The sequence below is a fragment of the Companilactobacillus keshanensis genome (assembly GCF_003946205.1).
Classification (GTDB): domain Bacteria; phylum Bacillota; class Bacilli; order Lactobacillales; family Lactobacillaceae; genus Companilactobacillus; species Companilactobacillus keshanensis.
Genome location: NZ_RHOS01000001.1, coordinates 57,672 through 173,014, shown reverse-complemented (window position 1 = coordinate 173,014; position 115,343 = coordinate 57,672). Strand labels below are relative to the sequence as shown.

Below are 115,343 nucleotides of genomic sequence, written 5' to 3'. Positions count from 1 at the left end.
TACGTCGAGAAAAATCATCTGATCCATGGCGCTAGTATCATTGACAGTCCAAGCAAAGACTTGCTTATGAATGGCATGGGATTCATCTATAAAGGTGGAGTTTAAGGTTGTATATTCCATCGTGAAGGCGTTAGCACGGGTCTTTGGAACACCAGATAGATTATAAGATAGGATATAACTGGCTGGTACACTCGGCATATATTTTTTACTTTCTTGGATATAATTATAATCCAATGAATGTACCATATCGCCGTTATGTTGCAATTGACGATTGTATTTGTGAGCAAATCCTTTAACAAAGTTGGCGCTGTTCCCATTAACATCTTTATATTCAATCAATAGTTTTTGGTGTAACATTGTTGATTCTGCTAAGTAGTCGTCAAAACTGGCAATATGAGCGGTTTTTCCATTTTCATGAATTTTTACTTTCTTTAATTGTGCCAAGGTCATTTGACTAGGACGCTTATTAATACCAGCTAGACCCTTTAAGGTCGTGTCGTGATAGACGACATATTGATGATCTTTTGTTTCTTGAATATCCATTTCAATATAAGTGGGCTTTTCTTTAGAAGTTTTTCTCAATGCTGGAATAGAATTTTGAACACCGTTACCGTTATCGACACCGCGATGAGATATTGTAACGGGTCGTTCTAATAGCCAGCCTTTAAAGTAAATAGTGTTATAACTCATAAAACTGAATAAAATACTTGCAGCAAGTAAGGCCCAGAACCACTTATGAGCTCTTTTATTTCTTGTAGAAGCGAAGTATGTGGTTTTTGTTTTACTGAGAATTATCAATGCGGCTATAGATGTTCCGTAAATACTGGCAGAATAATTTACTAGTTGAACAATCGTCATGTTGATAATTGCCATTGGAAATCTGATAATGGGAATTTTGTCAATCAACCACTGTAATCCAATGATTAAAAATAAGATACCCTCAAATATTAGAGGTACGATTAGTGAAATAATCAGGAAAATTAACAAATAGTGAATGGTGCGATTTCTAGTCATATTCCAGCTGTAATGAATCGATTGTCGGATGGTCTTATTTTCAAAGATTATTGCTGGCAGAACGAATAACCAGCGTAATCCAATGTAAAAAATAACCAAGTATGAAATGATCAGTAGTGCACCAATATAAAAATGTTCCTGAAAGATCCATTCTAAGATAAATTCTGGAACTTTTACTTTATTTAAAAGATTGGAATAAAAACCAATATCGCCAATTGGCAAAACTAGTAAAAAGTATAGTAGGAAAAATCCGAATCCCTTAAATGACATTTGATAAACGTTTTTAAGAATATCTTTAAAATAGTCACGCCAACGTAAGTTAGCATGAGATTTAATAGCCTGAAAACTAGTTAAAAGCAAAGTGAATTGACAAAATATCAAAATTAAAATTAATAATAAAATAAATAGTAATCCCAGTATTACTAGTGGTTTCTTAGTGATCAATTCTAAAATATTAGTATATGAAACGTAATTAACATTACCCCAATCTAAAATACTATTTGTTAAAACGTTCAATATAGGAATGACGATTAAATTTATCGACATTTCAACTAAAATAATAATTTGACTGTATTTCCAAAAGTTACTCCAGAATGTTTGATTTAGTGTTCTGAAATCTCTAAAACTCCCCATTTGAATATCCCCTAATTAAAATCATTATAACTAAATATACTACTTATCTTTCGTTAACGCCGCACGTAATTTCTGCTGCCGCTCTATATCGAAATTAGCAAAGTTAAAACGAAAATCCTTTTTGGTTGTTCCATATATCGGGCCAGGTTTAACTAGAATATTTTTCTTTAAAAGTTTTTCAAAAATATCTGGATCATTTTGCTTGATCCATAAATAAAAGCCACCTTTGGGAGTTTTGAAATTCCAATCAGGCTTTAATTCATGAAGAATTTTAGTGACATTTTTACGTCTGATGGATAGTTCTTTAGTTAATTTGTTTATTTCAGTATTAAATGTTTCGTCGGTTAAGGCCAGATTTGCCATAACTTGCGCCAACATACTAGGGACAATATCTAGTTTTTTTTGAACTTGTAATAGACGTTTACCTATAGCCTCTGGTGCAACGATCCAGCCAATTCTTGTACTCGAGCCGAGTAGTTTAGAAAGTGAACTGATATAAATTACATTTTCTGGTGCTAGTGATTTAAAAGTTTGGACTTCATCTTTAGAATCTACTAACCAACCAAAAACATCATCTTCAATGATAGCTATTTGATATTCTTGGCATAATTTTAAAATCTTTTGACGTTGTTCAAGAGAAATAATGTCACCCGTTGGATTTTGAAAAGTAGGATTGAGGATTAGCAACTTTATACGATGTTTTAAAATAACATCTTCTAAAACATTTAGATCCATCTTCATATCTGTTAGTGGGATCGGAAAAGTACGAACTCCAATAGTTTTGAAGATGGCGCTGGAATTAAAGTAAGAGGGTTGTGCGAATGCCACGGAATCACCAACCCTGAGTAAACTTCTCAATATCAGCAGTAATGACTGTTGTGCTCCACCTGTGATCAAAAGCGTCTGTTCAGTTAATTTTAATTGCTTTTTTTGTTCGTGAATGTGGCCGATGGTTTGGATCAAAGGCAAATATCCAGCATCCTGGGCTTGTTTTTGTGCAAGTAAAAAATTTTGCCAATTCATCTGTAGAAGGCCGAGGTTAGGAATCAGTTCCATTGGTAATTCGTTACCAGCCGCATCTAAGATCATGCCATTGTCTAGTGCTCGGGTTTGAGTGATCTTATTCTGATATAAAGAGTAATTTGTTTTATTATTCTCTAAAAATAAATTCCAATTAACTCTAGTTGGAAGTGAATGTATTTGTGGTAATTGGGAAATATAAGTCCCACTGCCACTTTTTTTTATGAGCAAACCGGCCGATGTTAATTCTAGAAGTGCTCGACTTACAGTCGAACGATCGACATCGAATAGTTGTGCCAATTTTCTTTCTGATGGCAGTCTTTGTCCAGGTAGTAATTTTTCTTCTTGGATCAAACTCTTGATTAATTTTGTGATAGCCAAATATTTGGGCTTAATTTTAGGCAAATCGTCATGCCAATTGATCATTTTGAATCCACCTTTGTTAATTTTTCTTATTATAATAATTGGCTGGATAAAAAACAAGCCAATTGGATGTTGTGGTAAAACCAGTCTAACGTAATACTTATTCTTAAATGGGGAGGTAAATTGATGGAGGATGTTTTAACAATTGCTGGTTCAGACAGCTTAGCCGGTGGTGGAATTCAGGCGGACCTAAAGACCTTTGAGGAACTAGACGTCTTTGGTGTCAGTGTTTTAACTAGTATTGCTTCAATTATTAATGATGAAGTTGTTTTAAATCAAATTAATTCAGCTGTTATTTTACAGCAATTGGATTCAATTTTAGATCAATTACCGGTCCATTTCGCCAAAATTGGATTAATTGGTGAATTGTCAGTTATAAAGAGTATTTGTCACAAAATATCTCAATATGAATTGACGTTAGTAGTTGATCCAGTATTTGTATTTAAAGAAGGCAGTACACAAATAGAAACTGACTATTTGGATGTTTTAAAGGATAAATTGCTACCATTGGCTTATGTGGTTACACCTAATTTGGAAGAGGCCAAGAAACTTAGTGGTTTAGAAGAAATAACTACTAAAGCTGATATAAAAAAGGCGGCAGCAATCATTCAAAAAAATGGTTGTAAAAATGTAGTTATTAAAGGTGGCAACAGATTTCCTGGAGAAATGGCAATTGATTATTTAAGATGTGAAGATAGAGACTATTGGTTTGAAAGTTCTAAAATCAACAAAAATACGACGGATGGCGCCGGGTGTACTTTTTCCGCCGTTATAACGGCAGAACTAGCTATGGGGCAAGCTTTACCTGAAGCAGTTTACTTTGCTAAGAAGTTTGTTCGTTCAGGAATTGAAAAAGGAATCAAAATAAATTCTCAATTAGGGAGCGTCTGGCAAGGCGCCTATCGACATTAGGAGTAAATCAATGAAAAATAATTCGGTTAAACAAATAACTTTGGCGGCTATTTTAATTGCTATGACCGTCAGCTTGTCATTACTTGTGATTATTCCCATTCCTGCAACAAAGGGAATTGTAACACTTTGTGAAGTGGGCATCTATACTAGTGCAATTCTATTCGGAAATCCAATGGGCTTCACTGTAGGAGCTATCAGCGGATTCTTAATTGATATTATTTCTGGTTATCCAGAATGGTGTTTATTCTCGTTAATTATTCATGGTTTACAAGGTGCAGCGGTCGCTTATTTCACGCCGGAAAGAAATAAGAAAATCAAGAATACAATAATTCCGTTACTTATCGGAAGTATCATTATGGTAGTTGGTTATTTCTTGGCAACGGCTTTATTATTCGGTTGGCCAGCAGGTATTGCATCAATTTTCAGTAATATTATTCAAGTTGGCTTTGGTATGGCAGTTACATTACTTATTGTAGAAAGTCTTGTTAAGTTTAGACCCAACTTAGTTTAAGAGGTGTATTTTATGGTATTAGATTTAAATAAGATCGGCAATGATTTAGATAGCATCATCAAAGATATTTTAGATGCTGCCGGCCTGGAAGATGGTGATTTATTTGTCTTGGGATGTTCCACAAGTGAAGTAGTGGGTGGACAGATAGGAAAAGATTCTAATCTTGGTGTTGGTGAAGTTATTATTAAGACTTTACTGGCTAATTTGACTCCTAAAGGTATTAATTTAGCCGTTCAAGGCTGTGAACATATCAATCGTAGTTTGGTGGTAGAAAAATCAGTTGCTAAAAATAATAATTTAGAAGTTGTTTCGGTAGTTCCAGCTCTGCATGCAGGTGGAGCGGCTTCAATTCAAGCATTTAAACAATTTAAAGAACCAGTTGAAGTCGAACATGTTGTAGCTCAAGCGGGATTAGATATAGGTGATACGTTTATAGGAATGCATGTTAAATTTGTTCAAGTTCCAATACGTCCAACAAATGATACTTTGGGAGCAGCACATGTAACGGCGTTACGATCACGTCCTAAGTACGTTGGTGGTCCTCGAGCCAATTATGATCCGATAGAGTAGTATCTCCGGTTGATTTGTATTGATCACATTGTCCTTTGTGGTAGTAGAATATCAGATATAAAAATTAGAATGTGACAAAATATGGTCAGTTTTTCAGTATTAAAGTAAATAGACACTGTAATCCGATTTGGATTACAGTGTCTATTTGGCCTAGTTGAAAAAATTATTTTTTGTCGTGTAAGTTTTAAGAATCATGCAGTTACGTCACAGCTTTATTTTAAATTTACCAGTACAAATATTATTTTTGCATCATGATATCCAAAATAATGGGATTTGTTTCTTTTAGTCCATCCGTAGCAAGCACTCCCAGTCCTCGGATAGTAGTATCAACGTCATCGCTGACCAAGCCATTGCTTCCAGGAATTGCTATCCCCTGTATTGCCAGATTCATTGCACGATACATTGAAGAAACTGAACTAGCTACCTTCATGGCACAGGAACAACCGGCACCATCACATACCATCCCTGCAGCATCACCGACCATATTTTTAATAGTAGCAGTGGCCATTTCGTAGTTATTTTTCAATAAATAAACACAACCAGTACCAGCTCCCATGGCTGCTGAATCTACCGCACAATAGGCTGATAGGACCGGTAAAAAGGCATGTATGTAAAGTGCAGTTAGATGAGATAAGGTTAATGCCCGTATCAGTTGTTCTTCCGACGCATCAATATATTCGGAAGTAACACAAACGGGAATGGTAGCGGCAATACCTTGATTACCAGAACCAGAGTTTGTCATAGCTGGTAATTGAGAACCACCCATTCTGGCATCTGAAGCTGCAGAAGAATATGAAATTAATTTATTAGAAAAATCATCCGTTGTTGAACTTAGTGGTGAATTCTTTAGAGACTTTCCTAAGCTAAGTCCATAGTTATTTTTTAAACCATCATCTACTAAGGCCATATTAAGATCTGCGGAGTCTTTAATGAAGGAAATGTTTTCTAGTGGTTCAGTTTGAGCAAAATTCCAGACATCTTTAAATTTTATAGTTTGAAGAAATTTCTGTGATTCAGAAATTGAATAAGCCGCTGGACGAGTTTTAGAAAAAATTACCTGATCATTTTTTTTAATTAAGAAAATATTGGTATGACCACCAGCAATACAAACTTTTACGTTGTCCTCTCTATCGGTCACGTTCACTTCTACATATAGTTTATCTTCAACGGGGGCTATTTTGGCAGATACTTTGCCAGAGGTAACAAGTTCATTTATTTTAGGTAAGTCATCATCGACCAAATTAGCTATAACGTTTAATCCTGCTGTGGGATCGCCAGCAATGGCTCCAGTGGCAGCTGCTACTAATAATCCAGGCTTTCCGGTGCCAGGTACGATTACTGCCATGGCATTTTTCATAACACCTAAGGACACGCTGATCTCGATCTTTTGAATATCCTTATTTTCTAAATAGGCCAGACAGTTAGCTGCCCCAAAGGCAACAGCGATTGGTTCAGTGCAGCCAGTAGCGGGAACTACACTATCTTTTAATGCTTTAATAAAGTTAGTTCTGGTTTTTTCTTGTGAGCACATAATCAATATATCCTTTCAAAAAATTACAGGTGATAAATTGAAGAATATGCCTAAAGGTTGTTTCTGGGTGGCAAGCATAGTTCTATGTTTATCAACCTAGATACTGATTCCGTAACGAGTATATCATACGAGTAAGCGCTTTCCTAAGCCCTGAAATTAAACTTCTAAAACTAGTGATTAAATTCACTATTTGACCTACACTTAATAGTAAGGGAAACAGTCGCAATATGGACGAAAAGAGGTTTTGGTTATGGTTGAACAAATAATAGATAAGAATTTTACTACTGAGGATTTATCACATAGAAATTACAATAATGTTCGTTTCAATGAGGTTGATTTTTCTAAAGCTGATTTGGACGGTATTGATTTTGGAAATTGTTTGTTTGAAAATTGTAATTTCTCACATGCTTCGTTAAAGAATGCGTCATTAGTTGGTGCTGATTTACGTGGCTGCAACTTGAGCTATAGTGATATATCTGGTGCCAATATGTTCCATTCCATGCTGGAAAATGCTGATCTTACTGGAATTGTTTCTAATGATGCCACTCAGCACTTTAGGATGCGCTGTCCAGAGAAAGGGGCATTTTTAGGATACAAGAAATGCTTTGACTATCGAATCGTTAAACTTTTGATCCCGGCAGACGCGCAAAGGACGTCGGCAACAGCTAATTCATGTCGATGTGATAAGGCTAAGGTCATGACAATAGATGATATGTACACTGATGATATTTATCATGATGCCATTTCTTACGTTGATCCAAATTTTGTCTATCGAGTTGGGCATATGAGTATAGCTAATAACTTTAATCCTAACAGATGGGTCGACTCAACTGGTGGAATTCATTTTTGGATGACTAGAAAAGAAGCCGAAGGATATATGTAAAAATATTTTAAATGGAAATCTCGTCATGTATATATGAAGAGATTTTTTTAATAATCAAAATCCAGAAGAAAATGTCAAGAATAATGCCAAAAAGTCTGGTGTAACATAAAAATATTTGTTAATCTATAAGTAGTCGCTTATACAAGGGTGAAAGAAAAACTAATTCAAGGGAGGCACGTATATGTTTTATAACCAAAATAAAAAAGATGTATTGAAAGAACTAAATAGTAATCGTCATGAGGGATTGACTAGAGATGACGTTAAAATACGTCTTGAAAAGTATGGTAAAAATGAAATACAGCAAGAAGCGCCAACTCCGATTTGGAAAGTTTTACTACACTCTTTTAAAGAACCCTTAGTAATTATTTTATTATTAGCGGTTTTATTATCTTTAGTAAGTGGCGTTTATGATTTAACACAAAACGGTGATGTGAAGCATGCGATGTCATCATTCTATGAAGCAATCGCTATTCTAATACTGATTTTTATAAATAGTGGTTTGTCAGTATGGCAGACAGTCAGTGCTAGAAAATCGCTTGATAGTTTAAAAGAAATGAACAACCATCAAGTATCAGTTTTACGAGATGGCGATTGGGAAAAAATTAAGGTTGATTTTTTAGTACCTGGAGATATTATCAGTGTAAAGATGGGCGATTTTATTGAGGCTGATGTGCGCTGGTTCAAAGTATCCGAATTACAAGTTTTAGAAGCACATTTAACTGGAGAGTCAGATCCGATTTTAAAAATAGTTGATGAGCTGCCAGAAGATACTGATTTGGGTGACCGTAAAAATATGGGTTATTCTGGGTCGACAGTGACTAATGGTAACGGTTATGCAGTCGTTGTAGCCACAGGAATGGAAACAGAATTAGGGAAAATCGCAGGTCTATTAAAAGATACAAAAGATCAGAAAACTCCTATTGAAAAAACTGTAAATGACCTAACACGTAAGTTGATGTATGTGGCTGGTGGTGTAGTATTGTTCACACTTATAGCCGGATCATTGAAGACATGGTTAACAACGGGATCATTTTCGTTCACTAGTTTTGCAGCTATATTGTCTACAGCAATAGCTTTAGCCGTGGCCGCCATACCAGATGCTTTACCGGCGGTGTTGTCGATTGTTTTAACAATTGGTGCCACAGTTCTCACTAAGAGTAAAGGGTTGATCAAGTCGCTTAACAGTGTAGAAACACTGGGATCAACGACGTTTATTGCATCTGATAAGACAGGCACATTGACTAAAAATGAGATGACAGTAACCAGATTTTTTGCCGACGGAATTGAATTCGAGGTTGAAGGCCGTGGATATGATCCTTTAGGTGAAATAACACCTTTAAATAAAATTAATTCAGCTAAAAAATTTGTCATTGCTAGTATTTTGAATAATGAAGCAAACGTATCAAGGGATGAGAACGGAAATTACGTACCTTTTGGAAATCCGACAGATGTGGCTTTAGTAGTCTTGGGATTAAAATTAAACTTAGATAGACATGAATTACTAAATAAAAAAGACGAGACAGACTATGATATTTTAAGAGTCTTTCCATTTGATAGCACAAGAAAAATGATGAGTGTTGTTATTAAAAGTGGTAATGAGTATAAAGTATTAACAAAAGGTGCACCTGATGTACTGTTAAATCTTTCTATCAATACTGACAATAAAGCATTTGAAAATAAAATTGATGAATTTGCTAACGAAGCTTTAAGAACCTTGGCGGTTGGTGAAAGAATAATATCTGAAGATGAAGCTATGAATGCTCCAATGGAAGACTTAGAGAAAGATATTACGTTACTTGGTTTGGCTGGAATCATTGATCCACCTAGGGAAGAGGTTAGAAATTCAGTTGAAACACTTCATAACGCTGATATAAATGTTGTTATGATCACTGGGGATCACGCTAAAACGGCGCAGGCCATTGCGGTTAAATTAGGGATCATTTCACGTACAGGTACACAAGTAATGGAAGGAAAGCAGATCGACAAATTATCGGATGATGAATTATTTGATAAAGTTGAAGATATTAGAGTTTACGCACGTGTTTCGCCTGAACATAAGCAGCGGATCGTGAATCAATTACAACGTCATGGTGAGGTTGTTGCTATGACAGGAGACGGTGTGAATGATGCACCGGCGCTACGTGCGGCGGATATTGGAGTAGCGATGGGAATAAATGGGACAGATGTTACTAAAGATTCTGCAGACTTGATTTTATTGGACGATAAGTTTACTACTATTGAGCATTCAGTTGAAGCTGGTAGAACCATTTTTACAAACATTAAAAATTTCATGCGCCACGAATTGACGACTAATGTAGCGGAAGTATTATCATTACTGCTAGGTCTTCTATTGATTACTCATGATATTGGAAATGTTAGTAGTAATACCCCAACCTTAACTGCCTTGATGGTATTATGGGTAAATATGGTCAGCGATGCGTTGCCATCATTTGCTTTAGGATATGATGTTCCAGAGTCGGATATCATGAACGAGCCACCACGTGACACACATAAGTCGATCTTGGCTGATGGGATGATGAGTCGAATTATCGTTCGTGGTATAACAATGGGGTTAGTTGTCTTTGCAGCCTTTGTTTTAGCTGCTAGAAGTGGAATGAAAGTTGAAGAAGCACAAACAGTTGCCTTTTTAACATTAGTATTTGGTCAATTGTGGAATGTTTTTGACGCTAGAAGTTCTAAGACATTATTCCATAGAAATCCGTTTGGAAATCCAAAACTGATTATGGCAGTTGCTTTTTCAGCAATAAGTTCGCTGTTTGTCACTATTTCACCATTCTTTAATGAAGTGATGGGTACAGCAAGACTAAGTGGAATGATTTACCTGATGGTAATCTTCATTCCTGCAATACCTGTTTTCTTAATCTCCGGAATAAAAGCATTAGTTTGGTTAAAAAAATAAGAATATATTAAAAAGAGAGCATGGCAAAATCACAGGTTTGAGAAATCCTATGGTTACGTCAAAGCTCTCTTTATTTGTTATTTAGCGGTTGCTTATAATTTAACATAGTAGGTATATAAATAATATAATAGTTTTAGACAACAAAAAACCGATTACCTGAGTAATCGGTTAAGTTATGGGTGGCCAGGGGATCGAACCCTGGACCCACGGATTAAGAGTCCGTTGCTCTGCCAGCTGAGCTAGCCACCCATGTGATGTATCAATCAACGAGTTATATAATACCATAAGGAACAAATCTTGAGCAAGGGTTTTTTTAATAATTTTTTTTATTTTTAAGCTTAAGTTATGCTGATTTTGTTTTAATAGGCTATAACTAGTATAATGGTCAAGTCAAGGAGAGATGAATATGGCTAAAAAGATTCTAGTAGTAGACGATGAGAAACCTATTTCAGACATTGTTAAATACAACCTTGAGAACGAAGGCTACGAAGTCATAACAGCTTTCGACGGTCAAGAAGCATTAGATAAAGTAGAAGAGGAAGATCCAGATTTGATTTTACTTGATTTAATGTTGCCTGTAATTGACGGTCTAGAAGTAGCTAGAACAGTTCGTAAAACTAAGGACACTCCAATTATTATGTTAACTGCTAAAGATGCAGAAATCGATAAAGTTATTGGTCTGGAATTAGGTGCAGATGATTATGTCACAAAGCCATTCTCTAATAGAGAATTAGTTGCACGTGTTAAAGCACGTTTGAGAACACAACGGCATGCGCAAAATGAAGATAGTAAAGTTAGCGAAATAAAAATTGGTGATTTAACTATTCTACCTGATGCTTATACGGTAACTAAAAATGGTAAAGAAATTGAGTTAACCCATCGTGAGTTTGAATTACTTTATTATTTGGCACAACATATTGGTCAAGTAATGAAACGTGAACACTTACTTCAAACGGTTTGGGGATACGATTATTTTGGTGATGTCAGAACAGTTGATGTTACCGTTCGTAGACTCCGTGAAAAAATTGAAAATAATCCTAGTCAACCAGAATGGTTAATGACCAGACGTGGTGTAGGGTATTATTTGAGAGATCCTAATTCTGAAGTTTAGAAAAATATGTTAATAAATTAAACTGACTGGAAACTACGAGTCAGTTTTTTTGTTATGTTCATAGCTGTATAATGTAACTAAGACTGTAATTATGGGTGAGAAAATTTGAAAAATAGATTTGTTTTTTTACATTCCATTAATTTCAAAATTGGACTGTCATTTATTTTAATTTTGATAGTCACAATTGAAATCATTGGAGCATACTTTGTTCGTCAATTAGAGGAGCAGAATGTCCAACAGTTTGAAGATTCTGTGGTCATTCCCGCTTATCGTTTAAATCAGGTCTCTGAAAGTTTAAATGACAACGATTCAAAAACAAAAGAAAATATTAGTAATGTTATTCAAGATTATACTAGAAATAATAATGACATTACAGATGTACAAATCGTTGATCGTAACGGCATTATTGTCGGAACCAAAGACGTAGATAAAGAGTCGATTGGAACTAAGACTCTCAAAGACCAAGTTAAAAAGAGTATCAATACCGATAAGAAAATAACTCAAATTTATTATGATAAGGCAACTGGTAGCTCTTACGAATCTATCTCACCAGTTTCTTCGCCTGATAATAGTACGGTTGTTGGGGCTATTTATGTTAGAGCCAGCATGGAATCAGTATATTCAGGTATAAATAATATTATTGTTATTTTCCTTACAGCTTCATTAGTTGCTGGATTGCTAGGGGCAGTCATCGCAATTTTTATTGCTCGTGCAATCACTCGTCCGATCGATGAAATGAAGCAACAAGCTGTACGAATGGCCGAGGGAGATTATTCCGGTCAAGTTCGTGTCTATTCACCAGATGAATTAGGACAATTGGCAATGGCTGTTAATGATCTTTCAGTTAAAGTTGAAGAGGCAACAGAAAATTCTGAATCTGAACGAAGGCGTTTGGATAGCGTTTTGACACAAATGTCTGATGGGGTTATCGCCACCAATCGTTTAGGGAATATTACTGTTATCAATGAAATGGCACAGGAGTTCTTAAATAAAGAAGAGGGTGAAGCTGATGGTCAACCTTTAGTTGAAGTATTAGGTGTTAACGACCGAATCAGTTTTGATCAACTATTAGAGAATCCAGAACCCATGATCATTGAAACTAGCGATTTACCCGATGAAGATGACGATGATGATGAGGACGATAATTCATTGATATTAAATGCAGACTTTTCTCTTATTCAGAGAAATAGTGGATTTATCAGTGGTATGGTCTGTGTCCTACATGATGTTACTGAACAACAAAAGATAGATGATGAGCGTCGTCAGTTTGTTTCCAATGTTTCTCATGAATTGAGAACGCCTTTAACAAGTATCAGTAGTTATATTGATGCCTTGAACAATGGTGCTTGGGAAAATAAAGATCTGGCACCACAATTTCTAAAAGTTACGGCTGAGGAAACTGATCGTATGATCCGTATGATTCAAGATTTATTGAACTTGTCGCGCATGGATCAAGGCCGATCTAAATTGGATAAAGAATTAGTCAACTTCAATGAATTTTTCTCATATATCTTAGATCGTTTTGATATGATGTTGAAAAAAGAAAAAGCTGATGCTAAAGAAGACGATAAAAAAGTCGTTAAGAACTATCGTATCAAACGAATTTTTACTAATAAGGACCTCTGGGTCGAACTAGATACTGATAAGATGACGCAAGTAATGGATAATATTATAAACAACGCAATTAAGTATTCACCAGATGGAGGCGTTATAACGTGTCGCCTTTTGGAAACTAATAAACATATTATTATCAGTATCTCTGATCAAGGATTGGGTATTCCTAGAAAGGATATCAAGAAAGTCTTCGATCGATTCTACCGTGTTGATAAGGCTCGTTCACGTAAACAGGGTGGTACTGGTCTAGGTTTGTCTATTTCTAAAGAGATCGTTGAGCAGCACAAAGGTAGAATTTGGGTAAACAGTGCTGAAGGCAAAGGCTCAACATTCTATATTTCTCTGCCTTTTGACCCTAATGAGACTGGAGGAGAATGGGATGAAATTTAGTCGATTAATTGTACAGATCCTGTTAGTTTTTGCAGTTATTACTAGTGTAGTTTTGTCCTATTTCATTTGGACTAATACCGCACGTTATCAAAGAGGGCGAAATGTCGATGTTACGACGACTGAGTCCGATAAAAATAAAATACCGATCAATCAGGTCATAAGTCCTACTCAAGTTATTTGGCATGACGGGACAGATCAACGCTTAATTTACAATAATGAAGAAAATATTTCTTTCAGTGTTCAAAATGTTATGAATGACTGGAAATTTGATCGAGTTACGCGTGTTTTCAAAAAAGATGGTGCTAAATATCAAAAGACTATCCAAAAGCGCAATGCGATTCAGTTAGTTTATCCAACCGCTATAACGGTTAGAACGTTAGGATATTTATTGAATAGTTCGGTTTTAAAACATTCCACTGACTATTCATTCAATCGAATTATCATTAATTTGAATGATAAAACTGATAAAAACATCTATCTAGCAAACGATAGTAATTATGCCGTCTATAAAGTTGGCGTTCGAGATGCAGCAGCAGAACCTATTTTGAAATTGGCTAAGAAAGCAAACATCGATTTGAAAGTTAGATTGAACTTGATGAAACATGGTGTCTTTACGTTCTATACTGAACCGATCAAGATGAAAGCTTATTCATATGTAATTGATGAAAAGCAGGATAGAGAGTACACGACAGCACTATTTGATTCTAATAGTGATGACTTAGTTACATCACAAGATGGAGAAGTTTATTCATATAACTACAGTGAAACTAAACGTCTGATTTCTGATCACGATAAAGGCGAGTTAACATTCTATGATTATACTGATACCTCTGTGCCAAAGAGTAGATTAGCCTTTTATCAACGTGGTTATAATAAGGCTGTTAACTTACAGAGTTCTGTTTCTAACCTTCGGTTATACGATGCTGATTGGAATGATAAAGATTTGCTCTTCCGTGAATATGTTGAAGGATTTCCAATTTTTAAGAAGAGTCAATTTGGATCTATCAAGATAAGCTTTAACCGAAATGGAACAACTGAACATTTCTTGAATAAGGTTCTTGAGGTTCCGGTACCTTCTTCTAATTCAGAGACGACATTGAAGTCTACTACTTCTATCCTCAAAGGATTGGATAAAGCCGGATATTCTGTGAACGATATTCAAGACATTCAGGTAGGATATCAATGGGAAAGTGAATCTGAAAATCAAAATGTAGTTGATTTGACTCCAACCTACTATATTAAAATTGATAATCATTGGCGCCCATATCAAGACTGGACCAATGAATCTGCAGAGGAGGGATAGTAATGGATTTTCGAAGAATTGAAATCATCTTCTTGATAGTTTTTGTATCTTTAGATGTGTTCTTATTGCTATCTTTTCGTAACAGTCAACAGATTGTCACAAGTAGCAGTACCAACACGTCAACCGTTGCTGAAATGAGAAAACGTGATATCAGTTTTGGTAAACTCGATACTAAGGGTGGCACGGCATATTATTTGGGATCAAAACCTAATGTTTCTTTAGTTAACAATGTTGGTAAATTACGTGATCAAGAATTTCAATATGATGAGAGTAACCATAAACTAACAAGTTCATTGAACACACCAATTTCTGTTACTAAAGCCAATCAAGTAAAAAAGATCAACGAATTTATTAAAAAGGAATCAAATGTCTTATTCGGTACACAATATAAGTACTCTCCTCAGCAATCAACAAGCGACCAGATCGTTTTCTCACAGACAGATAAAAACTTAGGAGAAGTTTACGATAAGACGGCCCAACTGACATTTACAGTCAACGATGATAAAGTTATTGGGTATACACAAACGTATATTCATGATCTGATGATTTTGCATGAAAAGGAAGCGACCAAGAGTGAGAAGGATATTGTTATCAACCTCTATGCTAATTCTGAAATTTCCAATAATTCTAAAATAACATATGCCAACTTGGCTTACACCAAGTTATTAGAGGCCAAAGGAAGCACAATTTATATTCCGGTTTGGTTTGTAACGATTCAAAATCGTGATAGCAAAGTAAGTTCTTTAAAGAAGGTCAATGCCTTTACAGGGAATGTGATCAAGAGTTCAACAACAGGAGAAGATTATAGTGAGTGATGATTTAAAAATAAGTGTTTTGGCCAGCAGTAGTTCAGGCAATGTTACCTATATCGAAACTCCTAAGCACCATATTTTGGTTGATGCAGGAATGTCCGGCAAAAAAATCAAAGAGTCATTAGAAAGTGTTGGTAAAGATATTAATACGATTGATTCTTTGTTTGTAACGCACGAACATTCTGATCATATAAAAGGTGTCGGGGTACTTGCTCGACGCTATGATTTAAATGTATATGCTAACAAAAAGACTTGGGATGCTATGATGCCTAAGATCGGCAAGGTCCCGGAAGAAAAGATCAATCTTTTTGAGCATAATAAAGTAATGACATTAGATGATTTAGATGTTGAAAGTTTTGCAGTGTCGCATGATGCAGCTGATCCACAATTTTATAAGTTCTATCATAATGGTAAAGAGTTTGTTATTTTGACCGATACTGGCTATGTTTCTGAACGTGTTCAAAAGACGATCGAAAATGCCGATGGATATTTATTGGAATGTAATCATGATGTCGAGATGTTGCGCAATGGAATGTACCCATGGCCTTTGAAGCAACGTATTTTAAGTGAAAAGGGTCATTTGTCTAATGACGACGGTGCCCATACTTTGATGGATATTATCGGTAATAATACAAAGCAAATTTATCTTGGCCATTTGAGTCACGAAAATAATACAAAAAAAGTTGCCCATACAGCAGTGGCTGATATCTTGGAAGATCATGATTTTGGAGTTGAACACGACTTCTCGATCCATGACACTGATCCAGCAATCGCTGATCCATTGATAACTTTGTAATAAAATAGTAAAAAAGTGTGAAATTTAATCGATTTCGCACTTTTTTTGAAAAAATATCTAATCTAGTTCATAATTTGTTCAAAATTTAAGGTTATATTAAGGGTATCGAGTATTGGGGAGGTAAATGTCTATGGATAATAACCATAAAACTGATTCGAGAGTAGAAGAAAAGAAACGAGGCTCTAACAATCACTCAATGTTAAAAATGGCTGTGGTAGCCTTTATTTCGGCCATGTTAGGTGTTGGGATAGCTTTCGCTGGATTTTCTTACTTTGGAAATAGAGTCGCTGATACGGCATCTGATGGTTCTCCAGGAACGACCCAAGTCAGTGACAGTAAAGCAAATACAGCCAGCACCATGTCTGGTGCTTATAAGAAAGTAAGTAACTCTGTTGTTTCTGTTGTTAACCTGCAAAAACAAAAGCAAACTAGTGATGGTGATTTATCATCTATTTTTGGTGATATGTTTGGCGATAGTAACTCTGATTCGAATTCTAGCGACAGTAATTCAAATTCATCAGGATCAACTGATTCTAACGATTCGAATTCTGACAGTAATTCAAATAGTTCCAATTCTAATTTGCAGGAATATAGTGAAGGCTCAGGTGTGATCTATGCCAAACAAAATGGTAAAGGTTATATCGTAACTAATAATCACGTTGTTTCCGGTTCTGACTCGCTTGAAGTTATCCTAGCTGATGGAACTAAGTTGTCAGCTAAATTAGTCGGTACAGATTCTACAACCGATTTAGCCGTCTTGGAAATTTCTGGTGACAAAGTACCCGCAACATCAAACTTTGGTAATTCGGATAATATCTCACCTGGTGATCCTGTGATCGCAATTGGTTCCCCATTAGGCAGCCAGTATGCTACGACAGTAACACAAGGTATTATCTCAGCTACAAATAGAACTATTGAGACACAAGATCAAAATACGGGTCAAGCTAATGGTGAAGCAACTGTTATTCAAACAGATGCTGCCATTAATCCAGGTAATTCTGGTGGCCCATTGGTCAACTCCGCTGGACAAATCATTGGTATCAATTCAATGAAACTAGCTTCAAGTACCGACGGAACCTCAGTTGAAGGTATTGGATTTGCCATTCCAAGTAACGAAGTAGTCAAGATCATTAACCAATTAGTTAAAAGTGGTAAAGTCGAACGACCATCATTAGGTGTTAAGGTAGTCGATTTGGATCAAATAACTGATAATTCGCAATCAAGTTTGAAGCTACCAAGTAAAATAACTAAAGGTGTAGTTGTTTACAGTACAACTGCAGGATCAGTTGCTAAGAAGGCCGGATTATCTAAGAATGATGTTATCGTGAAACTCGGTAATAAGAAGGTAAGTTCGGTTGCTGATCTTCACAGCGCTTTGTATTCGCATTCAATTGGCGAAACAGTTAGCGTTCAATATTACCATAACGGTAAGTTGAAGACCTCTAAGGTTCATTTAACTAAAAAAACTTCTGAGTAAAATGAGACGTGTGACTATTATTTAAATAGTTTCACGTCTTTTTTTGAACATTTATCAATAAATGACAGTTTTTTTTCGCCTTTTTAATAGATGAATAAAAATTAATTTTCCACATATGTGGAAAACTTGTGTAAAACTAAAGAATTATTCATATTTACGTTGTCTAAAAGTTATCCACAAATAACAGCCAACTTGTTGATAAGTGCTAATAACTTGACATCAATTAGCCACAAAACCTTGATGTATAAGGATCAATTAGTGTTACACAGGGGTACACAAACTATTTATTAAATGTGGATAAAGTCAAAAGAAATATAATTCGATTTTTACCATTTGGCAAAGGAGCCATTTTTGCTTATTATATTTACGAGGAGATTATTAATGAATATTAAATTAGTTACAGTAGGGAAATTAAAGGAGAAATATTTAAAGTCCGGTATTGCCGAGTATGCTAAGCGTTTAGGGGCCTTTTGTAAGTTTCAGATGGTCGAATGTCCAGATGAAAAAGCTCCTGAGAATTTAAGCGAGGCAGAAGATGCACACGTTAAAGAAGTGGAAGGTGAAAGGATATTATCCAAGGTCAAGGATAAGGAATATGTGATCTTGTTAGACCTTCGCGGTAAAGAATTAACCTCTGAAGAACTAGCTAAAAAAATCGATGACTTATCCACATATGGAACCAGCGACATTACGTTCGTTATCGGTGGATCACTTGGTGTTAGTCCAGAAGTTACCAAACGGGCTAATTACAGTATTTGTTTTGGAAAATTCACTTTGCCACATCAATTGATGCGTTTAGTTATGACCGAACAAATCTATCGTTCGTTTATGATAATTAATCATCGTACCTACCATAAGTAAGAATAAAATTGTCCATATGTTTGAGAATATTTGATCACGGGTCAAAATTTATTTTCTGTCAAAGTTGTTCATAAACTATTAGTACAGAATTCCCAAACTGATTAACAAAAATATTAGATTAATATCAAAAAAATTAGACTAGTGAATTAACATACAAGGAAACGCTTTCGGCGGCTCCTTTTTTTGTTATCCTAATTGTGTTCTATGCTTCAATAATTAAAAAACTCAATAAAGGAGATGGAAATGACTTTAATTATTGAGCAAATCTAAAAGAACAGTAAAGAAATTTATCAAAAAGAGGGATTTGATGAATATAACAATGAATCTGGGTACTTTATTTGTTTCTTTAATTGCCTGTTACTTTATTTATGTATTGAACCGGAAAACTAATTTTACGTTTACTTCGGTTGTGGCTCTGATAGTTGGTATTTTCATAGGGATTATCTTTAAAGGATACACATCCTATGTTGCCGTTTTGGGAACTATTTATACAAGAGTCATTTCAATGATGGTTATTCCATTATTGATGGTTTCACTGATTAAAAGTATTTATTCGATGCAATCTTTGAAACAATTGAAAAAGATTGGATCGAAATCATTATTTTGGTTATTGTTTCAAACTTTACTAGCCGCAATTGTTGGTGCAGCATTAGCTGTCGGATCAGGAATTGGTAAAGGCAGTCATTTGAGTGTCGTCAATGGATTTAAGGTAGAAAAGATCCCTAAATTTACTGAAGTTATAACGGATTTTTTCTCTGACAATCTATTTACTTCTATGGCTGAAGGAAAAGTTATTCCGATCGTTTTCTTCTCTATCATTGTCGGAATAGCCGTAGTTGCTTTATCAAGCAAACGTCCAGATACGATGAAGACTTTTAAATCATTTATCGATGATTGTCATGATATCGTCTATCAAATTATTCGTGTAATTATCAAATTTTTACCATATTCAATTATCTTTTTGATGGCAGATACAATTGGAACTAGTGACGCCAAAGCATTGATGCCTTTAGTGACAATTATCGTCCTAGCATTTGTTGGTTGTTTCTTCCATATGTATGTAACGGATAGCTTGTTATTAAAATTTGTTGCTAAGAGATCACCGATTCAATATTTTAAAAATATCATACCTGCACAATTGATGGCTTTTTCATCCAGAAGTTCATCAGGAACACTGCCTTTGTATGTTGAATGTTTAACTAAAAAAGAAGGTGTCTCTGAAAATATAGCTAATTTTGTTGGTCCATTGGGAACCACAGTAGGAATGTCGGGCTGTGCTGGGATCTGGCCGCCATTACTGTCTATTTATGCTATGAACTCACTGGGGATGAATGTTTCATTTCTTCAAATTGCTGTAATAGTTTTGCTTTGTCCAGTAGTGTCGTTTGGAACAGCTGGGGTCCCAGGTGGTGGAATCATGCTTGCAACGGCAATGTTTGTCACACTGGGATTACCCGTGGAATTAGTAAGTATCTTTGCCGGAATCGACGCCTTTGCAGATATGGCTAGAACAACTACTAATGTTACTAGTTCAATGGTAGCCGCAACTTTGGTCAATGCATCAGAACACAAAGTCACGGTAACGGATTCACCAAAGAATGAACCTGCTTTAGCTTAGCAATATGTGAAATCATTAACACTTCATTGTGGTTTATAAAAATATTGGTTATAATTTAAATGTATTTCTTATAAAAAAGGGGAGTGTTATAGGAATGAAAGCGATTAAACGTCTGGGAATTTTATTTGTATTTCTTTTGGGATTGGTCTTTGTAACTGCATGTGGGAACAATTCTTCAAAGAGTTCAAGTAATAAATCGTCTGATACCAAAACAACACAAAAGTTTAAGGGTCAAACGATGAATGTCGTAGCAACATCTGACGCGTATCAACCGCTATTTGATAAATTTAGCAAGCAAACTGGGGCTAAAGTTAAAGTTTTATCAATGTCTAGTGGTGAAGTATTGGCCAGAATGAAAGCTGATAAGAGTAAGCCAATGGCTGATCTTTGGTTTGGTGGTGGGCTAGATGCTTTCATGCAAGCTAAGACAGATCATCAGCTTGAAAAGTATCAATCAAAATCTATCGACAAGATCAGTACCAAGTATCGTGATAAAGACGGTTATTGGTTATCTAAAGGATTAACTGTTGGTGGATTTGTAGTTAATAAAAAAGTTCTAAAAGAAAAAGGTCTACCTATTCCAAAGACTTGGGATGACTTAGCTAAGAGTGAATATAAAGGCGAGATCATCATGAGTGATCCATCAGTTTCAGGTACAATGTATGCTATTGTTAAAGGAATCATTGATAAAAAAGGTGAAAAAGCTGGTTGGGATTATTGGAATAAAGTAAATGATAATGTTACTTTCTACGGCAAACGTGGTAAAGATCCACAAGAAAAGACTGCTTCAGGTGAATTTGGAATCGGAGTTATTCCAGTTGACAAGATGGCCTTTGATGCTGCAAAGAAAGATGACCTTAAAGTGATTTATCCATCAGATGGTATTCCTTGGGTTCCTGAAGGTGTTGCTGTATTTAAGAATGCACCTGGTAAAAAGGTTGCTGAAGCTTTCATCAACTTCATGCTTGAACCAAAGAATATGAAAGAATTAGCAAAACTTGATGGTAAAGATACAGATCAAATTATCATGCCTGGTATTAAGGGACTTGATTTAGGATTAAATAAAAAAGATCTCATTAAAGAAAACCTATCAAACTTTGGTTCAGATAGAACTACTATCTTAAACAAATGGTCAGATATGGTAGGAGATAAATAGGTAATACGAAAAGCCGAGAGTTGCTCTCGGCTTTTTCAAATTGTGAAAGGAGATAAAATATGGGCAAAAATCATCTCGGTAGCAAAATTACTAACTGGTTTGTGTATATAGTCATATCACTTAGTATTTTATTATTTATCTTTTATCCGTATTTGAGTATCTTTGTTCAAGCATTACATGAGCCTGGCGAAACATTTAATAGTTTTTTTATGCAAAATATTAAGTTGACTCAAAATTCGCTATTTGTTGCCATTATTACAATGATTTTGTCTGTTTTTCTGGCAGTTTCAGTGACACTTTGTTTTGCTTTTATTTCAAAAAAATGGCAAAGGTTACTTCGGGTATTTCTTTTGATAACAATGGTTTCACCACCATTTGTAACGTCATTAGCCTATATAACACTCTTTGGTCGTCGAGGGATGATTACGCATGATTTATTACAAATGACGATTGAACCTTACGGACCACAGGGAATAATCCTCATGCAAACGTTGAGTTTTGCATCACTGAATGCTTTGGTGCTGATTGGATTACTGAAGCAACTAGAGCCTAGCCTGATCAATAGTGCTCGAAGTCTGGGTGCAAGGACCGATGCGGTGATTAAAGATATTATCTTACCGTTATTAAAACCCGGACTAATAGTTGTAGCCTTGATTAGTTTTATTCGAAGTTTGGCCGACTTTCAAACACCTACTATCATTGGTGGAAGTTTTAAAATGTTAGCCAGTGAAGGATATTTTGCGGTTATAAGTATGGGAGATATCCATAAGGCCGCTTTAATCAACTTAACTTTAGCAATTCCGGCATTGATCGGTTTTTTCTTATATATAAAGTACGATCATGCAATGAGTGTGCAGCATCATGGTCTTTCTAGTAATATGAAGGCTTTTCCATTGCCTAAGAAAGGCTTTTTCTTTGTGGGATCAGTGATACTGTCGGTAATTTTCTACTTAGCCTTATTATTACAATATGGGTCGATCGTTATGAATGCTTTTTCGGTAAAAGTTATGGGGAATTATCAATTCTCTTTACAACCGATCATTGATTCACAGATATATCTCAATGACACTATTACTAGAACTATTTTGTACAGTCTAATTGCTGGATTAGTAGGTAGTCTGATCAGTTTTTTGATTATTTACTACAGCAAGGTTCGTAATGATCGTTTTATGAAATTTATTGAAATGGTTGGCACGTTTCCCTATATTTTGCCAGGAACATTTTTTGGTCTGGGGTACTTGTATGCTTTCTCAAAACCGCCTTTAATAATGACTGGTACCTCGATCATCGTTATTATTAATGTCATTTTTAAGCAAGTTGCCTTTGCCACCAAGGCTGCTAAAGCATCTGTTAGTCAGATTGAACCAACATATTTTAAAACAGTTCACGATCTTGGCGGAACGGTAGTCAATGAATGGAAAGATGTTTTTTTCCCGATGACTAAACAAGGGTTTGCGATAACGTTTTTAAATGGATTTATCAGTACGATGACTACAATTGGATCGATCATTTTCTTAGTTCATCCCGGTCAAAATATGATGACTTTGGTAATGTTTGACGTTGTTCAACGAGGAGAATATCAAGTGGCCGCAGTTATTGCTTGCATGATCATTTTGATCTGTTTAGTAATGTCTGGAATCGTCTTTGGATTTATCAGTCTAAGTGGAAAGGATTGGGGCTATGTTTTTAGAAGTAAAAAATCTCACTAAAAAGTATTCAAATAAAACCGTTCTACATTCATTATCATTTGGTGTTGATCAAAATAAGATTTTAGTTGTCTTAGGTCCCAGTGGTTGTGGGAAAAGTACCTTACTGTCTTGTCTAAATGGGTTTATAACAGTTGATGAAGGTACGGTCTTCTTAGATGGCCAAAATATTACAAAATTATATCCTGAAGAACGTGATATCACGACGGTTTTTCAATCATATAGTCTGTTTCCCCATATGGATGTGATGCAGAATCTGATGTATGGGCTGAAGTTTAAAAAAATAAGTCGTAATGATGCTCGAAAAAAGGCTTTAAAAATGCTTCATTTGTTACAAATGGATGAATTTTCTAATACTAAAATCCAGGATCTCAGTGGTGGTCAGCAGCAAAGGATCGCTTTGGGTCGCAGTCTGATTGTTGAGCCTAAACTATTATTGTTGGATGAACCATTTTCTAATTTGGATGAAAAATTGCGTTTGACTATGCGTCATGAATTACGTCAAATTCAAAAAGAACTCAATATGACGATGGTTTTTGTGACTCACGACCAGCAGGAAGCATTTTCTATTGGAGATCAAATCTTGGTAATGGATCAAGGACAGATTCAACAGATCGATACAGGTCAAGGATTGTATTCGACACCTAAAAATCACTTCGTTTTAAAATTCATTGGGGATTCTAATTTACTTGATAATGGAGAATACATTCGTCCAGAAGACATCGTTATAAAGAGTGATTCTAATGGGGATGGCCGCATTGAACAGATGGATTTTCAAGGTTCCACGATCAATTATTTAATTAAATATAAGGAACGTGTTTTTCATGTAACTTGTTTAAATCGAATTGAGCCATTAAAAGTGGGAACTCATGTTGATGTACAATATAAAGTATCGAAATTGGAGGAAAAATAATGAGAATACTACATGTTCAAGCGCAGCTCCCATCAAAAACCGGCAGTGGTGTTTATTTCTCTAATGTAATAAAGGGACTAAAAGGCAATAATCAACAAGCCTGTATATACGGTCGCTTTGGTGATTTTAGATACGATGTACTGCCAGAGGATGAGCAGTTTCCCGTTTCATTCCCTAATGAAAATTGTGATTTTTCACTTCCTGGAATGAGTGACGTTATGCCATATAAAAGTACAGTTTATGGTGAAATGACACCGAAAATGATTGCTGATTGGCAAGGGGTATTTCGCAAAAAAATTCACCAAGCAATTGATATATTTAAACCGGATATTATTATCACGCACCATCTCTGGTTTTTAACATCATTAGTTTGTCAGGAAACAGAAAATATTCCAATTTATGCATTCTGCCATGGAACTGATATCCGTCAGGCAAACCAACATCCTGATCTTTTGAAAAAATATGTGACTAAGATGGATCATTTGACGCATGTATTTGCGTTGAGCCATCCAGAAATTGCACAAATTGAAGATATCTATCATATTCCTGCTGAAAAAATCACTACTATTGGTGGTGGTTTTGATTCTGATATTTTTTATCCTGCACCTAAACCTAAAAAAGAAACGATTGATTTAGTTTTTGCTGGAAAAATGTCTGATGCTAAAGGCGTCTTCGCGTTGGCTAAAGTATTTGATCGAATCAGTTCACAATACCCTAAGGCGGTTTTGAATTTGATTGGTAATGCGGACGAATACGCGCAAGAAAAATTGAAACCATATCAAAAAAATCCACAAATTAAATTTTGTGGATTTCAAGAACAGACAAAACTAGCGAATATCTTTAGAAAATCTGATGTCTTTGTATTACCATCATATTATGAAGGTATAGGATTGATTTCAATTGAAGCACTGGCATGTGATCTTCGTGTAGTGGCTACAACTATTCCGGCCTTGCAAGCTCAATTGGGCGATACCGTTAATAAAAGTGGTTACATCAGTTATGTGGATCTTCCAAGATTGATCAATCAAGATGAGCCAGTAAAGGAAGATTTACCGGCCTTTTATGACAGACTGGAAACTGCTTTACGAGAACAAATTTCTGGAGCTGTTGAGAAACCACAATTTACAGAAGAAGTTAAGTCGGCGGTTTTGACTAATAGTTGGCCTCATTTGATCAAACAAATTGAAGAAATAATAAGTAGTCATTATTAAAAACCGTCTACGATATTTGATTGTTAATAAAAATTATGATTGGATTTAAATAAATTATCAAAAAAGCCATATCATGCTTAATTTGTTTTAAGCGTGATATGGTTTTTTTTCGTTATGGAAATCATTTTTCAGAAATAATGGATAAAAAATTCTTGAGACCATTGAATGTAGTTCCAACCATTATGCATTTGATATCAGGAACTCATAACTATATTTCAAATAACAATGTGATCGCAACAGAAACAAGTTCTGGCAGCGGTGATTCAGCATTCAATTCTCAAGTCGATGCGTTGTTGACCACTGGAGAGTCTAAGGTATTGTATGTAAAAACGGTTGTAGTTGAAGATGAATCAAAATTGAATACAATTCTTGATTCAGGTACTGATGAACAAGTGATTATGGACAAGTCTCAAAATGCCTTTAGAGCAACACCTGTGATATAGAATTGTGTTTGATTATTTTGGATTTTATGTCCAAACTAATGAGGTATTTTAGATCTCAAATATGAAAGTTTAGTTATGTACTTTCGCATGGCGGGTGAATATAGTTCTGGAGACGGGATTTCTATTTAGAATTAACAACGTCTTGATAATACTTAGGTGTAAAACCAGTCCGTTCTTTGAAGGATTTTGTAAAGTGACTTTGATTACTGAAATGTAATGACATTGCTATATCATAAATCGACATAGAGGTATTTCTTAATAAATATTTTGATTCAGCGACCTTTTTATCAATGATAAATTTTCTTAAAGGGATGCCGGTTTCATGTTTAAAAAGTGAAGATAGATAGCTGGGATTCATATTGAGATAATTGCTGATAGTTTCATTGTTCAAAGGCTTGTAGATATTAATATTGATAAATTCTATTGCATCATTGATGCATTTTGAATTGTAATTTTTGGCGTTATTGCGCAGTAAACTGTAGTATTCCACAGCAAGATATTCTATGAAAAGTTTGATATCATCACTATTTTGAATTTTATCTAACTGAGCTGTTAATTTATCAGATAGTCTTAAAGTTATGCCAACGGGGCAGCTTTGACGGATACACATTCGGGAGATCAATGTTATCAAACCAATAATACGATATTTTTGAGAAGTTAGGCGACTTTTTGATAATGGTGTTGTGTTGATATTGATGAGCTTATTAAATAATAATTGGACATTTTGCTTATTTCCACGGATCAATTCGTGAAGAGCTATTTCCTCTAACTGAAATTTGTTTTCAATGTTATACATTTTGAAGTCTTGATTAAAATCAATTGTAGAATTTTTACGATCAATATAGTGGGGAAGATTAATAAGATTAGTTTTCATCTTTTGTGTTTTTAGAAAGTCGACACCTACTTCGACAAACTTTTCCATATCATTTAACTGCCTATTCAAAGTGTTACTTTCTTCAGCTGTAACGGCGAACATATAAGATTTGTCGTCGACAGAAAATCTTGATGAGGCTACAATATCAGAACTGAGTTTCAGAACGTTTACTTCATTATATCTATCCTGATCCCACAGTTTTTCGGAGATAGTATTGAGGAAAATAGTATCGTTTATATCATGTTCAAAGATGCAGACCTTACTTTGATATAGAGCAAATGGAACTGGTGAAATTTTTTTTAGGAAAGGCATTTTAGTGAGCATAATAGTATTGTCCTTCTATATGAGATTATTATTCAATTCCAATATACACCATATTAGATAGATGCGTTCAGAGATTTTCGAGCTAAATACTATATCTAGTATTGCAAAGATGCTAATCATACAATATGTTCCATGTGAAACAATTGCTTAAAATAAATTATTTTGTTGACGATTCGGCAATTATTTTGACATAAGTTAAGTTCATTTTAAGCTCCTAGTGGTATGACATTAATATAAAATCAAAGGCTGGAGAATATGTATGAAAAAAAGGATATGGCTACTATTAATTTCATTAGCAATATTTGCAATTACTGTAACTGCTTGTTCATCGAGCGATGCTAGCTCGTCTTCAAAATCAACGTCTAGTTCAAAAACTACAAGCTCCTTCAAAAAAACTAGTACGGACGACTCTAAATCTGATCCGTCATTAACAAAGGTTACAAGCGAAGTTAAATCGGAGTTTAAACAGCTTGAATATAAAGATAAAAAGACGGGTGTAACGCTACGCTACAATCTTTATGTTCCTAAAAACTACAGTAAGAGTAAATCATATCCAATGATGACCTTCATTCATGATGATTCTGTCACCGGTAAGAGTACTATTACTGGTGTCACACAGGGATATGGGGGTAGTATTTGGGCAACAAAGGCAGAACAAAAGAAGCATGCTAGTTTTGTTTTAGTACCAGTATTTGATACTTCAACAATTTCAGGTGGTTTTGGACAATCCGGTTCAGCAGTTGTTAAGAAGAATGTTCAGACGTACTTAGATCTTTTAAACAAATTGGAGAAAAAGTATAGTATCAATAAAAAAAGACTATATGCTACGGGCCAATCAATGGGAGGAATGACACTATTCTATCTTAATTCGCATTATCCTAAATTATTTGCTGCTACACTTTACACTTCATCACAGTGGGACGTGTCACAATTAGAAAAGCTCAAGAATCAGAAGTTCATTTATCTTGCTGCCGGTGGCGATTCCAGTGCCTCTAAGGGCCAAAAAGATTTAAAGAAAATGTTGAAAAAATATGGTACAGCTTATACTTCAGTGACGTTGGATGCAACTATTTCTGACAAGGCTAAGAATACAGCAGTTAATAAATTATTAAATCAGAATGAAAATGCCAACTTTATTACGTGGAAGTCAGGAACGGTTATGGAAAAATCAGATAAGTCCATGGAACATATGGCATCATTCGACTATGCATACACAATTCCATCAATAAGAGATTGGATCTATAATCAATCTAAATGATGTTAATTAATAGAAGCTATTTTGTTAACAATACGAAATAGCTTCTTTTTTATCTTTACCTGTTGACAATAAAATAACAGCCTGTTAAGATGATACCTGTAATTAATAAAACAACACATAATCTAAAAAAGAGGGTATATAAATATGAAATACGCAATCTCGGCTGCAACTGGTCACTTTGGACAAATCGCCATACCGGAACTATTAAAGAATATTAATGCTAGTGATATCACTGCTATTGTTAGAAATACTGAAAAAGCTGAAAAGATTTTGCCAGCAGGAATCAATATTAAACAAGCCGACTATACTGATAAAAATGACCTAGTAGAAGCACTTAAAGGAATCGACAAGTTATTATTCATTTCTTCAGTCCCTGGAGGTGAAATTCCTCGTGAAACTCAACATAGAAATGTTGTCGAAGCTGCTAAAGAATCTGGCATAAATTACATTGCTTATACTAGTTTTGCTAAGGCCGATAATGCTAAGTCCGCTTTATCATCAGATCATAAAGCTACAGAAAAAATGATCAAAGAGAGTGGTATAAAGTATTCATTCTTACGTAATGCTTGGTATTTGGAAAATGAAATGAGTTATCTTAAGGCTGGTGCTGCTGGACAAGACGCTGTTTATGCTGCTGGTGAGGGTAAGATTGGGTTTGCTTTGGAACGTGAATATGCTGTTGGTGCCGCTAAAGTTATGGAACTTGATAACGCTAAAGATGTCTATGAATTTGCTGGTAAACCAGTAACTTATGCCGAACTTGGTCAAGCCGTCAAAAAAGTTACAGGTAAGAGTTTTGAATTTAAGAGTGTTTCAGACGATGAATATCGTCAAAGTATGATCAATTCAGGATTTGATGAAGACACGGCCGATATTTTTGTTGGCATGCAAGAAATGATGCGTGACAATGAATTAAATGTTGTATCAACGGATCTTCCTGATATATTGGGACATGAATTAACAACACTTCCAGATGCAGTCAAAGAAATTTTGAATCGTTAGTCTTTTGGGTATAATAGTATGAGTATCGATTTAGAGAGGAAGTGACCATCATTAAATATTCTTATAAATTGAGCGACGCAATTCATATTTTGGCTTATATTGATATTATTCCTGATGAGAGAATCAGCAGTAATGATATTGCCCAAAGTATTGAGGCAAATGCCAGCGTGGTTCGTAAATTGATGGCAAATCTTAAAAAGGCTGGTCTGTTAGATAGTCATGTTGGTTCTGCTAAACCAAAATTGGCTAGATCAGCTGATATGATCACACTATTAGATGTTTTTAAAGCTGTTGAAACTAATCATGATCTACTGCATGTTGATCCTAAGACTAATATGGATTGTCCGGTTGGTGCCAATATTCAGGAAACACTTGATGAAGCATATAGAAGAGTTCAGCAGGCTGCTGAAGATGAAATGTCTAAACTGACTATTCAAGATATTATCGATAGCATTAAAGATTTACGCCAAAATAAAAAAGTTCGTGCCGAAATTTAATTCGATACGAACTTTTTTAGTGCTTATTTTTCATAGCTTTGAAGTGAGTCAAAGATATATTTAACGAAGGCCTCGCGATCAACATCTTCAAGTACTTTGATGTTGTTTTCTTTAGAAGCATAGACACGACGGTCGGGATAAGTCATACCACGGAATTCATCGTTTGTGAGTGAGACAGTGATTGGATATTCTGCACTTTTAGTAAATAATTCAGGTGCGATCAAACTGATAACAGCACAGGCATCGTGAACTGGAATCTTAGTGTGACCATTTTTGAGCTCAGCCGCGGAATAGAATTCCATGATTGAACTAGCCATTACACCAACATGCCCAAGATCTTTGATGTGATCGATTTCTTCCATTGTCATGTAGGCTTTGTTTTCAGTAAGATTAAGTCCTGAAAGGGTAATTGGAAGACCAGATTCAAAGACTATTTTGGCAGCTTCCGGATCAACATAAGCGTTGAATTCAGCAGCCAATGTGATATTTCCTTGCAGGGTTGAACCACCCATAACGTAGATATGTTCGATATTTTCTTTAACTTCTGGGAATACCTTTAATAACAAAGCAATATTAGTTAGTGGTGCAGTAGCGACGATAGTAACTTTTTCGTCACAATTTGAAATACGATCGTATAGGTACGTAACCGCGTTATTACTTGTTAATGGATAATTTTTACTGTCTTCTGGGAAGTCGTATCCATCCATACCAGTTTTACCATGGACTTGACTGGCAGTTTCAATTTCTTTTATCAGTGGAGTTGCCTGTCCAGAAGCCAATTCAGCATTTGAACCTAAAAATGTTAGTAATTTTTTGGCGTTCGCTGTAACGTAGTCGAGTTGAACATTTCCACCAACAGTAGTTACACCAATTAGGTCGGCCTTTTCGGGGTGCGCTAATAGAACGGTCAATGCAATGGCGTCATCAATACCAGGATCACAGTCCATAATTACTTTTGTCATTACTTAATTACCTCACTTTAATTGTTTTTTAGCTTTTCAGGTAGTTTTTGTAGAGCGTGCAGAAAGCCACGACGTTCAAAGGTCCCCAGAGTTGAGAGGATCTTTTGGTCGTTTTCCTTCATAAAGTAGTCAATTTTATCTTGCAGGTCTTTTGCTTTAGGCAAAATAATGATTTTTTTAAGGCGTGAATCACTTTTGACCGATTCACGTTTGATCAAGTCGATCTTTTCCATATTCTTTAGAATATTAGTAGCAGTTGAACGTCGAATATTGAACTCCGTCTCGATATCCTTTTGAAAAGTTTCTTTATTCTCAGGGATATGGGTGAGAAAGTCGATGATCTGAACTTGTGTACCGGTGAGATCATATTTAGCCGCAAAATTATTTACGCTACGCGATATTTCATTTGATGCGACTTTAATTAAGTGAGCCACATTACTCGACATAATTTCCTCCTAAGCTTTCAGCATTACAGACAAATTATAGCATGGAAGTATCCCCAATTCCTTATCTGCAAATTCTCACAATAAAAAAAATCCATAACAGGGGAATGTTATGGATTTTTCACTCTTTTCGAGTTTGTGTCAGCAGAGCTGGTAAATTCTAGGAAATGGTTAATCCAGTAAAGCGTCGTCGTCATCGTCTTTATCAATATCAGATGCATCACCACCTTTACCTGAGTTACTTGTATCTTCAAGCTCAATTTTAATATGTTTTTTCGAATAGAAGAAGTACATTAATAAACCGATAATTAACCATCCGAAATAGTTTAACCAAGCGTTGAGCGGCAGGTTGGCTAATAGAAATACACAAACTAGCATTGAAAGAATAGGGATGATCCTTCCAAAAGGAACTTTAAATGGACGTTTTAACTCTGGATGTTGTCTTCTTAATAATAGAACCATCAAGGATATCAGGAAGAAGACACACAATGAACCAACGTTTGCAAAAATCGCTAAGTTCTTGATATCTAACAGTCCGGCACAGATTGATGCAACAATTCCGATCAGCCATAAAGCTTTGTTAGGGCTACCGGTTTTTTTGTTTAAAGTAGCTAGGTTGTTAGGTAAGAACCCACCACGGCTCATGGACATAGTGATGTTGGATGAAGCGTAGATGAAGGCCAGAACCACGGCGATAATACCTAAAATAGCACCACCTGAAACAATTTGTGCAGCTACGCCGTGTCCATTTTCAATCAGAACAAATGACATAGCTTCAGGAACATTGAGATTCTTATAATGCATAACTCCAGTCATTACTAAACTTACTATTACATAGAGTAAGGTCGATACTAATAGTGAAATGATGATAGCTCGTGGAAGTGTTTTTTGTACGTCTTTCACTTCTTCAGCTGAGGTGGCCAAAGCGTCAAATCCTAAAAAGGCGAAGAAAACAGTTGAAGCACCAGCAAAAACACCAGTAGTTCCGTAAGGTAAGAATGGAGACCAATTCTTAGGTTGGACATCGGATAAACTAACAAAGATAAATAGGAGAATGATAGCTAACTTAACAATTACTAGAATATTATTTAAAACCTTACTTTCGCTAGTACCGCGAGTCAACATCAGCGTTACTAGTAAAATCATAATAATTGCAGGCAGATTTACGATACCACCATTAAATGGTGACTTTATTAAAGTATCAGGGAGTAAGATACCAAATTCCCGTAAGAACGAGTGAACATAACCCGTCCAGCCATTAGCTACTGTAGCTGTCGTCGTTATATAAACTCCAAGCAAAGTCCAACCGGCAAAGAAGGCCATTTTTTGACCAATAGTTACCCAGGCATAAACATAAGCACTACCTGAATTTGGGATACTAGTTGTCAATTCGGAATAACATAACCCGATCAATCCACTTGCTAAAGCTGCGATCAGAAAGGAGTAAATAACTCCTGGTCCAGCGTCAGTTGCGGCTACGATCCCAGTTAGAACTAGGATACCGGTACCGATGATGGCACCGATCCCTAAGATGGAAAGGTCAAATAATCCCAACGTTTTTTTTCGATCTGACTTACCATTCAATAACGTATTCAGATCGATCTTATCACCCATGGTTAAACAAGTTTAGCATCAGCTGAATATTTCTTATATGGCATTTCTAGACTTTCAGCCACTGCTTTTTCTGTTAGATTACCGGCGTGAGTGTTGATTCCGGTAAAGATAGTATTATTTTCGGAAGCTCTTGCCAGTCCTTTGTTAGCAATTTGGAGAGCATAAGGAATTGTTGCGCTTGAAAGAGCTTCTGTAGCTGTTTTTGGAACAGCACCCGGAATATTAGCAACAGTATAGTGGATAACACCATGTTTGATATAGATTGGGTCATCATGTGTTGTTGCCTTTGAACTTGTTTCAAATATTCCACCTTGATCAATTGGAATATCAACGATAACAGATCCAGGTTCCATACTCTTGATCATTTCTTCAGTTACTAATGTAGGAGCTACAGCACCAGGGATCAATACAGCACCGATAACTAAGTCAGAATTTTTAACACATTCAGCTATGTTGTGCTCATTTGACATTAATGTTTGGATCTTGCCATCAAAGATATTTTCTAATTCTGCTAAACGTTGTGCATTGATATCTAAAATTGTTACGTTTGCACCAAGACCGATTGCCATTTTGGCAGCGTTAAAGCCAACTGTACCAGCACCGATAACTGTTACGTTACCACGTCTAACACCAGGAACGCCTCCAAGTAGTAATCCTTTACCTTGATGTGGTTCTTCTAAGAAGTGAGCACCAACTTGTACAGACATGCGTCCAGCAATTTCACTCATTGGAACAAGTAGGGGAAGCCCACCACGAGGTCCAACCATTGTTTCGTAACCTACACCAGTTGTTTTAGCATTCAAGAGTGCTTCTGTTAATTCCTTGTCAGCTGCTAAGTGTAGATATGTATAGATGATTAAATCTTCACGGAAATATTTGTATTCCGATTGGAGAGGTTCTTTAACTTTGATAACCATTTCGCAGTTCCAGGCATCCTGTGCACTTCCTATAGAAGCGCCCATTGCTGTGTAATCACTGTCAGGATAACCTGATCCGATTCCTGCGCCTGTTTCAACAACTACTTCGTGTCCAGCACGAACCAAATTTGCTACTCCAGATGGTGTTGAACCAACACGTTCTTCTTGATTCTTAATTTCCTTAGGTATACCAATTTTCATTTTAGTGCCTCCTTAAAGTTTGAAACCGCTTTCATATCACGCCTATAATATAGCAAGATTTTGATAATTTCACAATATGAAAATCAATAATATTTTATTTTCAACACGGCATAAGGCTGATTACACTGACAGACAAGGGTTATAATTATAAATATATTTGTTACTCGATGGCTAATCATTTCACAAACTCTATTTATGAAAATAAAAGTATACCAATTTCCTTGCTGTTACTGGATTATATAAGATTTAACTAATTCCTATTTTCAATAAGCAGATAACTTGCTATATGAGAAACCTAGTCCAAAGCCAAAAAAATAAGAATTGCTTTCATTTTTTCTGAAAACAACTCTTAATTAGATCTTATAAGTATATATACGAAGTACGGAGCACCGATCAAGGCTACGATGATACCAACGGGAATTTCAGATGAAGCACTGATAAGTTGTCCTAAAGTATCAGCGGCCAACAATAGAAAACTACCTAATATTCCTGACAATATCAATTGATGACTGTGTTTGAAGCCAATAACTCGCCTGGCTAAATTTGGCGTTATAAGACCGATGAATCCGATTCCACCACTGATAGAAACGCTGACGCCGGCTAAGATCACGGCCAAACTTATCAGAAGTATCCGCTCTTTTTTTAGAGAAATACCTAATGATTGAGCAGCGTCGTCACCGAGGTTAAAGGAATCTAAAATGGTTAATTTACTGAAGATAAGGACTGTACAAATTATTAGCCATGGCAATGCAATCAAAATAAATTCCCAACTTGTACCCCAAATACTTCCGGTTAGCCAATTCATGACGAATTGGTAATTTTCGGGTGACATTTTTAAAGTTAATAAGACCATGATCGAAGAAAAACACCCCGATAATGCTACACCCGTAAGTAGTAGGCGGTTAGGAGTTATCCCATCTTTTTTCTTAAAGGAGAATAGAAAAACTAGGAAAGTACTTACTAAGGCACCAACTAACGCTAGGATCGGTAACAAAAACATATGGGCATCTTGATTTTTGACTAGGGCAATAAAGAGCATTACAGCAATACCAGCTCCAGAATTGATACCCAGAAAACTGGTATCAGCCATCGGATTTTGAGTGGTGGTTTGAATAACACTACCGGCAATTGCCAGCGAAAAACCTACGAGTAAAGTAATCACGATCCTAGGCATACGGAAGTCAAAAATTACCATAGATTGAGTATAGGTGCCACGGCCAATAATCAAATTGAAAATATCATTATAAGAAACATTCATCTCACCAGTATTGAGATTTACGGCCATTAATATGACCATTAAAATAATTAAAATTATCAACCAGTAGGACAGTTTTAAGCCTTTTCTCATGCGTTATTGCCGTCCTTTCTAGCTAGATAAATAAAGAAGGGAACACCAACTAAAGAAATTATTAAACCAAATGGCGTTTCATTAGGTGGATTGATCGTTCGAGCGATAAGGTCAGCACAAACGGTTAAATCTGCCCCTAAGATCAACGTTAAAGGGATGATCTGTCGATAATCAGTACCAATCAGGAATTTAGCGATGTGGGGGATGATCAAACCAACAAAGGCCACAGCACCAACTAAGGAAACCGAAATTCCAGATAGAATAACGACGCAGATCAGGGCTAGGATTCTGATAACATTGATGTTTCGTCCCAAGCTTTTGATTGAGTCATCACTCAAATGTAATAGATTCATACTAGGAGCTAGAAATAATAGAATAACTATTCCAATTGCGATCCAAGGACCGAGATTTTTGAGTTGAACCCAACTGACGGCCGAAACACCACCAAAATGCCAAAAAGCTAAATCTTGTTTAAGGTGCAACAAGAGTGCCAATCCTTCACTTATGGCAGTAAAGAAGGCACTGATTGCCATACCAGATAGAACTAAAATCGTAGGGCTCATTTGTGACTTTTTTAACGAGCTGATAACGAAAACTAGTATAGATGTGAAAGCTGCCCCCAAAATTGAGAAGATAGTAGTTCCTTGAGTAGATAAATGAGGAAAAAAGGCAAAACTAACGGTCAGCATTAAAGCAGCACCAGAATTAATACCTAGGATTCCAGAATCGGCCATCGGATTTTTGGTTATGCTTTGCATCAAAACACCACTTCCAGCTAAGGCGACACCAATTAAAACTGCACCTATGACTCGGGGAATACGAATATTTCTGATTATTTGTTGATCAACATTATTTTTTTGGAAATGAAAAATGGCATTAAATACAGTTGAGGATTCATTTTTATTAGCACCAAAACGGATACTTAAAATAATTAGAATTGCTAGTAACAAAAGACTAACAATTAGATGAATAGAGAATTTTAATCTTTGGTTCAAACCGTTTCACCTCGCCAACGGTCATAAGTTAAGATCATAGGTTTGGAGTTATCCTCAATGATCTTAGCGTCGATATCGAAGATGTTTCTGAGATTTTGTTGGGTGATAACTTTTTGAACGGGACCACTGACTTGTAATTGTCCTTTTTTGATGGCAATCAACTGGTCAGAAAATCGGGATGCATGATTTAAATCATGAAGAGCCATGATAATAGTTCGATGCTCCTTTTCGTTCAACTCTTTAATAAGAAGCATTACGTCAAGTTGGTGAGTTAAATCGAGGTAAGTTGTTGGTTCATCAAGGATGATCGTGTCAGTATCTTGGGCAATAGCCATGGCGATCCAGGCGCGTTGTCTTTGACCACCAGAAAGTGTACTAAGACGTCTAGTTCTCAAATCTTGTAGTGAGGCTTTCTCTAAAGCCCAATCAATTTTTTCATGATCTAAATTTGACATAGAAGCAAATCTCTTACGATAAGGGATACGTCCAAAAGTTACAAGTTCCTGAACAGTCAAATCGTTAGCCAAATTGTTGGTTTGGGGAAGTACGGCCATTTCTTTGGCAATATCACTGATCTTCTTTTGAGTAATATTTTGACTATCTAAAAAAACTGTTCCTTTGGAAGGTTTTAGTAAATGGGCGATAGTTCGAATCAAAGTTGACTTGCCGCAACCATTTGGTCCAATCAAAGTCGTAATCTGTCCTTTAGGAATTCTAATTGATAAATCGCGAATGGTTAATTTTTTATCATAACTGACGCAGACGTCTTTTGTCTCGATGATATCCATTTATTTTGCTCCTTTAAAACTCTTTTACATACAGGTGGAATAATTTAATTGTCTAATTGTTATATATTTTAACTCATTGTATTGACATTTGATAACCTTTTCACAGATAATCTAATTATATTTTGAAATTGGGGGAAGGTAATTTTGAAGAAAAGTAAATTTGTAAAAGTCTTGGCATATTTAACACTGCTATTGGCGGTGTTCTTAACGGCCTGTGGCAATAGTTCAAAAGAAAATTCAACTAGAACTTTGACCGATTCCATGGATCATAAAGTTAGTGTACCTACGCATCCAAAGCGTGTTGTAGGAAGTTATTTGGAAGATTATTTGGTAGCTGTTGGTGTTAAGCCGGCTGTTCAATGGTCAGTTAAAAATGGTTCCGGTACTCAAGAATATTTAAAGAAGGATCTAAAAAAAGTTCCTTTGATCGACTATTCTCTACCATATGAGTCTGTAACCAAAGCAAAACCAGATCTTATCTTGATGGGTACAGATAGTGCTGTAGCTAATGGAAAATACAATCAATATAAGAAAATTGCACCGACATATGTTGTTAAAAATGGAAATAACGTCAGTTGGCGAGCACAATTCTTAGATGTAGCCAAGGTAGTCAATAAGACTGATAAGGCTAAGAAAGTTTTGAAGAAATATGATAAGAAAGTTAAATCGGCACGTTCAGAACTAGAGGAATCTGCACCAAATAAATCTGTTGCTGTTCTTTGGGTAACGAACAATTCAGCTTTTATTGTTAGTGACAAATCGGCTAGTGGTTCCTTACTATATGGTGATTTGAGATTGAAAGAACCAGACTTAGTTAAACAGGTTTCCAAAAAGGCAACGGCTGATTGGTCTGCCGTTTCACTGGAAAAACTAGCAAAATTAGATGCTGACTATATTTTCTTAGTTAATAGTGATAAAGGTGCCTCAATGTTTAAGGATCCTATTTGGCAAAACATTTCAGCTGTAAAAAATGATAATTTATTCCAATATGGTGACGATTCCAGTTGGCAATACAAGGGCCCAATTGCCTATACGGAAATGATAGACAATGTTTTGAAAGATATTACTCATTAATCAAAGCAAATAATTATATGTATTAAAAAATAAACATATTATTGTCAATTTTATGTCTATCACTGATTTTGCGAGAAACATTTTTTGTATTAAAGATCGATTTCTACTATATTAAGTATGAACAGGAATATAGGAGGAATATTATGTCTAAAGTATTGATTTTAGGAGCAAATGGTAAAATTGCACGTTTGGCAGAGGATATTTTCTTGGATTCGACCGGTAATAGCTTGAAATTATATCTTAGAAGTCCAGAACGTCTACGTGATATAAAAAATGAATTAGTTGAAATTATTGGCGGGGACGTTACTGATGTCCAAACGTTGGAAGATTCAATGAAAGATGTCGATGTTGTTTATGCTAATTTAGCTGGTGGTAATATTGAGGATCAGGCTAAAGCAGTTGTTGAAGCCATGCATGCTGCAGGCAAGAAACGTTTGATCTGGATCTCAACTTTGGGTATTTATGATGAAGTTCCTGGTAAATTTGGCGAATGGAATAATAGTACACTTGGCAATTACATAACAATATATGCTGCGGCTGCTAAGGTACTTGAAGATTCAGATCTTGATTATACGATCATTCGTCCAGCTTGGTTAACAGATAAAGATGAAGTTGACTTCGAACTCACTCAAAAGGGTGAAACATTTAAGGGTACTGAAGTTTCAAGAAAATCAATTGCACAATTGGTTGTTGATATTACTCAAGCGCCTGACAAACATGTTAGAGAATCACTTGGCGTTAATAAGCCTAATACTGATGGTAACAAACCCGCTTGGTATTAATAATTATATATAGGTAGTAAAAGAGACTCGATCTTTTGATCGAGTCTCTTTTTTTATCTTAAATTCGATTAGTCAGACTGTCTTTACTCTCTTTAAGAACGAAACTGATAAATTCTTCTACCTCTGGTTGTCTGAATCGTTTCTTTAAAGTTGCCATATAAAAGACCCGTTTCCACTTTGGATATGAGATGGGAATTACTCGCAGAGGCATAGTATGTAATAGTTCCATGTCAGGCGTTATAGCGATTCCAAAGTTATGTGCAACAAGTCCTGCCATTGCTTGATCTTCCTCCACGGAATAGACGCCGATCGGATGCCCGCCACTGTCTTCAAACATTTTTTCAATTACTGAATACAGCCCACTTCTTTTTGAAAAAACTACTTGTGGATAGGGAAGCGTCTCACGTAAAGTTAGGCTTGTTTTGTTAGCCAATTCATGATGTAACGGCGTTATACACACCATATTTTGTTCTTCGATCGGATAATAGGCAATATCATCGTATTCCTCCATTCTGGAACAGAATGCTACATCGTATTTTTCTTCTCTGAGCGATTTCAATATATCTGGTGATAAACCTGTGTCACTACTAAATTGGAATTTTATTGAAGTATCGTTTGATTCTTGTTGAAATTTTTGGACGATATTTGGTAGCCATTCAATACTTAGTGTCCGTAAAGCTCCAATTTGAATTAAAGTCTTTTTACTATTTAATTCTTCAATTTCAGAAACACTCCTATCTAATTGTAACAATGCATTTCCGACACCTTTAGCAAATATTTTGCCGGCTGTGGTCAGCGTGACATTCCGACCCTTTTTCTCAAATAATGAAATGTCTATTTCGGACTCTAAAGAATGTATCGCTTTGGTCAGACTGGGTTGTGTAATGTGTAACGATTTTGCTGTTTTTGTGTAGTTTTCGGTTCGTGAAAGCTCAATAAAATAACGAAGATGATCCAAATTCATGTTTAAAACCCCCTTAAAAAAAGTTACGCCGTTCCCTGATAGTATACGGTTTCTCTAAATATTAATAGCTTTTAGTTATAAATGCAATCAAAAAAAGCAATTGGACGCAGTGTATGATACCGGTTACATTGTTAGCTGTAAACAAATACATGTGAAGAAATGAACATGCAAATAGAAAAATATATTTGGAGGAATCAATCATGACACAATCACATCCAATCACAATTAGTTCTTGGACATTAGGAGATAAATGTAGTTTCGAGGATCGAGTAAAGGCTGCCAGTGAAGCTGGTTACGACGGAATTGGACTTCGTGCAGAGACATATGTTGATGCAGTAAATGAGGGACTTTCAGATAATGATATTTTAGCGATTTTAGATAAATACGGAATCAAATGTACCGAAGTTGAATACATCGTTCAATGGTGTGAAGAGCCTAGATCATATGAACAAAAATACAAGGAACAAACTTGTTTCCATATGTGCGAATTGTTTGGAGTAAAACATATCAATACCGGACTTATGGAATCATATTCAGTAGATTTTTCAGCCAAGAAGTTACAGGAATTAGCAAGTCGTGCCGGCAAATGGATCATTGCTTTAGAGCCAATGCCATACAGTGGACTACCAAACTTAGATAAAACATGGAAGATCATGCAAAAAGCAAATTGTGACAACGTTATGATGCTTCTTGATATGTGGCACTGGGTAAGAGCGGGCCAACCATATGATTTATTAACAAAAGAACAGGCTAAAAAAGTTATCTCAATTCAAATTGATGATGCCTATACACGTCCATACGCAGAATCAATTTTACGTGATGAATCAATGCATGATCGCTTGGCTCCAGGAATGGGTGAGATGGACACTGCCGGATTTGTCAAAATGATCAAAGATGCTGGAGTTGATCCTAAAGTTATTGGCGTTGAGGTTATTTCTGACAATTATCTTTCACAAGGTATTGATTACACAGCTGACTATACATACAAGGGAACAGTTAAAGTCCTTGAAGAAGCATGGCCAGAAATTTTGAAGGATGAAGTTAAGGAGTAGAAATATGGCAGAAGTAAAAACAAATACTAAAAGATTTTTACCCACAGCACTAGCGTTGTATTTCGCTTACTTTATGCTTGGAATTGCTTCATCGATTTTGAGCCAGTATAAAGAACAATTTGCTAATGCTTGGGGAGCAAGTAATTTACCATCTGGACTCGTTGATGTCAGTATGGTTGTTTCCGTAGTTGCTGCATTTGGACTAGGAAGGTTGATTGCTTATCCATTTGCCGGACCAGTTTCTGATAAATTAGGTCGTCGTGTCAGTGGTCTTATTGGGACACTTCTATATTCATGCTATTTCTTTGGGATAGCATTCTCACCATCATTTTGGTTTGCATACGCTATCGGTGTTTTGAATGGTATCGCTAATTCATTCTTGGACACTTGTGTATCACCAAGTTTGATGGAAATGTTTCCTAAATCAGCATCGATTGCCAATATATTCACTAAATTCTCAGTTGTTGTGGCTCAATTCTTATTGCCATTCTTTATCGGCTGGGTTGCTATGGCAAATATGTCATACAAGACGATCTTTATTATTTGTGGATTCTTAATGTTAGTTGACGCCTTTTTAGTTCTAGTTTTGCCATTACCAGTAGCAAATGCCGTGGCTGGTGAAGATAAAAACGAAGTTAAGAAAGAGAAACATAAAATTCATTTTACACCAGCCGCCATTGCCGCAATCTTGATCGGATTTACTAGTTCAACAACATTCATGCTCTGGCTGAACTGTAACCAGGAGTTAGGTAAGAGTTACGGACTTAAAAATCCAAGTTCTCTACAATCATTTTATGCAGCTGGAGCCGCTATAGCGGTGCTACTGACAGCTCAATTGATTCGCTTAGGGCTTAAAGAATCAACGGTTTTAGTACTATATCCAACTATTTCTATTATTACGTTATTACTAAGTTACTTTATCCAAACACCAACAATGCTTTATATTGCTAGTTTCTTGATCGGTTATGCGGCCGCAGGTGGGGTTCTACAGCTTGCTACATCAACGACTATCGAATTTTTCCCACGGGACAAAGGTCTTGCAACGTCGTTATGTATGATCAGTTCTAGTGTTGCTAATTACGCCATGTTATCTTTAGCCGCATTTATTACAAAGAGTACTGGTGGAAGTGCACCGAGAATGATAATTTTATTAAACGTCATTATTACAATTGTCGGAGTTTGTTTAGCATTGATCGTTAAAAGTGGTCAAAAGAAAACTGTTAAAGAGGACGAATCTGAAACGGTTGTCGAATAAATTATTGTTTTGAAATTCAGTGGGGACAATTTTGGATCGAGACTCTAAAGAAATTTTAAAACAAGGATAAGAGTTGTGAAGCTTATGAATAGAAAAAAATATCGGCCAAGTTTGATTGCCGCAACTGTTTACTTTAATTACTTTGTTTGGGGTTCTTCGATCTTGATTGTTTCTCAATACAGTCAACAATTTATGCGCCTATGGAATACTAATGTGAAAGGAATTTCAACGGTCATTTCCATGGTAGGTATCGGACATTTGGTGACGGTTATCTTTGCCGGCTGGATGTCAGATAGATTTGGTCGTAGAAATACGATGGTGATCGGGTTAATTGCTAATATCATTTTCTTAATGGGATTAATACTGAGTCGCAACGTTTATATGGCATGCTTCTTTACTCTTTTCTTAGGTGCGGCCAATTCGTTTGATGATTCAGGTGCCTATCCAGCTTTAACAGAAGCATTTCCAACTAAGGCAGCAAGTATGAATTCATTAGTTAAAGCTTGCATGTCTTTGTCACAAACATTATTGCCATTCGTAGTTGCCGCCGTATCAAGTGTTTCCATTGTTTTGCCAATAATGTCAGTTCTATTGTTCTTAGATGTCATTGCAATATTCATGATTAAGTTCAATAAAGATAGGTTGGACCCTGTTGAAGCAACCGAACCAGTAAAAGTAAAAGAGGATCAGTCGGTAGAAACTGAGAAACCAGTAAAAGGTAATCTACCAAAAATGAGTATTGATGGAGTTGGACTGATCATCATCGGATTTACGATCTCATTCACTTTTTACATGTATTCACAATACATTCCACATTTTGGAACTACCGTTTTGAATCTATCTGAAGCAGCATCCAAAGAATTAGTCTCTTGGTATGCCTTATCTTCACTGATCTCAGTATTCATTACTTCTGTGGTTATCAGAAAAGCTCAGCCGTATCACGTTATGATGCTTTATTCCGCCATAGCGGGATTGTTCTTAGTTTTGATGATAACTTTTCCAAGTTATTTACTAGTAAGAATTACGAGTATCGTCATCGGTTTCTTTGCCGCTGGTGGTATTTGGCAGGTAGGATTAACAATAATTTCACAATATTTCCCTGATAAAAAAGGGAAGGTCACAGGATATTATAGCTTTGCCGCCGCTCTAACTTATTTCGTTGGACCATTTGTTTCTACGTTCATTATTGATGACACGGCACAAAGTATGATCCATGTTTTCGCCATTGATGCGACAGTAACAGTAGCTGGCGTTGCAGTGATGTTGTTTTTATTCTTTAGATGTCACAAGTATCATTTTATTCACGAAAAATAATCAATAACTTTTAGTTATAGGTTTATAAAAATATAGTAATTGGACTTAACACGTGACAGAGCTTAAATTGTACTTGTAAAGTTTTTCACGTGAAGGAACGAACAAGAGAATATAAAAATCAATTTGGAGGAATCAATCATGACAAAATCACATCCCATTACAATCAGTTCTTGGACATTAGGCGACAAATGCAGTTTCGAAGATCGTGTAAAGGCAGCTAGTGAAGCAGGTTACGACGGAATTGGACTTCGTGCAGAAACATATGTTGACGCAGTTAACGAAGGACTTTCAGATGATGATATCCTAGCTATCCTTGATAAATATGGAATCAAATGTACCGAAGTTGAATATATTGTTCAATGGTGTGAGGAACCAAGATCATACGAACAAAAATACAAGGAACAAATGTGTTTCCACATGTGTGAACTGTTTGGAGTAAAACATATCAATACTGGACTTATGGAATCATATTCAGTAGACTTCTCAGCTAAGAAATTACAAGAATTAGCAAGTCGTGCTGGCAAATGGATCATTGCTTTAGAGCCAATGCCTTATAGTGGTTTACCAAACTTGGACAAGACTTGGAAGATCATGCAAAAAGCAAATTGTGACAACGTTATGATGCTTCTTGATATGTGGCACTGGGTAAGAGCGGGACAACCATACGATCTATTAACAAAGGAACAAGCTAAGAAAGTTGTTTCGATCCAAATTGACGACGCATACACACGTCCATACGCAGAATCAATTTTACGTGATGAATCAATGCATGATCGTCTAGCTCCAGGAATGGGCGAAATGGATACAGCCGGATTTGTCAAAATGATCAAGGATGCTGGTGTAGATCCTAAGGTTATCGGTGTTGAAGTTATCTCCGATAATTATCTATCACAAGGAATTGATTACACAGCAGATTATACATACAAGGGAACAGTTAAAGTTCTTGAAGAAGCATGGCCAGAAATTTTAAAAGAAGAAGTTAACGCTTAGTTAAAAAGTAGGAGGAAATATTATGAGTGATAGTTGGTTAGGATTAGACGGAAAAGTTTGTGTTGTAACAGGTGCTGTTGGTGGTATGGGTACTAAGTTCTGTGAAGAGTATGCAAAACAAGGCGCATCAGTAGTAATGGTCGATTTATTAGAAGACAAAGTTAATGATTACGCTAAGAAACTTCATGAGGAATATAACGTACCAACATTAGCGGTTAAATGTGACACTACTAATGAAGATGAAGTTGATGCAGCGGTTAAGAAAGTTGTTGATACTTTTGGAAAAGTCGATGTCGTGCTTAATACAGCTGCCATTTTAAGATTTTCTCCACTAGAAGATCTTCGTTTGGACGAATGGAAGACTTCATTAAATGTTAATGTAACCGGTTACTTCTTAATGTCACAAAGATTTGGTAAAGTGATGATCGAACAAAAACATGGAACATTGTTACACATTTCAACAATTGCTTCACGTTTCCCAGAAACATACAGTGCTGGATATAGTACAACTAAAGCTGCAGTTAACATGTTGTCACGTCAAATTGCCGCTGAATGGGGCCAATACGGAGTGCGTAGTAACTGTATCCTTCCATGTTTTGTTAAGACACCTTTGTCAGCTGGATTCTACAGTGATCCCGAAGTTGAAAAAGGTCGCAAGCGCCTAACTGCCAGTCGTAGAATCGGTACGATCGATGATATTGCTAACGCAGTTATGTATCTATCGAGTGATCGTTCAGATTACACCAATGGTGGAGAGTTAACAGTTGAAGGCGGATTTGGAATTATGATGGGTGATATGACACCAAAGCCAGGTGGCCGTCGTGGATATGCCGTTGAACATCATCAACCTGCAAAAAAATAAAACCAACCTGCAAACATAAATAAAAACAAAACAGAGACAAGAGATTGTCTCTGTTTTACTAAAGAGGAGTTAGTAATCATGGAAAAACATATCTCAGGAACAACAGGCTTATTCACACTTTTAGGAACACCAGTCGGACATTCTGGTTCACCCGCAATGTATAATTTCAGCTTTCAAAATCAAGGTTTAGATTATGCATATATGGCCTTTGATGTTAAGAAAGAACAAATGCCAGAAGCCATTGAAGCTTTGAAATTATTTAAGGTTAGAGGTTCAAACGTTACGATGCCATGTAAGACCGTTGCCGCATCACTTGTCGATGATCTTTCACCAGCCGCTAAAATTATTGGAGCTATCAACGTGATCGTTAATGATGATGGAAAATTAACAGGTCATATTACTGATGGAATTGGATTTGTTCGTAATCTTAAAGAAAATGGTATCGACATTAAAGGTAAAAAATTAGTTGTTATTGGTGCCGGCGGTGCCGCAACCGCTCTTCAAGTACAAGCCGCTCTTGATGGAGCAAAATCAATTTCAATTTTTAATCAGGACGATGAATTCTTTAGTAATGCTGAAGAAACAAAAGAAAAACTGGAAGATGAAACACCAGAAGTAGACGTTGACGTTTATCCATTATCAAATCAGGAATTACTAAAGGAAGAAATTGAAAATGCAGACATCCTAGTTAACGCAACTATCGTTGGTATGAAGCCATTAGATGGTCAATCATTAGTTGATAAATCAATGTTACGTTCTGACTTGATCGTTGCCGATACAGTTTATAATCCATTAAAGACTAAATTGATCGAAGATGCTGAAGAAATTGGTGCTAAAGCCATCCCTGGTAAAGGAATGTTGTTGTGGCAAGGTGCTGAAGCATATAAATTGTTCACTGGTAAAGAAATGCCAACTGACGAATATCAAGCATATGAAAAAGAACAAGCAAAGTAAGTTAATGATTGAAAGGGTGCGTTAATTATGGAAAAATGGATCGATGGCAGAACCAGAATGTTAGGTTTATTCGGTACTCCGGTATCACATTCCGGCTCACCCGCAATGTATAATTTTAGTTTTGATCATGCAGGTATTAACTATGCATACTTGGCATTTGATATAACAGCAGAAGAAATGCCCAAGGCAATCAGTATTATGAAAATGTTTAACATGCGTGGCGCTAATATAACGATGCCATGTAAAGGTGTGGCCGCTCAATTGGTCGATAAGTTATCACCAGCCGCTGAACTTATCGGAGCCGTCAATACGATTGTAAATGACGAAGGGGTTTTGACAGGTAATAATACTGATGGCGCTGGCTATGTTGCCAATATTAGACAAAATGGTGTAGAACCAGCAGATAAAATATTTACGATCTTAGGAGCTGGAGGTGCTGGAACGGCCATTGCAGTCCAAGTAGCCTTGGATGGTGCTAAAGAAATTCATATCTTTAATCCCAAAGATGATTTCTTCTCCAATGCTGAGAAAATGGCCGATAAAATAATGGCAAAAGTTCCTGATTGTAAAGTAACCGTTGGTGATATTAATGACGAAACCGAACTAAAAGCTTCTATTAATAGTAGTGATGTTTTGGCCAATGCTACAAAGGTAGGTATGGCTCCAAATATCGACGATACTAACATTACTGACACAAGCGTCTTTCGTGAAGATTTGGTTGTAACCGACACAGTTTACAATCCAACGGAAACAAAGATGCTACAAGATGCAAAGGCTAAAGGCAGTAAAGTAATCGGTGGGCAAGGGATGCTCGTTTGGCAAGGTGCCGCAGCATTCAAACTTTATACCGGTGAAGATATGGCCGTTGAAGATGTTAAGAAATTGTTCTTTTAGGTGATTGTGGGCGATTCTCGAAAGAGGGTCGCTTTTTTTGATATAATAAAATTGATAGTATTACGGAGGTTGCAAATGAGTTATTCATATGAAGAAACAATCAGTAAATTAATTAAGTTTAGAGAATCTAAAAATTGGAATGAGTATCATAGTCTTATTAATCTTTCACGTGCTTTAGGAATAGAAAGTTCCGAGGTGGAAAAAATATTCCTTTGGAAATCCAAAGATGATGATCTTTCTAATGAAGATAAAGAAAATTTAAAAATGGAACTTGCTGATGTTTTAACATATGCATACTATATGTGCGATAAATTGAATGTTGATCCAAATGAATTAGTTATTAAAAAAAATGATGTTAATCAACATAGAAGTTGGGATTTTTCTAAGAAATAGGTGACGAAACGTGGATACACTTAATAGCGAACCAATTATAAAGAAAGTTAATTATAGTAAAGATGGACTAATAAATCTTAATTCAGAATTAGTTCATGATAGTAAAAAAGACCAAATTCTTTTGTCTGAATATCCTACAGTTTATATCATTTATAGAAGGGATAAGACTGGTAAATATACAACTTATGTTGGAGAAACTGATGATATCAATCGTAGAACTAAGGAACATTTAAGTAATAATGAAGAAAATTGGAAATATTTATCTAATAATGAAAAGTCTGAAATGTTGATCATAGGACATCCTTTTTTTAATAAATCGTTGACTTTAGATATTGAAAATCAATTTATTATGTCTCTTAATGGAATGGAAAATGTTAAATACAATCTTAATCAAAAATTTAATGCCCAGAATAGGTATTTTACTTCTTTTTATATGATGAAATTATTTAAAGATATTTGGGATAATTTACATAATAGATATAAATATTTATTTCCTGTGGATTCATCTGCTGCTATAGATACTGCACTATATAAAATATCTCCATTTCATAGATTAACTAATGAGCAAGAGAAAGCTATGGGAATTATTTCAAGGAAAATCTTTGAAACTAGTGTTAACCCTGAATTAGGACAAATAATTTTTATTGAAGGAACCGCAGGGACGGGGAAAACGGTACTATTAAGTCACTTATTCCATACGATTCTTTCTGGTAAGGATATAAATGGTCCTAAAGATTATTTGCTAGTTAATCATGAAGAGCAACTTAAAGTTTATCGTCAGCTAGGAATGAAATTAAAATGGATGAAGAGTCCTAGTGATGACATGATTAGTAAGCCCACGCATTTTATTTTAGAACACGAAAAACATCCAGATGAAAAAACAGATACTATTGTTGTTGATGAAGCACATCTCTTATGGACTCAGGGTAAACAAAGTTATCGAGGTAAAAATCAACTAGAAGATTTAAGAAAATTTGCAAAAACAATAGTTGTCGTTTTTGATAGGAAACAAATATTAAAAACGGAAGAGTATTGGGAAAATAAAAAAATTTTAGATTTAGAGGCTGAAGCAAAGAAAAAAAATAATTATGTCGAATTAACTCAACAGCTTAGAATGAGGGCTAGTGTAAAAACAACCGATTGGTTGAATAATTTTGTTTATAACGGTATATTACAGCCTCTAGCTAGAGATCTCGAGTACGATGTTGAAGTTATGAATTCTCCAAAGGAACTCCATGAAAAAATTATAAATAAAAATCGAAATAAAAAATATGGACATGGACTTTCTAGAGTTCTATCTACATTTGATTGGTCGTATAAACAAAAAGGTAACCCTGATGGAGAACAATATTGGAATGTGAAAATTGGTGATTGGAAATTACCTTGGAATTTACAATTACCAGTTGCTGACAAAAATATTAAACGTCTTCCTTGGGCAGAACAGCCACAAACAATCGATGAGGTTGGGTCTACCTATACGATTCAAGGGTTTGATTTGAACTATGCAGGAGTAATAATCGGACCATCGGTGAAATTTAGAAATGGCAGAGTCGTATTTTGTCCTGAAGATAGTAAGAATAATAATGCCATTCGCAATCGTACTTTAGAGGATGGAACCAAGATCAATGTTGCACAGGAATTATTGCAGAATGAACTTAACGTTTTGCTTACTCGTGGTGTTAATGGATTGTACTTATATGCTGTTGATGAGGAGTTACAGAAGGAATTGATTAAAAATATTAGATAAAAACACACCTATATTTTGAATATAGGTGTATTTTAGTCAGTAGATTATATTTGAATCATTATTCAATAATTTTACTTTGTAGGTAGAAGGTTTTAGTAATAAATTATGATTATTTACTAAAGACCCATTCAATTCATATTTTTTAAATTCGATTGACTCAGACCCATTGAATTTAAAATCATATAGCCTTGTTAACTTATAATTATCTGCATTATCTTTTGAAAATTCTATTTCATTAGTTGTTATATTAAATGGTTGGTTTTTACCTGAAGCGGTGGTCTTTACTTCAATATATAGTTCTGTTCCATCTGGTCTAAAAGATTTAATATCGTAACCCAGTCCATCCCCAATGGTAACTGAAACTTGTTCTACCTTTTCCTGAAGTTTAGGGTAATATGATAATCTTTCTTTTTCCATTTCTAGAACCTGTTTTTCGCCAATGAATCCTAGTTCAGAATTTTTATTATTCAGGTCTTCAAAGTTTGTTTGTCTAACGATTGAGTTATGATTTTCAGTGACTGAATCGTCAATAGAAAAGCGACTATCCTCATTTGTTTGAATTTTTTTGTACTTATTATATTCTGAAATAAAAAAATCAACATTAGTACTGTTGTCAGATGATACTAATTTACTTTTAAGTTCTCGATAAATTGTTATCATTTCGTTTAAATCTTTCATCATCGTTGAATTATCCGGCAGTGAGTTCTTGAAATATTTAATATTAAGTATTGTTCCTAACTCATATCCTTTAGGAAGCTCAGTTATTTTGGAACCATCATCCATCAAGTTAATAGTATCAGCATTCATTGATGATGATTCTGTATTCAAAGTATTTTGCAAATATTTTGTTATATTTGTTATATTTTTTCTGGCGATTTTTAAAGAAAATTTATTTTTGTACATTGTCCAACTTTGAATTAAAGAAAGGTAAGCTATGTTAGAACTTTTCGAAAATAAGTAAGCGATGTAAAATCCGTCAGAGGCTTTAGTGGTAATGCTTGTATCAAATACACCTATCCAAGGTATTGTAGCCCAATGTCCTATGCCGGCTGATCCTTTAGTTTTATAACGTGTGCCCAAAAAAAGATTATCTATAGAGTTGTTTAGTCCATCTTGCATTAGTGCAGCAAAGAAATTGTTTTTTAGGGGATTCATTTTTTCCCGTGGGTAATTATCTAAAACTTCCATGATTAGTGAACGTAAAGTCATTTTTAGGGACCTCTATTCATAAAGATTTTATGGCTATAATTATATTATTTTTATGAATAAATTGGTAATGATAGACCGTAGTTTAATAAACAATTTATCTCAATTTTTATTATAGGACTCCGTAATATAAATGATTTCATTTAAAACATAACAACCTTATATTCTAGTGAAGAACTATAAATTATAAACATTCATTACTCCATCCCCTCCAAAAACAAAACTATTTTCAGAAAAAACTTACGAAAACAAATTTTTTCTGGTATATTAATCAACTGTTGCAACAAATTTGGAGGTATTTTATGAGTAAAACTCAAACTATGAGTGGACAAGTAGAACACCCATTTCTTGCTTTAATGGGTGTCTTAATTGGTGGATTCGTGGGGATGTTCAGTGAAACTTCACTAAACATTGCTTTACCATCTATCATGAAGGCTTTTTCAATTGAAACCGGTACGGCTCAATGGTTGGTCACAGGTTACATGTTAGTCATTGCCATCGTCTTACCACTATCAAGTTTATTAACAAAGCATTTTTCAACTAGGGGGTTGGTTAGATTCGGTTTGATCGACTTTATAGTAGGATCAATTATTGCGGCTGTCGCAATGAACTTTCCTATATTATTAGTCGGTAGAATGATTCAAGGTATTGCTACTGGAATTATTTTGCCACTGATGTTCTCGATCGCTATGAGAATTTTTCCACCTAATAAATTGGGCGCTGCCCTTGGTGTAGCCGCATTAGTTATCATGTTTGCGCCTGCTATCGGACCTACGATTTCCGGTATTATTTTGGGTGTTTCATCATGGAGATTCATTTTTTGGTCATTTATCATTTTTCTAATTATCGGTTTAGTTTTCATGGAAAGAAATCTAGTCAATGTCTTTGAAGTTACAAAGCCTAAAGTCGATTGGTTAGCCATTTTTCTTTCAACTATCAGTTTTGGATTGATCGTTTTTGGAATTAGTTTCTTGACCGTTAGTATATCAATAGCACTGATTGCTTTAATTGCCGGACTTATTTTATTAATTATTTACATAAGACAACAATTAAATGCAGAAACGCCAACTTTGGATTTTGCTGTTTTGAAAAAGCCTGAGTTCGTTACTGGGTCAGTGTTAGTTATGTTAAACTTTGGTATCACATTATCAGCTATGTATATTTTACCAATGTATTTACAAAACGGTTTGGGAGTAGCTGTTGCCTTAACTGGTATGGTTATGTTGCCAGGAGGTATCATTAACGCTGTAGTTTCATTTATAGCCGGTCGTGCGTATGACAGTATCGGTGCTAAATGGATGACGCGTTCAGGTTTCTTTGTTTCAGCGATTGGAGCATTTATGTTCCTATTAAGTAATTCAAATAGTTCATTGGGTTACATTATTGTGGCGCACATAATCTTGATGATTGGTGTACCACTTGCAATGTCGCCATCACAAACTTATGGATTGAACTCACTTGATGAATATCAATCTGCGGACGGATCTGCTATTATCAACACGTTCCAACAAGTGATCGGTGCGGTCGCTACCGGTATCGCTACGATCCTTTTGAGTACAGGTCAAAACACTTTCTTCGCTAATGGCGGACATTCAACATCTTTGGCCTTTACACAAGGTGCTCATTACGGATTCATTTTTACTTTAATTTTAGCCATTCTAGGTTTCCTATTGGCTTTTAAAGTTCATTCTAAAAATTAATAAATTATAGTTTTCATTGAAGAATATCATCCATGTAATATGATATACTAGTATGAAGTAAGTCTTGAAATTATAGGCCACGTCCATTATAATGGTATGGTTGAATTAGAAATATACAAAAAGGGAGGAGGGATTCTAGATGTCACAAAATACACATAAAGGTTATACTGGTCACCGCCGTCCCGTTAACGCTAAGAATGGTGCTGAACGCGTAAACAAAACACAAGAAGTTAAAGAATTTTTGAAGAGCCGTGCTGAAAAAGACGCTAAATAATTAATAGATCATCAAGCCTTTGCTTGATGGTCTTTTTTTATTATCGAATAGCAACTAGATGCCGTGGTTAAATATGGCAAGATCCAAGAATATAAATAATTTCAAAAATTTTCTGTCATAAATCTGGTGGCCTTTTTTGGTGTCTACAGATATACTTGAGTTATTCAGGGACGGGGAGATGATAGTATGAAAAAAGGTCATTTGTCATACAAAGTAAGCGCTAACATAAAAAATAAAATATCTCTATTTGCACCGGCAATTTTTTTTACTGGTATCTTAGCTGTGGGAGTGCCAAATACAGTTAAAGCAGCCGGTGCTGAACAAATGAATGATATTCAAATCGATCAGTCAGTAAGTCAATCTGATATTGCAAGCAGTACTCAATATGGAAATATTGGTGCGAATGATGGAGAAAAAGGAAGTTCTTGGGTAATAGATTCCCAAGGTGTTTTAAGAATTCAGGAGGGTACTTGGGGTGATGACACTACAGGTGACTTCTGGTCTCAAGATGGTTTGAATTATTTAAAAAACGATGTAACCGCAGTAGTTTTTGAAGGCACGGTTACCGCTGGGACTAAATTGGACAATTTATTTAAAGAATTTAATAAATTAGAATCAGTTTCAGTTGAACCTGGATCAAAATTTGATATTTCTAGAACTACAAGCATTAAAAAAATGTTTGATGATACTTCAAATTTAAAAGATTTCGATATGAAGATACTTAACGATGGACATTTAGATCAGGTCGAAGATGCTTCATACATGTTTGAAAATTCAGGATTACAGAGCGTTTCAATGGACGGAGTATTAGCGCCTAAGCTTAGTAATGCTGGTTCTATGTTTGTTAACTGTGATAAGTTAACTAAAGCCAGTTTTAATGGTACAGAATTTGGCAAGGATGGCATAAATATGGGCTTTTTCCTTAAAGGATGTTCATCTCTTAAAGATGTATCCTTTAATAATTCGGACTTTGGAAAATTAGTAACCGCTAATAATATGTTTAGTGGCGACTCTAATATTGAACAATTGGATGTCTCATCGTTTGATTGGAGTGGTGCCACTGATTATGACTCAATGTTTTCATTTAATAATCAGGTCAATGGGGATATATCGAAGTTAAACTCTATAACTTTGCCTGCGAATGCTAAGTTAGATGGTACAGGAATTGATGAATATGATACTAATGAGTTTAAAGGTTGGGGAAGCGACGATGCAAATAATGTGAAATCCCTTGCCGACTATTATTCTGCTAACGATGTCTCATCCACGAAGACCTGGAGTTTAGCAGAAAGAGATGCAGGTAAATATACGATTAACTATCTGGACGATTCTGGTAAAAGTATTGCTAAGAAGGAAGAGTCTGGTTATATTGACGATAATGTAACTAGTTTTCCTAAACTTTTAGGATATTCAACTCCAACTCCGGTCAATTCAGAAAATAAAATAACAGGTCAAAGCGGCCAAGAGTTTGATGTTATTGTTAAAAAGCTAGAGCCATACTCTATTAAAATTATTGTGGAATATGGTGATGGTACTCTTGGTGAAACATTCGATGTCAGTGTACCATTTGGAGTTACTGATCCGGCCAAACAGATAGATCAAGCAAAATTGTCTAAGTTTGATAATAATGGGCTAGTAAATACAAAAAATTCTCAAATTTATATAGGTAGTGATACGTCTTCAACTGGCACCTAATTCTGATTGGAAGAATGATAAAAAGATGGTATTAGACGGCGTAACATATTATCGAGTATCAACTAACGCTTGGGTTAAAGCTAGTGATGTCTATATTTATGTTTATAATAAATCCAAGGTTCGTGTTAACCCTGATAAAAATACCAGAGTAATAAAACCAACCGGAAAACTGACTGATCGTGCACTTGAGTCTTCAACTGATTGGAAGACTGACCGTTATGCGACAATTAACAATGAAATGTATTATCGTGTATCAACTGAAGGGTTTGTCAAAGCTAGTGAAGTACATGAGTATAAATAATAAATAGAGTGTGACAAATCACAGTCATTAAGACAAAGAGATACTGTAATCCAAATCGGAGTACAGTATCTCTTTGCATTAGGCGTGGAATTTTATTTTTAACGATAATAATAATTATGTCTCAGACCTTTTTCACTCTAATATTTCAATCATGTAGTTCAGTGAATTCATCAAGTTTAATAAACTATGATATGAAATAACGATAGTTTCAGTATTATTACCAGCGTGAAATCCTAGATTATCCAAATTCATTAATTTGGAATTGATTAATATATGTAATGGGAGATCGGCTTCTAGTATCAGTGGGCTAACCATTCCAGATACGGTCCGTAATACCTTTGGATCAGCAAATTCTAAACTACTACGACTAGTGTTCAGCTGTAGTGCTAATCTTTTGAAATCAAGACGATCAGTGTCCGTTTGTAAAATTAGATAATATCTCTCATTATTCTTATCTAAAACAAATAGATTCTTTACTAAAGTACATTGATCTTTGATCTCTGGCAGATCTTCCATGTGAAAAACTGCCTGGTGTTTGATAACCTGATAAGATATATGTAGTTCTTGTAATCTGTCTAAATAGATATTAGTTTCCAAATGAAATCAGCCTCTCTATCTTTATTTACAAACATAATGTTAACGTTCTATTGTGTATATAGATGTTTTATTTTTTTAGGAAGTGTAATGTATGATAAAAGTAAAAATAAATCAAAAATTGAATGGAAATTTGGCTCGTTCAGTCAATCCATACGGCTGTCGTCAAAATGTTCTGAATCAAATTGCTTATGTCCAAGAAAAGGGACACTATGATGGGGCCAAAAAGGCTTTGATTATTGGTGGATCTTCCAGCTACGGTTTGGCTAGTCGCATTACGGCAGCCTTTGGTCAAGGAGCTGACACGATTGGTGTGTCATTTGAACGCCCACCACGAGATGAAAAAATGTTAGGAACGGCTGGTTGGTATAACAATATTTATTTCAGGCAGGCCGCCGAATCTGTAGGATTGATTGGTAAAAATTTTATTGGTGATGCCTTCACTGAGGATATGAAGCAACAAGTCATCGACTACATTAAACAAAATTTTGGCGGAAAAATCGATTTATTGGTTTATTCAGTTGCTGCTCCTAAGCGAACTGATCCCAATGATCCTGATAACGTTTGGCGTTCAGTCATTAAACCTGTCAAAAAAGAGGTCACTGGTTTTAACATTGATTTAGAAAAAGAAATGTTATTCAAACAAACCATTGAACCAGCCACCAAAAAAGAGATTGATGACACTAAACATGTCATGGGTGGAGAAGATTGGGAGATATGGATCGATGAATTAAAAAGAGCAGGTGTTTTGAGTTCAGGTTTTAAGACGATTCTTTATTCATATATCGGACCAAGGAGCACTTATGCTTTTTATCATGAAGGAACCCTAGGACTAGCCAAGGATTCTGCCGAGATTTCTAAAAAACATATCCAAGAAAATATCAATGATCTCAATGGTGAGGCCTTGATATCGGCTTCAAGAGCAGTTACTACCAAGGCATCGATTGTGATCCCAATTTTTCCATTATATTGTATCGCTCTTTACAAGATTGAAGAGTCGACTGGGACACATGAGATACCGATCGTACATAAGGATAGATTATTTCGAGATATGGTTTATGGGAATTTTCGAAAAATAGATCAAGAAGGCCGATTACGCCCGGATTCTTTGGAGCAGGACAAGGAAATTCAAGAACGTGTTTCAAAATTGATGCAAAAAATTACTCCAGATAATTTTAAGACTGATTTGACTGGGTACGCGGAATTTAGACGTGAGTTTTTACAAATAAATGGTTTCGATATTCCAGGTATTGAAGAATCTGAAATAGATTTAGATGAATTAACGAAATTGAGACCATAAAAAAAGCCGAATCTTCGGCTTTTTTATTGAGTATTAAGTTTAGTATAAACATCACTAGGAATATTTTTTTCGAAAACTTCTTTATATGTATAAACATAGCTGCCTTTAGTGTCCAACTTTAAGTAGTGGTTCTGTTTCAGTTTGCCCATCCCCATAAACTCTATTTTGTGCGGGTTTCCATTGTCATCATAACTTACTAGGTTATAGTAGTAATTACCATAACCATCCTTATCTTTAGCATTGGTGTTATCGATTTTTACGTAACGGGATTCACGTTTAACTAGAAAATTATATTGATTGATTGCTTGAGAAAATTGATCGGTGCTATCTTTGGCATGAATGCAGACTGCCAGATATAACCCTCCCGCAACAATAACTGATATAAATAAAAACTTTAGTAAATTTCTCATTTGTCTTACCTCCTGAGAATATACTAAAGTTTTTGTTATTATTTAGACATCTGTTCTACTTACAATACTCTTACGGATTTGTAAGCCCCTATTTTAGCCCCCACCAGTCAAAGTTGATGGTATAGTCTACAATTCCGTTGAATATATGTGCAATAAAGTTCCACATAATAACACCTCCAACATTTATAAACTCTTTACAACTCTTTTATAACACTTTTTGGAAGCGGTTTCAATCATCTTATCCCCATATTTCATCAATAATTGACTTAACCAATTTTAGTTTATCCCATTCTTGGTTTTCTGAAAGAGTATTTCCTTCCTCAGTGGAAGCAAAACCGCATTGAGTTGATAACCAGAGTCTATCCAATGGCAAATATTGACTGGCTTCTTTGATACGATCAATGATAACTTTACGGTCTTCCAATTTGCCATCCTTTGAAGTGATCAAGCCTAAGACGACATTTTTATCTCCAGATACTTTAGCTAAAGGTTCAAAATTTCCAGCACGTGAGGAATCATATTCCAAAAAATAAGTTGAAACATTCTCGTTGGCAAATAGCGTATCGGCAACCGGTCCGTATCCTCCGGTAAAAGCAAAGTCTGAATGATAATTACCACGGCAGACGTGTGTATTGATCGTTAAATCTTTGGGTAAATCTTTGATAGCACCATTATTCAATCGCAAAAGAATATCTTGGATACCTGATTCAGCATAGGCCTTGCCGTCTGGAGTTTTCAGAAATTTATCGTCTAAGAATAATCCCCAAGAACAGTCATCCAGTTGAATCACACGAGCTCCCTCGTTATAGAGGGCCAGAATGGCATCATGATAGGCCGATTCGATATCGGCAAATAGCTCTTCATCAGTATCATAAAATTCTCTGATCTTGTCAGCATTAGTACCACGGATCAGCTCAATATAAAGCTGAGCCGGAGCGGGAATGGTCTGTTTAGCCTCAGCAGAAGTTCCATCTGTCAGTGATTTTAGATATTCAAAATGTTGTAAGAAGGGATGAGTTTCAGGATTAAATTTGATTTTTCCAGATAAAATGGCCGTATCATCACGTGTTTCTTCATGGGCAAATTCGTAACCTTCACCATAATGGATATGATCGATACCTTCAAATCCCCAGAAAAAATCGAGATGCCAGTATGAACGTCGAAATTCACCATCAGTCACATAGTCCAGTCCAGCCTCGATCTCTTTGTTTACTAAGTCACTAATGGCTTCATCCTCGACAGTAGTTAAACTAGCCAGATCGATTTTTTTGTCGGCAAAATCTTTTCTAGCTTGCTTTAAAACATCTGGTCTCAAAAAACTTCCTACATGTTGAAATCCAATTTTTTGTTTTGTAATAGTCATAATTTTTCACCTAGCCCCAAACTTCTTCAATAATTGATTTTACGAGTGCTAACTTTTCCCATTGCTGTTCTGGTGTGATGAGATTTCCTTCTTCAGTTGAAGCGAAACCACATTGAGTTGATAACCATAGTTGATTTAATGGTAAATATTGACTAGCTTCTTTGATACGATCGATGATAACTTGTCGATCCTCTAATTCACCTTTTTTTGAAGTTATTAGTCCCAGAACAACACGTTTGTCACCAGATACTTTTGCCAGTGGTTCAAAACCTCCAGCACGTTTTGAATCATATTCCAAGAAGTAAGTATCGATATTTTCTTGACCGAATAGATTATCGGCAACGGGAGCATAACCACCTGAGAATAAAAAATCGGAATGGAAATTACCACGACAGACATGAGTATTGATAATCAAATCATCGGGCAGATCTTCAACAGCACCGTTATTTAATTTTAAGTAGATATCTTGAACACGTTCTTTAACTAGTTTTTGTCCTTCAGGTGTAGCGACAAATTTACTATCGAGTAAGCGACCCCAAGAACAATCATCTAATTGAACTACACGAGCACCAGCTTCGTAAAAAGAAATCAGAGCATCGTGATAGGCTTTTTCAATGTCTGTATATAATACGTTTTTATCAGGATAAATGCGGTCGAGGGCCTCTTGATTCTTGTCACGAGTCAATTCACGGTAGAGTTGAGCGGGTGCGGGGATAGTTTGCTTTGGTAATATACCACCAATCTCATCAGTTACTGATTTTAGATATTTGAAATCTTCGATGAATGGGTGAGTGTTTTTATCAAAACTGATTCTATCGGTTAGGACAGCTGTATCATCTCGTGATCTGCCTTTTGAGAAATCATAGCCTTCGCCGTTATGTGTATGATCGACACCCTCAAAACCCCAGAAGAAATCTAAATGCCAATATGAACGTCGGAATTCACCATCTGTTGCGTAATCTAATCCGGCTTCTTTTTGTTGTTCTACCAGATTATAGATGGCAACGTCTTCAACGTCTCGTAAGGCTTCGTGATCAATTTTACCTACTTGATATTCTTTTCTGGCCTGTTTTAATTCGTCCGGTCTTAAGAAACTTCCTACATGTTGAAATCCAATTTTTTGTTTTGTAATAGTCATATTTAAAATCCTCCAAAATATTTTTTAAAATTTATTCAATAAAAAAATCGTCCCTACATTTACAGAATTTATCTGTAATGTAGGGACGATCACCCGTGATACCACCCTAATTCATATTTTGCTTACACAAAATACCTCAACGACACTAACATGTCCGGGATGATATCGCATCCTTGCGTACTTTTGGCTTTCACCTAAGTAAGACTCTGAGCTCATGTTCGACTGACTTTCGTTCCGCCTTTTCACTATCTAGCGGTCACTATTCAAATTACTAATTCAGTCTACTCTTCTCTTCAACGTCTAATAAAATTAAATAAGTTTTAATTGATTGGTGAATAAGTTACACCTTGATAAAATACTTGTCAACACTATTTATGAGTATCAACGGCATTTTTTGGTTCTTTACCAGAAATCATAGCCTTGTTATCATTCATGGAATCAAAAATCATATTGTGAACGGCACGTTCAGTGTAGAAGGCCGTATGTGGTGTGATTATGACATTATCACGATGCGCTAAGTTTTGGAATATTGGATCGTCAACCGCTTCAACACTGTCAAATTCATTTTGGAAAATACCATTTTCATTTTCGAGAACATCAAGACCAGCACCGGCAATTTTGCCACTATCTAGACCGTCGATCAACGCATTATTATCCAATAAACCGCCACGAGCACAGTTGATAAGATAGACACCATCTTTCATTTTAGCAATAGCAGCAGCGTCCAACATATGATGATCCTTTGGTGCTAGAGGAGTATGGATCGAAATAATATCTGACTTCTCTAGTAATTCATCAAGAGTATCGACATAAATACCTAAATTTTCCAGAGCAGGATTAGGATCAATATCGTAGGCAATAACGTTTGCACCGTATCCGAACCGCATAATACGAGCAAAGACACTACCAATATGACCGGTTCCAATGACACCAACAGTTTTACCACTGATTTCGGTACCAATAGTAGGGAACCATTTAAAATTACCACTTTGGAATTTTTTATCGAATTCAGGGACACGACGAAGTAAGCGACCGACTAGGAAAGAGGCGTGCTCAGCAATTGCATTTGGAGAATAGACAGGGACATAAGTTAAAGTAAAACCAAAATCGTTCAGATCTTTAAAGTTGAATCCATCCAATCCCACGTTTCTAACTGAGAACTTATTGATACCGAGGTCATGAATGATCTCTAATGCGTGACGACTATAGGGTTGTGTTTGTACCGCCACAACACCATCTGCACCCTTAGCCAGGTTAGCTGTTTCTTCAGTCAATATTTCAGTTGTATAATCAACATCAACATCTGAGTTAGCAACTTTCCACTGGTTTAAAGGTTCAATTTCGTCTTCACGGAGACCAAATACGTATATCTTCATAAAAATCCCTCTTTCTTTGAATTTGATTAGTCTTCTAATTTGTTTCTAATCAAATGCTAGTGATTATTAGTGTAACTCAAATTTTAAAAAAGGGAAGTGGTAATTTTTTTTGCCGCCTACGAGCGAGAGGGAATTGGCCTGCAATGGGACCGACTTAGGCCACGGTCTGAAGTCTCGATTTTGAGTTTTGCAAGGTTCGCAAATCTCAAAATACGTCCGTTATGTAAGAACGACTGCGTCGTCCTAACATAATTTGTACTGCTGGCCAATTCCCTCTCGCTCTCCGGCTCGATTCCACGATAATGGCTGAAGAGTTTGAGTAATGGAACCAGTTTTGCAAGTGTAGTCGAACGGTGGAACCGTTCATACTTCACCGACGATTCTGAAATTTGCGAAAGCAAGGCTCAAAATCGAGATCCCAGACCTTGGTTGGGACCGATCGCATAATAGGTGGAATTACGCAAACTCGTAGGTACAAAAAGTACAAAAAAAGTAGTCTCATGACAACTTATTGTCATAAAACTACCATTGATTATTATTTTGTATTAATTAAGGTATCTGGTGTTTGTCCTTCAATCAAGGCCTTATTAGAATCAAAGGAGATCTTGATCATATTGTGGACAGCAGTTTCAGTATAGAAGGCATTGTGAGGTGTGATGATAACATTTAAGCGTTGTGCTAAATTCTTGATATCTGAACTTGGCAAGTTATCAATACTGCCCCATTCTTTACCGAAGACTCTATTTTCATTGTCTAATACATCAAGTCCAGCACCGGCAATTTTTTTATCATCCAAACCTTTTATCAAAGCTTGAGTATCAATCAATTCACCACGTGCACAGTTGACGATGAAGACGCCGTCTTTCATTTGTTCGATAGCTGATTCATTGATCATATGTTTATTGCTGTCGAATAATGGTACGTGCAAGGTGATGACATCAGATTGTTTGTAGATATCCTCAAGGGAATCTACGTAAAGTCCTTGTTTTTCAATATCAGGATTGTGATAGACATCATAGGCGATGACCTTAGCACCGAATCCTTGCAAGATTTTTATAACGACACGTCCGATATGACCAGTACCGATAACACCGACCGTTTGTTCACGGTATTCTTTACCAATCGTTGGCGCCCAAGTAAAGTCACCATTATCGAATTTAACATCAACTTCAGGAACACGGCGAAGCAAACGTCCCATTAACAAAATTGTATGTTCAGCGATAGCATTTGGTGAATAAACTGGTACGTTAGTTAACTTGAATCCTAATTCATTTAAATCTTTGAAACTAAAATTATCAACACCAACATTGCGAATAGAAATAGATTGGATACCTTGTTCCTTTAGAACCTCCAGAGCACCTCTCTCGTAAGGTGTTGTTTGAAGAGTAACTACACCGTTGGCACCATCAGCTAATTTAGCTGTTTCTGGTGTCAACAATTGATCAGTATAATCGACCTCTACATCCGAATTTTCTTTCTCCCATTTTTCCATTGATGGCTTTTCGTCATCACGAATTCCATAAGCAAAAATTTTCATAACTTGGTGTGACCTCCTTATCAGTTTGTGTTGGTATCGTACCTGTTTAGAATGTAAATAGCGAAGACAACAATTATTGAACCGATAATTTCGACAAAATTGACGCTATATGCAAGGAATATGACACTCAATACTAAGGTGGTGAACGGTTGCACCGCATCGGTGATACTTATTGTGGCGGCTGTAGTATATTTAGTACTGAAAACCATTAACAAGAATGCAATAACATTACTAAGCAGAATAACAGCACCTACACCTAGTATACTCTTAGTTGACAGGTGAGGGGGATTAATCCAGATCGGCGTAAAGCAGTTCGAAATGAGTCCTGCGACAAGCATCCCCCAGCCAGTAACGAGTAGACCATTATGTCTAGCAATTAGGCGTTGCGGTATAACGATATAAAGTGCAGCTGTAATACCACTACCAATTCCCCAAAGCACTGATACAAAGGGAATTGAGAGGTGTCCAAAGTCTCCTCTGGTAATTAATAAGAAAACACCTAATAAGGCTAGCGTAAATGAAATAACATCAATTCTTAGAACTTTTTTGTGTGTAAATAAGACTGCCCCAACCATAACGAATAACGGCGATAAATACTGTAAAATCGTAGCAGTTGAAGAGTTACCAGTTTGAATTGCATAGAAAAATGTATACATATTGGCAAACAATCCAAAGGCGGAAAAGGCTATCAAAGTCAAAGTATCTTTCCACGATTTAAAGATCGAGAAGAACTCTTTTTTTGGTAGAACGAATAGCGAAATAATTAATAAAATTACCCCGGCAATGGTAGTTCTGGTACCGACAAACCACATGGCAGGGATATTGGCATCTTTTGCGACGATCTGTTGAACAGCACCGGACACCCCCCAAACCATAGATGCAGTGAAAGCAAGAAGAAATCCCTTTCTCAGGGTCTTCTTGGCAAGCAACTTACTTTCTTCCATAATTTCCTCCTAAAAACTCATAACCAATATTATACATGCAACCACAGAAATGGTTCATTATTTTTTTGATTAAGCCAATTATAGATTTGATTGTCCCAAAAATAAAAAAACACGTTTCGGATTTCTCCGAAACGTGTACTTATGCTATAAGTTTTTATCCATGTTGAAAGTTAATTTAGACATATTGATAGCTTTAGTGAATAGCTCACCGTAAAGCTTCTTTGTCTTGTCTTCGGTTTCAGCAACAAGTTTTTGATTTCTGTCGGTTAAGAATTGTGTTAATTCTGTTCCAGAATGTTCTTTTGACAATTTGTCAGTTTCAATGATACTTGCGCGGAATTTTTCATTCAATTCAGTTAAGTAGTCAGTATCATCTTCAACAAAATGTTTGTAATGAGATTCAACTAAGGCTGAAAGTCCCTTATACATCCAGTATGAATTGTTAAATTCAAAGGTCATTGATGTATCTTGGTAACTCTTAGCAGTATCGTTCATATTTGTATAGAAGGGAATATATGGTGAGAATGAAGGAAAACCAACACATAACCACATAATAGCGGCAACTTCTTCAGGTACATCATTTCTGATTTGAAGAACGTGTGAGTTTTGAGTACGATTCAAACCAATTGGACGGTAGCGATATCTATCGTCATTTGCAGCGTCAGGGCTAAATGGATCAAACTTTGTTTCATTATAATGTGATCCTAAAACGTATTCGATATCTTCAACAGAAATCTTGTGTTCTGTTTTCATGATGAATGGTAATTCACCATCTTCTGGATCTTGTTCGATTTCTGGATTGAAATATCTTTGACCAAACCAAACACGTGGCGTGTTGTAGTGACGGTCTTTAACATTATCAGTACCAAAAATGTGACGGAAATTCCAGCCAGTTTTGTCGGTATTCAAATGATTCTTTTCGACAAATTCTTGGATTCCTTCTGACCACATAAATTGTTTAGTGTCATTAAAGTCTACTTGTTGAATTGAGACACGGTTGGCAGCGACGGCATAACTGTCGTCAGGGATTCTTTGAGCTACCCAGTGATGTCCAGTAACGATTTCCATATACCAAACGTCGTCTTTATCACTGAATAAAACTGAATTTCCCGCTGGTGAACCGTATTCTTTGATCAAGTCACCGGTACGTTTAATAGCATCAATAGCTGAATCTACGAATGGTAAAACCATTCTGACGATAACATCTTCATCCATACCGTCTTTAACTAGTGGATCACATGACAATGCACGTTCGTTACCATAAGTACTCTCTGTGGCAGACATAGCAACGTTAACGCCGTTAATACCACTTTCGTCATAAAAGCCTTCAGTTTTGTAATCAACATTAGGAACACCGGGCCATGAATATCCATTTTCAGGGATAGGTGCTTCAAATTTATTAAGCCATGACTTAACAGTACGATTTTTTTCTCCCTTAACAGCTGGGTTTAAAACGAAGTTGTGTGGTGAAACTGGAAGAAAAGTATCATCGTTTCTGGCGATCATTGTTGATCCATCCAAACTGGCATTTTTACCAACTAAAATTGTTGTACATGCGTCATCCAAATGATTCTTCTTCATATTATATAAGTCCTCCTCTTTTGCATACGATAGAACATTCTATCACAAAAAGGTCAAAATCAATGAAGAAAATAACTCTTATTTATCAAGGCCATGTTATATATTTTCTGAAAAAATGCTATAATTTGTGTAATTATAGGAGGGAAGATATGGACTTAAAAGTGCATGATTCTGAAGATTCATTTTTGAAGAATCTTCTATTAGGGTTTCAACATCTTTTAGCAATGTATTCAGGGGATATTTTAATACCGATTTTAATTGGTGCGGCTCTAAATTTCTCTGCTAAGGAAATGACTTATTTAATTTCCGTTGATATTTTTATGTGTGGGGTAGCGACATTACTTCAAATTAAACGTACGCCTATGACTGGTATCGGATTGCCGGTCGTTCTAGGTTCTGCGGTTGAGTATGTAACGCCGTTACAAAACATTGGACATCATTATGGTATTGCTTATATGTATGGTGGTATTATTGCCGCCGGTATCTTCATTCTTGTTATATCGAAATTCTTTGCTAAACTAAAACGTTTCTTTCCCCCAGTTGTAACTGGTTCATTGATAACGTTGATCGGATTTACTTTGATCCCAGTTGCCTTCCAAAATATTGGTGGTGGCGATGCTACTGCTAAAGGATTTGGTGGGGCTACAGATTTGATCTTAGGATTTACGACTGCTTTGATAATTGTTTTGATAAATATTTTAGGAAAAGGCTTCATTAAACAAATATCTGTTTTGATCGGGATCGTTGTTGGTTCGGTTATGGCTGCTTTTATGGGAACAATGGGACTATCAAGTGTTCATGACGCACATTGGTTCCAAATTCCAATTCCATTTTATTTTTCAGCTCCAAAATTTGAATGGTCATCAATTTTGATCATGATCCTCGCTGCTTTGACATGTATGATCGAATCAACTGGTGTTTATTATGCACTGGCCGAGATCACTAAGCGTGAATTAAATGAGAAGGATCTACAACATGGGTATGCTTCTGAAGGTATCGCTGCTATTCTAGGTGGAATTTTTAATACCTTCCCATATTCAACATTTTCTCAAAACGTTGCCATCGTTCAATTATCAGGTATTAAGAAGAATAAACCAGTTTACTTCTCAGCTTTTCTACTAATATTGTTAGGATTGATCCCTAAAGTTGGAGCAATCGCTACCTTGATCCCAACATCAGTTTTAGGTGGAGCTATGTTGATCATGTTCGGTACCGTTGGTGCTGAAGGTATTAAGATGTTAACTAAGGTTAGAATGGATAATAATAATCTGTTGATCATGGCCGTGGCCATTGGTTTAGGATTAGGTGTGACCGTTCAACCAACCTTGTTACATATCTTGCCATCAAGTTTACAAACGATTTTAAATAATGGTTTAGTCGTAGGAAGTTTTGCCGCAATTTTACTTAATATTTTATTGAATCCTCAAGGAGAAAAGAAATTTCATAGTTAAAAATATCCATAGCAGTGTTTGCGAAAGCAGACACTGTTTTTTTATACACTTTTTTAGTACTTTAATCATAGAATTATCATATTTTAACCATATACTCATAAAAAATGAGAATCGAAGGTGAGATGATGATTCGAAAAATAATTGGTGTAAGCCTATCTTTTGGAGTTGCGGTCGCAATGGCAATTGATGGATACATTGTATTTTTTAAAGATACTCAATCTACGGAAGTAAAAACTAAAACAACTACTAAAAAAACAGCAACAGTAAAGCAAAAATCTACTGGGCAATACAAGGATGGTACATACACTGGTTCATCGACAAGCACTCGTTGGGGTGATGTTCAGATCCAGATCACAATATCCGGTGGGAAATTAACAAAAATAAACGTATTAAAACATCCAGACTCAGAAAATAAATCGGTTCAGATAAATGAACAATCTTTACCAACATATAAATCAGAGGCAATTAAAGCTCAGAGTGCCAGTATTCAACAAATCTCTGGAGCCACAGAGACTTATAAAGGATTCACTGGCTCCTTGCAAAACGCCTTAAATCAAGCTGAATAAAGGAGCATATTATATGACGGAAACTAAATATTATTTTCCAAATCAAGTAATAAATTCGATGAATATACCGTTTACGATCAAATTAGCTACAAGGACTAATGATGATGTGATTCAAGGTATTTTAGAACAAGTTACTTACACTATAAAACGAGAATTGAATCAAGTGGATAAGGAATTTTCACCATTTCGATCGGATTCATTATTAGTTAAGTTTCAAAATGGCGATCTTGATCCATTGCTAAAGTATGATTCATTTCAATCTGTATTCGTCCAATCTAAACTAGCTGAAGAAATGACCGATAATTATTTCTCGGCACATTTTGAAGATAAATACGATCCAACTGGCATAGTTAAAGGCTGGGTGATTGAAAAATCGTTTGAGTCCAATCTACGTGAATTATTAGATGATCCTGATATTGATGGTGTTTCACTCAATGGTGGCGGTGATATGAAGTTTGCTACTAAAAAGAATGTCGATTTTCGCTGGGGTATTGGTATTGAAGATCCAAACGATCTACAAAATATTGCCACAAGTTTTTATTTAAAAAATGGTGCTGTAGCAACTTCAGGAATGAATAAACGTGGTCAACATATCGTTCAAAATAATTCGAGCAATATCCAGCAAGTGACGGTTATTAGTTCTAGTTTGGTGGATGCCGATGTTTGGGCTACCGCTGGGATCTCAGCCGGGACAGAACAATTTTCAAAAATGATTTGGAATTCAAGATTAACAGGAGTTTTATTTGATCAAGAAGAGGGTCAAATTCATTTTCGAAATGGGGTCTTAAAACATGCTCAAAAAACATCGTTTTAGTTTAGGCTTATTCTGGTTAGTAGCAATTTTTTTAGTTCCTTTGCCGTTTTTACAGACATTATCAAATGGACTTCCTATTATCTATAAGAGTGAATTTCGAGCAATTTATTATGGAACTATTGCTTATGTTTGGATGCTTGTCGCCATTTATTTAAGTACCAAGCCTAAATGGTTAGATCGATTGATCGGATTACCGGAAATGTATATGGTTCATGGGATCCTCAGTATTGCTGCAATTATATTGGCCTATCTTCACAAAGAAGGTACTTCATCTAGTGGATGGATAAAAACAACTGGTGATTGGGCCTTTGATTTATTTCTTGGCCTGATGATCTATTCGATGATCTTTATGGCAGGATGGCTGACAAACCGGGTAACAATTTTGAAAAAGATAAAAATTATTTTAGAGAGAATATTTAGACATGAGTTATCGATTTGGATCCATCGTTTAAATATAGTCGCAACCATATTAGTATTTATTCACGTTCAACTGATCAGTTACATTACAGCAATAAGGCCTTTTATGATATGGTTTGATGTTGCATCATTATTTGTCTTAGGCAGTTATTTATTTAGCAAATTTATTCAGCCACTGACGTACGATAGAACGGATGTAATACAGAATCGCAAAATAAGTGAAAATATTCAAGAATTGACGTTAGAGTTACCTAGAAGTTCCAAAATAAAATTATTAGCAGGAGACTATATTTTTTTATCTTTCCCAGATATCAATGGGCTAAAAGAAATGCATCCTTTTTCTATAGTGAATGTTCCAGATAAGACAAGAAGAATAGTTTTAGCAATTCGTGGTGATGGTGATTTTACTAAGAGATTATCAAAAATAGAACCAGGTACTGTTGCTTTAATTGATGGTGGATTCGGTAGGTATGAACAATTCCTAAAGGAACAACCAAGTGACGCTAATATTGTTGTTTTAGCGGGCGGTATTGGAGTGACACCGTTGATTTCCACTATTGAGGGTAATCTAAGTAGAAGCATCATGTTGATGTACAGTGTTCATAATCAAAAAGACCTGATATATCAGGATAAATTTGCTCAGTGGCAAAAATCTGGTTTAGATTATGTGATCCAGGTGGGTCGCTTTAAAGATAAACAACTTCAACAAAAATTACCCAGAAATTGGCAAAATAATACTGTCTTTCTGATTGGAGGTCCAAGTAAAATGATGCATCATTGGGTGAGGTTCTTAAAAGCTCAAGGTGCCAAAAGTGGTCAAATATATTTCGAAGAATTTAGTTGGTAAAATTTTAAGCACCTGTCACAAAAAAGTCACATTTAATTTATATAATCGCGGAAACTAAGAGTTGAAAGCGAGTTGATTATTATGTCAGAAAATAAATATTATTTTCCAAGTCGAATTGTAGAAGTACTTAATGTTCCTTTTACGATCAAACTGGCTACTAAGAATTATGACAGGATTACTCAGGATATTTTTCATCAAACATGTTTTTCTATCGAAAAAGATTTAGCACAGATAGTTGATGGTGTTTATCCTTTCAGAACAGATTCATTGATACGTAAATTGCAAAGTGGAAGTATCGATCCTCTGCTTGACTATGACACTTTCCAGTCCATTTTTGCTCAAGCCAAATTGGCCGATGAAATGACTGGTGCGAAAGTTGAAGGAAATTTAGAAATTGAAAATGACTCTTCAGGATTGATCAAGGGTTGGATAATCGAAAAAGTCTTTGAAAAAAACTTACGTCCATTACTAAATAATTCTGAAATCAGTGGTGTCTCTCTTACTAGCGGTGGTGATATGAAAGTTGCCACCCGGAAAGGTGCTGACTTTTATTGGGAAATTGGTATTAAGGATCCTAATGATTTTCAAGGTATCGCTACAGGATATTATTTAAAAAATGGTTCCGTAGCAACTTCTGAAATGATTGATGATCAAAATGATATTAGCAAAATCAAACAAGTTACTATTTTTAGTGCAGGTTTGATAGATGCTGATGTTTGGGCTAAAACGGGTATTTCAGCAGGCATCAAGAAATTCTCACAGATGATTTGGAAATCAAAATTGACCGGTATTTTATTTGATCAAGAGGAAGGAGAAATACCCTTTAAAAATGGAATCTTAAAACAAGCTTAAAAATTCGCTAAAAGTTCCAATTTATTACAATTTTAAGTCATAGGAACTTCATAAATGGTCTATATACTTTTAAGTATAATCAAACAAGAAATCTAAATAGAAAGGCAGATTGCCTATGACCGAAAAATATAATTCATTAAGTTGTAAAGTTGGTGAATTAGAGAATCAATATTCAATTAAATTAATTACTCGTGCTAATAATGAAAATGTAAAAGAATTATTTAATGTAGCAACCGAAAACATAAAGAAGTATTTAAAAGAAATGGATGAAAAATTTTCACCAGTTAAAAAGGACTCTCTGGTTGTAGCATTTCAATCAGGAAGTCAAAGACCTTTGATTGAATCGGATACGTTCAGTGATATTTACACACAAACGGTTATTGCTGAACAAATGACACATCATTACTTCAGTACGAATTTTGGCAGTAAATATGATCCTACAGAGTTTATTAAGGGCTGGATCATTGATGAAGTTTTTGATAAGTATCTCAGACCATTATTGAAGGAAAATGAAATCGTTGCAGTAAAATTTAGCGATGGTAGCGATACACTGATCAGTACTTCTGATAGTGATTATCATTGGACGATTCCAATTATGAAACCAGGTTCTGATCAAATAGCAGCAACATACTATTTACAAAATGCTGCAATTACAACGTTGGAAAAAATGGATGTTAAGCATGCCTTGATCAGTAATAAAAGCCATATTCAACAAGTTACAGTTATTAACAGTAACGTGACAGACGCTAGAGTGTGGGCAATTGCAGGTTTGGCAGTAGGTACGCGAGAGTTTCCCAAACTAATTGCAGAATCGCATTTAACGGGCATGATGGTTGATGAGAAACTTGGAAATATTAATTTTAGAGAAGGTTCGTTAGGTGACATTTTTATGAAAAAATATTAAAAAAGCTTGAAAGATCAATTCTTCCAGGCTTTTTGTGTGAATTTAAACTCAATTCTATCTTTCCAACGAAAAAGGCATCCAAAAAATGGATGCCCATATTTATTATATAACTGAAGAGTCTAAGGCCAAGACAGTCAATAGTAGGAAAATTAATCGTCCCATTCTTCAACGGAATCTTGATACCCATCAGGATTACCATGCCATGTAAAACTACCATACCAGAGACTTCTTTGATCAATATCAAGACCATTGATCTCGTTGACATCATCTTCATTCAATTCAAAATTGAAGATATCAGCATTTTGCTCGATCCTTGCCTCGTGAGATGATTTAGGAATTGTAATGATGTCACGTTGCAAGTCCCAACGTAAGATAACTTGAGCAACCGATTTATTGTATTTCTCAGCAATTTTTTGAAGTCTTGTATCTTTAAGAACAGTACCACTGCCTAGTGGTGACCAAGCCTCTAGATAGATGTTTTGCTCATCACAGAAGTTCTTAATGTCCTCTTCTTGGCAAAGAGGATGAAATTCCATTTGGTTAACAGCCGGTTTAACGGAAGCCGTTTTTAGAATATCTTGTAATTTAGTGATATTAAAGTTTGAAACTCCGATGGCACGTGCCTTACCTTGATGATAAATTTCTTCTAAGGCCTTCCAAGCAGATAAATAAGTTCCATCAACTGGCCAATGAATAAGTAAAAGATCAACATAATCCGTTTGTAAGTTCTTTAACTGTCCTTCAAATTGTTTCAAAGTTGATTCATAACCTTGATCACCATTATAAATTTTAGTAGTTAAGAAAATATCTTCACGTTTTAGGTTGTTTTCAACAAGACCTTTTTGAAGTCCAATACCGACACCTTTTTCGTTACCATATTGTTTTGCTGTATCAATGGCTTTGTAACCGTGTTTTAAAGCCCATTGAACGGACTCTGAAGCTTGAGTGTTGTTAACCTGCCACACACCCATACCTAATTGGGGCATTTTCACGCCATTATTTAATGTTACGCATGATTCAATATTTAAGCTCATAAACATACCTCCATAATTAATATTTTAACGCATTTTATTTTGTGAAACTTGGAAAACAACTTGATATTTGGTATAGTTCAAGTTGTTGCATATTATCAATGTATGAAACCCTTACATTAGAAAGAGGTCTACTAGGAATTATGGAAAAAATATTCACAACCAGTAATGAAATTAAATCAGAAATCATTAATCTTTCGGCTATTCTGAACTTGCCAAAGGGAACTGAGGCCTTTGTAAGTGATATTCATGGTGAATATGATGAATTCGCTCATATTTTACGAAATGGTTCCGGAAATACGCGTCAAAAAATTTCCGAATTGTTTACTGGTCGGTTGACAGCTGAAAGTCAAAAAAGACTCGCCTTTTTGATTTATTATCCAACAGAAATTTTGAGACAGACTAAAGAACAGATGCCGGATGAGGGTAGTTTGTCACAATGGTATATAGACACATTTAATGAATTGATCGAAATGCTTCGCTATACTTCGAGTAAGTATACTCGCTCAAAAGTCAGAAAAGCTATTAAAGATGATTTTGTTTATATAACTGAAGAATTACTATATGCGGACTCTAATGACAATGCTAAATATAAATATTATTATGAAGTGATGGAAAGCATTATTCGTCTTGATATGGCGGATTCCTTCATTATTTCAACATGTCATACTATTCAAAGATTGGTGGTTGACCATTTGCATATTATTGGGGATGTTTATGATCGTGGGCCACATCCTGACTATATCATTGATCACTTGATGAAGCGTTGGGGCAGTTTAGATTTTCAGTGGGGCAATCATGACATTTTATGGATCGGTAGTGCTGCTGGCTCAAAACTGTGTATGGCAAATTTGATCAGGATCAGTGCCCGTTACAATAATCTACGTCTATTAACGAATTATGGTATTGGTTTAAGTGATTTAAGAGCCTTTGCTGAAAAATACTATAAACCGCTGAACTCATTTCAACCTAAATCGGATACTGGTGCCAAGATTCCTGACGATGACGCTTGTTATGATAATTGTGTTCAACAAGCTATTTCTATTATGCAGTTTAAGCTGGAAGGACAAGCAATAGAGCGTAATCCTGATTTTCAAATGTCAGAAAGAATGTTACTTGATAAATTAAGCTCAGATCGTAAGACGATTGAAATCGACGGTAAGGTTTATCCAATCGTAGATGGATGCTTTCAGCTGGTAAATCCAGATGATCCATACAAATTAACTGATGAAGAAGAAAAAATTCTAATTGATCTCTCACAACAATTTATTGATGCACCTAAATTGCGCTATCACATGGCTTATATGATGAACAACGGTTCAATGTATCTTAAATATAATGGCAATTTACTATTGCATGGCTGTGTGCCGGTTGATGAAGATGGCAAAATGTTAGGTTGGACCGTGGATGGTCAGACCTATGCAGGTAAAGATTTATTTGATTTCTTTGAAAAAATTCTCAAAGAAGGTTTTCAGAAGCCTAAATTAGTTGATTGTTTAAATTCTGATATTATTTGGTATCTTTGGACCGGAAAAATGTCACCATTGTTTGGTAAACGTGCGATGACAACTTTTGAAAGATACTTTATTGAAGATATTGAAACTCATCATGAAGTAAAAAATCCATACTATTCGTTGAGAAAAGAAGAATGGTTTGCGGATGAATTACTTAGTGAATTTGGCCTAGATCCTGAAAATGGTCATATCGTAAATGGTCATACGCCGGTTAAGCTCGGCCACTCACCAATCATGGCTAATCGAAAGATATTTGTAATAGATGGTGGAATGTCGAAACCCTATCATAAGACAACCGGAATTGGTGGTTATACACTTTTGTCTAATTCTTACGGGTTCCAACTGGTAACTCACGAACCTTTTACAACTAGAAAAAGAGCCATTGCTGATATGACAGATGTTGTTTCTACTAAACGTGTTATCGAACAATCTGTTAAGCGAACAACAGTTGGTGATACAGATATTGGTATTAGTTTGAAGAAACAAATTGAAAATTTAACGGCACGACTAGATAGCATTGAGAAAAAGCAAACAATCAAAGCCTAGTACAATTGTAGACTTCATATTTCAAGCCTTTTTTGGCCTATATTTTTAATTATTTTTTTCACAATCCCCTTTACTTAAAAAATTATAATCCTATACTGGTGTTGTAAGGGAGGCAACAAGATGATGAAGAAAAGTTCCGATTGTACAGAGATTATAGTAGGAAAGGGCGCAACAATGGATGGTTCTACGATTGTAGCTCGTAATCAAGATGGTTATGGTCCAATCAATCCACTTAGATATATCGTCCATGAAGCAAAGGATCAGAAGAACGCTTCGTTCCACTCAGTTGTAACTGGTGTGGACGTACCTCTTCCAGATCATGCATATCATTATACTTGTACACCACAAGCTGACCAAAGCGATGGCCAATGGGAAGAATCAGGTATTAATGAATTTAATGTTGGTATGAGTGCTACTGAAACTACAGCTACAAATGCTCGTGTACTTGGATATGATCCACTAGTTCACGATGGCGTTGATGAAGAAGCCATGGTTTCATTAGTTTTGCCATATATCAAGACTGCTAAAGAGGGTGTCGAAAGACTTGGCTCTTTGATTGAAAAATATGGTACTGGTGAAAGTAACAGTATTGCATTTAATGATAATGATGATGTTTGGTTACTAGAAATAGTTGGTGGTCATCACTGGGCAGCAATGCGTTTACCAGAAGATACATATGCTATTGTTCCTAATCAAACATTGATTCAAGAGATCGATCCAAGTGATACAGATAACTTCTTAGTTGCTACTGACTTGGTAGAATTTGCTGATAAATATCAATTGAATCCTACACCAGGTAAGTTCAACTTCCGTGAGATCTTCGGAACTCATGGTGAAGATGATGCTTATTACAACACTCCACGTACTTGGTATGGTCAAAAATTATTCAATCCAGAAATAACTGATCAAAAACCAACTGACCAAGATATGCCATTGACTCGTAAACCAGCTAAGAAATTAGCTATTGAAGATGTACAAGAATTTCTATCATCACATTACAACGGTACACCATACGATCCATTCGGAACTTACGCTTCAGGTACAGCTGATGAACAAAGAAAGTATCGTTCAATTGCTATGGATCGTAATCAAATTTCATCAATTTTGCAAATTAGAAATGGTGTTGACTCCGCTCATGCCGCTGTTCAATGGATCGCAATGGGCTTCTTCGCTTATGCACCATATGTTCCATTCTATGCAAATGCCAATGACACTCCAGAAGACTATAAGAATACAACACAAGAAGTCGATGTTCATAATGTTTACTGGTTAAATAAGACATTATCTGTACTCATCGAGCCTCACTTCCATGAATATGTTGAAGCCATCAATGCCTTTAGAAATGGCTGTCAATCATATGCTCGTTCAAGAGTCGCTGCAACAGATGCTGCTGTTGAAGGTAAGAGTGATGTTACTGACTTCTTAACAAAGAACAACATTGAAACAGCTAATGAAATTTCCAAGAGAACTTATAAATTATTTGATGAGTTAGTAAAACATGGATTACTATTGTCAAAGACAACTTGGGAAAAAGGTCAAAATCTATAAAATATAATTATTTAAAAATAAATAAAAAAAGTCATCTGAGATTAATTCTCAGATGACTTTTTTGCTTGTTTTATTGTTCAGATAAAGCTCTCTTAGGTAAGAGAAGATTCAAGACGATACCAACGATTGTAGCAACACCGATACCTGTAAATTGGAAGGTACCGATCTTCAAGTATGCATTACCGATACCAATAACTAGGATGGCAGATGCAATCATTAAATTATGCTTTTGGTTAAAGTCAACTTTATTATCTACTAGAATTCTCAGACCACTAGATGCGATAACACCAAAGAGAACAAAACTGATACCACCAATTACGGGTCCAGGGATTGTTTGGATCAAGGCGCTCAATTTACCAACAAATCCGAATAAAGCAGCAAATACAGCCGCACCGACAATAACGTAGACACTGAAAATCTTATTAACGGCCATAACACCGATATTCTCACCATATGATGTGATAGGTGGTCCACCAACTAAACCGGCGAAAATAGAAGCCGTACCATCACCAGCAAGAGTTCTGTGTAGACCAGGATTTTTGAAGAAATTTCTATGAGTTAATTCATCAAGTACCATGATATGACCCAAATGTTCAGCCATAGTAACAAATGCAATGGGAGCGAAACTCAATATAGCATCCCAATAGATTTTTTTAGGTGTGTAACTTATAAATGGAAATTCAAAGTTTGGTAATTGAAACCAAGGTGTTGAGATGACTTTAGAGAAATCAACGATTCCAAAGGAAACTGAAATAAGGTATCCACAAACTATACCAAGTAGTATCGCAATGTTGCTCCAGAATCCTTTAAAATACATATTGAATAAGACAGTTAAAAATAATGTGATCATAGCAATTATAAAATATTTCAAATCATAGTGGCCATTATTCATCATAGCGTTGTCAGCAGCACTTCCTGCAACTGATAGTCCGATAACAATAATGATCGGACCAACTACGATTGGAGGTAAAGCCTTATCGATCCAATCTGCACCAATAAAAGCAATCAGTAATGCGACTACTAAGTAGACGATACCAACGGCAATAGTACCTTGAGCAACACCAGCATATCCGGCAGTTTTCATTAATGCAATACTAGGAACGATAAATGAGAAACTGGAACTCATGTAGGCAGGAATTCTACCCTTAGTAATTAAAATATGAAGAATAGTACCAATACCAGAACTAAATAGGGCAATACCAGGATCTAAACCGATCAGTAACGGAACTAAGACCGTTGCCCCAAACATCGAAAATAAGTGCTGTAGTGATAATAACCACCAACTACCTAAAGGTGGTCGTTCGTATAAATCAATGACCGCGTCAGGATTCCGGTATTTCTTGTCGTTTGTATCCAAAATAAATATCCCCCTGTTTTTACTTTGCATTCCACTCTATAAACGAGCTACACAAAACAGCTCTCTGCGTTTACTACGAATACTGATAATGGCATAAACCACCATCATCAGTATCCTAGGTAATACTCAAGGGCTAGACGTTTTGTTTTGCTCTCTATACTAAAACGGGCTACACAAAACAGCTCTCTGCGTTTACTACGAATACTGATAATGGCATAAACCACCATCATCAGTATACTAGGTAATACTCAAGAGTTAGACGTTTTGTTTTGCTCTCTCAAAAAAAAAGCCCTCTATCCCGTGTGTATGCAAACGAAATAAAAGACATAAGTGAACCTTTTTAGCCTCACGGGACCAAAGTTAAAGGACTGTTTGATTTTCTTAACTATAATAAAGTTGAAAACTAATGTCAACAATGGAATACTAAAAAAGTAATGATTAAGCGTTAACAAACAGTTAGGAGTATATACTTTATGGTTGAATTGTATGTTGTGAGACATGGGGAAACTGATTCTAATTCTCAAAGGAGACTTAACGGTGGTTTGACCGATTTACCTTTAAATGATGTTGGTATTAAACAGGCAAAGAACTTAGCTAAGGAAATAAATATTGGTGATTTTGATGAAATATATACTAGTCCGTTGATCCGTGCTAAACAAACTGCGGAAATTTTGAATCAGGGAGTACATGATATCAAAATTGATAATCGATTGATCGAGGCTCGATATGGAAAATGGGATGGTGCCAGTGAGGCGGAATTGATGTCTGAATACCCTGAAGTATTCGATGAAAATCAATTTTTGTTCCCAGAATATAAGAAATATGTCGATGATGGTGAAGACTATGAAGACGTTTATAAACGTGTAGATGACTTTATGACGGAGATAGCAAAGAAGGGCGATCGAAAAATTATGGCCGTTTGTCATGGCTTTATCAGTCGTTCATTTTTAAAAGTGATTACAGGAGCGCAAAATATTTCTGCAATCGTTCAACCTGGTAATGGTGGTGTTTCAAAGTATCGACTTACAGAATCAGGCACTAGATTTTTGACATATTACGGTCGTCAAACGGATATAGATTAGAGGTCAGATAATGGGTTTAACTAATAAAGTTCCAGAAAAAGATGTTGAGAATACTTTTAACTCAATTGCAGAAAATTATGATAAATTAAATTCGATCATGAGTCTTGGAACACATAAAAAATGGCGTGATACTGCCACGAGGATGATTGATAATCGTCCTAAACGGATATTAGATCTCTGCTGTGGTACCGCCGACTGGACTATTTTGTTAGGACATAGTTTTCCAACTGCCAAAATTTCAGGGATGGATTTTAGCCAAGAAATGTTAAAAATTGGACAATCTAAGGTCGCTAAATCGAAGTTGGAGAATGTTGAATTATTGGCTGGAGATGCCATGAATTTGAATTTCTCCGATGAAACTTTTGATGTAGTTACGATTGGATTTGGATTGCGAAATGTCCCCGATGCCAATAAAGTATTGTCAGAAATATATCGGGTGTTAAAGCCAGGTGGAGAAATTGTCTGTCTTGAAGCATTTAAGGTAGAAACTCCAGTGATTCGTTTAGGTTGGAGGGTTTACTTCAATAAGATCATGCCAATGATGGGTAAAGTATTTGCTTCAAGAAAGAACGAATATCAATATTTGGATGATTCAGTTAATAAGTTTGTCAGTATTTCTAAGTTGGTCGAGATGTATCACGAGGCGGGATTTACTGATGTAAAGGTTGATAATTTGATGTTAAAATCGGCCGCTGTGCATTTTGGAAAGAAATCTGAATAAGAAAGTTGGGATATATTCCCACCTTCGACCGTAAGAAATTTCTAGTAAACTATGACTAAATTGTTCTTATTTGTGATAAAAATGCCTCTTTTGATAATTTTGGATACAAAAAAAGAACATCCTGGGGAGGGATGTTCTTTAAATATTTTTTTAGGGGATTAAATATATGTTATAGGGGGATGAGAAGGGAAATACTTGTATCTCTCTTCTACAATTACTAATATACAGGCCAAGTGTGAAACAAATATATTCAAAATGTGAAGAAAGTGTGAATTTTACCATAATTGTATATAAATCGATATTCCAGTTTCAATATTAATGTTAGTCCTCTAACATATGACTGGTCACTCATGTCTAATCATATGTTAGTTAGATAACTACTATAAAAATCATTAATTTTTGCTGTAGAACTGGTTCGATGCTTTATAGTATTAGTAGAGGTGATAAAATGGCAAATATTCGTGATGTGGCAAAGGTTTCAGGACATTCAGTTTCCACTGTATCGAGAGTTTTAAATCAAAAAGGCTATGTTTCTGAACAAACCAGGTCAGATATATTATCAGCGATGGAGGAATTAAATTATCATCGAAATGATTTGGCCAGAGCGCTCAGCCTTGGGAAATCTTATCGTATTGGCGTAGTTTTACCATACATTAATCATCCCTATTTTCAAAAATTGGCGGATGCCATCACAGAAAAGGCCTTAATGGAAAATTATCAAGTAACATTGTTACCGACCAATTATAATCCAGATTACGAAATGCGTTATTTGAATATGTTAAAGCATCAAGCTTTTGACGGACTGATTTTTACTTCACGGGCTATTCCGTTCAGTAACATAATTAAGTATCGAAATTTTGGTGGACTTGTTTGTTGTGAGGATACTTTTGATTATCCGCTATCCTGTGCTTTTACAGATCGTAAAAAATCTTTTGGGAATGTTTTACAAATTTTAAAGGGCGCTGGTTATTCTCATATTGGATTAACTGTCAGCAGAAGCGAGATCGTTAGTCAAAGTGCTAAACTGACGACTAAATCTTATGAGAATGTTTTTGGGCATTCAATTCCTAAAGGAATGTTGTATCGTGATGCTAAAAATATGTATGATGGAATCACTGCCGCCGGTAAATTGGTAGAAAATGATCCGAATTTGGAAGTCATTTTTGCCAATGGGGATCAAATTGCTGCCGGAGCTTTGAAGAAGCTTCAAGAAATAAATCATCCGGCTTTAGTAATTGGTCAGGAAAATTTATCTAGCAGTTTTCTACTGGACTTTTCAACAGTGGATCACAGATTAGACAGTATTGGTGAGACAGCGTTTGACTTATTATTCGAAAAGAAGATCATAAAAAAAGAAATTCCTTCAAGATTCATTACGCGAGGGAAATTAAATGAGATCATTCCTGATTTGGATGATGATCCCTTAGATAAACTTATAGACAAATAAAAAAAGCATCTGGGGAAGATGCTTTTTTTAGGGGATTAAATATATGTTATAGGGGGGATGAGAAAAGAGAAGTTGATACTCTCTTATCTACAAGTAATACAATACAGGCTCGTCATGAAGTAACTATTACAAAAATATGAATTGTTTATGAATTCTTAATACTTCGGCGGGTCTTTTCATTTATAAATTCTCAAGTCCATCAAAAATAGTTAGGTATATTTCAATACCTTCCCTGTAAGGAATATTGCTAATCCCTACAGGAATAGTATAACCTAATTTGTTTTTCACTACTACTAACATTGCTTATTAAATATTAAAAAAGACGTTCTGGGGAGGAACGTCTTTTAAGTAGGGGATTAAATATATATGTTATAGGGGATGAGAAGAGGGATACTTGATATCTCTTTTCTACAATTACTATAATATCCTGATAGTATGAATTAATTGTTGGTAAAATATGAATTATTTGTGAATAATTCAATCGATATTTGCATTTTAAATGGTTTCTAGTATACTAATCACATATTTTAAAGAGATGTCAGCCTTGGCTGAAAGCTGACTAGGATCAATTGGTGTACTAAAAAAGGCGGCTACCTTTATCAGCTTTAGAGACAATGCATTGCATTGTAAAACTTGGGTGGAACCGCGTGTAAAACGCCCCTAGTACTTAATTGTACTAGGGGTATTTTTTTATACAAAATTAAGGGGAGATTCGATGCAAGAAGAAACTAAAAACTCGCTTTCTCGATCATTAGGAAGCAGACATATTCAGATGATTGCCATTGGTGGTGCAATCGGGACCGGATTGTTTTTAGGATCTGGTGATGCGATTCATGAATCTGGACCTTCGATTATTTTGGCATATATGATTGCTGGAATATTTTGTTTCTTCATGATGCGTGCCATTGGAGAATTATTATTATCCGATACCTCTAAACATTCATTTTTGGAATTTATTAGAATGTATCTTGGCGACCGAGCTGAGTTCGCGGCCGGTTGGGCCTATTGGCTTTGCTGGATCACGGTCGCGATGGCCGATCTTACAGCATCTGGTATTTATATTAAATATTGGTTACCAGATGTTCCTCAGTGGATGTCAGCACTAGTTATTTTGTTACTATTGTTCGCAATGAATTTTGTTGATGTTAAGTTATTTGGTGAATTAGAATCAGGATTTTCAACAATTAAAGTTATAGCAATAATTTTATTAGTAGTAGTTGGATTTGGAATGGCCCTGTTTCATTTTCCAGTTGGAGGAGGACACGCTAGCTTTAGTAATCTATTCAACCAAGGCGGATTTTTCCCGACTGGTATTAAGGGATTTGTTATGTCATTTCAAATGGTAATATTTGCTTTTGTCGGTATCGAAATGGTTGGTATTACAGCCGGGGAAACTAGTGATCCAGAGACAAATTTGCCCAAAGCAATCAACAGTCTACCTATAAGAATTGGTTTGTTTTACGTTGGTTCAATGATTGCGATCATGAGTGTCTATCCGTGGTTTAAGATAACAACAACGGCCAGTCCATTTGTGCAAGTGTTCTCTGGCGTAGGTATCAGAGGGGCAGCCGGGATCTTGAACTTTGTAGTTCTAACCGCGGCCCTTTCAGCAACTAACAGTTGTTTATTTAGTACTAGCCGAACACTGTATTCACTTAGTTTAAAAGGCAATGCTCCAAAAAAGTTTAAAGTGATTGGTAAAAATGGCGTTCCAGCTTGGGCATTAGTATTCTCAGCAGCAGCATTATTGGTCATTGTTGCCTTGAATTTCTTCATTCCATCAGATGTGTTTGGGATTATTGCAACAGTTTCAACAATCAACTTTATAATCGTCTGGATGATCTTGATTTGGTGCCATTTACTATATCGTAAAAAAAATCCTCAAGGAACAAAGACATATTTGATGCCTTTATATCCATTCAGTAATTATTTGAGTTTGTTATTCTTTGGCTCGATCCTCATTTTATTAGTGTTTTTGAAATCTACCAGAATACCGATGATCGTAACCTTAGTATTTTGGATCTTCATGTTGTGGATCTTTCGTTTCAAGAAAGAATGACAAGAGGACTTTACAAGAGACAAAAAAACGTGCTATTCTTTCATTAGCTTAATACATATAATTTTGAAAAGAAGAAGTACTATTTACTCAATTCTCAGTGAGTTAAGGACAGTGTGAACTTAACATGCAGGTATTTACGAATAACATCTTTTTTATATCGGCCTGAACCAGTAGTAGGGTTTGACGTTTATGACACGTTATAGTCAGCAAGTATGTTTGTGCTTGTTTGAGATGTTTTTGTAAAAAAACAATTTGGGTGGTACCGCGGAAAGACCTTTCGTCCCTTTTATTGGGGATGTAGGTCTTTTTTTAATTGCCCTTAACGTCTTAGACGTTTAGGGCAATTTACGCGAAGGCTGAAAGCGTCCGCGCTAAGATGATTAGACGTTTAGGGCAATTTACGCGAAGGCTGAAGGCGTCCGCGCTAAGATATAGACGTTTAGGACAATTAAAAAATACTTTTAAACTTTTATGATCTTATATGTATAGTACGTGGATATTTTTGAATGTTCACATAATTTGTCCTAAACGTTAAAGACGTTAAGGACAACTACAAGGAGAAAATGTTATGCAAAAAGTTTTAGCAAAAGATTTATTTACTAAAGAATTCAAGGATGGCGAAGAAATCACTATCGAAGGTTGGATCAGAACTATCAGAGGCTCAAAGAAGATCGGTTTTATTGAAGTAAATGATGGTTCATTTTTGAAGAATGTTCAAGTCGTTTTTAGTAATGATCTTGAAGATTTTGATGAAATCAAAAAATTCCCAATCAGTACAACGATTGAAGTCAGTGGTGAACTAGCCTTGACACCAGGTGCACAACAGCCATTTGAAATTCATGCTACTGCTGTTAAAGAGCTTGGAACTTCAGACAGTGATTATCCATTGCAAAAGAAAGCTCATACGTATGAATATTTGAGAACTATTGCACATTTGCGTCCTAGAACAAATACTTTTTATTCAATCTTTAAAGTACGTTCATTAGCATCGTTTGCTATTCATGAATACTTACAACATAACGGATTCTCATACATTCAAACACCTATCATTACAAGTAGTGATGCTGAAGGCGCTGGTGAAATGTTCCAAGTCACAACTTTAGATATGAACAATGTTCCAAAGACTGATGAAGGTAAAGTTGATTACAATGAAGATTTCTTTAAGAAGGAAACAAACCTTACGGTTAGTGGTCAACTTGAAGTTGAGGCCTTTGCTTTGGCATTGAGAAATGTTTATACATTCGGACCAACATTTAGAGCTGAAAACTCACATACTGGGCGTCACGCTTCAGAATTCTGGATGATCGAACCAGAAATGGCTTTTGCTGATATGCAAGATGAGATCAATGTTTCTGAAGAACTATTGAAGTATGTTGTTCAATATGTTTTTGACCATGCTAAAGAAGAAATTCAATTCTTAAATGACAATATCGATGATCATTTGATCGAACGTTTATCAAATACTGTATCTGAGGATTTTGCTCAAATTACATATACTAAGGCTATCGAATTGCTTGAAGAGGCTGACGTTGACTTTGAAGTTCCTGTTAAGTGGGGACTAGATCTTGAATCAGAGCACGAACGTTACCTAAGTGAAAAAGTCTTTGGCAAACCAGTATTCCTAACTGATTATCCAAAGGACTTCAAGGCTTTCTATATGCGTGCTAATGAAGACGGTAAGACTGTTGCCGCTGCCGACTTACTAGTTCCTGAAATTGGTGAGTTGATCGGTGGATCACAACGTGAAGAGCGTATAGATGTCTTAGAAGAAAAGATCAAAGACTTTGGTCTAAATTCAGATGAATACAAGTGGTATCTTGAATTACGTAAGTACGGTGGAACAGTTCACTCAGGCTTCGGTATCGGATTTGAAAGACTTGTTATGTATCTAACAGGTATGAAAAATATTCGTGATGTGATCGCATATCCTAGAACACCAGGAAATGCTGAATTTTAATATGATATATAAAAAGCTTCTATGAAATTAAATTTTCATAGAAGCTTTTTTAGTTTTGTAAGCTCAAAAATTAATTGATTTTAACAAATTGATTAGTAGAAACTCGATAGTAACTTTCACCATTTATAGTTCCAATACGATCAACTTTGTATGAACCAGGGCTTAAAGTTTTACCAGTATTATTTCCATAATCGTCATAAATGGCCGTACTGTCAGTTGCAGAGAAGACATCAGACACTGGTTTATAAGGATAAACACTATTTGAATTTACGAATTCATTAGTAGAAACACGATAGTATTTAATGCCAGAAAGCGTAGTCGAACGATCAGATTTCCAATCACTTGATGCACGTAATCCACGGTTACTTTCAGCTTTTTTAGAGTTAACTAGCTTAGCATACTTATCGTGATGAACTGAAACATTTGTATTTCCGCTTTCAAATAAATAAACATCATCAGATTTTACCCAGGCGTCAGTAGAGACACGATAATATGTAATACCGTTTAGGATCAGTTGCTTATCACTACGCCAATCTGAATTTTTGGCTAGGGCATAGTCGGTTAGTAGTTTACCCTGACTGTTATACAACGGAACATTTTGAGAACCGGTAGCGACAACTTGATTATTATCTGTAATAATTCCAGTGTCGCTCCCGTTGTTATTATTTCCGGAGTTACCTGAATCGGTCTTTTTATACACGGCATTAATTGAAATGGGCGTAGTATTCGAATCGTCATCACTATACATTTTCACTGTTTTAGTTGTGCCATTAGTATAAACATTTTTTGCGGTCATGGACTTATCAATCGCACTGGATAGTATTCCGTTCAAATCAGTTACAGAAAGATTATTAGTTTTAATATAATCAGATAGTGAGGTTTCGTCGGATGATCCAATTGTGATCTTTGAATTATTTAAGTCTAATTCTGAACTTGGTACTTTAATATTTGCATAAGTATAATCAGGATCATTAACAGGAATTGTGAATGAATGATCCACCTTTGTTCCATCTTCTCCGGTTATATTTACATTGATATTTGTAGGATCAATTTTATTCAATTTAATTGGTGCAGCAACCGGATCAGATGTATACGCGGGGACATCAAATGAATAGTTTAGAGTTGAATCAAATCCGGATTTATACCCTGAAAAGTAGAGATTGTTGGCAGCTGGAGCTACATTTTTTCCAAAAAATTTACTGTCGGAAAGATCAATAGTCTCGTTTTCGGCATTAGTTTTAGTTCCGGAACTATCGGTTACAATACCAAGGACATTGCCATTTGAATCTGTATATTGTAAATAAAAAGAAGTTAATTTTTTAATATTTGCTGGGACCCAGGTTGTAGTATCAGGTCTTGTTACACCAGCACCATATATAGTATCTGTTAATTTGGTACTAGTAATTGCTGTAGAATCATTTTCCCCATCTTTTTTCCAACCTGATCCGGATAGAGTTGCCCCTGTTGATATTTCATTTTCTAGTCCAGTATTAGTCAAAATATTATTTTTGCTCAATGTTAAACTTTCCAATCCGGTCGTGCCTTTCAACATATTCGCTAAAGTTCTTTGGATAGCAAATGTCATATTAACATTTGATAAATCTAAAGAATTTAAGGATGAGTCATTTAAGAACATGTTAGAGAAGTCCGTGGCTGGTGATGTGGGGAACTTTACTAGATCAAATAATTTTATTGATTTTAATGATGTGTCACCAGATAACATACTTGAAAAGCTAGTTGCACTTGAAGTATCTAGGCTAGATAGATCTAACGACTTAAGAGATGGATCGTTAGAAAACATATTTGAAAAAGAACTAGTATTTGAAGTGTCTAGTTTATTTAACCCTTCGACACTAGTTAATTTTGGATAATTATCAAATAAATTTGATAAGGAAGTCCCTGCAGTAACATTACCATCAAAAACTACTTTAGATATGTAGTTAGCGCCAGTATAATCTTTATAATCAGTCCATGATGTATCCCAGAAGTCAGTTGGAAGCACTCCGGAAGTTATATGTAAGGCCAGATTAGAATCATCACCATTTATGGGATATAAGGCCCATGTGGTTGATTCACCGTCTTGACTTGTTAAAACCGGATCGCCAAGGTTATCATCTTTAACAGTGTCAGCAGAAGAAATAGTTGGATGGTCAATGGCGAATATTCCTCCCGTTATCAATGCCGATAATAATAGTAAATTTCTTCCAGTTTTATAAAAGGCTTTTATCATAGTGTATATTTCCCCCTTATTATATTTAATATAAAGTGAAACAATAAAAAGTCATAAAAAAAGAAACTACAAACTTAACTTAAGTATGAAAAAAAATTTGAAAGAATACAACAAATAAGCATAAAAAAGAAGCCGCCTACGCGACTTCTTAATATTAGTTAATTTGGATATGATGTTCGGAATTTTTCTTTTGTTCCATCTTTGGCAAAATAACCTTTAAGACCCCATTGTCATATGTAGCATTGATATTATTTTCATCAACTGCTGGTAAATGATATTGTCTTGTGAAGCGACCGCCTGAGCGTTCATTCATGATCATATCGCCATTTTTATCGGCATGATCATTAAAGCTATCGCGATGACCACTTACTGTCAAAGTATTATTTTGATAGTTAATATCAATATCCTTTTTATTGAATGCTGGCATATCTACATGTAACTCGTAGTTTTTGTCAGATTCTTTAATATCTGTTTTTAGGGTGTCTGTTGAGAGACTATCTCCAAAAAATGATGGGAAATTGCTCCATTGATCGTTGAACAAGTTTCTCATAATGTCATTAGGACGATCCATAATTTCGTTTGTCATAACCTAATTACTTCCTTTCCTCATTACAAGTACATTGTAGTACGTATTGGGAAAGAAATTCAAACATTTAGCACTCTAATATGATGAGTGCTAATACTATTTTTTGTGGAGGTTATTAGGCTCAAAATATTTTTGTAATGAACCGATAACTAAATCGGTGATGACAGCCATTAAAGCAGTAGGTAAAGCACCAGCCAGAATTAGTGGAGCGCCATCAGTTGCATTGGTACCACGAATGATCAAATCACCCAAACCGCCAGCGCCGACGAAGGCTCCAATAGCAGTATTACCGATAGCGACGACCATAGCCGTTCTGATACCGGACATAATAACAGACATTGCTAAAGGTAATTTGACCATGTACAACAACTGTAATCCGGTCATCCCCATACCTTTGGCAGAGTCGATAACGTTAGGATCAACATTTTTCATACCTGTATAAGTATTTTTTAAAATTGGTAAGATTGAATAGAGAAAAATGGTGACGATAACAGTATTTGCACCCAATCCGAGAACTAGCATAACAATTGATAACATAGCCAATGAAGGGATTGTCTGAATAACATTTGCAATACTAATAATAAAATCGCCTAAACGATAATGGTTAGCGATGTAGATTCCTAAGGGAATCCCAACGATTGCAGCCAATAAAACTCCGTAAAATGAAATAAGAAAATGACGGCCGAATTGTTCTAAGATATAAAGACCATTATGTGTAAAATAAAAAATTAATTGATTCCACAACGGCTGATCAGCCATTATTTATCACCTCTGAAATAATTATTTTTAACTAAGAATTGATGGGCTACTTCCGTAGGTTCTTTTAAATTATTATCAACTGCATAGTTCATGCTTTGCATTTGTGATAGCGATATTTTGCCGTCTAAACGATGTAAGAGCGGCTTGAGTTCAGGGTGCTCACGCAAAATATTATTATTTACAACCATACTTACATCGTATGGTGGGAAGAATTTTTTATCATCTGGTAAAATCTTCAAATTGTAACTCTTGATTCGCCCATCGGTTGAATATCCTAAAACGGCCTGCATTTTTCCAGCCGCTACGGCCGAATAAACAAGTCCAATCTGCATTGGATAGACTCGTTTAAATTCAAACCCATAGGCCTGTGCAAAAGCCGGATAACCGTCATCGGGACGATTGATCCAAATGTTGTCGGCACCAATATTTATTTTAGAAGCAATTTTTTTCATATCACTAATAGTATTTAAATGATATTTCTTAGCTGTTTTTTGAGTGACCAACATATTGTATGTGTTGGAAAAGCCATATGTTGGGAACCAAGTTTCATCAAAACGTTTTTTGTAGAGTTTTGTGACTACTCGATTAGCTTTTTTGCGATCCTTGATCGCGGGATGATTCAAGGTAGTGATCAATTCATTACCAGTAAAGTTTTCCGCCGCAATATCAGCATCGCCACGCATTAAAGCTTCGTGAATCAGTTGTCCGGAACCAAGATTGTTAACTAAAGAAGTCTTGTAGTGAGTTTCATGTGAGATCAACTGCATAATGATTTCAGACATGATCATTGATTCAGTAGTTGAAAGACTGGCAACTTTAATGGTGTCTTTGGAAGAATCACCAAGTCCAGGCCAGCCGCATCCAGAGACAGTTATTAGGGTCAACAGTGAAATGATAGTAAAAATCTTTTTGAATAATTTCACTTTTTCACCCCACTTTTTGTAACAGGAGTGACTTTTTTCTCAAATTTTCCTAAGAGATAATCCGTTAAAATAGCCAAAATTGAAACGGGGATCGTGCCACCGATAATTAATGAGGGATTATACAAATTTAACCCATTAAAGATGAAATCACCAAGTCCACCGGCTCCAATGTATGAGGCTAAAGTAGACCATGATATAACATAAACGGCTGAAAGTCTGATCCCGGCCATAATGATCGGCATGGCCATCGGTATTTCAACTTTAAAGATCGATTGTGCAGTGGTCATTCCCAGTCCTTTGGCAGCGTCGATCAAGTTTTTATTGACCTTGTTCATCCCAATGTATGTATTACGCAAAATGGGCAATAATGAATATATAAATAATGCCACAATAGCAGGCAACTTACCGATACCAAAAATCGGGATCATCAGTGTAAGTAGTGCTAGGGAAGGAATAGTTTGTAACATACTTGAGATAGACATCACATATTTAGCAGTTTTTTCATATCTTGTTAAAATGATGCCAAGCGGAACGGCCACTAGAATTCCTAAGAATAGGGCCAGAGCTGAAATATAAATTTGCTCCCAAGTTTTGATGATTAGTTCAGAACCATGTTGGTTGAGAAAGTTAATCACGATTTATCACTTCCCTTAGCAATTGAAGCGGGAAGCTTAATTTCATCAGGGTTATCCAGCTCTTCTTTACCCCAAATAGCATCATAAATAATATTTACCAATGATGCTCTTGTAACGGTCCCAATTAAATAATTATCATTATCGACGATTGGAACGTATTTATAACCTTGTTTAAGGATTTTTTCACTAGTATCTCGTAAATACGAGTCTTTTTTGAACTTCATTCTAGTTCGATTGTAAATGTCACTGACACTAGCGTCTTTGGAATATCTCTCATTGATTGTTTCCAAATCGATGTAACCTTTTAATTTATTATCATCATCAGTTACCAAAAGATAATCAACGTGACGCAAACTCATCGTTCTAATAGCTTCAGCTAGGGATTTACCAAGTGTTATCTTAGCGGGGTTAGTCGACATGATATCACTTACTGAGAGGGTGTTTTGTTGAGCTTGCAACAGACGTTCTTCACCTAACAAATCTTTGACAAAGTCGTTTGCTGGGTGTTGCAGAATGTTATCCGGCGTATCATCTTGAATTACGTGACCACTATCCATAATGACAATATGAGTGGCTAGTTTTAAAGCCTCATCCATATCGTGGGTAACGAAGACAATCGTCTTACCAAGTTCTTCTTGAAGATGCTTGATCAATTCCTGCAAGTCATCACGAGTGATCGGATCTAGTGCTCCGAATGGCTCATCCATCAAGATCAAATCTTGATCGGCTGCCAAGGCTCGGACCACACCAATTCTTTGTTGCTGTCCACCAGATAGTTCAGCAGGATAACGGTCTAGAAAACTTTCCGGTAAGTCGGCCAAGTTGATCAGTTCGCGAGCTTTTTTATCCATTTTTTCCTGTGGCCATTTGAGAAGTCTAGGTACCAGCGTAATATTTTCTTGAATCGTCATATGAGGCATCAATCCATTATTTTGAATTACGTATCCAATAGTACGTCTAAGTTTGACGGGATCGTAATGTCTGATATTGTGTCCCTTGAATGTGATTGTCCCCTTACTAGGATCAATCATTCGATTTATCATTCGCATGGTGGTAGTTTTACCAGAACCAGAAGTTCCAATGAAACAAACAAATTCACCTTCTTTGATAGTTACATTGATGTTTTCAACACCAACAGAACCGCCACGATATTTCTTTGCTACATTTCTAAACGAAACTATTTCTTTAGCAGTATCTTTAGCAGTAGACATAAAACCTCCTATAAAATTTAACAACATCTGCTATGATACAATTATGGGAACATTAATTCAAAAGGCTTTCGGTCTAAAAGAAACACTGAACAGCGCTAAACGTATATATGATAAGGGAACACTCGAATAGGACAAATTTTAGTTAATTTTGAAATAACATTTGGGTATCCTAAAAAGAAAATTTGTTTAGAATTTATGAGCAAAAAGTTAAAGCCCTTTCATTATTTTCAGAAAGGGTGGAGATCATAAAAATATCAATATATACTATGATATAATTATTACTGATTAAATCAAAAGAGGCCTAAAATAATTATGCACGAATTATTAGTTAGACGTATATATGATAAAGAATTACCCGCTGGATACAGAATTTTAATCGACCGTGTATGGCCCAGAGGGGTGTCGAAAATTAAAGCCGATTTAGATATTTGGGCCAAAGAAATTGCCCCTACTTCTGAACTAAGAAAATGGTTTGGTCATGACCCAGAGAAATTCACTGAGTTTAAAGAAAAGTATTTAGCAGAATTAAATGCTAATAAAGATACTGATGAATTCATAAATAAAGTAAAATTGGCACTTAAAGATCAAGATGTTTTGATACTTTATGGTGCTAAAGATCGAGAAAATAACAACGCTAAAGTATTAATAGAATATTTAAAGAAGAAAATAAAATAGTCGGTGAATATTATGGAAGAATTTGATCTGAACGCTTTACTCTCGAGTAAGGAAAAGATGCTAATTCGCTTGCTGCAGAGTTATGCAATATCCAATAATATTGTCATTTGCATTTTAGATAATAATTCCTTAGTTGTTAAAACTGTTGGTGATACCAGTGGCGGGGATGTTTTACCACTGTTAAACGAAAAGTTCAATTTATCTAATATTCAAAATCATAAACTTCTTTACCACATTGAATATGCTGATCGTCCAATTATGATCAATGAAATCAATCAAATAGTTGGAAAAGTCGCGGCTATTTTCCCAGTTAATACAACTGGAAAAGATAATGTTTTGATTTATAACGAATTGAAGCGTCATTGTGTTTTTCTGAAGAATCTCATTGAAAATGTATCACAGTTGATAATCGATAATTCAGGAATCGATTCGTTCATTGTGAAATATCCACTCAAGGTAGAGGATATCATCGATGGGCTAGATGAGAATGAGGCCACAGCATTACAACAACTAAGTAATTTGTCTACATCTAATGAGGCAATTATTTCAGCAATTGAATTTATTGATAACAATTTAGATAAGAGATTGACGCTTGATCGGGTAGCTAAGAGCGTCTATTTGTCAGATTTTTATTTTAGTAAGCTTTTTAAAAAAGAGACTAAACTGAGCTTTTCAGTTTATTTAAATGCCAGAAAAATTCAACAAGCCATGCTGTTGTTAAAGGAAACAGACTTGAGTATTAATGATGTTTCTAAGCGTTTAGGTTTTCGTCGCATGAGTTATTTTAGTCAAACTTTTAAAAAATATACTGGAATTGCACCTTCTCGATTTAGAAATAAGGAAAGTTAGTGTTGTCTTTCATAGACTAATTTATATTAACCGGTGAGTTTTCAATCTTATTGAGAATTTGTCGTTTATTTTTTTCAAGATTTAGGATCCAATAAAAGAGCTCTTGAACCTGGATATATCTCCAGATTCAAGAGCTCTTTTATAGTTAAATTGTATCTAGTCTTTTTGCCGCTTATTGTTATTAATATAATGAATTATCAAAGTGACAATAATAGCACCAACTAAGAAAATGACGAAGACCATATTTGGAATATGGATATTGATCATTGGGATTGATAAGAATAGCTTAATGGCGATAAATAGGATCAGAACATAGGCCATACCTTGCAATTCAGGAATTTTACCCATTAATCCCATAATTACTTCAGCAATACCTCTCATAGCTAAAATACCTATCATACCACCAATCAACACGATGACAGGATTATGAGAAATAGCCAAGGAAGCCAGGACAGAATCAATTGAGAAAACAATATCCATTAACTCTATCGAGATAACTACTTGCCAAAATAGTGAAATATGGAGATGTTTTCTCCAACCTTTAGGGGCAGATTTTTTCTTAGGTGCTTCAGATCCTTCCTTATTCTTATTCAAGAAGAAGTGTTTTATGAATAAGTAGAATAAGTACAGAGCACCAAAGGCTTTAATAGCCCAAAAATTAATTAAGTAAACACCAATACCAATTACTAAAAATCTAAAAATATATGCACCGATCAGACCATAGAAAAGAGATTTTTCTTGGTCTTTTTTATCTGGTAAGGTTTGTGTTTGGGCTGCCAAAACGACGGCATTATCAACGGATAAGATACATTCCATGATAACCAAAGAAAAGATGATCAGCCAATCCTCACCTGACTCAATAACAGTTGCCCAGTTATGTAAGTCAAAGAATGGTGCGTACATATTAATAATTGCATTCAATCAGAACATTTCCTCACTTTATATTTTTATCATTGAAGACATATAATACACAAATCCCTCTGAAATGTATAGCTTCAATGATTTATTCGTTATTTTCATTTTACTAGATATAAAGTCCAAATAATACAGAAAATAAAAAAAGCCGCCAATTGGCAGCTTTTAAACAGCAGGTACGAATGTAGTATAGATCAACCAAATATTTAAAATTGTCAGAATAACGGCTATCAAATAACCGATCCATTTAATAGTTTTATTATTAGCAAATTTACCCATAAGTTCTTTACTACTGGAGTATTTGATCAGTGGGAAAATTGAGAATGGTAAAGCAACACTTAAGAATACTTGTGAAAATGTCAAAAGTGATTCGATCTTAGCTTCGTTACCATTATAGATAACGGCGAAAGCGATAACTGGAATGATTGAGAGTAAACGTGTGATAACACGTCTTGCCCAAAGTTTCATCTTCATGTGGACGAAACCTTCCATAACGATTTGACCGGATAGAGTACCCGTGATAGTAGAGTTTTGACCAGATGCTAGTAAGGCAACGGCAAATAATGTACTCAAGATTGGGCTTGCCACAGCTCCGGCAATCTTTGGATCTTGTAAAGCATTAAATAAATCTACGAAACGACCAAGATCACTCTTAGTACCATAGAATAGAGCAGCTCCTAAGAGTAATAGCAATGTATTAACAACAAAAGCTAATGTTAATTGAATATTTGAATCCCAAGTTGAGAAACGAACAGCTTTTTTAACACTCTTGTAATCATTACGATCGTATTTTCTAGCTTGTGAAATTGAAGAATGCAGATAAAGATTGTGTGGCATAACCGTAGCACCAACAATACCTAAGGAAATATAAAGCATACTTTGGTTTTGCAAAATAACAGGATCAGGAACGAATCCAACGACCATTTGTCCCATGTTAGGCTGTGCCAAAATTACTTCATATAGGAAGACGGCTAGGATCACCATGATCAAAGCAGCAACGATCGCTTCAATTTTCCTAAATCCTAATTTCATTAGTATCAATAATAATAGAACGTCAAAAGCAGTAATAAGAACACCCCAGAGTATAGGGATATTGAATAGCAATTTAAGGGCAATCGCTGAACCGATTATCTCGGCAATATCAGTCGCCATAATTGCTAATTCGGTGACGATCCAAAGAACGAATCCAACACCTTTACTAGTGTTATCTCGAGTTAGTTGAGCTAAATCACGCCCAGTAACAATTCCTAATTTCGCTGCCATATATTGTAATAGCATGGCGATCAAACTGGATATCAGAATAACTGTTAACAGTTTATATTTAAATTGTGCACCACCAGCGATGGATGTGACCCAGTTACCCGGATCCATATAACCAACGGCGACCAGAGCCCCAGGTCCGCTATAAGCTAGTAGTGTTTTGAAAAAGCCGGCATCATTTGGAACCTCAACAGTATCGTTGATTTCTTCAAGTGAAGGACCATTTGCGTAGTGAATCAGGCTCTCATGTTTCTTATCATTATCTTTCAAGCCTCGCTACCTCCTAATTAATCTTTAAACATGATAACATGGAATTGTCAGATTTTAAACAAATTAAAAAATAAAATTAGGCTGACTTAACAACTATCAAAATACTTATATTATAAAGGGTGTCGAATGATTTGTATTAAGCATCATAGTCATTTACAATTATTAGAAAGGGGATGAAAACCATGAATATAATAATTGTAGTTATCGATATAATGTTCTTCGTGAGTGCAGTATATAACATTTACTGGCAATCACAGATTGAAATCCGTTCGATCTATAAGATATCGACATTGGTCTTTGCAGTCATAATGGGTGCTTGGCTACTCTTCTCACCAACCAATCAGTTGGCTTATATCGTTATGGTAGCCGAATTTTTGACGTTGACCATCATGAATGGTGTTGGCGGCATCGGTAATAGTAAAATCATTTTAAATGGATTTTACTCTGGTGTTCTCGATTACTCACGAATAATTCATGTAACCCTTATACCAATAGAAATTACTGGTAAGAAGCCTAAGGTTGCGGTAGTTTTCAACACTAACCGCCCTCAGCAAATTCAGATGAGTTTTAATAAATCATATAAAGATATTGAAAATTATTTAAGCGATAAACTGAATAGTGGTGTGGAAATGGAAATAGGTCAAATTTAAATATGAAAGAGCTCTGAGAATTTTTCTCAGAGCTCTTTTTAGTTTGCACTATTTAAGTCTCGGATATGATATCCAATATATCCTAGTATGATCAGTATTGCTGCAAGTATTAGCTGCCACCAAAAAGTTCCGGGATCCATTTGGTGAACCGGCACCTTATTGATATAACCAAATGGTGTTAGTTTAGAAATCCATTTTGACAGGTCGATCAATTTGCCAAAGTATTCGACAAACAAAGCAAAGCCTGCATAAAGATAACTGACAACAGATATTCTTGGGATCCAACCAATAATGAAGGATGATATTCCTAACATTATCATGATCGGCGAAATATAAGCATAAAATCCCCTTAGGAAAACAGTTAATTCAATAGGGTGCTTCATAACAGAGGCTCCTCCTAACTGAAGTCCCCACATGCCGGCAAATAGGGCGGTCAAACTTGTTAAGGCACCTAGCACTAGAACACTAGTAAATAAGTAAGTTCGACTAACTGGTTTGGAATGAATTAGTTCTAGATAACCTTTATTTTCACCAGTTTTAAGGTAATTGATGATCTGTATACCAGGGAAAAGTGCCAGAACACCAAAGACAATCATTAATAATGCTACGAATTGTTTGATTATCAAAACATTAGCGTTTTGGACGGCCACCGAGCCAACTAACTTTTTCATAGCAGGATTGGTTTTGAGAATATCGCCGATAGTGTTGAAGATAGATCCATAGGTAAGGCCTAAAATTAACAATCCAATTACCCAAACAATAATGGTAGTACGATGCAATCTCCAAAATAAACTTAATGGGCCACGTAAAAATATTGAAGCACGGGCACGACCGGGTTTAGTAGCTATGATTCCTGAACCAATATCACGATGATTATTGATCCATAACGCTGCTATGGAAAGAATCAAGGAAAGTCCCAACATCAAAAAGACTGGAGTCCAGTCATTGTCTTGATAAGTTGAGAATTTCTCGACCCAACCGAAGGGGACAAACCAAGTAGCTTTAGGATGGGAAATATCAGTAGTCATTCTGGCTATATACATAAGTCCAAAAATAACGTAAGACCAGATAGTTGCTGAACGAGAATTATCGACTAATTGTGCCAAGAAGGCAGCAATAGTAGCGTACATAAAACCAGTTGCTCCAAGCCCTAATCCTAAGAGAAAGTTACCATTAGTATCGGTACCGGTTAGGTTAGCGACCTGTAATCCACCACCGTATAGTAGACCAATCAATAAATTAATAATGAATAATTCAATTAAAGAAGCAGATAAATTAGATAATTTCCCCACTGAATGTGATTGAATGATTTCCAGTAATCCTGAGTCCTCTTCACCACGGGTATTTTTAATAATGATAGAAAAATTCATGATCGCTGCAATAATAGCCATGAAGACAGTCATTTCACCAGCAAAGACATCGGCGGTAGTATAGGGCCCATTGCCAGGTAATTTACCAAATAAGGATACCATTGAAGGTGATTTTAAAGTTTTGACAATTTCATCGATCGAAGCTTGAGAATCATAGATAGTAGTAAACTTAGCGGCTACTGATGCAAATAGGATTACAAGAAGACCCGACCAAATTGTCAATTTTAACCAGTCTCGTTTTAAACTAAAACGTGTTAAGAAGAAAGTTTGATGAAAATTGCGATTTTCCATAATAGCTATCTCCCTTCATTTGAGTTGTAGTATCTCATGAATAAATCTTCCAAAGTTGGAGGAGTGGATTGTAGTGAGACTATTTTTTTACTAGATAAGTAATCCATAACAGAACTCATTTGATCCGAGTCAACTGAGAAGGTAGTTAATCCATTAGTATTCAAAATGATATTATGAACTCCATTGAGGTTTCTTAGTTCAGTTGTGGGTTCCATAGTTTGAAATTGGATAACTGTCCTAGTTAAATGTCTCATATCGGAAAGGGAACCAGTTTCAACGATTTCTCCATCACGAATAATACCAATACGATCACACATTTTTTCAACTTCTGAAAGGATATGACTGGAGAGAAGAACGGCCTTACCAGCTTGTTTCAGTTCTAAAACAGATTTTTGAAATATTTCTTCATTCAAAGGATCAAGTCCAGAAGTAGGTTCGTCAAAAATATAGAAGTCGGCATCTGTCGAGAAAGCAGCGACCAAGGCCACTTTCTGACGATTACCTTTTGAATATGTTCGAGCTTTTTTAGTGGTGTCTAATTGAAATCGTTTGATCATTTCATCAGTTTTCTTTGAATGTTTAGTGTTACCCAATTTCAAAAATAAATCGATGATTTCTCCACCAGTTAAATTAGGCCATAAATAAACATCCCCAGGTACGTAGGCCAATTTTTTGTGGATTGAAACCGAATCTTTATATACATCTTTGCCAAATAATGTGGCAGTGCCACCTGATGCACGTAAAATTCCTAAAAGAGTTCGGATAGTAGTTGATTTACCAGCACCATTGGGTCCGATAAAGCCAAATACTTCTCCGGGATAAACATCGAAAGTGACATTTTTTAATGCTTGAAATTTACCAAAATTCTTTTGTAGATGATCAATATGTAAGATTGCCTTACTTTTTTGTTTCATCATGATGATCCCCTTTACATATATTTAAATTTATAGGCAATAAACTTGAATTTTTAATAATAAGATGAAATATTTTTCTTGGATAGTTCATTTATCAAAGAGTATATTAGTTGGGTGGATGGTGAGTGTCAACCTTTAAAATTGGGTAAACTGAACTATCTTGGTGTTTGAAAATAAATATATTGATTTACTAATACAAAAAGTGAAATATGAAGAAAAAATAATTATGGAGGGAATAATGACGAATAATCAAAAGCGCAAAGAGAATAAAAAAAGTGACATTTTAAGTGCTGCTACAAAAGTATTTGTTACAAATGGATACAAAAATACCTCCGTTGCTCAAATAGCAAAAGAGGCAAATTCATCGCAAGTTACACTGTATAAATATTTTCCTAGTAAAATTGAATTAGCTAGAGAAGTCATGATCAAGATGATTGTTGATGGTTATGCAGGATATGACAGGCAACTTGAAAAAGCCAATTTGAATTTTAAAGAAAAAATTGAAGGTATCCTAAATTTTGGTAGTAGTGAAGCTGAAACAGTCAATCGAGATTTCATGAATTTTATGATTGACGAATTTCAGGCCGCTAATGGTGACGACCGAGTTATGAAGACTTATGAGGCCGGTAAAGAGGGATTCTGGGGCAAAATTCTCAAACAAGGTCGAGCTGAAGGAATGATCAGTGACGATATTCAAGATGAAGTTGTTATGATGTATGTTGATATGATTTTAACGTATTTCATGAATCCGGCTACAGCCCAAAAGACTAAAGATATTGTTACAAAAAAATATTCCAATGGATTAGCGCGTATTTTCTTTTACGGAATTATGGGAAAGTGACTTCGGAAGTATTAACTGATAATCAGCAAAGAAATCACTATTGAGCTTACCGAACTCGTCTATTAAAGCATGAAATTCACCGGCTTCATCTGGAGTGTAGTTGAAGTCTGATTCAACAACTTTCTTTAACTGCATATACGTTGGCTTATTATCGAAAGCATTTAAAGTTTTGAAAAGTTTCATGCAGTAATTGTCGGCCACAAAGGTAGAACGGTGAAAGTAATATAGAAGCAATACATCAGCAGTCTCATTGCCGATTCCTTTTAGAGATAATAATTTCTTACGTAGTTTTTCCGTAGATAGTTTGGACCAGTTGTTAAAATCATCTCGATAGGCGGTTAGTAACGATTGTAGGTAGATTGATTTATTACGGAAGAATCCACTGGGTTGAATCAAGTTTCTTAGTTCATCTAAGGGAAGATTCAGTAATTTGTCTAATTCAAAATTCGTTTTTTTTCGTAAATTGTCTAATGATCTGTCAACATTTTTCCAATTGGTATTTTGAATCAATACCATTCCGACTAGCATTTCCTCGATACTATTAGTAGGCCACCAGTTTTGACGACCTAGTTGCTTACTTAATATTTCAAAAAGCTCTCTGGTAGTTATTTTCTTTTTCAAATTATTCCCTCCGGATACTTTTAGTATCATGGTTTCTTTAACATAATTCAAATCGAGGAAAGACACAGTCGTATTTACCTTGAGTATACAAAAAAACGATAACCAAACGGTTATCGTTTTTGCTTATTCAGATCTTAATGCTGTAGCAGCATCTTTTTTAGCAGCCATACGAGCTGGAATGTGTCCACCTAGTACAGTTAATACCGTACTTACAATGATCAAGATCAGAGCATGGACTGGATTTAGCTGAGCAACATTGCTCAAATCGGTCATACTCTTTAAAACCGCATTGATCGGGAAGGTTGCCAGCCAGGCGATTACTACACCGAGTACACCAGAGGCGACACCAAGAATAGTAGTTTCAGCATCGAATACACGTGTGATATCTTTTTTCCTAGCTCCTAGGGCCTTCAAAATACCAATTTCTTTGGTACGTTCAAGAACTGACGTATAGGTAATAATCGAAATCATTATCATACTTGTTACTAGAGAAATTCCAGCGAAGGCAATCAAGACATAAGTTATAGCGTCCATCAAACCACCTGTTAGATTAGAGACAGATCCTGCCAAGTCAGTATAGACGACCTTATCGGACTTACTCTTACCCTTATTGTATTTATCAAGATAACTTAAAACTTTATCTTTATTCTTAAAGGTATTTGGATAAATCATGATGCTTGAAGGTGTCTTTGAACCACCTAAGTAACTTACTAAGCTAGATTTTGTAGTGGCATCAACGGTTTCGCCCGTTATAACGTTGCTCTTGCTAGCCTTTTGAGCGGTAACAATGTCAGAATTTTCATTTTGCTTGATAATATTCTTTGTTAATTGATCACTATAAGCAACACCGGAAGCTAAAATATTTTCAGATGAGCTAGATTTTACACGTAGGATACCTGAGATTTTTAGAGTTGTGTTGTTACTATTATTGTACATTGATGAATCAGCACTATTAGGAACGAAGTTATTGGTTGGTAATTTTTGATAGTAATTATTATTTGAAACAACCTTTACTTGCGTACCGACTAATTTATCAAAGTTTAGTTTTTGACCATCCTTAACTGAGAAGCCAAGGTTCTTTAAGGCGTTGACATTAGTTGAATTATCCTTATCAACGATTAGAACAATGTCATTAGCGGTGGTTGGTAATGATCCGGAGATCACCTTGTAGTGCTTCTTTAAAAAGCTTTGACCATTTTTGCCGCCCGGATAAACTGATCCACCAACACCAGTCGAGGTTGCCATGGCACTGCTCATAGCATTGGCAGAATTGGCATTACTGTCAGTATTTGAAAACTTAACGGTTTTTACTTTTCCATTAACCTCACGCAATAAGTTCATTCCAGTTGAATAGCTATAAGTAATAGTTTTACTTAATTTAGGATTGATATTATTAACATAGTTTATATATTTCTTGTTGATCTTATTAACATGAGTAGCCTTATCTGCCTCACTCTTTTTAGCAGTGATCTTATCAGACTTAGAGGTCTTTTTATCCTTATTAGATGTTGGTGCTGTCTGATTTGAAGCAATTTGAGATATTGTAATCGGGAATTGGGCTAAAGTATTAGATTGAGTTTTATCAATTTGCGTTTGAAACCCTGAAGATAGAGCCAAAACGATGGCAATACTGATGATACCAATACTTGAGGCGAAAGCCGTGAGGAATGTTCTAGCCTTCTTAGTTTTAATATTGGTAAATGATAGTTTTAATGCGGTCCAGAAAGTCATTTTCGTTTTCTTTAAGGCAAATTTATCATCTTTCAAATCTTCTTGATAAGGATTTGAATCATGTTGGATTTTACCATCAGCAAATTCAATAATGCGATTAGCATATTGCTTAGCAAGATCAGGGTTATGTGTAACCATGATAACTAGGCGTTCTTTGGATAGCTCTTTGATAAGTTCCATGATTTGAACACTGGTTTCAGTATCCAAAGCGCCGGTTGGCTCATCGCAGAGTAAAATTTCTGGGTCATTGGCAATCGCACGGGCGATCGCAACACGTTGCATTTGACCACCAGATAATTGATTAGGTTTTTTATTCATATGTGGACCTAAGCCCACACGTTCCAAAGCCTTAACTGCCTTTTCTTTCTTTTCAGCGTTGTCGACTCCACTAAGGGTCATTCCCATTTCGACGTTATCTAAAATACTCAAATGTCCAATAATGTTGTAACTTTGGAAAATAAAACCAACGGAGTTGTTACGATAGGCGTCCCAATCTGATTCGGAAAAGTCCTTAGTTGATTTGCCTTTGATAACCAGATCACCTGAATCATAGATATCTAGTCCACCGATGCCGTTTAGCATAGTTGTTTTACCAGAACCACTAGGTCCTAGGATGGCAACAAATTCTTTGGTTCTAAATGATACTGAAACGTCATCTAAAGCCTTAGTTACAGAATCACCGACATAGAAATACTTCTTAATATGTTTTAATTCCAGCATTTAATTAATCCTTTTATTTAAAATTTGTAATGTTCAAAATTCAATTCTTTGTTAGAATGTCATTATTGCAACACCATGTTTCATATAATAATAATTTTATATTTATAACGCAATCATCAATTTAAGACAATTTGTTTTTAAATGGACAGATCGTACAAAAGTGTTGAATCTATGGAGGAATCAATGGTAGGAATTAAAAATAATCGACGAGCCCGTTACACAAAGAAAATGATTCAGGAGACCGTTTTAGATTTGTTGGAAGACAAGCCGATAAACAATATAACGGTGACGGAAGTGTGTCGTCAGGCTGATGTCAATCGAACGACTTTTTATCGTTATTACGATGATATTTATCAATGTGTCGACGATGTTGAAATGGAGTTTTTAGAATCAAGTGAACCTCTAGAAAAAATTCAGCCCACAACGGCTTTAGAAGGATTACTGACAGCCTTTTATAACGATAGGAAGTTGAGTAATTTGGTTTTTGTAGAAGGTAAAACCAGATTGTTAGAAAAATTACAGAATGCGATGGATCAAAATGGTAAGGAATTTATCGATCCATATCAGTCGGTCTACTTGATGGCAGGGATGCAGAATATTATGAAACTCTGGGTCAAAAATGGTATGAAGGAAACGCCTCATGAGTTGACACAAATAATTATAAGAATAATCTTCGCTGACGACATTAGAAAGGTACGTGATTTTGTCATTCCCAAGAATTAAGAATAGTTGGGATACGTTTTTCGAGTTTAATTGTTTATTTGGATTTTTATTTTGTGTTAGGATGTTATTCGTGCGCAAAAAAATCAAATAGGGGGAAGACATATGCAAGAACTTATATTTGTTATGGGATCATTGTGGATTTTACTGCTTGAAAAGTATGTCTTAGCTAATAACTCGAATTTTTGGGTCGGAGCAATTGTACCGATTATCTCTATCATATTTGTCATCTGGTTATTATCGACTGATCGCTTAAAGATAGATTTTTTAGATATTCTAGTTGCATTGATCTATATATCTTTGAATTTTATTTTCTGGGGTCAAGGACAAGACTTATATCATAGAAGAACTGTCAAAAAAGTTAATGATAGGATTTACGAATAACAGTTAAATTATTTGAATAATCAGATTTAAGGACACATAATGACAATAGATTTGGGAATGTATTTCTTAAATCGATAAATTCATGGAAAGAAGTCATGATGATGAAATCTGAAAAAAGAGATCGAATATACTTGGTCCTATTTGCATTGTTTATCATTGCAGGTATTATAGCGCTATTTGTTTCTAAATCATTAGCAATTATCAGTTTCATTGCCGCCGCAGTGGCTTGTATTGCTTACTTTTGGGATATTGTAGCTAAACATCACGGATACAAACATAAGATTAGTTAAAATGAAATTTAAGGTATACTCATTGGAGTATATCTTTTTTTTGGAGGAATCTATAATGTTAAAAAAGTTTGAAGTGATGTTATATGTTCAAGATGTTTCCATTATTGGAGATTTTTTTGAGAAAGCTTTAGATGCTAAAATTGTTAAAGAAACTAATATGATCGATGGTAGTATTTCACTGAAACTATCATTATTAGACCGAGTAGAAATAAATCTTTATACAATAGATTTTGTTAAAAAGTATTCACCAATGGTCTCATTAGAAATGCCATCATTGATGTTTATTGTTGATGATATTGAAGAAGTTCATGATCAAGTTGCTAAATATGCCAAGGATATCAGTACAATTTCCGTTCAGGGCGGTCAAAAAGTATTTAGTTTCGCCGATCCTGAAGGACATTACTTTGCAGTGGGAAATTAGAGATTATGAATTTTAAGAATAAAAAAAGTAGTTGCATAACACCAATAAGTGAGATGCAACTACTTTTTAGTAATGGGTGATTTTATAATATTGGTGATAATAATCTAGAGAATCTTTGTTTAAAGTGCAACCATTTACCCTGGCTTTTAATGACTTCAGGTGTGATCAATAGACTATCTTTCATATCTTTTTCAAAAGCCCTAGCAACTTTATGCGAAACTTTAGAGTCATAGATAAAAGCATTAGCTTCGAAATTTAATGAGTAACTTCTGAAATCTTGATTCATTGAACCAACTGAACATATCTTTTCATCAAATACACTAGCTTTGGCATGCATAAAGCCCTTTTGATAACTGTATATTTTAATACCATAACTAGTCAGCAGATTAGCGTAGTATTGTGTAGCTCGGTAAATAAAGGGGTGGTCTGGCATACAAGGTATCATAATCCGGACGTCGACACCAGAACGGGCAGCAATTGTCAGAGCTGTAAACATCGGATCATCAGGAACCAAATATGGCGATTGTATCCAGACACTCTTTTTAGCACTGATGATCATATCAATGAAACCATCTTTCAAAACTTCAGAACGGCTATCTGGTCCGTCAGTAACGATTTGGATAGGGATATTGTCTTTATTGTCAAAACGATCAGATGGAAAATACCTTTCGGAGAAGGCAAGTGCTTCTTCACTTCTTTCAATAGAGGCATTCCAATCCTGGAAAAAGCGTTCCTGCAATAGTAAGGCGGCGACACCTTTGATACGCACATGTGTATCGCGCCAATATCCAAATTTTTCTGTGACGTTTACATATTGATCACCAACATTAAACCCACCAGTCCAACCAATGCATCCATCAACAACAACAATTTTTCTATGCAAATGGTAGTTCAAACGTGTTTTAGCAATGACATTTTTGGAGGTTATAAATTGTAATACCTCACCGCCGGCGGCTTGAAATTCTTTAAACCAGCTTTTGCGGGTACCGTTTGATCCCCATGGATCATAGAGTAGTCTGACTTCAAGACCTTCTTTAGCTTTTTGAGTCAGTAATTTTAAGAATTTTTCACCGATATCACTTTTGATAAAAGCATAATATTCAACGTGAACAGTTTCTTTGGCATTACTAACATCGTTAAACATTTTTTCAAATTTTTCTTTACCATCAAAGACTAAATCAACATCGTTATGACGGGTCAAAGGTGTTTCTTCAGTTTCATTGAAAAATTTGATTATATGTTCAGCATAGCGAGTTTGATCTGATCGATTTGTAATTGCCTCAGGAGTCTGATTTTTAATGGCTAATTGTCTTTTTCTCTCAGATAATTCCATTAATTTCAGTTGATCCAAACCAACGTGTTTTTGATTACTGATACTAAAGATTTTTTCCTGAGCAATTCCACGACCAAAGAAGGCGTAAATCAGGAACCCTAGAATTGGTAGAAGCGTCAATACCAAGATCCAAGCCCAAGTAGTAACGATATTTCTGGGTCTATGAAAAACGGTGATAAGTGCGGAAATAGTATTCAGCAATAAGATAATAAGTATTAGCCAAATAATCCATACATCAATCATTATTTAATCCCCTCCATAATCATAGTAAAAAGTTTACTTCAAATTATGTTGAAAATCTAATTTTGAGAGCTACTTTATGAAAGAAATAATTATTCTAAATAAAAAACGACCCGACCAATTGGTCAGATCGTTTTGTTATTCACGATTATTTCCAAATATAAGAATTAATCTTAATAATTGTAAAGCGGTCGAAATTGCTGCTGCAACATAAGTTAAAGCTGCTGCAAATAGAACTTGTTTTACCATTGGCACTTCTTCATTTGTTAATAAGTCTCCAGAGCCTAAGATATCAACGGCTCGCCTCGATGCATTAAATTCGACTGGCAACGTGACTACTTGGAATAATACAACTAATGCAAATAGCCAAATACCTATTGTTATCAGAAAATGATTCATTCCTAAGACCATTCCCAAAATGATCAGAGGGATCGAAGCATTAGAACCTAGATTGACAGCTGGAACGATGGCAGAACGCACACGCATTGGCATGTAATTTTTTTGATCTTGAATTGCATGTCCGCATTCATGTGCAGCAACCCCAATTGCCGCAACAGAAGTAGAATCATAGGTCGATTCTGATAAATTTAATGTTTTATCACCTGGATTATAATTATCAGTTAATTTTCCCTGAATTTGCTTAATTTGAATATTGCTCAATCCTGCTTTATCCAAAATAAATCTAGCAGCCTCTGCGGCTGTGACACCACGTTGACTAGGGTACTGGTCGTATTTGTTAAAGTTGTGTTTAACATACCACGATGCCCACAAACTGATTACTAGACCGATAATGATAAGAATAAAGGTAGGATCGAACAATCCGTATCCATATCCACTCATAAAATAATTAGCTCCTCTTTAATTCCGGTTTATTCATATTATACCCATTTAATGTGAACTTTTTGAGAATAATTTCATCCAGTTGGTCAAAATGAAGGGAATTGAGTTCCAATTGTTCGTCAACGAAAATAAATAATCGATTTGCAATTTCCATTTTTTGATCTTCTGAAATTTCTCCCATGATCATCTGTAATTTTGCTGATTTCTTGATGAAGTTTACTGAAGTAAAACTGATCAGTGCTACTATTTCGCCAGTTTCTTTATTTTTTAAAAACCAGATAACACTTTTATTACGCATGATTTCTTTGGCTGAATTACTGATATATTCAGTTGTTCTAGGAATATCCTCATTGATAAATTCACTCACTTCTTTTAGTTTGAAGTGAGTGGGAAATTCCCAAATAAAATTTTTAGTAATAAATGGTCGATATGATTTTAGTTTTATCAAAATAATGAACTCTTTTCCTTACAGTTTCGTATATATGAATCCATTTACCATTTTTAGAATACCAGAATCATCGTGCAATAACGAATGTTCAGCATTTGAACCGTTGACGGGATAGTCAATGTATTCTTTAACACGTGGTTCTAAAATATACCCGATTGATTTGACTGAGGTGACGGAAATGTATTTATCACTATTAGAAAAGTCCTCAACATTGCCATAGATATTTAAAACTTTCAGGTCTTTAGAAATACCATTACGCCCCAAGAATATTCTAAAATAAGTTGGACTCATAAATGCTGGGCGACCGTTATCCTTGATACGATTGACATTTGGCAAGTCCCCCAAGCCGATAACACCATTGAAGGGACCTGCAATTAAAACTAATTTTTTAAGTTTAGGAATGTAGGGATGAGATTTTTCTTTTAAATTAACGAGGACCAACGCTACGGCACCTAGAGAATGACCGATGGCGTCATAAGTGGAAAAATTATGCTTTGTACGCAAGTCAAATAACAGCTTCGACATCCAATAGGAAATTTGATTGCTGCCGACCCATTTATTTTGGAAGATGACCTGAATAATTGGATGAAGATCGTCGGTCCAACGTCCTTCATAGGTGATCTTCCCGCGCCAATTGATATTAGCCTTTAGATATTGCTTTTTATTGTTAAATTTAAGTGCGGAATCGATCATTTTTTCCGTAGTATAATCCCCGCCGCGAAAGCCGTGAATGTAAAATACCGGCCATTGCTCATTTTCCATATATTCACCCCAACAACTTAGTATTATATAATGAATCAGAATAAATATTAACCAAATGGAGAAAGATACGTGCAAAAATATTATGCAGTAAGGCGTGGCAAGAAAACTGGTATCTATCGAACTTGGGCTGAATGTAAGGCACAAGTAGACGGATTTACCGGTGCTAGATATAAAAGTTTCCCCACTGAAGCAGAAGCTAAAGAGTTTATTAACGGTAAAGATGACTTTAAAAAAGCAGTATCTAAAAAAACAGTTAAGATGGAAGATTTTGAAGTCGTCGTATATACTGATGGTGGTTCGCGCAATCATGGTAACGTCAAAGGAGGACATGTCAGAACTGATGATAAAGCGGCTTGGGCTTATCATATCAGTGTTGACAATGAAACTTTTGAAGGTACTGACGGAGAATTTGGAGCTACTAATAATCGAATGGAAATTATGGCCTTGATTGAAAGTATCAAGCGTTTGAATAAATTATCTATGAATGATCGTAAAATAGTTTTTGTTTTAGATTCGCAATATGTACTCAATACTATCAATAAGGGATGGCTTAATGGCTGGAAACGTCGTGGTTTTAAGAAAGCTGATGGAACAGCACCGATAAATGTTGAATTGTGGCGTGAGCTGGATAGGTTATTACCTACTGTGACCGATAAGACCTTTGAGTGGACTAAAGGCCATGCCAATAATGTTGGTAATAATCGTGTTGATGAGCTGTTGAATCAAACTATGGATCAGATGTAACTTGTTTTTGCTTGTGCTATAACATATAAAATTAAAAGAGCTATATTCCATTTTGATTTTGGAATATAGCTCTTTTAATTTTATTTTTACTATATATAGATATAAATTTAGCCATAGGGTGGCATAACTAGTTAAAAAATCTTAGTTAAACAAGCCTTGGAAGAACGAAACTATACTGTCCCAAATTTTTTGGAAGAGGTTACGATTTTCCTGTGTATTTAAATTATTGAAAATATTTTTGGCCTTGCTTGTAATATCACTACTTAACTTGTTGGCCTGCTCTTTGAAGCTTGAGTTATTCAGAGCACCAGAATTCTTGATCTTGACCATTAAGTTAATGATTTCTTGTTTTTGATTATCTGTGATGATATTTTGAAGGTTATTTTGTTGAAGATTATTATTAACGATCGTTGTAATTTGGTTAACGGTAACATTTGAACCTTTTTGGGCCATATCAGACTTCATACCGGCAATGGCATTATTCAATTGTTTGTCAGTATATCCGTTGGTACCCTTATTAGCATCAGTTATATCACTTAAAACACCCATTTCGTTTTGAGCAGCGTTAACTTGGTTTTGATTCAATGAATTACCTGAACTGGCATAGGCAGCATAGATACCGGCTAAAGCACCAGAACCATCGATTTTTGTAGCGGAAGTGACGTAGATATTTGCATCACTTATACCTGCGGTAATGGCCGCGTTTCTATATTGGTCGGCGGTAATTGTTGTTATGTTGTTGCTTCCGTTGTAGTCGACTATTTTAACATTGATACCTGATCCGGATGAAGTCTTTTCGATCAAGGCTGATGACCAAACGCCTGAACTACTTGTAAAAGAACTTCCACTAGGATTCAAATATTTAACTAAAGTGTCACCAGTAACAGTAATTGTCTTATAATTACTGTTGTTGATTTGAGAAGACAAAGCATCTATTGTACCTTGCTTTTGGCTGTCAGTCAGCGACGTTCCTAATGTCATAACAGGCTGGTCGTCTAAACTATCAGCTTTTACACTTTGGGCATTAAAGATTCCCAGTGTGATTAAAGATACTAAACTAAGTAAAACAATATTTAACTTTTTCAAGGCTAAATCCTCCTTACCCCACATTAAACCAAAAATATGTGAAAAATACGAGAACTTAGTAATAATTTTTACCGTAGTGAAGTTTGAAAATAGTCACTAAAACCGTTTTGTGGTATCCTATAGGTTCTAGGAAATCGCTTAAATAGAATTCAAAATAAAGAAAGAATAGGTGAACGAACAATGAAAATTGTTGTCCTTTCAGGTGGTAAAAGTACCGAGAGAAACGTTTCTCTTTCATCAGGTGCTAAGATTACAAATGCTTTGAGGAGTAAGGGTTATAAAGTAGCTTACGTTGATTCATTTTTAGGTGAAGATATTGATGAAGGCAAGATCGACGATCTATTCATTACTGAACCAGAAGACGAATCAAAAATGATCATTGATGATGAAGTTTTAACTAATGAAAAAATCGAAGCTTTACGTACAGATGGAACCAAAGGATTACTTGGGAAAAATGTTTTGAAAATTTGCCAACACGCCGATATCGTCTACATGGGACTTCACGGTGAAGATGGCGAAAATGGTAAGATGCAAGCTATGTTCGATGTTTTTGATATTCGCTATACAGGAAGCGGCAGTTTAGCTTCTGGTATCGCTATGGATAAGAAATTCTCTAAAGAAGTTTTTGTCCAAAATCACATTCAAACAGCTGACTACACAACAACAAAAACAGCTGACATTACAGAAGACCAAATTCCCTTTGGATTCCCAATGGTAGTTAAACCTTCTAATGGTGGTTCAAGTGTTGGTACACATATTATTCGTGACGCTTCAGAATTGAAACCATCTATTGAAGATGCTTTGCAATTTGATAAAGAGGCCTTGATAGAAGAATATATTAAGGGTAGAGAGTTTTCAGTTGCCATCGTTGACGGACTTGTTTTACCAGCTGTTGAAATCACTATTGATACGGGTTGGTATGACTTTGACCATAAATTCCAGGATAATAGTGTAACTCACTTTATTACTCCTCCTGAATTGGATGATGAAACTCATAAACGTATGCAAGAAATGACTAAAGAGACTTTTGATGCTTTGGATATGAGTAATTATGGTCGTGTGGACTTCTTATTACGTGACAGTGAATTGTATGTCATGGAGGCTAACACATTGCCAGGTATGACACCTCGCTCATTAATGCCAAGAGAAGCAGAAGCTGTTGGCATTTCATATCCAGATCTCTGCGAAAAGATCATCAAAAGTAAAATTCGTCTTTATGAAGACGCCAAATAATAATTAAACATGAGTCGTATCGATGAAATCTCGGTACGATTTTTTATTTTTTCATTTTACATTATTAAGAGATAGCGTGAAAATGAAATTGCACGTAAGAATTCTTAAATCAATCTGGTATAGACCATTAATAATTGCTATAATGAACTTATAACTTGGAGGAGACTGAATAATGACATATTACATTCATGCGAAAAAATTCTTTTTGAAGAATACGACTGAAAATGGTGGCTACCTAGAAATTACTGATGACGGTAAATTCGGTGGTTTCTACACAGAGGACAATAAGCCAGAAGGTAAGATCGTCGACTATTCTGATAAGATGGTTGCCCCAGGACTTGTTGATACACATATCCATGGACTTGTTGGAAACGATGTTATGGACAATGACTGGACAAAAATCAATGAAATGTCAGAAGGCCTATTAAAAGCTGGTGTTACATCATGGTTGCCAACGACATTGACAGCTTCTCATGAACAATTGATGGAAACTTGTCGCATGATCGGTGAAAACTATCAAAAAGCAACTGGTGCTAAAGTTCGTGGTATTCATTTTGAAGGACCTTTCTACACAGAAGAACATAAAGGCGCACAAAATCCTAAGTACTTTAGAGATCCCGATGTTGAAGAATTCAAAGAATGGCAAGAAGCTGCTCACGGCATGATCAAGAAAATCTCAATTGCTCCTGAAAGAAAGGGTTCAGTAGAATTCACAGCTGCAGTTGCTTCAGATGATGTTGCTGTTACTCTAGGTCACTCATCAGCAACTTTTGAACAAGCTAAGGCTTGTGTTGAAGCTGGTGCTTCAGGATTTACACATGCATATAACGGTATGAGTGGTTTGAATCACCGTAAACCAGGGATGGTTGGAGCCGCTATGTCAATGAACTTTGTTGATGATGAGCTTATCTGTGATGGACATCACGTCCAACCATATGCTGCCAGAATTCTTATCGATAAGAAAACTCCAGAACATATTGCACTTATTACTGACTGTATGAGTGCCGGACTAATGCCAGATGGCGAATATGTATTAGGTGAATTGCCTGTTACAGTTGCTGATGGACAAGTTAGATTACAAGAAGCTCCACATAACTTAGCCGGAAGTATCTTACTTCTTAAAGATGCTATCAAGAACGTTGTTGACTGGAACATTGCCACAGAAGAAGAAGCTGTGACAATGGGTAGTTACGTTCCTGCAAAGAGTTCTAAGATTGCTGATAAGTGTGGTTCAATTACACCTGGACATGATGCTGACTTTATCATCTTAGATGATGACATGAGCTTAGCAGAAACATATTTGAATGGAGAATCAAGATATCAAGCATAATTAATCGCTTAGTTCTATTACCTGAAATCTTCGATTCATATTAATAGTAAATTAAAATATAGATTTCACTGTATATAACGATAAATGTTTATATGGTGAAATTTTTTTATTAGATAAATAAACTTTCACTAAATAATTTATATCCAGAATAAACGATCCACAATAATAGATAAAATAGCCTATAATAACTGCATGGAGGATTATTATGACAAAAAAAATATTTGCTCATAGAGGGATTCCGACATTAGCGCCTGAGAATACTATGGCTTCATTCAATGAAGTCATAAGTTACGGGATCGATTGGTTGGAAACGGATCTAAGCATAACTAAGGATGAAAAAGTTTTTATTATTCACGATGATAAGTTGAATCGAACGACTAATCGGACTGGATCAATCGAAACTTTGGATAGTAGCGATGTTAAATCAGCCGATGCTGGTTATTGGTTTGCTGAGAAATATCGTGGCGAAAAAATTCCAACTTTGAATCAATTGATCGATTTTTTAAATATTCATAAACTGAATGCTAATATTGAACTAAAAGGTGTTGTTGGGGATGATGCCAATCATTTAGCAGACAGTTTGGTTAAACAATTTTCTGAAGCATTAGATAGATTAGATGAAAATGTTGATCTGATAATTTCTAGTTTTAATCCAATTATGCTGGAAAAAATGTATCAACTGAAGCCAAATCTTAAATATGCAGTTTTATTTGATGAAGCGGGTCTAAAAGAAGATTGGAATTTGACGATGCAGGCTTGCCATGCTAGGATAATCCATCCTGATTCTAATGGATTAACTAAAGAAAAAATTAAAAAAATACAAGATTACGGCTATCAAATCAATGTTTGGACCGTTGACAGCATTAGTCGTGCTAGAGAATTATTTTCATATGGTGTTGATGGTATTTTTACTAATATTGCTGATAGAATGGAATTTTTAGTTGAAAGCTAGGCGATTCGATGAAAAGTATTCGAGTATCAGTTAAACAAGAAATAATTGATGAGTTTCGTGACGTTGTTTATGAACAAAATTTTGGCAATACTAACGATTCTCATATTATAAATGAGTTAAAAATGAGTTTGTTAGTACCAAGGGATAATCGTCCACATCCAGCAGTATTATATTTTCCCGGTGGCGGATTTACTAAGGCAGACTATCATAAATTTATTGATTTTCGTTACGCTTTGGCTCGAGCAGGATTCGTAGTAGCCGCGGCTCAATATCGAGTGATTCCAAGTGTCTTTCCTGATCCAATAATTGATGGAAAAGCAGCGGTCCGTTATTTACGAGTTCATAGTGACGAATTCAATATTGATCCTGAAAAAATAGGTGTTTTAGGAGATTCTGCCGGTGGATATTTAGCTCAAATGATAGGTGTAACGGACGACAAAAAATTTGGACAGGGTGATAACCTGGATATTTCCGAATCAGTTCAGGCTGTAGTTTCATTGTATGGATTGAGCGATTTATTGACTGTAGGGTCTGATTTTAGTGATGCCATTCAAGATAGTCATAAATCAACAGCTTCACCGGAAGCAGTATTGCTTAATGGATTGAATATTAGTATTACTCCACATCAACCGGTGCAAAAAAATATTGAAAAAGCAAAAATTGCTAGTCCACTTTATCATGTTAAAAAGGGACTGCCTCCGATTCTATTGATGGCTGGAGACCAAGATACTTTAGTTTCACCTTCACAAAGTAAGAAGATGTATGAGGCTTTAAAAGATTATGATATCGAGACGGAACTTATCATGATCAGAAATGCGGGCCATGGAACGATCGAATGGCATCAAGATGAGGTTATTCAACAAGTTGTAAAATGGTTTGTTACATATTTAAAATAAACGAAAAGACTCCTGAGATCACTCTCAGAAGTCTTTTTTTGGAAGCATTTCTTATTTTAAAGTTGGTGTATTAATTTTCCAAAGAGGTTATAAATGTCCTCTTGGAAACGTATTAGTAGTTGTAATTATCAGGAGGGTTTATTCAGATGGTTGAGCCGGCTTATGAGACCAGCTGCTCAGAATAAAATATTTAATCTCTAGTATCGACTTTTCATCCCCGTATATTGATTTAAAAATAAGGGGCTAGGCCCCTTATATCTATCCCATTCATGAAACGAAACTAGGCAGCTGCCGCAACGGCAGTCTTATTAAACTGGTGGGGGTATTGGCAACTGGGTCCTCATACTTTAGGTTTAGTAAAGTAATGAGGTTATCGAAAACTAAATATGTTTAAACATATCCGGTTTTCTTACTTTGAATTATAGACTATTCTGTCAAATATTCAAAAAAAACGCCTGAAAAATTTTTTTGTGAATTTAATGCCCCCCTACGAGTACGTTGATATAAAAAAAGATCCCTAGATACAAAATTTGTATTTAGGGATCCATATTCTTCTATATAAGTATATTACGGAGATGGTCCAGCAAAAAGTTGAATCATTAAAAATCGGAGACGGAATAAAACCTCTATCTAATACGAGGTCTTAATGTATAAGCCAAGAACAATGAAATAATTGAAGTTATCAATAAGATATAGAAGCTATATCCAAAGGCCGTACCGCCAATAGCAGTTTGACCAGTAATAGCGGCTGAGTTTACTGCACCAGATGAGAATATTCCATATACCAATGCGTAAATGATAGTTGGTAATACGGTAAATATCCTAACTATTCTGATACTGCCATGTGATCTAAAACATGCAGCAATCAGGGCTATAACTGGTGAAATGAAACAGATCAAACGTATAGCAGAAGATGCATTCATGATCAGAGTTGTTTGTGCACCCAGGTTAGCAGTGTAGTTAGCTGCAGATGCAATTGTACTGGATAGGGAAACACCATTGATGAATGGGCCACTAACAGATGAAATAAATCCAACAATTGAAGAAATAATGATCAGGATCTGACGTGAATTCTTACCACGACTGGCATCATGAACTTTATGCTCTTTTTTTTGTTTAGCAGGTCTTTCAGTATGCTGATATTCTCTAGGTTGGTCATAACTGCTACCAGAGGTACGTACATTATCAGCGGGTTCATCGTCATCTTCATTTGAATGTGAAAATCTCTTATTGAGACCTACTTCTTTACCATGTTTGAATTGTGACATAAGGAACCACAAAAGAATAAAGACGGCTAAGGCAATCCATCCATAATTACGTTTAAAGACTAAAAGGATCGCGGTGATAATAACGGCAAAAATACTTAAATAACTGTTATTACGCGCAAAGTTAAGCATATTAGAAAATAAACCATCACTTTGTTTTTCGATCTTTTCTTTTTGCTTTTCTTTTTGTTGTTTTTTTAGTTCACTTTTTGTTGGCTTAAAGGGGTCTTCAGCAGGTTTATAAGGTTTATTGGTATAAGGATCATGATAAACCTTTTCAGCTTGTCGAAAATCATTCTTATTGTAAGCCATTGTTCGATCATCTAGCGTATCGGCTGAATCGGACTTTGTACGTTCATAAGTTTTTACAGGATCATAGTGATGTGCAGGTTCAGTATGCTTAGGCTCAGCGGGCTTAACAGGTGCCTCTCTTACACTATCATAAGCCTTTTGTTGAGCTGGTGCCTGTGTATAGTGTGTTTCTTTAGGTGCTGGCGTAGATTCTGGACCTTTTTCAGTTGCTTTAAGTTCGGCTTCAATATCTGAAAGAGAGCGAATAGTATCGTCTTCTTCAGATTGATGAAGTTCATCCGTATTTAGGTCAGCACTGGTACTTCTTTTCTTTAAGGCCGCGCCGCAGTTGTCACAAAACTTCTGTGAAGGGTCAACTTTGTGGCCACAATTAGGACAAAACATAATTATTCCTCCATTACTTTGACAAAGATAAGTATACAAAACAAACGGACGTTCATAAAGATGTCTATAGTAAAGTTCACAAAAACATCATACTTGTTGATTAATTCTCGATCTTATCGAAACTCTATTATACAAAAAAAACCCAGCCTACGCTGAGTTTTTAAGGATTATTAAATTATTCATCTGTTAATGAATCACGTGGATCAAGTTTTGCAGCACGCCTTGATGGAGCTAGAGCGGCTAATAAACTAATAATGATACTGATGGCGATGCCGAATATAGCATTACCAGGTGATATCGAGACGATTGTTGCCTTAAAGGCATTCTGGGTCGCATTATTTATCAATAACTGAACCCCATATGCAATTAGAACGGCAAATACCCCAGA

The 115,343-nt window shown here is 35.6% G+C and carries 105 protein-coding genes, 1 tRNA gene and 1 other annotated feature (2 of these 107 cut by a window edge); of the genes, 63 read left to right on the top strand and 43 right to left on the bottom strand.

Going from position 1 to position 115,343, the window contains the following annotated elements:
- Nucleotides 1–1,647, bottom strand: partial view of a glycerophosphodiester phosphodiesterase gene (locus EKM64_RS00835; RefSeq protein ID WP_125674607.1) — the 5' portion only. Its footprint begins 120 nt before the window's first position; only the first 1,647 of its 1,767 coding nucleotides appear in the window; the start codon lies at nt 1,645–1,647; its stop codon lies off the left edge, out of view.
- A 39-nt stretch (nt 1,648–1,686) separates the two neighbouring features.
- Complete coding sequence (locus tag EKM64_RS00830) at nt 1,687–3,093, bottom strand: aminotransferase-like domain-containing protein (protein WP_125674605.1); 1,407 nt, start codon at nt 3,091–3,093, stop codon at nt 1,687–1,689.
- Between the two features lie 123 nt (nt 3,094–3,216).
- On the opposite strand from EKM64_RS00830, the gene thiD reads away from it, so the two are divergent.
- Genes thiD through EKM64_RS00815 form a run of 3 tightly spaced genes read left to right on the top strand, consistent with a single transcriptional unit; the run spans nt 3,217 to nt 5,083 of the window.
- Entirely contained in the window at nt 3,217–4,002 is a 786-nt protein-coding gene (gene thiD / locus EKM64_RS00825; protein WP_125674603.1) for a bifunctional hydroxymethylpyrimidine kinase/phosphomethylpyrimidine kinase, read from the top strand.
- Nucleotides 4,003–4,012: 10 nt separating this feature from the next.
- Nucleotides 4,013–4,513 (top strand): ECF transporter S component, encoded by a 501-nt coding sequence (locus tag EKM64_RS00820; RefSeq protein ID WP_125674602.1) that lies wholly within the window; start codon nt 4,013–4,015, stop codon nt 4,511–4,513.
- 12 nt (nt 4,514–4,525) lie between these two features.
- Nucleotides 4,526–5,083 carry a TIGR01440 family protein gene (locus EKM64_RS00815; RefSeq protein WP_125674600.1) on the top strand — a complete coding sequence of 186 codons (558 nt, stop codon included), beginning with the start codon at nt 4,526–4,528 and terminating at the stop codon, nt 5,081–5,083.
- Nucleotides 5,084–5,321: 238 nt separating this feature from the next.
- On the opposite strand, the gene EKM64_RS00810 is transcribed toward EKM64_RS00815, so the two are convergent.
- Nucleotides 5,322–6,614 carry an L-cysteine desulfidase family protein gene (locus EKM64_RS00810; RefSeq protein WP_125674598.1) on the bottom strand — a complete coding sequence of 431 codons (1,293 nt, stop codon included), beginning with the start codon at nt 6,612–6,614 and terminating at the stop codon, nt 5,322–5,324.
- Nucleotides 6,615–6,864: 250 nt separating this feature from the next.
- On the opposite strand from EKM64_RS00810, the gene EKM64_RS00805 reads away from it, so the two are divergent.
- Nucleotides 6,865–7,497: a pentapeptide repeat-containing protein gene (locus EKM64_RS00805; RefSeq protein ID WP_125674596.1), complete on the top strand. Its 633-nt coding sequence runs from the start codon at nt 6,865–6,867 to the stop codon at nt 7,495–7,497.
- A gap of 181 nt (nt 7,498–7,678) precedes the next feature.
- Nucleotides 7,679–10,417: a cation-translocating P-type ATPase gene (locus tag EKM64_RS00800; protein WP_125674594.1), complete on the top strand. Its 2,739-nt coding sequence runs from the start codon at nt 7,679–7,681 to the stop codon at nt 10,415–10,417.
- A 176-nt stretch (nt 10,418–10,593) separates the two neighbouring features.
- Here EKM64_RS00800 and EKM64_RS00795 read toward each other — a convergent pair.
- Nucleotides 10,594–10,666, bottom strand: a tRNA-Lys gene (locus EKM64_RS00795).
- Between the two features lie 157 nt (nt 10,667–10,823).
- On the opposite strand from EKM64_RS00795, the gene yycF reads away from it, so the two are divergent.
- From yycF to EKM64_RS00730, 13 genes are all read left to right on the top strand, one after another.
- The gene (gene yycF / locus EKM64_RS00790; RefSeq protein WP_125674593.1) at nt 10,824–11,528 is read left to right on the top strand and encodes a response regulator YycF; all 705 of its coding nucleotides are present in this window, start codon (nt 10,824–10,826) and stop codon (nt 11,526–11,528) included.
- A 105-nt stretch (nt 11,529–11,633) separates the two neighbouring features.
- The gene (walK, locus tag EKM64_RS00785; protein WP_125674591.1) at nt 11,634–13,532 is read left to right on the top strand and encodes a cell wall metabolism sensor histidine kinase WalK; all 1,899 of its coding nucleotides are present in this window, start codon (nt 11,634–11,636) and stop codon (nt 13,530–13,532) included.
- Nucleotides 13,522–14,835: a YycH family regulatory protein gene (locus EKM64_RS00780; protein ID WP_125674589.1), complete on the top strand. Its 1,314-nt coding sequence runs from the start codon at nt 13,522–13,524 to the stop codon at nt 14,833–14,835. Before walK ends, EKM64_RS00780 begins: the two co-directional genes overlap by 11 nt.
- Before the next feature lie 2 nt (nt 14,836–14,837).
- Nucleotides 14,838–15,650, top strand: coding sequence for a two-component system regulatory protein YycI (locus EKM64_RS00775; protein ID WP_125674587.1), 813 nt, complete (start codon nt 14,838–14,840; stop codon nt 15,648–15,650).
- Entirely contained in the window at nt 15,640–16,443 is an 804-nt protein-coding gene (locus EKM64_RS00770) for an MBL fold metallo-hydrolase (RefSeq protein ID WP_125674585.1), read from the top strand. Before EKM64_RS00775 ends, EKM64_RS00770 begins: the two co-directional genes overlap by 11 nt.
- 124 nt (nt 16,444–16,567) lie before the next feature.
- Nucleotides 16,568–17,920: a S1C family serine protease gene (locus EKM64_RS00765; RefSeq protein ID WP_125674583.1), complete on the top strand. Its 1,353-nt coding sequence runs from the start codon at nt 16,568–16,570 to the stop codon at nt 17,918–17,920.
- 381 nt (nt 17,921–18,301) lie between these two features.
- Nucleotides 18,302–18,781 (top strand): 23S rRNA (pseudouridine(1915)-N(3))-methyltransferase RlmH, encoded by a 480-nt coding sequence (rlmH, locus tag EKM64_RS00760; protein ID WP_125674581.1) that lies wholly within the window; start codon nt 18,302–18,304, stop codon nt 18,779–18,781.
- Between the two features lie 307 nt (nt 18,782–19,088).
- The gene (locus EKM64_RS00755; RefSeq protein WP_125674579.1) at nt 19,089–20,399 is read left to right on the top strand and encodes a dicarboxylate/amino acid:cation symporter; all 1,311 of its coding nucleotides are present in this window, start codon (nt 19,089–19,091) and stop codon (nt 20,397–20,399) included.
- A 94-nt stretch (nt 20,400–20,493) separates the two neighbouring features.
- Nucleotides 20,494–21,555: an ABC transporter substrate-binding protein gene (locus EKM64_RS00750; protein ID WP_125674577.1), complete on the top strand. Its 1,062-nt coding sequence runs from the start codon at nt 20,494–20,496 to the stop codon at nt 21,553–21,555.
- Nucleotides 21,556–21,614: 59 nt separating this feature from the next.
- The gene (locus EKM64_RS00745) at nt 21,615–23,264 is read left to right on the top strand and encodes an ABC transporter permease (protein WP_125674575.1); all 1,650 of its coding nucleotides are present in this window, start codon (nt 21,615–21,617) and stop codon (nt 23,262–23,264) included.
- Nucleotides 23,236–24,174: an ABC transporter ATP-binding protein gene (locus EKM64_RS00740; protein ID WP_125674573.1), complete on the top strand. Its 939-nt coding sequence runs from the start codon at nt 23,236–23,238 to the stop codon at nt 24,172–24,174. Before EKM64_RS00745 ends, EKM64_RS00740 begins: the two co-directional genes overlap by 29 nt.
- Entirely contained in the window at nt 24,174–25,385 is a 1,212-nt protein-coding gene (locus EKM64_RS00735; protein ID WP_125674571.1) for a glycosyltransferase family 4 protein, read from the top strand. Before EKM64_RS00740 ends, EKM64_RS00735 begins: the two co-directional genes overlap by 1 nt.
- A gap of 137 nt (nt 25,386–25,522) precedes the next feature.
- A complete protein-coding gene (locus EKM64_RS00730; RefSeq protein ID WP_225420915.1) occupies nt 25,523–25,828 on the top strand; it encodes a hypothetical protein in 306 nt (101 codons plus the stop codon).
- 121 nt (nt 25,829–25,949) lie between these two features.
- Here the strand turns inward: EKM64_RS00730 and EKM64_RS00725 are convergent, their stop codons facing one another.
- Nucleotides 25,950–27,026 (bottom strand): helix-turn-helix domain-containing protein, encoded by a 1,077-nt coding sequence (locus EKM64_RS00725; protein WP_125674567.1) that lies wholly within the window; start codon nt 27,024–27,026, stop codon nt 25,950–25,952.
- Nucleotides 27,027–27,285: 259 nt separating this feature from the next.
- Between EKM64_RS00725 and EKM64_RS00720 the strand changes: the two genes are divergently transcribed.
- The 3 genes from EKM64_RS00720 to EKM64_RS00710 all read left to right on the top strand — a co-directional run bounded on the left by EKM64_RS00720 (nt 27,286) and on the right by EKM64_RS00710 (nt 29,783).
- Complete coding sequence (locus EKM64_RS00720; RefSeq protein WP_125674565.1) at nt 27,286–28,284, top strand: carboxylesterase family protein; 999 nt, start codon at nt 27,286–27,288, stop codon at nt 28,282–28,284.
- Between the two features lie 144 nt (nt 28,285–28,428).
- On the top strand, nt 28,429–29,286 hold the full coding sequence (locus EKM64_RS00715) for an SDR family oxidoreductase (RefSeq protein ID WP_125674564.1): 858 nt from the start codon (nt 28,429–28,431) through the stop codon (nt 29,284–29,286).
- A gap of 50 nt (nt 29,287–29,336) precedes the next feature.
- Nucleotides 29,337–29,783: an Rrf2 family transcriptional regulator gene (locus EKM64_RS00710; protein WP_125674793.1), complete on the top strand. Its 447-nt coding sequence runs from the start codon at nt 29,337–29,339 to the stop codon at nt 29,781–29,783.
- Nucleotides 29,784–29,806: 23 nt separating this feature from the next.
- Here the strand turns inward: EKM64_RS00710 and EKM64_RS00705 are convergent, their stop codons facing one another.
- The 7 genes from EKM64_RS00705 to EKM64_RS00675 all read right to left on the bottom strand — a co-directional run bounded on the left by EKM64_RS00705 (nt 29,807) and on the right by EKM64_RS00675 (nt 37,051).
- The gene (locus tag EKM64_RS00705; protein WP_125674562.1) at nt 29,807–30,745 is read right to left on the bottom strand and encodes a nucleoside hydrolase; all 939 of its coding nucleotides are present in this window, start codon (nt 30,743–30,745) and stop codon (nt 29,807–29,809) included.
- A 17-nt stretch (nt 30,746–30,762) separates the two neighbouring features.
- On the bottom strand, nt 30,763–31,191 hold the full coding sequence (locus EKM64_RS00700) for a MarR family winged helix-turn-helix transcriptional regulator (RefSeq protein WP_125674560.1): 429 nt from the start codon (nt 31,189–31,191) through the stop codon (nt 30,763–30,765).
- A 168-nt stretch (nt 31,192–31,359) separates the two neighbouring features.
- Nucleotides 31,360–32,802, bottom strand: a complete 1,443-nt coding sequence (locus EKM64_RS00695) for an APC family permease (protein ID WP_125674558.1) — start codon at nt 32,800–32,802, stop codon at nt 31,360–31,362.
- Between the two features lie 2 nt (nt 32,803–32,804).
- Nucleotides 32,805–33,920, bottom strand: coding sequence for an alanine dehydrogenase (ald, locus tag EKM64_RS00690; protein ID WP_125674555.1), 1,116 nt, complete (start codon nt 33,918–33,920; stop codon nt 32,805–32,807).
- A gap of 349 nt (nt 33,921–34,269) precedes the next feature.
- The gene (locus EKM64_RS00685) at nt 34,270–35,268 is read right to left on the bottom strand and encodes a FecCD family ABC transporter permease (RefSeq protein WP_125674553.1); all 999 of its coding nucleotides are present in this window, start codon (nt 35,266–35,268) and stop codon (nt 34,270–34,272) included.
- On the bottom strand, nt 35,265–36,263 hold the full coding sequence (locus EKM64_RS00680) for a FecCD family ABC transporter permease (protein ID WP_125674551.1): 999 nt from the start codon (nt 36,261–36,263) through the stop codon (nt 35,265–35,267). The genes EKM64_RS00685 and EKM64_RS00680 overlap by 4 nt, the downstream gene beginning before the upstream one ends.
- Complete coding sequence (locus EKM64_RS00675; RefSeq protein ID WP_125674549.1) at nt 36,260–37,051, bottom strand: ABC transporter ATP-binding protein; 792 nt, start codon at nt 37,049–37,051, stop codon at nt 36,260–36,262. Before EKM64_RS00675 ends, EKM64_RS00680 begins: the two co-directional genes overlap by 4 nt.
- A gap of 141 nt (nt 37,052–37,192) precedes the next feature.
- On the opposite strand from EKM64_RS00675, the gene EKM64_RS00670 reads away from it, so the two are divergent.
- Together EKM64_RS00670 and EKM64_RS00665 are read left to right on the top strand one after the other, a co-directional pair.
- Nucleotides 37,193–38,125 carry an ABC transporter substrate-binding protein gene (locus tag EKM64_RS00670; protein WP_125674547.1) on the top strand — a complete coding sequence of 311 codons (933 nt, stop codon included), beginning with the start codon at nt 37,193–37,195 and terminating at the stop codon, nt 38,123–38,125.
- Nucleotides 38,126–38,268: 143 nt separating this feature from the next.
- Nucleotides 38,269–38,907, top strand: coding sequence for an SDR family oxidoreductase (locus tag EKM64_RS00665; protein ID WP_125674545.1), 639 nt, complete (start codon nt 38,269–38,271; stop codon nt 38,905–38,907).
- Nucleotides 38,908–38,965: 58 nt separating this feature from the next.
- Here EKM64_RS00665 and EKM64_RS00660 read toward each other — a convergent pair whose 3' ends face one another.
- Nucleotides 38,966–39,871: a LysR substrate-binding domain-containing protein gene (locus tag EKM64_RS00660; RefSeq protein ID WP_125674543.1), complete on the bottom strand. Its 906-nt coding sequence runs from the start codon at nt 39,869–39,871 to the stop codon at nt 38,966–38,968.
- Nucleotides 39,872–40,071: 200 nt separating this feature from the next.
- Between EKM64_RS00660 and EKM64_RS00655 the strand changes: the two genes are divergently transcribed.
- The 9 genes from EKM64_RS00655 (at nt 40,072) to EKM64_RS00615 (ending at nt 49,332) form a co-directional block, all read left to right on the top strand.
- Nucleotides 40,072–40,923, top strand: coding sequence for a sugar phosphate isomerase/epimerase family protein (locus EKM64_RS00655; RefSeq protein WP_125674541.1), 852 nt, complete (start codon nt 40,072–40,074; stop codon nt 40,921–40,923).
- Nucleotides 40,924–40,927: 4 nt separating this feature from the next.
- Nucleotides 40,928–42,178, top strand: a complete 1,251-nt coding sequence (locus EKM64_RS00650; RefSeq protein ID WP_125674540.1) for an MFS transporter — start codon at nt 40,928–40,930, stop codon at nt 42,176–42,178.
- Nucleotides 42,179–42,262: 84 nt separating this feature from the next.
- The gene (locus EKM64_RS00645) at nt 42,263–43,492 is read left to right on the top strand and encodes an MFS transporter (RefSeq protein WP_125674538.1); all 1,230 of its coding nucleotides are present in this window, start codon (nt 42,263–42,265) and stop codon (nt 43,490–43,492) included.
- A 138-nt stretch (nt 43,493–43,630) separates the two neighbouring features.
- Nucleotides 43,631–44,482, top strand: a complete 852-nt coding sequence (locus tag EKM64_RS00640; protein ID WP_125674536.1) for a sugar phosphate isomerase/epimerase family protein — start codon at nt 43,631–43,633, stop codon at nt 44,480–44,482.
- A 22-nt stretch (nt 44,483–44,504) separates the two neighbouring features.
- Nucleotides 44,505–45,344, top strand: a complete 840-nt coding sequence (locus tag EKM64_RS00635; protein ID WP_125674534.1) for an SDR family NAD(P)-dependent oxidoreductase — start codon at nt 44,505–44,507, stop codon at nt 45,342–45,344.
- 78 nt (nt 45,345–45,422) lie between these two features.
- Complete coding sequence (locus EKM64_RS00630; RefSeq protein ID WP_125674532.1) at nt 45,423–46,298, top strand: shikimate dehydrogenase; 876 nt, start codon at nt 45,423–45,425, stop codon at nt 46,296–46,298.
- Between the two features lie 27 nt (nt 46,299–46,325).
- Nucleotides 46,326–47,192: a shikimate dehydrogenase gene (gene aroE, locus EKM64_RS00625; RefSeq protein WP_125674530.1), complete on the top strand. Its 867-nt coding sequence runs from the start codon at nt 46,326–46,328 to the stop codon at nt 47,190–47,192.
- A gap of 75 nt (nt 47,193–47,267) precedes the next feature.
- Nucleotides 47,268–47,585, top strand: a complete 318-nt coding sequence (locus EKM64_RS00620; RefSeq protein WP_125674527.1) for a MazG-like family protein — start codon at nt 47,268–47,270, stop codon at nt 47,583–47,585.
- 10 nt (nt 47,586–47,595) lie between these two features.
- Nucleotides 47,596–49,332, top strand: coding sequence for a DNA/RNA helicase domain-containing protein (locus EKM64_RS00615; RefSeq protein WP_125674525.1), 1,737 nt, complete (start codon nt 47,596–47,598; stop codon nt 49,330–49,332).
- A 36-nt stretch (nt 49,333–49,368) separates the two neighbouring features.
- On the opposite strand, the gene EKM64_RS00610 is transcribed toward EKM64_RS00615, so the two are convergent.
- The gene (locus tag EKM64_RS00610; protein WP_164505259.1) at nt 49,369–50,520 is read right to left on the bottom strand and encodes an MrcB family domain-containing protein; all 1,152 of its coding nucleotides are present in this window, start codon (nt 50,518–50,520) and stop codon (nt 49,369–49,371) included.
- A gap of 320 nt (nt 50,521–50,840) precedes the next feature.
- Between EKM64_RS00610 and EKM64_RS00605 the strand changes: the two genes are divergently transcribed.
- The 4 genes from EKM64_RS00605 to EKM64_RS00595 all read left to right on the top strand — a co-directional run bounded on the left by EKM64_RS00605 (nt 50,841) and on the right by EKM64_RS00595 (nt 54,508).
- On the top strand, nt 50,841–52,238 hold the full coding sequence (locus EKM64_RS00605) for a DHA2 family efflux MFS transporter permease subunit (protein ID WP_125674521.1): 1,398 nt from the start codon (nt 50,841–50,843) through the stop codon (nt 52,236–52,238).
- 139 nt (nt 52,239–52,377) lie between these two features.
- Nucleotides 52,378–52,512 (top strand): hypothetical protein, encoded by a 135-nt coding sequence (locus EKM64_RS11610; protein WP_263852824.1) that lies wholly within the window; start codon nt 52,378–52,380, stop codon nt 52,510–52,512.
- A gap of 186 nt (nt 52,513–52,698) precedes the next feature.
- Nucleotides 52,699–54,207 (top strand): BspA family leucine-rich repeat surface protein, encoded by a 1,509-nt coding sequence (locus EKM64_RS00600; protein WP_125674519.1) that lies wholly within the window; start codon nt 52,699–52,701, stop codon nt 54,205–54,207.
- Entirely contained in the window at nt 54,182–54,508 is a 327-nt protein-coding gene (locus EKM64_RS00595; RefSeq protein WP_164505258.1) for an SLAP domain-containing protein, read from the top strand. Before EKM64_RS00600 ends, EKM64_RS00595 begins: the two co-directional genes overlap by 26 nt.
- A 132-nt stretch (nt 54,509–54,640) precedes the next feature.
- Here EKM64_RS00595 and EKM64_RS00590 read toward each other — a convergent pair whose 3' ends face one another.
- Nucleotides 54,641–55,105 (bottom strand): YbaK/EbsC family protein, encoded by a 465-nt coding sequence (locus EKM64_RS00590; RefSeq protein ID WP_125674515.1) that lies wholly within the window; start codon nt 55,103–55,105, stop codon nt 54,641–54,643.
- Between the two features lie 91 nt (nt 55,106–55,196).
- Here EKM64_RS00590 and fabV point away from each other — a divergent pair, with 91 nt between their 5' ends.
- Nucleotides 55,197–56,402 (top strand): enoyl-ACP reductase FabV, encoded by a 1,206-nt coding sequence (gene fabV / locus EKM64_RS00585; RefSeq protein ID WP_125674513.1) that lies wholly within the window; start codon nt 55,197–55,199, stop codon nt 56,400–56,402.
- A gap of 23 nt (nt 56,403–56,425) precedes the next feature.
- On the opposite strand, the gene EKM64_RS00580 is transcribed toward fabV, so the two are convergent.
- The 7 genes from EKM64_RS00580 to EKM64_RS00550 all read right to left on the bottom strand — a co-directional run bounded on the left by EKM64_RS00580 (nt 56,426) and on the right by EKM64_RS00550 (nt 64,751).
- Nucleotides 56,426–56,812: a YxeA family protein gene (locus tag EKM64_RS00580; protein WP_125674511.1), complete on the bottom strand. Its 387-nt coding sequence runs from the start codon at nt 56,810–56,812 to the stop codon at nt 56,426–56,428.
- A gap of 238 nt (nt 56,813–57,050) precedes the next feature.
- A complete protein-coding gene (locus EKM64_RS00575) occupies nt 57,051–58,175 on the bottom strand; it encodes a 5-methyltetrahydropteroyltriglutamate--homocysteine S-methyltransferase (protein WP_125674509.1) in 1,125 nt (374 codons plus the stop codon).
- A gap of 10 nt (nt 58,176–58,185) precedes the next feature.
- Nucleotides 58,186–59,313, bottom strand: coding sequence for a 5-methyltetrahydropteroyltriglutamate--homocysteine S-methyltransferase (locus EKM64_RS00570; protein ID WP_125674507.1), 1,128 nt, complete (start codon nt 59,311–59,313; stop codon nt 58,186–58,188).
- A 368-nt stretch (nt 59,314–59,681) separates the two neighbouring features.
- The gene (locus EKM64_RS00565) at nt 59,682–60,689 is read right to left on the bottom strand and encodes a D-2-hydroxyacid dehydrogenase (RefSeq protein WP_125674505.1); all 1,008 of its coding nucleotides are present in this window, start codon (nt 60,687–60,689) and stop codon (nt 59,682–59,684) included.
- A gap of 535 nt (nt 60,690–61,224) precedes the next feature.
- A complete protein-coding gene (locus tag EKM64_RS00560; protein ID WP_125674503.1) occupies nt 61,225–62,226 on the bottom strand; it encodes a D-2-hydroxyacid dehydrogenase in 1,002 nt (333 codons plus the stop codon).
- Nucleotides 62,227–62,246: 20 nt separating this feature from the next.
- Complete coding sequence (locus EKM64_RS00555; protein ID WP_125674501.1) at nt 62,247–63,170, bottom strand: DMT family transporter; 924 nt, start codon at nt 63,168–63,170, stop codon at nt 62,247–62,249.
- A 144-nt stretch (nt 63,171–63,314) separates the two neighbouring features.
- Complete coding sequence (locus tag EKM64_RS00550; RefSeq protein ID WP_125674499.1) at nt 63,315–64,751, bottom strand: C69 family dipeptidase; 1,437 nt, start codon at nt 64,749–64,751, stop codon at nt 63,315–63,317.
- A gap of 149 nt (nt 64,752–64,900) precedes the next feature.
- Here EKM64_RS00550 and EKM64_RS00545 point away from each other — a divergent pair, with 149 nt between their 5' ends.
- From EKM64_RS00545 to EKM64_RS00520, 6 genes are all read left to right on the top strand, one after another.
- Nucleotides 64,901–66,202, top strand: a complete 1,302-nt coding sequence (locus tag EKM64_RS00545; RefSeq protein WP_125674497.1) for a nucleobase:cation symporter-2 family protein — start codon at nt 64,901–64,903, stop codon at nt 66,200–66,202.
- Nucleotides 66,203–66,306: 104 nt separating this feature from the next.
- Entirely contained in the window at nt 66,307–66,768 is a 462-nt protein-coding gene (locus EKM64_RS00540; protein ID WP_225420914.1) for an FMN-binding protein, read from the top strand.
- A 13-nt stretch (nt 66,769–66,781) separates the two neighbouring features.
- The gene (locus tag EKM64_RS00535) at nt 66,782–67,582 is read left to right on the top strand and encodes an FAD:protein FMN transferase (protein WP_125674493.1); all 801 of its coding nucleotides are present in this window, start codon (nt 66,782–66,784) and stop codon (nt 67,580–67,582) included.
- Nucleotides 67,560–68,846 carry an FAD-binding oxidoreductase gene (locus tag EKM64_RS00530; RefSeq protein ID WP_125674491.1) on the top strand — a complete coding sequence of 429 codons (1,287 nt, stop codon included), beginning with the start codon at nt 67,560–67,562 and terminating at the stop codon, nt 68,844–68,846. The genes EKM64_RS00535 and EKM64_RS00530 overlap by 23 nt, the downstream gene beginning before the upstream one ends.
- Before the next feature lie 81 nt (nt 68,847–68,927).
- On the top strand, nt 68,928–69,698 hold the full coding sequence (locus tag EKM64_RS00525) for an FAD:protein FMN transferase (RefSeq protein WP_125674489.1): 771 nt from the start codon (nt 68,928–68,930) through the stop codon (nt 69,696–69,698).
- 115 nt (nt 69,699–69,813) lie between these two features.
- Complete coding sequence (locus tag EKM64_RS00520; protein ID WP_125674487.1) at nt 69,814–70,602, top strand: hypothetical protein; 789 nt, start codon at nt 69,814–69,816, stop codon at nt 70,600–70,602.
- A gap of 149 nt (nt 70,603–70,751) precedes the next feature.
- Here the strand turns inward: EKM64_RS00520 and EKM64_RS00515 are convergent, their stop codons facing one another.
- Nucleotides 70,752–71,636 (bottom strand): aldo/keto reductase, encoded by an 885-nt coding sequence (locus EKM64_RS00515; protein ID WP_125674485.1) that lies wholly within the window; start codon nt 71,634–71,636, stop codon nt 70,752–70,754.
- A 140-nt stretch (nt 71,637–71,776) separates the two neighbouring features.
- On the opposite strand from EKM64_RS00515, the gene EKM64_RS00510 reads away from it, so the two are divergent.
- Together EKM64_RS00510 and EKM64_RS00505 are read left to right on the top strand one after the other, a co-directional pair.
- Entirely contained in the window at nt 71,777–73,693 is a 1,917-nt protein-coding gene (locus tag EKM64_RS00510) for a fructose-1,6-bisphosphatase (RefSeq protein ID WP_125674483.1), read from the top strand.
- Between the two features lie 123 nt (nt 73,694–73,816).
- The gene (locus EKM64_RS00505) at nt 73,817–75,241 is read left to right on the top strand and encodes a C69 family dipeptidase (RefSeq protein ID WP_125674791.1); all 1,425 of its coding nucleotides are present in this window, start codon (nt 73,817–73,819) and stop codon (nt 75,239–75,241) included.
- A gap of 70 nt (nt 75,242–75,311) precedes the next feature.
- Here EKM64_RS00505 and EKM64_RS00500 read toward each other — a convergent pair whose 3' ends face one another.
- A complete protein-coding gene (locus EKM64_RS00500; protein ID WP_125674481.1) occupies nt 75,312–76,628 on the bottom strand; it encodes a uracil-xanthine permease family protein in 1,317 nt (438 codons plus the stop codon).
- Nucleotides 76,629–77,071: 443 nt separating this feature from the next.
- On the opposite strand from EKM64_RS00500, the gene EKM64_RS00495 reads away from it, so the two are divergent.
- The 5 genes from EKM64_RS00495 (at nt 77,072) to asnS (ending at nt 83,864) form a co-directional block, all read left to right on the top strand.
- Nucleotides 77,072–77,680: a histidine phosphatase family protein gene (locus tag EKM64_RS00495; protein WP_125674479.1), complete on the top strand. Its 609-nt coding sequence runs from the start codon at nt 77,072–77,074 to the stop codon at nt 77,678–77,680.
- A gap of 10 nt (nt 77,681–77,690) precedes the next feature.
- Nucleotides 77,691–78,401 carry a demethylmenaquinone methyltransferase gene (locus tag EKM64_RS00490; RefSeq protein ID WP_125674477.1) on the top strand — a complete coding sequence of 237 codons (711 nt, stop codon included), beginning with the start codon at nt 77,691–77,693 and terminating at the stop codon, nt 78,399–78,401.
- 448 nt (nt 78,402–78,849) lie between these two features.
- Nucleotides 78,850–79,848, top strand: coding sequence for a LacI family DNA-binding transcriptional regulator (locus tag EKM64_RS00485; protein ID WP_164505256.1), 999 nt, complete (start codon nt 78,850–78,852; stop codon nt 79,846–79,848).
- Between the two features lie 715 nt (nt 79,849–80,563).
- Nucleotides 80,564–81,907: an amino acid permease gene (locus EKM64_RS00480; RefSeq protein ID WP_125674473.1), complete on the top strand. Its 1,344-nt coding sequence runs from the start codon at nt 80,564–80,566 to the stop codon at nt 81,905–81,907.
- A gap of 54 nt (nt 81,908–81,961) precedes the next feature.
- Nucleotides 81,962–82,195, top strand: a binding site (T-box leader).
- A gap of 280 nt (nt 82,196–82,475) precedes the next feature.
- Nucleotides 82,476–83,864 (top strand): asparagine--tRNA ligase, encoded by a 1,389-nt coding sequence (gene asnS / locus EKM64_RS00475; RefSeq protein ID WP_125674471.1) that lies wholly within the window; start codon nt 82,476–82,478, stop codon nt 83,862–83,864.
- A gap of 70 nt (nt 83,865–83,934) precedes the next feature.
- Here asnS and EKM64_RS00470 read toward each other — a convergent pair whose 3' ends face one another.
- The 6 genes from EKM64_RS00470 to EKM64_RS00445 all read right to left on the bottom strand — a co-directional run bounded on the left by EKM64_RS00470 (nt 83,935) and on the right by EKM64_RS00445 (nt 90,208).
- The gene (locus EKM64_RS00470) at nt 83,935–86,094 is read right to left on the bottom strand and encodes a BspA family leucine-rich repeat surface protein (RefSeq protein ID WP_125674469.1); all 2,160 of its coding nucleotides are present in this window, start codon (nt 86,092–86,094) and stop codon (nt 83,935–83,937) included.
- Nucleotides 86,095–86,248: 154 nt separating this feature from the next.
- Nucleotides 86,249–86,680 (bottom strand): Hsp20/alpha crystallin family protein, encoded by a 432-nt coding sequence (locus tag EKM64_RS00465; protein WP_125674467.1) that lies wholly within the window; start codon nt 86,678–86,680, stop codon nt 86,249–86,251.
- Nucleotides 86,681–86,776: 96 nt separating this feature from the next.
- Entirely contained in the window at nt 86,777–87,439 is a 663-nt protein-coding gene (locus tag EKM64_RS00460) for an ABC transporter permease (RefSeq protein ID WP_125674465.1), read from the bottom strand.
- A complete protein-coding gene (locus tag EKM64_RS00455; protein ID WP_125674463.1) occupies nt 87,439–88,362 on the bottom strand; it encodes an osmoprotectant ABC transporter substrate-binding protein in 924 nt (307 codons plus the stop codon). Before EKM64_RS00455 ends, EKM64_RS00460 begins: the two co-directional genes overlap by 1 nt.
- Entirely contained in the window at nt 88,359–88,997 is a 639-nt protein-coding gene (locus EKM64_RS00450; RefSeq protein WP_125674461.1) for an ABC transporter permease, read from the bottom strand. The genes EKM64_RS00455 and EKM64_RS00450 overlap by 4 nt, the downstream gene beginning before the upstream one ends.
- A complete protein-coding gene (locus EKM64_RS00445; protein WP_125674459.1) occupies nt 88,994–90,208 on the bottom strand; it encodes a betaine/proline/choline family ABC transporter ATP-binding protein in 1,215 nt (404 codons plus the stop codon). Before EKM64_RS00445 ends, EKM64_RS00450 begins: the two co-directional genes overlap by 4 nt.
- Before the next feature lie 312 nt (nt 90,209–90,520).
- Here EKM64_RS00445 and EKM64_RS00440 point away from each other — a divergent pair, with 312 nt between their 5' ends.
- On the top strand, nt 90,521–90,883 hold the full coding sequence (locus tag EKM64_RS00440; RefSeq protein WP_125674458.1) for a DUF488 domain-containing protein: 363 nt from the start codon (nt 90,521–90,523) through the stop codon (nt 90,881–90,883).
- A gap of 12 nt (nt 90,884–90,895) precedes the next feature.
- Nucleotides 90,896–91,732: a helix-turn-helix transcriptional regulator gene (locus EKM64_RS00435; RefSeq protein WP_125674456.1), complete on the top strand. Its 837-nt coding sequence runs from the start codon at nt 90,896–90,898 to the stop codon at nt 91,730–91,732.
- 156 nt (nt 91,733–91,888) lie between these two features.
- Here EKM64_RS00435 and EKM64_RS00430 read toward each other — a convergent pair whose 3' ends face one another.
- Together EKM64_RS00430 and EKM64_RS00425 are read right to left on the bottom strand one after the other, a co-directional pair.
- Nucleotides 91,889–92,653, bottom strand: coding sequence for a TerC family protein (locus tag EKM64_RS00430; protein ID WP_125674454.1), 765 nt, complete (start codon nt 92,651–92,653; stop codon nt 91,889–91,891).
- A gap of 159 nt (nt 92,654–92,812) precedes the next feature.
- Nucleotides 92,813–94,177: an Nramp family divalent metal transporter gene (locus EKM64_RS00425; RefSeq protein ID WP_125674452.1), complete on the bottom strand. Its 1,365-nt coding sequence runs from the start codon at nt 94,175–94,177 to the stop codon at nt 92,813–92,815.
- A 182-nt stretch (nt 94,178–94,359) separates the two neighbouring features.
- Between EKM64_RS00425 and EKM64_RS00420 the strand changes: the two genes are divergently transcribed.
- The gene (locus EKM64_RS00420) at nt 94,360–94,827 is read left to right on the top strand and encodes a hypothetical protein (protein WP_125674450.1); all 468 of its coding nucleotides are present in this window, start codon (nt 94,360–94,362) and stop codon (nt 94,825–94,827) included.
- Nucleotides 94,828–94,865: 38 nt separating this feature from the next.
- On the opposite strand, the gene EKM64_RS00415 is transcribed toward EKM64_RS00420, so the two are convergent.
- Complete coding sequence (locus EKM64_RS00415) at nt 94,866–96,488, bottom strand: ABC transporter permease (RefSeq protein ID WP_125674448.1); 1,623 nt, start codon at nt 96,486–96,488, stop codon at nt 94,866–94,868.
- Nucleotides 96,489–96,493: 5 nt separating this feature from the next.
- Nucleotides 96,494–97,405 carry an ABC transporter ATP-binding protein gene (locus EKM64_RS00410; protein WP_225420912.1) on the bottom strand — a complete coding sequence of 304 codons (912 nt, stop codon included), beginning with the start codon at nt 97,403–97,405 and terminating at the stop codon, nt 96,494–96,496.
- A gap of 235 nt (nt 97,406–97,640) precedes the next feature.
- Between EKM64_RS00410 and EKM64_RS00405 the strand changes: the two genes are divergently transcribed.
- A complete protein-coding gene (locus EKM64_RS00405) occupies nt 97,641–98,243 on the top strand; it encodes a TetR/AcrR family transcriptional regulator (protein ID WP_164505255.1) in 603 nt (200 codons plus the stop codon).
- Here EKM64_RS00405 and EKM64_RS00400 read toward each other — a convergent pair.
- Nucleotides 98,205–98,864, bottom strand: coding sequence for an endonuclease III domain-containing protein (locus EKM64_RS00400; RefSeq protein ID WP_125674443.1), 660 nt, complete (start codon nt 98,862–98,864; stop codon nt 98,205–98,207). The two genes, EKM64_RS00405 and EKM64_RS00400, sit on opposite strands and share 39 nt — an antisense overlap.
- A gap of 123 nt (nt 98,865–98,987) precedes the next feature.
- A complete protein-coding gene (locus EKM64_RS00395; protein WP_125674441.1) occupies nt 98,988–101,315 on the bottom strand; it encodes an ABC transporter ATP-binding protein/permease in 2,328 nt (775 codons plus the stop codon).
- A gap of 183 nt (nt 101,316–101,498) precedes the next feature.
- On the opposite strand from EKM64_RS00395, the gene EKM64_RS00390 reads away from it, so the two are divergent.
- From EKM64_RS00390 to EKM64_RS00375, 4 genes are all read left to right on the top strand, one after another.
- Nucleotides 101,499–102,038: a TetR/AcrR family transcriptional regulator gene (locus EKM64_RS00390; RefSeq protein WP_125674439.1), complete on the top strand. Its 540-nt coding sequence runs from the start codon at nt 101,499–101,501 to the stop codon at nt 102,036–102,038.
- A gap of 102 nt (nt 102,039–102,140) precedes the next feature.
- Nucleotides 102,141–102,419: a hypothetical protein gene (locus EKM64_RS00385; RefSeq protein WP_125674438.1), complete on the top strand. Its 279-nt coding sequence runs from the start codon at nt 102,141–102,143 to the stop codon at nt 102,417–102,419.
- Nucleotides 102,420–102,514: 95 nt separating this feature from the next.
- Nucleotides 102,515–102,709: a hypothetical protein gene (locus tag EKM64_RS00380; RefSeq protein WP_225420911.1), complete on the top strand. Its 195-nt coding sequence runs from the start codon at nt 102,515–102,517 to the stop codon at nt 102,707–102,709.
- 55 nt (nt 102,710–102,764) lie between these two features.
- Nucleotides 102,765–103,130 carry a VOC family protein gene (locus tag EKM64_RS00375; RefSeq protein WP_125674435.1) on the top strand — a complete coding sequence of 122 codons (366 nt, stop codon included), beginning with the start codon at nt 102,765–102,767 and terminating at the stop codon, nt 103,128–103,130.
- Between the two features lie 82 nt (nt 103,131–103,212).
- Here the strand turns inward: EKM64_RS00375 and cls are convergent, their stop codons facing one another.
- The 4 genes from cls to EKM64_RS00355 all read right to left on the bottom strand — a co-directional run bounded on the left by cls (nt 103,213) and on the right by EKM64_RS00355 (nt 106,753).
- On the bottom strand, nt 103,213–104,706 hold the full coding sequence (gene cls / locus EKM64_RS00370; protein WP_125674433.1) for a cardiolipin synthase: 1,494 nt from the start codon (nt 104,704–104,706) through the stop codon (nt 103,213–103,215).
- Between the two features lie 135 nt (nt 104,707–104,841).
- On the bottom strand, nt 104,842–105,543 hold the full coding sequence (locus EKM64_RS00365) for a zinc metallopeptidase (RefSeq protein ID WP_125674431.1): 702 nt from the start codon (nt 105,541–105,543) through the stop codon (nt 104,842–104,844).
- A gap of 7 nt (nt 105,544–105,550) precedes the next feature.
- Nucleotides 105,551–105,991, bottom strand: a complete 441-nt coding sequence (locus tag EKM64_RS00360) for a hypothetical protein (RefSeq protein ID WP_125674429.1) — start codon at nt 105,989–105,991, stop codon at nt 105,551–105,553.
- An 18-nt stretch (nt 105,992–106,009) separates the two neighbouring features.
- Nucleotides 106,010–106,753: an alpha/beta hydrolase gene (locus EKM64_RS00355; protein WP_125674427.1), complete on the bottom strand. Its 744-nt coding sequence runs from the start codon at nt 106,751–106,753 to the stop codon at nt 106,010–106,012.
- Nucleotides 106,754–106,822: 69 nt separating this feature from the next.
- Between EKM64_RS00355 and EKM64_RS00350 the strand changes: the two genes are divergently transcribed.
- On the top strand, nt 106,823–107,497 hold the full coding sequence (locus tag EKM64_RS00350; protein ID WP_125674424.1) for a ribonuclease H family protein: 675 nt from the start codon (nt 106,823–106,825) through the stop codon (nt 107,495–107,497).
- A gap of 141 nt (nt 107,498–107,638) precedes the next feature.
- Here EKM64_RS00350 and EKM64_RS00345 read toward each other — a convergent pair whose 3' ends face one another.
- Nucleotides 107,639–108,607, bottom strand: a complete 969-nt coding sequence (locus EKM64_RS00345; protein ID WP_125674422.1) for a DUF1002 domain-containing protein — start codon at nt 108,605–108,607, stop codon at nt 107,639–107,641.
- 156 nt (nt 108,608–108,763) lie between these two features.
- Between EKM64_RS00345 and EKM64_RS00340 the strand changes: the two genes are divergently transcribed.
- The 4 genes from EKM64_RS00340 (at nt 108,764) to EKM64_RS00325 (ending at nt 112,994) form a co-directional block, all read left to right on the top strand.
- Nucleotides 108,764–109,816: a D-alanine--D-alanine ligase family protein gene (locus EKM64_RS00340; protein ID WP_125674420.1), complete on the top strand. Its 1,053-nt coding sequence runs from the start codon at nt 108,764–108,766 to the stop codon at nt 109,814–109,816.
- A gap of 172 nt (nt 109,817–109,988) precedes the next feature.
- The gene (gene nagA / locus EKM64_RS00335) at nt 109,989–111,146 is read left to right on the top strand and encodes an N-acetylglucosamine-6-phosphate deacetylase (RefSeq protein WP_125674418.1); all 1,158 of its coding nucleotides are present in this window, start codon (nt 109,989–109,991) and stop codon (nt 111,144–111,146) included.
- Nucleotides 111,147–111,351: 205 nt separating this feature from the next.
- Nucleotides 111,352–112,098, top strand: coding sequence for a glycerophosphodiester phosphodiesterase family protein (locus EKM64_RS00330; protein WP_125674416.1), 747 nt, complete (start codon nt 111,352–111,354; stop codon nt 112,096–112,098).
- Between the two features lie 8 nt (nt 112,099–112,106).
- Nucleotides 112,107–112,994 carry an alpha/beta hydrolase gene (locus EKM64_RS00325; protein ID WP_125674414.1) on the top strand — a complete coding sequence of 296 codons (888 nt, stop codon included), beginning with the start codon at nt 112,107–112,109 and terminating at the stop codon, nt 112,992–112,994.
- A gap of 626 nt (nt 112,995–113,620) precedes the next feature.
- On the opposite strand, the gene EKM64_RS00320 is transcribed toward EKM64_RS00325, so the two are convergent.
- Nucleotides 113,621–114,955, bottom strand: coding sequence for a zinc-ribbon domain-containing protein (locus EKM64_RS00320; protein ID WP_125674412.1), 1,335 nt, complete (start codon nt 114,953–114,955; stop codon nt 113,621–113,623).
- A gap of 175 nt (nt 114,956–115,130) precedes the next feature.
- On the bottom strand, nt 115,131–115,343 hold the 3' end of the coding sequence (locus tag EKM64_RS00315; RefSeq protein ID WP_125674409.1) for an ABC transporter ATP-binding protein/permease. 1,734 nt of this gene lie beyond the right edge of the window; the window shows 213 of its 1,947 coding nt (coding positions 1,735–1,947); its start codon lies off the right edge, out of view; the stop codon is at nt 115,131–115,133.

What these genes read in the sequence shown, in the direction of transcription:
- EKM64_RS00345 (WP_125674422.1), bottom strand. Translation starts at nt 108,607, where the DNA reads ATGTGGGGTAAGGAGGATTTAGCCTTGAAAAAGTTAAATATTGTTTTA.
- EKM64_RS00775 (WP_125674587.1), top strand. Translation starts at nt 14,838, where the DNA reads ATGGATTTTCGAAGAATTGAAATCATCTTCTTGATAGTTTTTGTATCT.
- EKM64_RS00500 (WP_125674481.1), bottom strand. Translation starts at nt 76,628, where the DNA reads ATGCAAAGTAAAAACAGGGGGATATTTATTTTGGATACAAACGACAAG.
- EKM64_RS00545 (WP_125674497.1), top strand. Translation starts at nt 64,901, where the DNA reads ATGGACTTAAAAGTGCATGATTCTGAAGATTCATTTTTGAAGAATCTT.
- aroE (WP_125674530.1), top strand. Translation starts at nt 46,326, where the DNA reads ATGGAAAAATGGATCGATGGCAGAACCAGAATGTTAGGTTTATTCGGT.
- EKM64_RS00820 (WP_125674602.1), top strand. Translation starts at nt 4,013, where the DNA reads ATGAAAAATAATTCGGTTAAACAAATAACTTTGGCGGCTATTTTAATT.
- EKM64_RS00805 (WP_125674596.1), top strand. Translation starts at nt 6,865, where the DNA reads ATGGTTGAACAAATAATAGATAAGAATTTTACTACTGAGGATTTATCA.
- EKM64_RS00505 (WP_125674791.1), top strand. Translation starts at nt 73,817, where the DNA reads ATGAAGAAAAGTTCCGATTGTACAGAGATTATAGTAGGAAAGGGCGCA.
- EKM64_RS00415 (WP_125674448.1), bottom strand. Translation starts at nt 96,488, where the DNA reads ATGGAAAATCGCAATTTTCATCAAACTTTCTTCTTAACACGTTTTAGT.
- EKM64_RS00730 (WP_225420915.1), top strand. Translation starts at nt 25,523, where the DNA reads ATGGATAAAAAATTCTTGAGACCATTGAATGTAGTTCCAACCATTATG.
- thiD (WP_125674603.1), top strand. Translation starts at nt 3,217, where the DNA reads ATGGAGGATGTTTTAACAATTGCTGGTTCAGACAGCTTAGCCGGTGGT.
- EKM64_RS00480 (WP_125674473.1), top strand. Translation starts at nt 80,564, where the DNA reads ATGCAAGAAGAAACTAAAAACTCGCTTTCTCGATCATTAGGAAGCAGA.
- EKM64_RS00640 (WP_125674536.1), top strand. Translation starts at nt 43,631, where the DNA reads ATGACAAAATCACATCCCATTACAATCAGTTCTTGGACATTAGGCGAC.
- EKM64_RS00665 (WP_125674545.1), top strand. Translation starts at nt 38,269, where the DNA reads ATGTCTAAAGTATTGATTTTAGGAGCAAATGGTAAAATTGCACGTTTG.
- EKM64_RS00650 (WP_125674540.1), top strand. Translation starts at nt 40,928, where the DNA reads ATGGCAGAAGTAAAAACAAATACTAAAAGATTTTTACCCACAGCACTA.
- EKM64_RS00395 (WP_125674441.1), bottom strand. Translation starts at nt 101,315, where the DNA reads ATGCTGGAATTAAAACATATTAAGAAGTATTTCTATGTCGGTGATTCT.
- EKM64_RS00410 (WP_225420912.1), bottom strand. Translation starts at nt 97,405, where the DNA reads ATGATGAAACAAAAAAGTAAGGCAATCTTACATATTGATCATCTACAA.
- EKM64_RS00565 (WP_125674505.1), bottom strand. Translation starts at nt 60,689, where the DNA reads ATGAAGATATACGTATTTGGTCTCCGTGAAGACGAAATTGAACCTTTA.
- EKM64_RS00340 (WP_125674420.1), top strand. Translation starts at nt 108,764, where the DNA reads ATGAAAATTGTTGTCCTTTCAGGTGGTAAAAGTACCGAGAGAAACGTT.
- EKM64_RS00715 (WP_125674564.1), top strand. Translation starts at nt 28,429, where the DNA reads ATGAAATACGCAATCTCGGCTGCAACTGGTCACTTTGGACAAATCGCC.
- EKM64_RS00520 (WP_125674487.1), top strand. Translation starts at nt 69,814, where the DNA reads ATGACCGAAAAATATAATTCATTAAGTTGTAAAGTTGGTGAATTAGAG.
- EKM64_RS00530 (WP_125674491.1), top strand. Translation starts at nt 67,560, where the DNA reads ATGCTCAAAAAACATCGTTTTAGTTTAGGCTTATTCTGGTTAGTAGCA.
- ald (WP_125674555.1), bottom strand. Translation starts at nt 33,920, where the DNA reads ATGAAAATTGGTATACCTAAGGAAATTAAGAATCAAGAAGAACGTGTT.
- EKM64_RS00830 (WP_125674605.1), bottom strand. Translation starts at nt 3,093, where the DNA reads ATGATCAATTGGCATGACGATTTGCCTAAAATTAAGCCCAAATATTTG.
- EKM64_RS00695 (WP_125674558.1), bottom strand. Translation starts at nt 32,802, where the DNA reads ATGGGTGATAAGATCGATCTGAATACGTTATTGAATGGTAAGTCAGAT.
- EKM64_RS00765 (WP_125674583.1), top strand. Translation starts at nt 16,568, where the DNA reads ATGTCTATGGATAATAACCATAAAACTGATTCGAGAGTAGAAGAAAAG.
- EKM64_RS00495 (WP_125674479.1), top strand. Translation starts at nt 77,072, where the DNA reads ATGGTTGAATTGTATGTTGTGAGACATGGGGAAACTGATTCTAATTCT.
- EKM64_RS00705 (WP_125674562.1), bottom strand. Translation starts at nt 30,745, where the DNA reads ATGACAAAAGTAATTATGGACTGTGATCCTGGTATTGATGACGCCATT.
- EKM64_RS00755 (WP_125674579.1), top strand. Translation starts at nt 19,089, where the DNA reads ATGAATATAACAATGAATCTGGGTACTTTATTTGTTTCTTTAATTGCC.
- EKM64_RS00800 (WP_125674594.1), top strand. Translation starts at nt 7,679, where the DNA reads ATGTTTTATAACCAAAATAAAAAAGATGTATTGAAAGAACTAAATAGT.
- EKM64_RS00515 (WP_125674485.1), bottom strand. Translation starts at nt 71,636, where the DNA reads ATGAGCTTAAATATTGAATCATGCGTAACATTAAATAATGGCGTGAAA.
- EKM64_RS00465 (WP_125674467.1), bottom strand. Translation starts at nt 86,680, where the DNA reads ATGACAAACGAAATTATGGATCGTCCTAATGACATTATGAGAAACTTG.
- EKM64_RS00525 (WP_125674489.1), top strand. Translation starts at nt 68,928, where the DNA reads ATGTCAGAAAATAAATATTATTTTCCAAGTCGAATTGTAGAAGTACTT.
- EKM64_RS00510 (WP_125674483.1), top strand. Translation starts at nt 71,777, where the DNA reads ATGGAAAAAATATTCACAACCAGTAATGAAATTAAATCAGAAATCATT.
- fabV (WP_125674513.1), top strand. Translation starts at nt 55,197, where the DNA reads ATGATAAAAGTAAAAATAAATCAAAAATTGAATGGAAATTTGGCTCGT.
- EKM64_RS00540 (WP_225420914.1), top strand. Translation starts at nt 66,307, where the DNA reads ATGAGAATCGAAGGTGAGATGATGATTCGAAAAATAATTGGTGTAAGC.
- EKM64_RS00720 (WP_125674565.1), top strand. Translation starts at nt 27,286, where the DNA reads ATGAAAAAAAGGATATGGCTACTATTAATTTCATTAGCAATATTTGCA.
- EKM64_RS00570 (WP_125674507.1), bottom strand. Translation starts at nt 59,313, where the DNA reads ATGACTATTACAAAACAAAAAATTGGATTTCAACATGTAGGAAGTTTC.
- EKM64_RS00560 (WP_125674503.1), bottom strand. Translation starts at nt 62,226, where the DNA reads ATGAAAATTTTTGCTTATGGAATTCGTGATGACGAAAAGCCATCAATG.
- EKM64_RS00685 (WP_125674553.1), bottom strand. Translation starts at nt 35,268, where the DNA reads ATGAGAAAAGGCTTAAAACTGTCCTACTGGTTGATAATTTTAATTATT.
- EKM64_RS00740 (WP_125674573.1), top strand. Translation starts at nt 23,236, where the DNA reads ATGTTTTTAGAAGTAAAAAATCTCACTAAAAAGTATTCAAATAAAACC.
- yycF (WP_125674593.1), top strand. Translation starts at nt 10,824, where the DNA reads ATGGCTAAAAAGATTCTAGTAGTAGACGATGAGAAACCTATTTCAGAC.
- cls (WP_125674433.1), bottom strand. Translation starts at nt 104,706, where the DNA reads ATGATTGATGTATGGATTATTTGGCTAATACTTATTATCTTATTGCTG.
- EKM64_RS00320 (WP_125674412.1), bottom strand. Translation starts at nt 114,955, where the DNA reads ATGTTTTGTCCTAATTGTGGCCACAAAGTTGACCCTTCACAGAAGTTT.
- EKM64_RS00655 (WP_125674541.1), top strand. Translation starts at nt 40,072, where the DNA reads ATGACACAATCACATCCAATCACAATTAGTTCTTGGACATTAGGAGAT.
- EKM64_RS00745 (WP_125674575.1), top strand. Translation starts at nt 21,615, where the DNA reads ATGGGCAAAAATCATCTCGGTAGCAAAATTACTAACTGGTTTGTGTAT.
- EKM64_RS00325 (WP_125674414.1), top strand. Translation starts at nt 112,107, where the DNA reads ATGAAAAGTATTCGAGTATCAGTTAAACAAGAAATAATTGATGAGTTT.
- EKM64_RS00780 (WP_125674589.1), top strand. Translation starts at nt 13,522, where the DNA reads ATGAAATTTAGTCGATTAATTGTACAGATCCTGTTAGTTTTTGCAGTT.
- EKM64_RS00635 (WP_125674534.1), top strand. Translation starts at nt 44,505, where the DNA reads ATGAGTGATAGTTGGTTAGGATTAGACGGAAAAGTTTGTGTTGTAACA.
- EKM64_RS00330 (WP_125674416.1), top strand. Translation starts at nt 111,352, where the DNA reads ATGACAAAAAAAATATTTGCTCATAGAGGGATTCCGACATTAGCGCCT.
- EKM64_RS00390 (WP_125674439.1), top strand. Translation starts at nt 101,499, where the DNA reads ATGGTAGGAATTAAAAATAATCGACGAGCCCGTTACACAAAGAAAATG.
- EKM64_RS11610 (WP_263852824.1), top strand. Translation starts at nt 52,378, where the DNA reads ATGTCACAAAATACACATAAAGGTTATACTGGTCACCGCCGTCCCGTT.
- EKM64_RS00735 (WP_125674571.1), top strand. Translation starts at nt 24,174, where the DNA reads ATGAGAATACTACATGTTCAAGCGCAGCTCCCATCAAAAACCGGCAGT.
- EKM64_RS00490 (WP_125674477.1), top strand. Translation starts at nt 77,691, where the DNA reads ATGGGTTTAACTAATAAAGTTCCAGAAAAAGATGTTGAGAATACTTTT.
- nagA (WP_125674418.1), top strand. Translation starts at nt 109,989, where the DNA reads ATGACATATTACATTCATGCGAAAAAATTCTTTTTGAAGAATACGACT.
- EKM64_RS00385 (WP_125674438.1), top strand. Translation starts at nt 102,141, where the DNA reads ATGCAAGAACTTATATTTGTTATGGGATCATTGTGGATTTTACTGCTT.
- EKM64_RS00365 (WP_125674431.1), bottom strand. Translation starts at nt 105,543, where the DNA reads ATGAGTGGATATGGATACGGATTGTTCGATCCTACCTTTATTCTTATC.
- EKM64_RS00355 (WP_125674427.1), bottom strand. Translation starts at nt 106,753, where the DNA reads ATGGAAAATGAGCAATGGCCGGTATTTTACATTCACGGCTTTCGCGGC.
- EKM64_RS00750 (WP_125674577.1), top strand. Translation starts at nt 20,494, where the DNA reads ATGAAAGCGATTAAACGTCTGGGAATTTTATTTGTATTTCTTTTGGGA.
- EKM64_RS00580 (WP_125674511.1), bottom strand. Translation starts at nt 56,812, where the DNA reads ATGAGAAATTTACTAAAGTTTTTATTTATATCAGTTATTGTTGCGGGA.
- asnS (WP_125674471.1), top strand. Translation starts at nt 82,476, where the DNA reads ATGCAAAAAGTTTTAGCAAAAGATTTATTTACTAAAGAATTCAAGGAT.
- EKM64_RS00445 (WP_125674459.1), bottom strand. Translation starts at nt 90,208, where the DNA reads ATGTCTACTGCTAAAGATACTGCTAAAGAAATAGTTTCGTTTAGAAAT.
- EKM64_RS00725 (WP_125674567.1), bottom strand. Translation starts at nt 27,026, where the DNA reads ATGCTCACTAAAATGCCTTTCCTAAAAAAAATTTCACCAGTTCCATTT.
- EKM64_RS00420 (WP_125674450.1), top strand. Translation starts at nt 94,360, where the DNA reads ATGAATATAATAATTGTAGTTATCGATATAATGTTCTTCGTGAGTGCA.
- EKM64_RS00485 (WP_164505256.1), top strand. Translation starts at nt 78,850, where the DNA reads ATGGCAAATATTCGTGATGTGGCAAAGGTTTCAGGACATTCAGTTTCC.
- EKM64_RS00605 (WP_125674521.1), top strand. Translation starts at nt 50,841, where the DNA reads ATGAGTAAAACTCAAACTATGAGTGGACAAGTAGAACACCCATTTCTT.
- EKM64_RS00460 (WP_125674465.1), bottom strand. Translation starts at nt 87,439, where the DNA reads ATGGCTGATCAGCCGTTGTGGAATCAATTAATTTTTTATTTTACACAT.
- EKM64_RS00630 (WP_125674532.1), top strand. Translation starts at nt 45,423, where the DNA reads ATGGAAAAACATATCTCAGGAACAACAGGCTTATTCACACTTTTAGGA.
- EKM64_RS00375 (WP_125674435.1), top strand. Translation starts at nt 102,765, where the DNA reads ATGTTAAAAAAGTTTGAAGTGATGTTATATGTTCAAGATGTTTCCATT.
- EKM64_RS00435 (WP_125674456.1), top strand. Translation starts at nt 90,896, where the DNA reads ATGGAAGAATTTGATCTGAACGCTTTACTCTCGAGTAAGGAAAAGATG.
- EKM64_RS00555 (WP_125674501.1), bottom strand. Translation starts at nt 63,170, where the DNA reads ATGGAAGAAAGTAAGTTGCTTGCCAAGAAGACCCTGAGAAAGGGATTT.
- EKM64_RS00675 (WP_125674549.1), bottom strand. Translation starts at nt 37,051, where the DNA reads ATGGATATCATCGAGACAAAAGACGTCTGCGTCAGTTATGATAAAAAA.
- EKM64_RS00610 (WP_164505259.1), bottom strand. Translation starts at nt 50,520, where the DNA reads ATGGAAGTTTTAGATAATTACCCACGGGAAAAAATGAATCCCCTAAAA.
- EKM64_RS00700 (WP_125674560.1), bottom strand. Translation starts at nt 31,191, where the DNA reads ATGTCGAGTAATGTGGCTCACTTAATTAAAGTCGCATCAAATGAAATA.
- EKM64_RS00535 (WP_125674493.1), top strand. Translation starts at nt 66,782, where the DNA reads ATGACGGAAACTAAATATTATTTTCCAAATCAAGTAATAAATTCGATG.
- EKM64_RS00550 (WP_125674499.1), bottom strand. Translation starts at nt 64,751, where the DNA reads ATGAAGAAGAATCATTTGGATGACGCATGTACAACAATTTTAGTTGGT.
- EKM64_RS00575 (WP_125674509.1), bottom strand. Translation starts at nt 58,175, where the DNA reads ATGACTATTACAAAACAAAAAATTGGATTTCAACATGTAGGAAGTTTT.
- EKM64_RS00405 (WP_164505255.1), top strand. Translation starts at nt 97,641, where the DNA reads ATGACGAATAATCAAAAGCGCAAAGAGAATAAAAAAAGTGACATTTTA.
- EKM64_RS00815 (WP_125674600.1), top strand. Translation starts at nt 4,526, where the DNA reads ATGGTATTAGATTTAAATAAGATCGGCAATGATTTAGATAGCATCATC.
- EKM64_RS00660 (WP_125674543.1), bottom strand. Translation starts at nt 39,871, where the DNA reads ATGAATTTGGATCATCTTCGTTATTTTATTGAGCTTTCACGAACCGAA.
- EKM64_RS00600 (WP_125674519.1), top strand. Translation starts at nt 52,699, where the DNA reads ATGAAAAAAGGTCATTTGTCATACAAAGTAAGCGCTAACATAAAAAAT.
- rlmH (WP_125674581.1), top strand. Translation starts at nt 18,302, where the DNA reads ATGAATATTAAATTAGTTACAGTAGGGAAATTAAAGGAGAAATATTTA.
- EKM64_RS00440 (WP_125674458.1), top strand. Translation starts at nt 90,521, where the DNA reads ATGCACGAATTATTAGTTAGACGTATATATGATAAAGAATTACCCGCT.
- EKM64_RS00380 (WP_225420911.1), top strand. Translation starts at nt 102,515, where the DNA reads ATGATGATGAAATCTGAAAAAAGAGATCGAATATACTTGGTCCTATTT.
- EKM64_RS00645 (WP_125674538.1), top strand. Translation starts at nt 42,263, where the DNA reads ATGAATAGAAAAAAATATCGGCCAAGTTTGATTGCCGCAACTGTTTAC.
- EKM64_RS00810 (WP_125674598.1), bottom strand. Translation starts at nt 6,614, where the DNA reads ATGTGCTCACAAGAAAAAACCAGAACTAACTTTATTAAAGCATTAAAA.
- EKM64_RS00470 (WP_125674469.1), bottom strand. Translation starts at nt 86,094, where the DNA reads ATGATAAAAGCCTTTTATAAAACTGGAAGAAATTTACTATTATTATCG.
- EKM64_RS00620 (WP_125674527.1), top strand. Translation starts at nt 47,268, where the DNA reads ATGAGTTATTCATATGAAGAAACAATCAGTAAATTAATTAAGTTTAGA.